This is a genomic window from Burkholderia sp. JP2-270, assembly GCF_003233675.1.
In the GTDB taxonomy this organism is placed as follows: domain Bacteria; phylum Pseudomonadota; class Gammaproteobacteria; order Burkholderiales; family Burkholderiaceae; genus Burkholderia; species Burkholderia pyrrocinia_C.
On record NZ_CP029826.1, the window covers coordinates 1,092,085 to 1,207,427 of the forward strand.

At 63.5% G+C, this 115,343-nt stretch carries 85 protein-coding genes and 10 pseudogenes (2 of these 95 only partly in view); 62 read left to right on the forward strand and 33 right to left on the reverse strand.

Features of this window, described 5'->3' with window-relative positions; translation table 11 throughout:
* Window positions 1–176: pseudogene (locus DM992_RS43195) on the forward strand (hypothetical protein) (its annotated part extends 46 nt beyond the left edge of the window); the annotation flags it as partial.
* Window positions 177–298: 122 nt separating this feature from the next.
* On the opposite strand, the pseudogene DM992_RS37765 reads toward DM992_RS43195, so the two are convergent.
* Both DM992_RS37765 and DM992_RS37770 read right to left on the reverse strand, forming a co-directional pair.
* A pseudogene (locus DM992_RS37765) lies at window positions 299–580 on the reverse strand (cation transporter); the annotation flags it as partial.
* A gap of 89 nt (window positions 581–669) precedes the next feature.
* Window positions 670–1,026: a DUF3175 domain-containing protein gene (locus DM992_RS37770; RefSeq protein WP_111021339.1), complete on the reverse strand. Its 357-nt coding sequence runs from the start codon at window positions 1,024–1,026 to the stop codon at window positions 670–672.
* Window positions 1,027–1,250: 224 nt separating this feature from the next.
* Here DM992_RS37770 and DM992_RS37775 point away from each other — a divergent pair, with 224 nt between their 5' ends.
* From DM992_RS37775 to DM992_RS37790, 4 genes are all read left to right on the forward strand, one after another.
* Complete coding sequence (locus DM992_RS37775) at window positions 1,251–1,619, forward strand: hypothetical protein (protein WP_111021647.1); 369 nt, start codon at window positions 1,251–1,253, stop codon at window positions 1,617–1,619.
* A gap of 174 nt (window positions 1,620–1,793) precedes the next feature.
* On the forward strand, window positions 1,794–2,342 hold the full coding sequence (locus DM992_RS37780; RefSeq protein ID WP_111021340.1) for a type 1 glutamine amidotransferase domain-containing protein: 549 nt from the start codon (window positions 1,794–1,796) through the stop codon (window positions 2,340–2,342).
* A 4-nt stretch (window positions 2,343–2,346) separates the two neighbouring features.
* Window positions 2,347–2,688 carry a DUF1488 domain-containing protein gene (locus tag DM992_RS37785; RefSeq protein ID WP_111021341.1) on the forward strand — a complete coding sequence of 114 codons (342 nt, stop codon included), beginning with the start codon at window positions 2,347–2,349 and terminating at the stop codon, window positions 2,686–2,688.
* A gap of 278 nt (window positions 2,689–2,966) precedes the next feature.
* Entirely contained in the window at window positions 2,967–3,194 is a 228-nt protein-coding gene (locus tag DM992_RS37790; RefSeq protein ID WP_111021342.1) for a hypothetical protein, read from the forward strand.
* 29 nt (window positions 3,195–3,223) lie between these two features.
* On the opposite strand, the gene DM992_RS37795 is transcribed toward DM992_RS37790, so the two are convergent.
* Window positions 3,224–4,474, reverse strand: coding sequence for a phosphatidylserine decarboxylase family protein (locus DM992_RS37795; RefSeq protein ID WP_111021343.1), 1,251 nt, complete (start codon window positions 4,472–4,474; stop codon window positions 3,224–3,226).
* Window positions 4,475–4,599: 125 nt separating this feature from the next.
* Between DM992_RS37795 and DM992_RS37800 the strand changes: the two genes are divergently transcribed.
* Window positions 4,600–4,842 carry a hypothetical protein gene (locus DM992_RS37800; protein ID WP_111021344.1) on the forward strand — a complete coding sequence of 81 codons (243 nt, stop codon included), beginning with the start codon at window positions 4,600–4,602 and terminating at the stop codon, window positions 4,840–4,842.
* Between the two features lie 81 nt (window positions 4,843–4,923).
* Here DM992_RS37800 and treY read toward each other — a convergent pair whose 3' ends face one another.
* From treY to DM992_RS37850, 10 genes and pseudogenes are all read right to left on the reverse strand, one after another.
* Window positions 4,924–7,698: a malto-oligosyltrehalose synthase gene (gene treY, locus DM992_RS37805; protein WP_111021345.1), complete on the reverse strand. Its 2,775-nt coding sequence runs from the start codon at window positions 7,696–7,698 to the stop codon at window positions 4,924–4,926.
* Window positions 7,695–9,881 (reverse strand): 4-alpha-glucanotransferase, encoded by a 2,187-nt coding sequence (gene malQ, locus DM992_RS37810; protein ID WP_111021346.1) that lies wholly within the window; start codon window positions 9,879–9,881, stop codon window positions 7,695–7,697. The genes treY and malQ overlap by 4 nt, the downstream gene beginning before the upstream one ends.
* A complete protein-coding gene (treZ, locus tag DM992_RS37815; RefSeq protein ID WP_111021347.1) occupies window positions 9,878–11,749 on the reverse strand; it encodes a malto-oligosyltrehalose trehalohydrolase in 1,872 nt (623 codons plus the stop codon). The genes malQ and treZ overlap by 4 nt, the downstream gene beginning before the upstream one ends.
* Before the next feature lie 8 nt (window positions 11,750–11,757).
* Complete coding sequence (gene glgX, locus DM992_RS37820) at window positions 11,758–13,872, reverse strand: glycogen debranching protein GlgX (RefSeq protein ID WP_111021348.1); 2,115 nt, start codon at window positions 13,870–13,872, stop codon at window positions 11,758–11,760.
* A 34-nt stretch (window positions 13,873–13,906) separates the two neighbouring features.
* Window positions 13,907–16,114 (reverse strand): 1,4-alpha-glucan branching protein GlgB, encoded by a 2,208-nt coding sequence (gene glgB / locus DM992_RS37825; RefSeq protein ID WP_111021349.1) that lies wholly within the window; start codon window positions 16,112–16,114, stop codon window positions 13,907–13,909.
* A complete protein-coding gene (gene treS, locus DM992_RS37830) occupies window positions 16,111–19,530 on the reverse strand; it encodes a maltose alpha-D-glucosyltransferase (RefSeq protein ID WP_111021648.1) in 3,420 nt (1,139 codons plus the stop codon). The genes glgB and treS overlap by 4 nt, the downstream gene beginning before the upstream one ends.
* On the reverse strand, window positions 19,530–22,922 hold the full coding sequence (locus DM992_RS37835) for an alpha-1,4-glucan--maltose-1-phosphate maltosyltransferase (RefSeq protein ID WP_111021350.1): 3,393 nt from the start codon (window positions 22,920–22,922) through the stop codon (window positions 19,530–19,532). The genes treS and DM992_RS37835 overlap by 1 nt, the downstream gene beginning before the upstream one ends.
* A 151-nt stretch (window positions 22,923–23,073) precedes the next feature.
* The gene (locus DM992_RS37840; RefSeq protein WP_111021351.1) at window positions 23,074–23,562 is read right to left on the reverse strand and encodes a phage protein NinX family protein; all 489 of its coding nucleotides are present in this window, start codon (window positions 23,560–23,562) and stop codon (window positions 23,074–23,076) included.
* Between the two features lie 191 nt (window positions 23,563–23,753).
* The gene (locus DM992_RS37845) at window positions 23,754–24,089 is read right to left on the reverse strand and encodes a hypothetical protein (protein WP_111021352.1); all 336 of its coding nucleotides are present in this window, start codon (window positions 24,087–24,089) and stop codon (window positions 23,754–23,756) included.
* Window positions 24,086–24,507: pseudogene (locus tag DM992_RS37850) on the reverse strand (MgtC/SapB family protein). Before DM992_RS37850 ends, DM992_RS37845 begins: the two are co-directional and overlap by 4 nt.
* A 197-nt stretch (window positions 24,508–24,704) precedes the next feature.
* On the opposite strand from DM992_RS37850, the gene DM992_RS37855 reads away from it, so the two are divergent.
* Window positions 24,705–24,947 carry a DUF6566 family protein gene (locus tag DM992_RS37855; RefSeq protein WP_111021353.1) on the forward strand — a complete coding sequence of 81 codons (243 nt, stop codon included), beginning with the start codon at window positions 24,705–24,707 and terminating at the stop codon, window positions 24,945–24,947.
* 192 nt (window positions 24,948–25,139) lie between these two features.
* On the opposite strand, the gene DM992_RS37860 is transcribed toward DM992_RS37855, so the two are convergent.
* Window positions 25,140–25,814 carry an HAD family hydrolase gene (locus DM992_RS37860; protein WP_111021354.1) on the reverse strand — a complete coding sequence of 225 codons (675 nt, stop codon included), beginning with the start codon at window positions 25,812–25,814 and terminating at the stop codon, window positions 25,140–25,142.
* Between the two features lie 223 nt (window positions 25,815–26,037).
* Between DM992_RS37860 and DM992_RS37865 the strand changes: the two genes are divergently transcribed.
* Complete coding sequence (locus tag DM992_RS37865; protein WP_111021355.1) at window positions 26,038–27,249, forward strand: sugar transporter; 1,212 nt, start codon at window positions 26,038–26,040, stop codon at window positions 27,247–27,249.
* Window positions 27,250–27,384: 135 nt separating this feature from the next.
* On the opposite strand, the gene DM992_RS37870 is transcribed toward DM992_RS37865, so the two are convergent.
* Window positions 27,385–28,161 (reverse strand): glucose 1-dehydrogenase, encoded by a 777-nt coding sequence (locus DM992_RS37870; RefSeq protein WP_111021356.1) that lies wholly within the window; start codon window positions 28,159–28,161, stop codon window positions 27,385–27,387.
* A 158-nt stretch (window positions 28,162–28,319) separates the two neighbouring features.
* Between DM992_RS37870 and DM992_RS37875 the strand changes: the two genes are divergently transcribed.
* The 9 genes from DM992_RS37875 (at window position 28,320) to DM992_RS37915 (ending at window position 36,611) form a co-directional block, all read left to right on the forward strand.
* Window positions 28,320–29,222, forward strand: coding sequence for a LysR family transcriptional regulator (locus DM992_RS37875; protein WP_111021357.1), 903 nt, complete (start codon window positions 28,320–28,322; stop codon window positions 29,220–29,222).
* Window positions 29,223–29,409: 187 nt separating this feature from the next.
* A complete protein-coding gene (locus tag DM992_RS37880; protein ID WP_162631833.1) occupies window positions 29,410–29,847 on the forward strand; it encodes a hypothetical protein in 438 nt (145 codons plus the stop codon).
* A 367-nt stretch (window positions 29,848–30,214) separates the two neighbouring features.
* Window positions 30,215–31,351 carry a muconate/chloromuconate family cycloisomerase gene (locus DM992_RS37885; RefSeq protein ID WP_111021359.1) on the forward strand — a complete coding sequence of 379 codons (1,137 nt, stop codon included), beginning with the start codon at window positions 30,215–30,217 and terminating at the stop codon, window positions 31,349–31,351.
* 51 nt (window positions 31,352–31,402) lie between these two features.
* Entirely contained in the window at window positions 31,403–32,338 is a 936-nt protein-coding gene (catA, locus tag DM992_RS37890; protein ID WP_111021360.1) for a catechol 1,2-dioxygenase, read from the forward strand.
* Between the two features lie 114 nt (window positions 32,339–32,452).
* Entirely contained in the window at window positions 32,453–33,811 is a 1,359-nt protein-coding gene (locus tag DM992_RS37895; RefSeq protein WP_111021361.1) for a Rieske 2Fe-2S domain-containing protein, read from the forward strand.
* Window positions 33,808–34,296, forward strand: a complete 489-nt coding sequence (benB, locus tag DM992_RS37900) for a benzoate 1,2-dioxygenase small subunit (protein ID WP_111021362.1) — start codon at window positions 33,808–33,810, stop codon at window positions 34,294–34,296. Before DM992_RS37895 ends, benB begins: the two co-directional genes overlap by 4 nt.
* A gap of 40 nt (window positions 34,297–34,336) precedes the next feature.
* Window positions 34,337–35,359, forward strand: a complete 1,023-nt coding sequence (gene benC, locus DM992_RS37905; protein ID WP_111021363.1) for a benzoate 1,2-dioxygenase electron transfer component BenC — start codon at window positions 34,337–34,339, stop codon at window positions 35,357–35,359.
* Window positions 35,356–36,132 carry a benzoate diol dehydrogenase BenD gene (gene benD / locus DM992_RS37910; RefSeq protein ID WP_111021364.1) on the forward strand — a complete coding sequence of 259 codons (777 nt, stop codon included), beginning with the start codon at window positions 35,356–35,358 and terminating at the stop codon, window positions 36,130–36,132. The genes benC and benD overlap by 4 nt, the downstream gene beginning before the upstream one ends.
* An 80-nt stretch (window positions 36,133–36,212) precedes the next feature.
* Window positions 36,213–36,611: a RidA family protein gene (locus DM992_RS37915; protein WP_111021649.1), complete on the forward strand. Its 399-nt coding sequence runs from the start codon at window positions 36,213–36,215 to the stop codon at window positions 36,609–36,611.
* A gap of 23 nt (window positions 36,612–36,634) precedes the next feature.
* Here DM992_RS37915 and DM992_RS37920 read toward each other — a convergent pair whose 3' ends face one another.
* A complete protein-coding gene (locus DM992_RS37920; protein ID WP_162631834.1) occupies window positions 36,635–36,892 on the reverse strand; it encodes a hypothetical protein in 258 nt (85 codons plus the stop codon).
* Here DM992_RS37920 and DM992_RS37925 point away from each other — a divergent pair.
* The 4 genes and pseudogenes from DM992_RS37925 to DM992_RS37945 all read left to right on the forward strand — a co-directional run.
* Window positions 36,892–37,550: pseudogene (locus DM992_RS37925) on the forward strand (IS3 family transposase); the annotation flags it as partial. The gene DM992_RS37920 and the pseudogene DM992_RS37925 sit on opposite strands and share 1 nt — an antisense overlap.
* A gap of 1,944 nt (window positions 37,551–39,494) precedes the next feature.
* Window positions 39,495–41,051, forward strand: a complete 1,557-nt coding sequence (locus tag DM992_RS37935) for a hypothetical protein (RefSeq protein WP_111021366.1) — start codon at window positions 39,495–39,497, stop codon at window positions 41,049–41,051.
* A gap of 518 nt (window positions 41,052–41,569) precedes the next feature.
* The gene (locus DM992_RS37940; RefSeq protein ID WP_162631835.1) at window positions 41,570–43,606 is read left to right on the forward strand and encodes a PAS domain-containing sensor histidine kinase; all 2,037 of its coding nucleotides are present in this window, start codon (window positions 41,570–41,572) and stop codon (window positions 43,604–43,606) included.
* Between the two features lie 390 nt (window positions 43,607–43,996).
* Entirely contained in the window at window positions 43,997–45,070 is a 1,074-nt protein-coding gene (locus DM992_RS37945) for a sugar-transfer associated ATP-grasp domain-containing protein (RefSeq protein ID WP_204356196.1), read from the forward strand.
* Window positions 45,071–45,555: 485 nt separating this feature from the next.
* Here DM992_RS37945 and DM992_RS37950 read toward each other — a convergent pair whose 3' ends face one another.
* The 5 genes from DM992_RS37950 to DM992_RS37970 form a co-directional block, all read right to left on the reverse strand.
* Window positions 45,556–46,797: an O-antigen ligase family protein gene (locus tag DM992_RS37950; protein WP_111021368.1), complete on the reverse strand. Its 1,242-nt coding sequence runs from the start codon at window positions 46,795–46,797 to the stop codon at window positions 45,556–45,558.
* Window positions 46,798–47,102: 305 nt separating this feature from the next.
* Complete coding sequence (locus tag DM992_RS37955; RefSeq protein ID WP_111021369.1) at window positions 47,103–48,149, reverse strand: acyltransferase; 1,047 nt, start codon at window positions 48,147–48,149, stop codon at window positions 47,103–47,105.
* Window positions 48,150–48,475: 326 nt separating this feature from the next.
* On the reverse strand, window positions 48,476–49,924 hold the full coding sequence (locus tag DM992_RS37960) for a hypothetical protein (protein WP_239511489.1): 1,449 nt from the start codon (window positions 49,922–49,924) through the stop codon (window positions 48,476–48,478).
* A gap of 406 nt (window positions 49,925–50,330) precedes the next feature.
* Complete coding sequence (locus DM992_RS37965; protein WP_111021370.1) at window positions 50,331–51,509, reverse strand: polysaccharide biosynthesis/export family protein; 1,179 nt, start codon at window positions 51,507–51,509, stop codon at window positions 50,331–50,333.
* Window positions 51,510–51,783: 274 nt separating this feature from the next.
* Window positions 51,784–52,740 (reverse strand): helix-turn-helix domain-containing protein, encoded by a 957-nt coding sequence (locus tag DM992_RS37970; protein WP_162631836.1) that lies wholly within the window; start codon window positions 52,738–52,740, stop codon window positions 51,784–51,786.
* Window positions 52,741–53,686: 946 nt separating this feature from the next.
* On the opposite strand from DM992_RS37970, the gene DM992_RS37975 reads away from it, so the two are divergent.
* From DM992_RS37975 to DM992_RS38025, 12 genes and pseudogenes are all read left to right on the forward strand, one after another.
* Window positions 53,687–55,222: a mannose-1-phosphate guanylyltransferase/mannose-6-phosphate isomerase gene (locus DM992_RS37975; RefSeq protein WP_111021372.1), complete on the forward strand. Its 1,536-nt coding sequence runs from the start codon at window positions 53,687–53,689 to the stop codon at window positions 55,220–55,222.
* On the forward strand, window positions 55,219–55,389 hold the full coding sequence (locus DM992_RS42090; protein ID WP_162631837.1) for a hypothetical protein: 171 nt from the start codon (window positions 55,219–55,221) through the stop codon (window positions 55,387–55,389). Before DM992_RS37975 ends, DM992_RS42090 begins: the two co-directional genes overlap by 4 nt.
* Window positions 55,390–55,422: 33 nt before the next feature.
* Complete coding sequence (locus DM992_RS37980) at window positions 55,423–57,756, forward strand: polysaccharide biosynthesis tyrosine autokinase (RefSeq protein WP_111021373.1); 2,334 nt, start codon at window positions 55,423–55,425, stop codon at window positions 57,754–57,756.
* A 505-nt stretch (window positions 57,757–58,261) separates the two neighbouring features.
* Complete coding sequence (locus DM992_RS37985; RefSeq protein ID WP_343212481.1) at window positions 58,262–59,380, forward strand: ATP-grasp fold amidoligase family protein; 1,119 nt, start codon at window positions 58,262–58,264, stop codon at window positions 59,378–59,380.
* A gap of 889 nt (window positions 59,381–60,269) precedes the next feature.
* Entirely contained in the window at window positions 60,270–61,214 is a 945-nt protein-coding gene (locus tag DM992_RS37990; RefSeq protein WP_239511542.1) for an ATP-grasp fold amidoligase family protein, read from the forward strand.
* Between the two features lie 9 nt (window positions 61,215–61,223).
* On the forward strand, window positions 61,224–61,979 hold the full coding sequence (locus DM992_RS37995) for a DUF6875 domain-containing protein (RefSeq protein ID WP_111021375.1): 756 nt from the start codon (window positions 61,224–61,226) through the stop codon (window positions 61,977–61,979).
* A gap of 1,553 nt (window positions 61,980–63,532) precedes the next feature.
* Window positions 63,533–64,543, forward strand: a complete 1,011-nt coding sequence (locus tag DM992_RS38000) for a glycosyltransferase family A protein (RefSeq protein ID WP_111021376.1) — start codon at window positions 63,533–63,535, stop codon at window positions 64,541–64,543.
* 105 nt (window positions 64,544–64,648) lie between these two features.
* Complete coding sequence (locus tag DM992_RS38005) at window positions 64,649–65,947, forward strand: oligosaccharide flippase family protein (protein ID WP_111021377.1); 1,299 nt, start codon at window positions 64,649–64,651, stop codon at window positions 65,945–65,947.
* A gap of 64 nt (window positions 65,948–66,011) precedes the next feature.
* Window positions 66,012–66,863, forward strand: coding sequence for a hypothetical protein (locus DM992_RS38010; RefSeq protein ID WP_162631838.1), 852 nt, complete (start codon window positions 66,012–66,014; stop codon window positions 66,861–66,863).
* A gap of 542 nt (window positions 66,864–67,405) precedes the next feature.
* Window positions 67,406–67,999 (forward strand): annotated as a pseudogene (locus tag DM992_RS38015) (sugar transferase); the annotation flags it as partial.
* A gap of 269 nt (window positions 68,000–68,268) precedes the next feature.
* Entirely contained in the window at window positions 68,269–69,378 is a 1,110-nt protein-coding gene (locus DM992_RS38020; protein WP_111021380.1) for a glycosyltransferase family 1 protein, read from the forward strand.
* The gene (locus tag DM992_RS38025) at window positions 69,360–70,625 is read left to right on the forward strand and encodes a glycosyltransferase family 4 protein (RefSeq protein ID WP_239511490.1); all 1,266 of its coding nucleotides are present in this window, start codon (window positions 69,360–69,362) and stop codon (window positions 70,623–70,625) included. Before DM992_RS38020 ends, DM992_RS38025 begins: the two co-directional genes overlap by 19 nt.
* Window positions 70,626–71,407: 782 nt before the next feature.
* Here the strand turns inward: DM992_RS38025 and DM992_RS38030 are convergent.
* Window positions 71,408–72,640 (reverse strand): acyltransferase, encoded by a 1,233-nt coding sequence (locus tag DM992_RS38030; RefSeq protein WP_111021382.1) that lies wholly within the window; start codon window positions 72,638–72,640, stop codon window positions 71,408–71,410.
* Between the two features lie 750 nt (window positions 72,641–73,390).
* On the opposite strand from DM992_RS38030, the gene DM992_RS38035 reads away from it, so the two are divergent.
* Window positions 73,391–74,899 (forward strand): tyrosinase family protein, encoded by a 1,509-nt coding sequence (locus tag DM992_RS38035; protein ID WP_111021383.1) that lies wholly within the window; start codon window positions 73,391–73,393, stop codon window positions 74,897–74,899.
* Window positions 74,900–75,280: 381 nt separating this feature from the next.
* Here the strand turns inward: DM992_RS38035 and tatA are convergent, their stop codons facing one another.
* Together tatA and DM992_RS38045 are read right to left on the reverse strand one after the other, a co-directional pair.
* Complete coding sequence (tatA, locus tag DM992_RS38040) at window positions 75,281–75,520, reverse strand: Sec-independent protein translocase subunit TatA (protein WP_111021384.1); 240 nt, start codon at window positions 75,518–75,520, stop codon at window positions 75,281–75,283.
* Between the two features lie 197 nt (window positions 75,521–75,717).
* Entirely contained in the window at window positions 75,718–78,321 is a 2,604-nt protein-coding gene (locus DM992_RS38045) for an EAL domain-containing protein (RefSeq protein ID WP_162631839.1), read from the reverse strand.
* A 630-nt stretch (window positions 78,322–78,951) separates the two neighbouring features.
* Here DM992_RS38045 and DM992_RS38050 point away from each other — a divergent pair.
* From DM992_RS38050 to DM992_RS38115, 14 genes are all read left to right on the forward strand, one after another.
* Complete coding sequence (locus DM992_RS38050) at window positions 78,952–79,323, forward strand: hypothetical protein (protein WP_111021386.1); 372 nt, start codon at window positions 78,952–78,954, stop codon at window positions 79,321–79,323.
* Between the two features lie 237 nt (window positions 79,324–79,560).
* Window positions 79,561–80,583 carry a hypothetical protein gene (locus DM992_RS38055; protein ID WP_162631840.1) on the forward strand — a complete coding sequence of 341 codons (1,023 nt, stop codon included), beginning with the start codon at window positions 79,561–79,563 and terminating at the stop codon, window positions 80,581–80,583.
* An 87-nt stretch (window positions 80,584–80,670) separates the two neighbouring features.
* Window positions 80,671–82,587 carry an ATP-binding protein gene (locus DM992_RS38060; RefSeq protein ID WP_239511491.1) on the forward strand — a complete coding sequence of 639 codons (1,917 nt, stop codon included), beginning with the start codon at window positions 80,671–80,673 and terminating at the stop codon, window positions 82,585–82,587.
* Window positions 82,588–82,597: 10 nt separating this feature from the next.
* The gene (locus tag DM992_RS38065; protein WP_111021389.1) at window positions 82,598–83,050 is read left to right on the forward strand and encodes a response regulator; all 453 of its coding nucleotides are present in this window, start codon (window positions 82,598–82,600) and stop codon (window positions 83,048–83,050) included.
* The gene (locus DM992_RS38070) at window positions 83,047–84,546 is read left to right on the forward strand and encodes a PAS domain-containing protein (RefSeq protein ID WP_111021390.1); all 1,500 of its coding nucleotides are present in this window, start codon (window positions 83,047–83,049) and stop codon (window positions 84,544–84,546) included. Before DM992_RS38065 ends, DM992_RS38070 begins: the two co-directional genes overlap by 4 nt.
* A complete protein-coding gene (locus DM992_RS38075; protein ID WP_111021391.1) occupies window positions 84,543–85,190 on the forward strand; it encodes a response regulator transcription factor in 648 nt (215 codons plus the stop codon). The genes DM992_RS38070 and DM992_RS38075 overlap by 4 nt, the downstream gene beginning before the upstream one ends.
* A 37-nt stretch (window positions 85,191–85,227) precedes the next feature.
* Window positions 85,228–85,773 carry a chemotaxis protein CheW gene (locus DM992_RS38080; protein ID WP_111021392.1) on the forward strand — a complete coding sequence of 182 codons (546 nt, stop codon included), beginning with the start codon at window positions 85,228–85,230 and terminating at the stop codon, window positions 85,771–85,773.
* Window positions 85,770–87,167 carry a CheR family methyltransferase gene (locus tag DM992_RS38085; protein ID WP_162631841.1) on the forward strand — a complete coding sequence of 466 codons (1,398 nt, stop codon included), beginning with the start codon at window positions 85,770–85,772 and terminating at the stop codon, window positions 87,165–87,167. Before DM992_RS38080 ends, DM992_RS38085 begins: the two co-directional genes overlap by 4 nt.
* Window positions 87,164–87,778, forward strand: a complete 615-nt coding sequence (locus DM992_RS38090) for a chemotaxis protein CheW (protein WP_111021394.1) — start codon at window positions 87,164–87,166, stop codon at window positions 87,776–87,778. Before DM992_RS38085 ends, DM992_RS38090 begins: the two co-directional genes overlap by 4 nt.
* A gap of 25 nt (window positions 87,779–87,803) precedes the next feature.
* Window positions 87,804–89,531, forward strand: a complete 1,728-nt coding sequence (locus DM992_RS38095) for a CHASE3 domain-containing protein (RefSeq protein WP_111021395.1) — start codon at window positions 87,804–87,806, stop codon at window positions 89,529–89,531.
* A gap of 34 nt (window positions 89,532–89,565) precedes the next feature.
* The gene (locus DM992_RS38100; protein WP_111021396.1) at window positions 89,566–91,755 is read left to right on the forward strand and encodes a response regulator; all 2,190 of its coding nucleotides are present in this window, start codon (window positions 89,566–89,568) and stop codon (window positions 91,753–91,755) included.
* Window positions 91,752–92,939, forward strand: a complete 1,188-nt coding sequence (gene cheB / locus DM992_RS38105) for a chemotaxis-specific protein-glutamate methyltransferase CheB (RefSeq protein WP_111021397.1) — start codon at window positions 91,752–91,754, stop codon at window positions 92,937–92,939. The genes DM992_RS38100 and cheB overlap by 4 nt, the downstream gene beginning before the upstream one ends.
* Before the next feature lie 27 nt (window positions 92,940–92,966).
* The gene (locus tag DM992_RS38110) at window positions 92,967–94,301 is read left to right on the forward strand and encodes a response regulator (RefSeq protein WP_111021398.1); all 1,335 of its coding nucleotides are present in this window, start codon (window positions 92,967–92,969) and stop codon (window positions 94,299–94,301) included.
* Window positions 94,298–95,797 carry a PAS domain-containing protein gene (locus DM992_RS38115; RefSeq protein ID WP_111021399.1) on the forward strand — a complete coding sequence of 500 codons (1,500 nt, stop codon included), beginning with the start codon at window positions 94,298–94,300 and terminating at the stop codon, window positions 95,795–95,797. The genes DM992_RS38110 and DM992_RS38115 overlap by 4 nt, the downstream gene beginning before the upstream one ends.
* 259 nt (window positions 95,798–96,056) lie before the next feature.
* Here DM992_RS38115 and DM992_RS38120 read toward each other — a convergent pair whose 3' ends face one another.
* Window positions 96,057–96,383: a hypothetical protein gene (locus DM992_RS38120; protein ID WP_111021400.1), complete on the reverse strand. Its 327-nt coding sequence runs from the start codon at window positions 96,381–96,383 to the stop codon at window positions 96,057–96,059.
* A gap of 65 nt (window positions 96,384–96,448) precedes the next feature.
* Between DM992_RS38120 and DM992_RS38125 the strand changes: the two genes are divergently transcribed.
* Window positions 96,449–96,949 carry an adenylate/guanylate cyclase domain-containing protein gene (locus DM992_RS38125; protein ID WP_162631842.1) on the forward strand — a complete coding sequence of 167 codons (501 nt, stop codon included), beginning with the start codon at window positions 96,449–96,451 and terminating at the stop codon, window positions 96,947–96,949.
* Window positions 96,950–97,069: 120 nt separating this feature from the next.
* Here DM992_RS38125 and DM992_RS43610 read toward each other — a convergent pair whose 3' ends face one another.
* The gene (locus DM992_RS43610) at window positions 97,070–97,858 is read right to left on the reverse strand and encodes a ShlB/FhaC/HecB family hemolysin secretion/activation protein (RefSeq protein ID WP_343212482.1); all 789 of its coding nucleotides are present in this window, start codon (window positions 97,856–97,858) and stop codon (window positions 97,070–97,072) included.
* A gap of 563 nt (window positions 97,859–98,421) precedes the next feature.
* Window positions 98,422–98,880 (reverse strand): annotated as a pseudogene (locus tag DM992_RS43615) (ShlB/FhaC/HecB family hemolysin secretion/activation protein); the annotation flags it as partial.
* A 610-nt stretch (window positions 98,881–99,490) separates the two neighbouring features.
* Here DM992_RS43615 and DM992_RS38135 point away from each other — a divergent pair.
* From DM992_RS38135 to DM992_RS38155, 5 genes and pseudogenes are all read left to right on the forward strand, one after another.
* Window positions 99,491–101,737, forward strand: coding sequence for a filamentous hemagglutinin N-terminal domain-containing protein (locus DM992_RS38135; RefSeq protein WP_111021402.1), 2,247 nt, complete (start codon window positions 99,491–99,493; stop codon window positions 101,735–101,737).
* A 349-nt stretch (window positions 101,738–102,086) separates the two neighbouring features.
* Window positions 102,087–102,404 (forward strand): annotated as a pseudogene (locus DM992_RS38140) (transposase); the annotation flags it as partial.
* Between the two features lie 648 nt (window positions 102,405–103,052).
* Window positions 103,053–103,511: a PAS domain S-box protein gene (locus DM992_RS38145; protein ID WP_162631843.1), complete on the forward strand. Its 459-nt coding sequence runs from the start codon at window positions 103,053–103,055 to the stop codon at window positions 103,509–103,511.
* A 22-nt stretch (window positions 103,512–103,533) separates the two neighbouring features.
* Entirely contained in the window at window positions 103,534–103,716 is a 183-nt protein-coding gene (locus DM992_RS38150) for a hypothetical protein (RefSeq protein ID WP_162631844.1), read from the forward strand.
* A gap of 164 nt (window positions 103,717–103,880) precedes the next feature.
* A complete protein-coding gene (locus DM992_RS38155) occupies window positions 103,881–105,152 on the forward strand; it encodes a hypothetical protein (protein ID WP_111021405.1) in 1,272 nt (423 codons plus the stop codon).
* A 138-nt stretch (window positions 105,153–105,290) separates the two neighbouring features.
* Here the strand turns inward: DM992_RS38155 and DM992_RS38160 are convergent.
* Window positions 105,291–105,653, reverse strand: a pseudogene (locus tag DM992_RS38160) (DDE-type integrase/transposase/recombinase); the annotation flags it as partial.
* Between DM992_RS38160 and DM992_RS38165 the strand changes: the two are divergent.
* Window positions 105,645–106,114 (forward strand): annotated as a pseudogene (locus tag DM992_RS38165) (substrate binding domain-containing protein); the annotation flags it as partial. The pseudogenes DM992_RS38160 and DM992_RS38165 overlap by 9 nt on opposite strands.
* 46 nt (window positions 106,115–106,160) lie before the next feature.
* Here the strand turns inward: DM992_RS38165 and DM992_RS38170 are convergent.
* From DM992_RS38170 to DM992_RS38180, 3 genes and pseudogenes are all read right to left on the reverse strand, one after another.
* Window positions 106,161–106,565, reverse strand: a pseudogene (locus tag DM992_RS38170) (SDR family oxidoreductase); the annotation flags it as partial.
* Window positions 106,566–106,594: 29 nt separating this feature from the next.
* Window positions 106,595–106,816 carry a hypothetical protein gene (locus DM992_RS38175; protein ID WP_111021406.1) on the reverse strand — a complete coding sequence of 74 codons (222 nt, stop codon included), beginning with the start codon at window positions 106,814–106,816 and terminating at the stop codon, window positions 106,595–106,597.
* 65 nt (window positions 106,817–106,881) lie between these two features.
* Window positions 106,882–107,133 carry an HPr family phosphocarrier protein gene (locus DM992_RS38180; RefSeq protein WP_111021407.1) on the reverse strand — a complete coding sequence of 84 codons (252 nt, stop codon included), beginning with the start codon at window positions 107,131–107,133 and terminating at the stop codon, window positions 106,882–106,884.
* A gap of 426 nt (window positions 107,134–107,559) precedes the next feature.
* On the opposite strand from DM992_RS38180, the gene DM992_RS38190 reads away from it, so the two are divergent.
* Window positions 107,560–107,904, forward strand: a complete 345-nt coding sequence (locus DM992_RS38190; RefSeq protein WP_034184663.1) for a zinc ribbon domain-containing protein YjdM — start codon at window positions 107,560–107,562, stop codon at window positions 107,902–107,904.
* A gap of 97 nt (window positions 107,905–108,001) precedes the next feature.
* Window positions 108,002–108,838, forward strand: a complete 837-nt coding sequence (locus tag DM992_RS38195; RefSeq protein ID WP_111021409.1) for a fused MFS/spermidine synthase — start codon at window positions 108,002–108,004, stop codon at window positions 108,836–108,838.
* A gap of 7 nt (window positions 108,839–108,845) precedes the next feature.
* On the opposite strand, the gene DM992_RS38200 is transcribed toward DM992_RS38195, so the two are convergent.
* Complete coding sequence (locus tag DM992_RS38200) at window positions 108,846–109,031, reverse strand: ribbon-helix-helix protein, CopG family (RefSeq protein ID WP_034184418.1); 186 nt, start codon at window positions 109,029–109,031, stop codon at window positions 108,846–108,848.
* Window positions 109,032–109,187: 156 nt separating this feature from the next.
* Window positions 109,188–109,955, reverse strand: a complete 768-nt coding sequence (locus DM992_RS38205) for a YoaK family protein (RefSeq protein ID WP_111021410.1) — start codon at window positions 109,953–109,955, stop codon at window positions 109,188–109,190.
* A gap of 240 nt (window positions 109,956–110,195) precedes the next feature.
* Between DM992_RS38205 and hyfB the strand changes: the two genes are divergently transcribed.
* The 5 genes in view from hyfB to DM992_RS38230 are tightly spaced (at most 5 nt apart) and all read left to right on the forward strand, a layout consistent with a single transcriptional unit that may run on beyond the window.
* Complete coding sequence (hyfB, locus tag DM992_RS38210) at window positions 110,196–112,199, forward strand: hydrogenase 4 subunit B (RefSeq protein WP_111021411.1); 2,004 nt, start codon at window positions 110,196–110,198, stop codon at window positions 112,197–112,199.
* On the forward strand, window positions 112,193–113,143 hold the full coding sequence (locus DM992_RS38215) for an NADH-quinone oxidoreductase subunit H (RefSeq protein WP_034184415.1): 951 nt from the start codon (window positions 112,193–112,195) through the stop codon (window positions 113,141–113,143). The genes hyfB and DM992_RS38215 overlap by 7 nt, the downstream gene beginning before the upstream one ends.
* Window positions 113,144–113,803: a formate hydrogenlyase gene (locus DM992_RS38220; RefSeq protein ID WP_034184414.1), complete on the forward strand. Its 660-nt coding sequence runs from the start codon at window positions 113,144–113,146 to the stop codon at window positions 113,801–113,803. It abuts the gene before it with no gap.
* The gene (locus DM992_RS38225; RefSeq protein WP_111021412.1) at window positions 113,796–115,259 is read left to right on the forward strand and encodes a hydrogenase 4 subunit F; all 1,464 of its coding nucleotides are present in this window, start codon (window positions 113,796–113,798) and stop codon (window positions 115,257–115,259) included. The genes DM992_RS38220 and DM992_RS38225 overlap by 8 nt, the downstream gene beginning before the upstream one ends.
* 5 nt (window positions 115,260–115,264) lie before the next feature.
* A protein-coding gene (locus DM992_RS38230; RefSeq protein WP_111021413.1) for an NADH-quinone oxidoreductase subunit C crosses the window boundary here: on the forward strand, window positions 115,265–115,343 show its start. The gene runs 1,484 nt beyond the window's last position; 79 of the gene's 1,563 nt are visible here — the first part of the coding sequence; the start codon lies at window positions 115,265–115,267; the stop codon falls past the right edge of the window.

Below are 115,343 nucleotides of genomic sequence, written 5' to 3' on the forward strand. Positions count from 1 at the left end.
CCGGCCAGATGGCGTTGCGTGCGATCGTCGTGTTCGCGATCGCGCTGGTGCTGATTCGCATCGCCGGGCGACGCGCGTTCGGGCAGCGTTCGCCGTTCGACTACGTGGTCGGCATTCTGCTCGGCGCGATCCTGAGCCGCGCGGTGGTCGGCGCGTCTCCGTTCGTCGCGACCGTCGCGACCGTCGCGGCGTCGCTCGCGTCTCGACGGGCTGAAGCGCGATCCGTGGGAAGGTTATGCGGATGCGCGCCAGCGGATCACCTCGAAGATGCGCGCACGGCTCGGCGCAACGTGAGCGCCGCGGGCAGCGGCACGGTGACGTTCATCGCGAGCAGGCCGACGCGGCACGGGACGCGCCACAGCCGGTCGGACAGCGGCGCGCGCAGCCGCAGCCCGATCGCGAACAGCGACACGCGCAGCGCGATCTCGACGATCGAGCGCAGCTGCGGCGCGTCGCGTTCGAGGTCGAGACGCTGCAGCCTGGCGCCGGAAGGGCCGAGCGCGATGCCGGGCACCAGACGGATCATCGCGGCGCTGCACGGCAGGTGGCGCAGCGCGGACGTCGCGACGCCCACGGCCATCGGCACCGCGGCGACGATCAGGTACCACGTCGTTTCGGGCGTGCATGCGCGCGATCGGGGCGGGTCGATGCGGCGGTGGCCGGCGGCCGTCACGGCTTGCGGCCGAAGGCCTCGCGAAGTTTTCGCTTCGCGCGTTCGAGCGTCGCGCGGCGCGTTTTCGGCAGGTTGCGGCCCGCGCGGTTCATGTAGAAGTTCAGCATCGACATCGCCGACTGGAACGGCGACGCCTTGCGGCGGCGGCTCCGTTCGGCCGAGCGCTTCAGCGACGCGGCGATCGCGCCCGGATCGTCGGACTTGAAGATGTCGGGCTCGATGTCGAGCACGTCGCTTTTTTGCGTGACTTCGGCGGACCAGCGCTTGCGGTGCTGCGGAGCGGCGCTGCGGGCCCGGCCGGGGCGGCGCGTCGCGCGCTTGCCGTGCGCGGGGGAGGCGGAAGCGGAAGGCATTTCGGGGCTCCGTATGGCGTCGCAGGGACGTACGGGCCAGGGTGCCGCAATTCGCGTGCCGCGCGGCACCGTGCCGCCGAAGGTATGGCCCTTGCTGCAAAGTCCGCTCAGGCGTGCCATTCCGCCCCTCTTAGTTCAGCACGAAAACCTCGCGATATCCGCATTCGAACCGAATGGCCGGCGCGGTTTGCAGCAAGCGCGCGGCCACCACGCAGGAGGACATCATGCAATCGAACTCCCGGATCAATCTGGAAGACGATGCGACGGACGGCGACACGGTCGACGCCGGCGATTTCGATACGACAGTCCGTCTCGACGTCGAGACCGGCACGGTCACGTTTCATGCGGCGTGGTCGATGGAGGCCGATGCGCCGCCCGATACGGGGCGGCATTCGGTCGTGCTGGTGCTCGACTGCGACACGATGGAACGCTACGCGGGCCTCGACGACGGCGCCCGGATGCGCGTGCACGCGATGCTGCACGAGGCCGTGCGGGACATGCTCGACCGGCTCCCCGACAGCGACGACGACGATCTGACGCTGACGGTCGAACTGACCGACGCGATGCTCGATGCGGCGATTCGCCTGCAGTAATCGTGCCGGGTCGGGTTACACGCCATTGAAATCTTTTCAGCCCGTGCGCGGCGACGCGGGACGGGTTGGTTCCGGCCGGTCTCTTCCGTCGCCGTCGTCCGGTCGCACGCGGCACGGCGATTGCTCCGTGACCGGGACGACATAAAGGGTGCCGCGGCATCCACGGAGGTTTCCATGAGCGGCAGACTGGACCATTGCAAGGTAGCGATCCTCGCGGTCGACGGCTTCGAGGAAGCCGAACTTGTCGAACCGCAACGCGCGCTGGCGGCCGAAGGCGCGCAGGTCGACGTGATCTCGCTGAAACGCGGCGAAATCCAGGGGTTCAGGCACGTCGACAAGGGCGCGCGCGTGAAGGTCGACCGCACGTTCGACGATGCGCGCGAGGGCGACTACGACGCGGTCGTGCTGCCCGGCGGCGTCGTCAACGGCGACGCGATCCGGATGATCCCGGCCGCGCGCGAGTTCGTGACGGCGGCCGTCGGCGCAGGCAAGCCGATCGCCGCGATCTGCCACGGCGGCTGGCTGCTCGTGTCGTCCGGGCTCGTGGAAGGGCGCACGATGACGAGCTGGCCGAGCCTGCAGGACGACATCCGCCATGCGGGTGGCAAGTGGGTCGACGAGGAAGTCGTGCGCGACGGCAACCTGATCACGAGCCGCAAGCCTGCCGACCTGCCCGCATTCAGCGGCGCGCTGGTCGAAAGCCTCGCGTCGCGGAGCGCGTGATCCGATGCCGGCCGATTCCCCCCGCCGCGTGACGCTGGCCGATGCGCCGCCCGAGTTCGACGGCACGGCGCTGCAGCTGTGCTTTACCGTCGACGTCGACGGTCAACCGGAACACTGCGCGATCACGGCCGAGGCGCTCGAGGATCATTTCGGCGCGCGCTCGGCGCTGGAAGCCGATCTGCGCGACGCGTTCGAGCGCGGCCGCGCGCGGATCGAAGCCGCGTGCGCGGAGGTGCTGGCGGACGGCAAGGGCGGCGTGGTGCTGCACAGCGGCTATTTCCGCGCGCACGGCCGCGCGGCGGCGAGCAGCGTGAAGGCCGGCCTGTCCCGTTCGCGGCGCTCCTGATCGAGGCGCCGTGTCTGCGAGTTTGATCCGCGCTCGGGTCCGGCCGCTCGCGTTCTGCCCGCTTGCGTTCTGCATTACACATCGTTGAAAACTTTGCACGGGCGGCCGGACGCCGCACGGTGCCATTTCGCGCCGCGCGCACGCGGTGCGGACGAGCGACGCTTCGCGCGGATTGGCATGGTCCGTGCACGCATCGACAGTCGCCGGCGCGCGTGTCGCGCCGCATGCCGATGCGACGCCGTTGTCACATCGCGTGAAGCCGTCAACGGGGAACGAGCATGCTGACCGCTCATGAATTTGCCGCGCTGTTCCTGGTGTATCGCGCACCGGAACAGATCCAGATCGATCGCGAGGACGTCGCCGCGCTGGTCGAACGGAACCTGATCGTGATGCAGGGCGACGACGCGTCGGGCGAGCGCCGGCCCGCGCTGACTGCCGACGGCCTGTCGGTGCTGCGGTGCGTGCAGCGGCACGACGGGTACGAGCTGGACGGCACCGATGCGTGACGTGTGACGATGACGCGCGGGCGCGCTGCTCACCGCGCGATCGCGACGGACGCGTTGACCGGCACGACGGGCGTGTGGTCGTCGAACGGCGGCGCGTACAGGAAGCGCTCGATCACGCCGGCCTCGAACAGCAGGCAGTACGTCGAGCCGCCGAACTGGAAGCGGCCGATCTCGTCGCCCTTGTCGACGCGCTGGCCCGGCACGACCTCGATCACGCACGACGACACGTCGCCCATCCCGACGAACAGGGCCGCCACGGTGCCGATGCCCGGGTCGTCGCTCTCGATCGCGACGATCGCGCGCGCGGCGACCGCCGTCATGTAGCCCTGCGAGTCGTTGAGCCCGGCCGGGTCCGGGCCCTCGGCTTCGGCGACCGAGTAGTAGGTGCCGTCGACCCGGTACGCATGCGTGACGGTGCCGCGCACCGGCGCATGCCAGCGATGGTAGTTGTACGCGCTCAGATAGGCCTGGTAGAGATCGCCGCCGACGAAGCGCTCGGCGAGCGGTCGCCCCGCGCGCGTGAAGATGTCGTGCAGCGAATACGGCTGCGCCTTGATCCAGAACGTGTCGCGCATCTTCACGTTCGTTTCGGTATGGTACGGCGCGGCCTCGCACGCGCTGACGATCACGTGCGGATCGTCCGGCGCGTCGACGGGCCGCGCGCCTTCCCGAAAGCGTCGCGTGAAGAAGTCGTTCCACGAATCGAAGCCGAGGTGCGGTTGATCGTCGCGATAGCGGAATTGCGACAGCCCGATGCGCTTGCTCGCTTCGTCGCAGAACCAGCCGTCGGGCGCCGACGTGTCGAGATGCTCGCGCGAATGCGGGCCGCCGAGGAAGTCGCACCATACGTTCAGTACCCGCTTCAGGTGTGCGTTGACGGTTGCGTCCCGAAACACCGCGTGGCCGGACGGCATGCACATCGGCCAGTCGAGGAACGCGTTCAGCGGGCACACGATCAGGCTCGATTCGCTGAACGGCGGCGTGTAGGTCATCAGGTGGTCGATCACGGTCATCAGTTCGCCGATCGACGTGTAGCCGAGCCGGCGGCCGGATTCGACCGCCTCGTCGATCGCGCGGACGAGGCCCATGCGCAGCACGGGGCAGTCGTCGAACAGCCGCGCGAGCGCCTGCACGGCAGGCGTGCGCAATCGTTCGCCGGCATGCGCGTGCGCGTCGGCCGCGATCCTTTCGCGGAACGCGGCCATGTGCGCTTCCTCGTGGGTCAGCCATTCGCCGAGCCGGCGGCGCGTGGCGGGCGGCGTGTGGGGTTCGGTCGGCATCGTCGGCTCCTGCGGCTGGATTCGGTACGAACATATAGCAAGACGCTTGCCCGGGGGCGGCATCGAAATTGCGGCGGCCTGTTCACGGGGTTTTCAGTTTTTTTCAGTGACGCAGGAGAGAAAAGATGAATGCGGGTTCGAATGTGCGGCAGACGAAAGGCACGGCATCGGCCGACGAGCGCGGGGGCAGCGGGCAGCGTACCGTGACGCCGACGCGCACGCGGGCTCGTGCGGCGAAGCACGGCGAGACGCGACGCTCGGAGGATCGCGATGCGAAAGGGAGCGTGACCGCGGGCCATGGCGACAACGCGGGCGCGCCGCAGTGGGAGGACGACGGCGGGACGCTGCCGCCGGACGAGTGGTCTTGATGTCGTCGGCCGCACCCGCTTCCGACAAGCGACCGGTTGCGGCCGGCCGATGCAGCGTGCGCGGGGCGGGGCCGAATCGGCTCAATCCGTCGCGCGCGTCGCGACGAGCACCGCAACGGGCAACGTTGCGAGGCAGCGAGCGAGCGCCAGCATGCCGTCCGCTGCATCGATGCCTTCCCGCGCGTCCCGCGCATTCAGCCAGTCCGCCCAGGGCCCATTGACGCCACGCGGCAACACGACCGCGGTATCGCCCCATAACGCGGGCTCCACGCGCGGCAACCGGGGCATGTCGCCGAGCAGCCGGCACGCAAGCCGCGTCGCAACGACCACCACGGTCGCCGCATCGCCGCACCGCGCGAACGCAACCGCGTGACGCCCGAGCGTGCCGCGCACGCGCAGCGGCACGTACGCACCGTCAGCGAACGCCGCCGGCCATCGCGCGCGCAGCGCGAGCATCCGTTCGATCAGCGCCCGTTTCACGCGCGCATCCGGCCAGGCCGGCAGGTACGACGCGACCGGCGCGTCGACGCGCTCGGCCGCCAGCACCGCGAACGGCACGTCGCGCCGGTTGTCCGGATCGACGAGCGAGTGATCCCATCGCTCGGTACCCTGATACAGATCGGGCACGCCGGGGGACGCGATCCGCAGTGCCGTCTGCGTCAGGCTGTTGACGATGCCGGCCGGCGCGATCCGCGCAACGAACGCATGCAGCCGGTGCGCGAAATCGCCGGCGCCGCGCGGCGTCAGGATCGCGCGGGCGAATGCTTCGCAAGCGCGCTCGTAGTCCGTCTCCGGCGCAAGCCAGTCCGTATGCCGCTTCGCTTCGCGCAACGCCTTTGTCTGCCAGCGCACCACGCGTTCTGCAAGTGCCGCGAGCCCCGCCGCGTCGTCGGGCGCCAGCGACGGCGGCCAGCAGCCGACGAGCGTCTGGTACAGCATCGCCTCGGCGGCCGGCCCCGGCGCCCACGCCAGGTCGCGATGCGGGCCGCCGCGCCGGGGCAGGTTGAGCGCGGACCAGTCGAGCGAGACCGCGCGCCAGGCGTCGGGCATCTCGCTGAGCACCGCGAGCCGCGCGCGCGCGTCCTCGCCGCGTTTGTGGTCGTGCGTGGCCGTCGCGACCAGCGCATGCGGCGCGATTCGGGCGCGGCGCCGGTTGCGCGCATGGAACGCGCCGCGCGACAGGCTGAAGTCGTTCGCGTCGGCGCCGACCTCGTTGCGCGACAGCAGCCGGCCGTAGCGATAGCAGGCCGTATCCTCGACACCCTTCGCGGCGAGCGGCGCGGTGAGCTGCGCGAATGCGACGCGGGCTGCATGCAGCGCGGCGGCGTCCGCGCGCGGCACGCGCACGACCGGCAACCCGAGCCACGCGGCGACCCGGTCGAGCGCGTAGCGGTCGGCCGGATCGCCGGCCGCACATGCCCCTTCGTACGCCTGCAGGAGCACCCGTCGGTCGGCGTCGGCGGGCGCGTCTTCCTGCGCCGGATACATCCGGTACACGGGCAGCCGCACCGCGAGTTCGCCCAGCACGCGCCGAATCGCGACCAGACTGACGTCGCGCGTCGCGGGCGACGCGCGCGCAACGCCGTGCAGCGCTCGCGCGACGCGCGCATGCTCGGCGGCGAGCTGGCGCATCAGCACGCGCCGCTTGCCGTCGAGCGCTTCCTGCGCGAACGTGCGCGACGAACCGGACACGGCTGCCCAGTGGGCGGCCAGCGGCGCGGCGCCGGCCGGGTCATGCAGCAGCGCGCCGACGTCGTTCATGAAGTCGTAGCCGGTCGTGCCGTCGACGGCCCAGTCGCCGCGCAGCGCTTCGCCGGGCGCCAGGATTTTTTCGACGACGACGTACGGCCGCTCGTCGCGCAGCGCCGCGAGCCGCGCATGCAGCCGCCGGCAGTACGCGCGCGGATCGGCGAGCCCGTCGACGTGATCGACGCGCACGCCGTCGATGGTCCCGGCCGCATAGAGGCGCAACGGCAGCGCATGGACGGCGTCGAATACCGCCTCGTCGTCGATGCGGATGCCCGCGAGCGTCGCGATGTCGAAAAAGCGCCGCCAGTTCAGTTCGTCCGCGGCCGTGCGCCACCACGCGAGCCGGTAGTGCTGGCGTTCGAGCAGCCGGTGCAGCCACGCGCGCGAGCGTGCGCTGCGCGGATCGGCGCCGCGCAGCACGGCGTCGAACGCATGCGGGCCGTGCGCGGCCGCGTAATCGCGCAACGCCGCGTGCGCGGCGGCCAGCCGGGCGCTGCCGTGCGCCGGCGCGGCGCCGAAGCGTTCGGCGAGCGTATTCAGGTCCGAGCGGTTCGCGATGCGCAGGATGTCCGCATAAGTGGCGGCGGCCACGGGCAGCTGCCGCCCCGGGCACGCAACGAAGAAGCGGCCGGTCGCCGGATCGGCGCCGAGCGCGATGTCGCCGGCCGCGAGCGCGTCGCCGTACGGCGTGCCGAGGCAGGGCAGCAGGACCTTGCCGTCGAGCGCCGCGTCGGGTGGATGCCAGTCGATGTCGAAGCAGTGTGCGTACGGGCTTGCCGGTCCCCATTCGAGCACGTCGTTCCACCAGCCGTTCGACGAGCCACCGACGCCCATGTGGTTCGGCACGATATCGACGATCACGCCGATGCCATGCACGCACAGCGCGCCGACGAGCCGCACCAGGCCGGCTTCGCCGCCGAGTTCGGCGTTGACCGAGCCGTAGTCGACGGTGTCGTAGCCATGCGGCGAACCGGGCTCGGCCGTCGAGACCGGCGACAGGTACAGGTGGCTCACGCCGACGCGCGCGAAGTAGTCGGCGTGCATGGCGGCATCGTCGAACGTGAAGCCCGCATGCAGCTGCAGCCGCAGCGTCGCGCGCGGCGTCATGCGTCGCGCTCCCTCGAACGGCGCGCATGCACGACGGCCGCGATGCGCTTGCGCGCCTCGGTGTCGAACAGCGTGTCGACGGTGCGCGGCAGGCGCCGCAGCCAGTTCGGATGGCCGCATGGCGGCCCCGGCAGGTTCGGCTGCGCGTCCAGCCCGAGCAGATCCTCGAGCGGCACGATCGCGAGCGGCGACGGGCTGCGCGCGACGTACGCGAGTATCGCGTCCACGGGCGGCGCGCCGGCCGGCGGAGCAGCGCTGTTGGCGGGCGCACAACCCGCGTGCTGCAGCGCGTGCCACAGCGCCGCGCGTTCGGTTGCGCGTTCCGCCCGGGCGGCGATCAGGTCGGGATCGGACGCACGCGGGGGCGAGGCGGGCGCGGCGCGGTCTGCGTCCGTGCGGGGCACGGTGTCATGCCCGACGTCGGCGCCTTGCCCGATTTCGTTCGAGTCTTGCGCACTCGCATCGCCCGGCGTGCTGTCGGCCGCCACCCGCCGCCACTCCAGATCGACCCCGCGCCACCAGCCGGCCACGGTCGGCAAGTCGTGCGTCGACGTCATCGCGATCGCATCGCGATCCCACGCGGACGGCGGCCGGAACGCGCCGTTCGCATCGCGCTCGAACCACAGCACGCGCATCCCCGCGATCCCCTGCGCGCCGAGCCGTTCGCGCAAACCGCCCGGCACCGTGCCGAGATCCTCGCCGATCGCGATCGCGCGATGGCGTGCCGCCTCGAGCGCGACGAGCCGCACGAGATCGTCGATCGGATAGCGCAGGTATGCGCCGTCGCGCGGCGTGCCGCCGTCCGGCACGATCCACATCCGCGCGAAGCCGAGCACGTGGTCGATGCGGATGCCGCCCGCATGCGCGAACGCCGCGCGCAACAACTCGATGAACGGGACGAAGCGGTCGGCGCGCAGCGCGGCGGGCGTCCACGTCGTGACGCCCCACGCCTGGCCGGCCGCATTGAACAGGTCGGGCGGCGCGCCGAGCGACACGCCGCGCAGCAGCGTCGTGCCGTGCGCCCATGCGTCGCTGCCCGCGCGGTCGGAGCCGACCGCGAGATCGGCGATCAGCCCGGTTGCCATGCCCGCGCCGCGCGCCGCATGCTGCGCGGCGCCGAGCGCGCGCGATGCGCACCATTGCAGGAACGTGTGGAATGCGATCGTGTCGGCATGTGCGTGCGCGAACGCATCGACGTCGGCCGATGACGGCATGCGCCACGGCGCCGGCCATTGCCGCCAGTCCGAACCGATCCCGTGTTCGACGCAGAACGCCTGCAGCGTATCGAAGCGCGCATGCGCGTCGAGCGCCGCGCCGCCGGCCGCGCGAAAGCGCTGGTACGCGTCGCGCGACGGCGCGCCGTTGGCACGCCATGCATCGAAGCATGCGCGCAGGCGGCGCAGCTTCGGTGGCAGCACGCGCGGCCAGTCGATCAGCGGCGCATCGACTGCATCGCCGCGCGCGTGAAGCGCAGCCTCGGCACCCGGCACCGCGTCGCAGTCGAGATACGCGACGTTGTGCCAGCGCCGCGACGACGGCGAATACGGGCTGTCGTGCGCGGGCAGCGCGGGATAACCGGCGTGCGTCGGGCTGATCGCCACCGCCTGCGCGCCGTGCCGCGCCGCGTGCGCGGCGAGCCGCGCGAGCGCGGTGTAGTCGCCCGCGCCGTCGTCGCCGGTGCGGCGCAGGCTGTAGATTTGCGCGGCGACTCCCCAGCGGCGGCCTGCGTCGGGCGCCCGCGCGAACGCGTCGAACGGCAGCGCGCGCAGCGGCGCGATCGCGAGCCCGATGCGCTGCTCGCCGATGTCGAGCGTGTGATAGCCGGGCATCGCGAGCGGCGGCAGCGTGCCGTGCTCGCCCGCACCGGCCACGCGCCCGTCGACGTAGCCGCCCGTTTCGAGCGCGATCCGAAAGTGTGCGCCCGGCAGCGCGATCGTATGCGGCAGCGTCAGCGGCAGGCCGGCATCGCCGGTGACGATGCGCGGCGGCGCCGCGTTCGCATCGGCGAGCGCCGCCGCGCTGTCGACGCGCTGGAGCGCCGTGCCGCACGGCCAGCCGAGCGCGTCGACGAGCGCGGCGAGCGCATCGTCGCCCACCCGCCGCGCGACGCCGCCCGCGTCGGTCCAGTCGGTTTCCAGTCCGGCCGAACGGGCGAGTGCCGCGATCGATACGTCGGTCGTCATGATCGGCCCCGCCCGTTCGTGCGGTGATTCAGCGCATCGTGGTTGACCGCGCCGTCGCGCCACGCGATGCACGCACGTGGCGGCAGGCGCAGGTCCCGCAGCCGGTCGCGCGCGCGTGGCGGCGTCTCGAACACGATCTTGCCGACCGGCAGCACGGGCAGCACCGCGTCGTGCGAGCCGAGATTCAGCGCGATCGTCAGCGTGCTGCCGTTGCCGAGACGCCAGCGCGCGGCGAGCGCCTGCGGTTCGCCGTCGCCCGCGAGCAGGTCGACGCCGAGCGCGCGCGCACCGGCCAAGTGCGGCGTCACGAGCGCCGCGCGCACGGCCAGCGCGCTGCGGTAGAAGTGCCGCCATGCATCGGCGTCGGGCCATGCGTCGTCGGCCGGGTGTTTCGACAACGAGCGCACGAACGTCGCGATGTCGTTCGGATCGGGAATCGCGTCGCGATGCGCGGGATCGGCGAACGCGGGGAACGCCGCGAATTCGCGGCGCCGGCCTTCGCGCACGGCGTCGGCGAGCGCGCCGCGATAGTCGGTGAAGAACTGGAACGGCTGCGTGCTGCCTTCCTCCTCGCCCATGAACAGCAGCGGAATCTGCGGCGCGAGCAGCATCAGCGCGGTGGCCGCGCGCAGCGCGTCGTCGTTGGCGAGCGTGCGCAGCCGTTCGCCGAACGCGCGGTTGCCGATCTGGTCGTGGTTCTGCAGGAACGCGACGAACGCGGTTGGCGGCAGGTGCGCGCTCGGCTCGCCGCGCGCGGCGCCGCCATGCAGCGGCGACGGCTCGCCCTGGTACGCGAAGCCTTCGCCGAGCGTGCGCGCGAAATGGCGCAGCGGCGCGTCGGCGTACGCTCGGTAATAGCCGTCGCGCTCGCCGGTCAGCAGCACATGCGCGCTGTTGTGGAAATCGTCGTTCCACTGCGCGTCGAAGCCGCCGGGCCCGAGCAAGCTCGCCGCATTGCGTTCGTTTTCGAGCACGAGATGCACCTCGCGTGCGTCGCCCGCATGCGCGCGCACGCGGCGCGCGAGCTCGCGCAGCCATGCATCGTCGTCGATCGCGTGCGCGGCGTCGATGCGCAGCCCGTCGAAACGGTATTCGTCGAGCCAATAGAGCGCGTTGTCGATGAAGAACGCGCTCGTCTGCGCACGCGCGAAGTCGATCGCGGGCCCCCACGCCGTTTGCCGGTCCGCGCGGAAGAACGCGGGCGCGTAGCGCGGCAGCAGGTTGCCGTCGGGCCCGAAGTGGTTGTAGACGACGTCGAGGAACATCTGCAGCCCGAGCCCGTGCGCGGCATCGACGAGCGCCTTCAACTCGTCGGGCCGCCCGTACGACGCATCGGGCGCGAACGGCAGCACGCCGTCGTAACCCCAGTTGCGCGTGCCCGGGAACGCATTGACCGGCATCAGCTCGATCGCCGTCACGCCGAGCGCGGCGATGGCCGGCAGGCGCCGCTCGACGCTCGCGTAGCCGCCGCATGCGCCGACGTGCAGTTCGTACAGCACCGTCTCGTGCCACGGGCGGCCGCGCCACGCGTCGTGACGCCAACGATACGCGGCCGGATCGACGACCTGGCTCGGGCCGTGCACGTCGTACGGCTGGAAGCGCGACGCGGGATCGGGCACCGTGAGCGCGCCGTCGAGCCGGTAGCGATACAGCGTGCCGGGCCCGCACGGCGCGAGCACGTCGAACCAGCCGTCGCCGGCCGGCGTCATCGCGATCGTGCGGTCGCTCGGGTCGTGCAGCTCGACGGCCGCGGTGCGGCTCGCGGGCGCCCACAGCCGGAAGCGCGTATGGCCCGCATCGATGCAGGTCGCGCCGAACGACGACGCGAACGCGTGCGTGCCGGGCGGATGAGCGGAACGTGACGTCATGGCGGTCCTCACGAAGGCGGGTCGGGCGGCACGGCCGCGACGGCGACCGCGGCCGCATGCGCGGCAACGTCGAGGCCGTCGGCCGGCCACGCGCGCGGGCCGGCGTCCGGCGTGGCCGTGTCGACCAGCACGCGGTAGTCGAGCGCGGGCGCGGGCGGCGCGAACGTGATCGTCTCGGACGACGCGTTCAGCATCACGAGCAGCGATTCGGTGCGCCCCGTGCGGCCCGCGCCGACGCGCCGCATCGTCAGCGCGCGGCGCTCGCGGTCGTGCCACGCGGGCACGGTCAGCGCGTCGCCGCGTTCGTCGAACCAGTCGATCTCGGCCATGCCCGGCGCGCCGTCGTGATCGCCCGACGGATAGCGCGGCGCCGACATCAGCGGGTACATGCGCCGCAGCGCGGCGAGCCGCGACACGAAGCGCATCAGCTTCACGGCTTCGTCGCTGCGCGCCAGGTCCCAGTCGAGCCACGACAGCTCGTTGTCCTGGCAGTACGCGTTGTTGTTGCCGTGCTGGGTGCGGCCGAACTCGTCGCCGGCGACGAGCATCGGCGTGCCGAGCGCGGTGAACAGCGTCGCGAGCATCGAGCGCGCGACGCGCGCGCGCACGTCGCGGATCGCCGCGTCGTCGCTCGGCCCTTCGACGCCCCAGTTCGCGCTGCAGTTGTCGTCACGGCCGTCGCGGTTGTCCTCGCCGTTCGCGTCGTTGTGCTTGCCCGCATACGACACGAGATCGGCGAGCGTGAAACCGTCGTGCGCGGTGATGAAATTGACCGATGCCCACGTATGGCGCCGCTGGTGGTTGAACAGGTCGGCCGATCCCGCGAGCCGCGCGGCGAGTTCCGGCCGCTGGCCCGCGTCGCCGCGCCAGAAGCGCCGCACGGTGTCGCGAAAGCGGTCGTTCCATTCGGCGAAACCCGGCGGGTGGCGGCCGAGCTGGTAGCCGCCGGGGCCGAGATCCCACGGCTCGGTGATCAGCTTGCGCTGCGCGAGCACCGGGTCCTGCCGCAGCGCGTCGAAAAATCCCGCGCCGGGATCGAAGCCGTGATCCTCGCGGCCGAGCGTCACGCCGAGATCGAAGCGGAAGCCGTCGACGTTGAACGCGGTGGCCCAGTAGCGCAGCGAATCCATCACCATCTGCACGACGCGCGGATGCGACAGGTTCAGCGTGTTGCCGCATCCCGTCTCGTCGACATGAAAGCGATGGTCGCCCGGCACGAGCCGGTAGTAGCTCGCGTTGTCGAGGCCGCGCCACGACAGCGTCGGGCCGAGCTCGTTGCCTTCGCACGTATGGTTGTAGACGACGTCGAGCACGACCTCGATGCCGGCCGCATGCAGCTGGCGGATCGCGATGCGCATCTCGTCGAGCCGCCGCGTCGCGAGATACGCGGGTTCCGGCGCGAAGAACGCGGCCGTGTCGTAGCCCCAGTAGTTGCGCAGCCCGCGTTTCACGAGTTCGCGCTGCTGCAGGAACGCGTGGACGGGCAGCAGCTCGACCGTCGTCACGCCGATCGACAGCAGGTGATCGATGAACGCCGGATGCGCCAACGCCGAGAACGTGCCGCGTTCGGGCGCGCGCAGCCCGGCGCGGCGCATCGACACGCCGCGCACGTGCGTTTCGTAGATCACCGTGTTGCGCCACGGCACGCGCGGGCGCCGGTCGGTGCTCCAGTCGAACGCCTCGTCGACCACCACGCATTTCGGCATCGCGGGCGCCGAGTCGCGCCGGTCCATCGACAGGTCCGCGCGGTTCGAATGCACGCGGTAGCCGAACAGCGCGTCCGACCAGCGGAAGTGGCCGACCAGCTTGCGCGCGTACGGGTCGAGCAGCAGCTTGGTCGGATTGAAGCGATGGCCGTGCTGCGGCTGGTACGGGCCGTCCGCGCGCAACCCGTACACGGTGCCCGGATGCGCATTGGGCAGGTAGCCGTGCCACACCTCGTCGGTGCATTCGGGCAGGTCGAGGCGCGCGAGCTCCCTGCGGCCGGTCGGATCGAACACGCACAGCTGGATGCGCTGCGCGTGTGCGGAAAACACCGCGAAGTTGGTCCCGAGGCCGTCCCAGGTCGCGCCGAGCGGATAGCGGCGGCCGGATTCGAGACGGGCGGGCAGGGCACTCGGCATGGGGCGGATCTCTCCGTGTCGAAGGCGGGGGGAATCAGGCGGGGCTCAGCCACAGCGTCGCGAGCGGCGGCAGGCGCAGCGTCGCCGACCACGCCTCGCCGTGCGCGGGCACGGCCTCGGCCCACACGGCGCCGTCGTTGCCGGCATTGGTGCCGCCGTACGACGCGGCGTCCGTGTTCATCCGTTCGCGCCATTGGCCGGGCGCCGGCAGCCCGACGCGGTAGCCGGTGCGCGGCACCGGCGTGAAGTTGCAGACCGCGACCACCAGGTGCCCCGCATCGTCGCGGCGCGCGAACGCGAACACGCTGTTGTCGCGATCGTCGCCGATCAACCAGGCGAAGCCGGCCGCGTGGCAGTCGAGCGCATGCAGCGCGGGTTCGGCCGCATACGCGCGGTTCAGGTCGCGCACGAGCCGCTGCACGCCGCGATGCGCGGGCGCGTCGAGCAGATCCCAGTGCGGCGTCGAGTCGTGCGCGAATTCGGCCCATTGCGCGAACTCGCTGCCCATGAACAGCAGCTTCTTGCCGGGGTGCGCCCACATGAAGCCGAAGTACGCGCGCAGCGTCGCGAGCCGCTGCCACGCGTCGCCGGGCATCTTGGCGACGAGCGAGCCCTTGCCGTGCACGACCTCGTCGTGCGACAGCGGCAGCACGAAGCGCTCGGAGAACGCGTAGACGAGCCCGAACGTCATCCGGTCGTGGTGATGGCGGCGGTGGATCGGGTCCTCGCGCAGATACGCGAGCGTGTCGTGCATCCACCCCATGTTCCACTTGAAGTCGAAGCCGAGCCCGCCGTCGCCGGTCGGCGCGGTGACGCCGGGCCATGCGGTCGATTCCTCCGCGACGGTGACGACGCCGGGCGGCGCGGCCGCACCGTGCAGCGTGTCGTTCAGCATGCGCAGGAATGCGACCGATTCGAGGTTCTCGCGTCCGCCGTGCACGTTCGGCACCCATTCGCCTTCCTTGCGCGAATAGTCGCGGTACAGCATCGACGCGACCGCGTCGACGCGAATGCCGTCGACGTGATAGCGGCGCGCCCACGCGAGCGCCGACGCGACGAGGAACGCGCCGACCTCGGTGCGCCCGACGTTGAACACGCACGTGTGCCAGTCGGGATGCAGCCCTTCGCGCGGGTCGGCATGCTCGTACAGCGCGGTGCCGTCGAACTGCGCGAGGCCGTGCGGATCGTCGGGGAAATGCGCGGGCACCCAGTCGACGATCACGCCGATACCGGCCGCATGCGCGCGGTCGACGAAGCGCGCGAAGCCGTCGACCGGCCCGAAGCGCGCGGACGGCGCGAACTGCGCGAGCGGCTGGTAGCCCCACGAGCCGCCGAACGGGTATTCGGCGATCGGCATGAACTCGACGTGCGTGAAGCCCATCCCCTGCACGTACGGAATCAGCCGCTCGGCCAGCTCGTCCCACGTCGCGCTGCGGTCCATCTCCTCGGGCACGCGCTGCCACGATTCCGCATGCACCTCGTAGATCGACCACGGCACGCGGTAGTGGTCGGCGCGCGGCCGCGCATGCATCCAGCCGTCGTCGTGCCACGCGAACGCGTCGAGCGCCGCGACGTCGGCGACGACGGACGCCGTGCGCGGCGGCGCTTCCGTCGCGCGCGCGCACGGATCGGCCTTGTGCGGCAGCACGCGCCCGTCGGCCGCGCGCAGCTCGTACTTGTAGCGCTCGCCAGCGCCGATGCCCGGCACGAACAGCTCCCACACGCCCGCCGGCCGCCGCAGCCGCATCGGATGGCGGCGGCCGTCCCATCCGTTGAAATCGCCGACCACCGACACGCGCTGCGCGTTCGGCGCCCATACCGCGAAGCGCACGCCGTCGGTGTCGTCGATGCGCGCGGGCGTCGCGCCCAGGCAGTCGAGCACGGCGGCCGGATCGCCGGCCGCGAAGCGCGCGAGCGCGGCATCGTCGAGCAGCGTGCCGAACGCATACGCGTCGTCGGTCACCTGCCGCGCGTCCGGCCAGTCGATCGCGAGCAGGTAATGGGGAACCCCGCCGTCGTGCGCGATCGTGCCGGCGAAGCAGCCGGCGCGGTCGACGCACGCGAGCGCGCCGAGTTCGCCGCCGTCCGGCGACAGCGCGCGCACGCGCTCGGCGCCGGGCAAGAGCGCGCGCACGACGATCCGGTCGGCCTGCCCGTGCGGGCCGAGACACGCGAACGGATCGGGATGGCGGCCGGCGAGCAGCGCATCGATGTCGGCCTGTTCGAACAGCGTGTCGGTCATCGCGTTCCTCCGGGTTCGGGCGCGCTGCCGTCGTCGAGCAGGCGCTCGACGAGCGCCGCGAGCCCGCCGACCGGCACGCTTAGCCAGTCGGGCCGGTTCGCGGCCTCGTAGCACAGCTCGTACGACGCCTTGTCGATCAGGAACAGCGCGAGCAGGCGATCGGCATAACGCGGGTCGACGAAGCGTGCGGGCGCGAGCGCGGCGGCCGCGCGATAGCATTCGACGAAACGGTCGGCGGCGGCCTGCCCGAAGCGGTCGAACAGCGCGCGCTTGCGGCCGGCCGCCTGCGGCGGCGCTTTCTCGGTCGCGAATTGCGCGGTCGCGCTCACATACGACAGCGAGCGCAGGAACCCGGCCACGTCGCGCAGCGGATGCGATTTCGCGCGGCGCCGTTCGAGCGGGCGCGCCGGTTCGCCTTCGAAGTCGATCAGCAGCGCGTCGCCCTGCACGTCGAGCACCTGGCCGAGGTGGAAATCGCCGTGAATCCGCGTGCATTGTGCGTCGAGCGTGCGCGGCACGAGTTCCCCGAGCGCACGCACGGCGGCGTCGCGCGACGCGAGCAGCGCATCGGCCGATGCGCGCATCGCGGGATCGAGCGCATCGAGCGCATCGAGCCGCGTGCGCAGCACGTCGAGCGCGCGCTCGAACGACGCGATCGCATCCGCGCACCAGCTGTCGACGTGAGCGGGTGTCGCGCGTTCCGGCGCGAACGCGGGATCGTCGGACGGCTGCGCGAGCGCGACGTGCAACTGGCCGAGCCGCGTGCCGACGATGCCCGCGAACGCCGCATAGCCGAGCAGCGCCTCGGGTTCCTCGTCCTGTTCGGCCGCTTCGTCTTCGTCGGCGGCCGGCAGCGCGAGCTCGTCGACCGCGCGCCGCAGGAAGTCGAACGAACGCGTCCATGCGTCGCCCTGGTTGTCGACATAGCGCTGCAGGATCGCGACAGTATGCGGCGTGCCGTCCGGATCGACGTGCACGACCTCGCCCGCGAGCGTCGCGGTGTTCGCATAGCCGATGCGCGTCAGGTGCCGGCTCATTTCCGCTTCCGGATGCACGCCGTGCGCGACCTTGCGCACCAGCTTCAGCACGATCGCGTCACCCATCACGAGCGAGCTGTTGCTCTGCTCGGCCGCGAGCCAGCGCACTTCGGCGTCGTCGCCGGGATCGAGCGCGGCGAGCGCGCTCTCCGGCAGGAACGCGAGCCGGCCGCCGTCGGAGGTCGGCACCGTCGCGCCGTCGCGCAGCTTGCGCAGCATTCCGCGCGCGAACGACGGCAGCGCGAACGCATCGGTCAGGTAGCCGACCGTGTGGCCGCGCCGCACGCGCGCGAGCGCGAGCTGCGCGAACAGCGGCTGGGACGTCTCGCCGCCCCAGGCCGCCGCGAGCGGCACGATATAGCGCTCGACGCCGCCGTCGCCGGCGCAGACCCACGCCTCCGCATACTGGAACGCTTCGCCCGGCACCGGCGTGACGACGTTCAGCCATGCATCGCCGATCGCGCGATCCTTCGATGCGAACCAGCGCCGCCGCGAGAGCCACGACGCGAGCGCGTCGTGCGCGAGCGCGTGCAGCTGCCCGACGTCCGGCCGCGTATCGCCGCGCCGCATCACGAGCGTCACGTATTCGGGCAGCGGCTCCGCATGCGGCTGCCGCCACGACGGCTCGCGGCCGTGCCCGGACAGCTCGAACCACAGGAACCCGTACGGCGGAAAGGTGAGGAGATACGGGAGCTGGCCGATCGGCGGAAACGGCGAATCCGACGTCATCTCGGTCGGCACGCGGCCCGCGAATTCCGACAGGTCGAGCTCGACCGCCTGCGATGCGCGCGACAGGTTCGCGACGCACAGCACCGGATCGCTGCCGTCCAGCTCGCGCAGGTATGCGAGCACCTTGCGGTTCTCCGGGCGCAGGAAGCGGATCGTGCCGCGCCCGAACGCCTGCGTCGCACGGCGCGTCGACAGGATGCGGCGCGTCCAGTTCAGCAGCGAATGCGGGTCGCGCGTCTGTGCCTCGACGTTGATCGCGTCATAGCCGTACAGCGAGCCCATTACCGGTGGCAGCACGAGCAGTTCGGGGTCGGCGCGCGAGAAGCCGCCGTTGCGATCCGACGACCACTGCATCGGCGTGCGCACGCCGTCGCGGTCGCCGAGGTGGATGTTGTCGCCCATCCCGATCTCGTCGCCGTAATAGATCACGGGCGTGCCGGGCATCGACAGCAGCAGCGAATTGATCAGCTCGATGCGGCGCCGGTCGCGCTCCATCAGCGGCGCGAGCCGGCGCCGGATACCGAGGTTCAGCCGCGCGCGCCGGTCGCTCGCATAGGTCTGCCACAGCAGGTCGCGCTCCGAATCGGTCACCATCTCCAGCGTCAGCTCGTCGTGGTTGCGCAGGAATACGGCCCACTGGTTGCTCGGCGCGAGCGCGGGCGTCTGCCGCATGATGTCGACGATCGGGAAGCGGTCCTCGCTCGCGATCGACATGTAGATGCGCGGCATCAGCGGGAAGTGGAACGCCATGTGGCATTCGTTCTCGTCGCCGAAATATTCCTGTACGTCCTCCGGCCACTGGTTCGCTTCCGCGAGCAGCATCCGGTTCGGGTACTCGGCGTCGATCGTCGCGCGGATCCGTTTCAGGATCGCGTGCGTTTCCGGCAGGTTCTCGTTGTTCGTGCCTTCGCGCTCGACGAGATAGGGCACCGCGTCGAGCCGCAGCCCGTCGATGCCGAGATCGAGCCAGAAGCGCATCACCTGGATCACCTCGCGCACGACGGCCGGGTTGTCGAAGTTCAGGTCCGGCTGGTGCGAATAGAAGCGGTGCCAGTAGTACTGGCCGGCGATCGGGTCGTGCGTCCAGTTCGATGTTTCGGTATCGAGGAAGATGATCCGCGTGCCCGCGTATTTCGTGTCGGCGTCGGACCACACGTAGTAGTCGCGATGCATCGAGCCCGGCTTCGCGCGCCGCGCGCGCTGGAACCACGGATGCTGGTCCGACGTGTGGTTGATCACCAGCTCGGTGATCACGCGGATGCCGCGCGCATGCGCTTCGCGGATGAAGCGCCGCACGTCGGCGAGCGTGCCGTAGTCGGGATGCACGTCGCGGTAGTCGGCGATGTCGTAGCCGTCGTCGCGGCGCGGCGACGGGTAGAACGGCAGCAGCCAGATCGTGTCGACGCCGAGTTCGGCGATGTAGTCGAGCTTCGCGATCAGGCCGGGGAAATCGCCGATGCCGTCGTTGTTCGAGTCGTAGAACGACTTCACGTGCACCTGGTAGATGATCGCGTCCTTGTACCACAGCGGATCGTCCGCACAGAGCGCGGGCGCGCGGCGGCGTGCGCGGCGCCGGCGCGGCGTGCCGGCCGGTGCGAGCGACGGGAACTGCGCGCGGCGTACGTCGTCGAGGGAATCTTCGCGTTTCATCATCCGTGGGCTCCCGAAGGTCGTCGGGCGTCGTCCGGTCCGGGCGCGGCCGCCCGCGCGGCGCCCGGAGACGGCGCGAGCCGCCAGATCGCATACGGCCGCACGTGCGGATCGAGCGACACGTACTGGCGATGGCCGCGCCACGTCTGCGCGTGCGCGGCATCCAGTTCGAGCGCGTCGAGCGGTTCGCCGTCGGCGAGCCCGAAGCCGCGCCACAGCGCGGCGTCGAGCGTGAAGTTCGCGGCCTGCGGATGCCACGGGTCGAGGCTGATCGCGACCACGACGACGCTGTCGAATGCCGGCGTCGCCTTGACGAACACGAGCACGGCGTCGTTGTCCGCGTCGGCGAACGTCAGGCCGAGGTGCGTCTGCAGCGCCGGGTGATCGCGCCGTGCGCGGTTCAGCCGCGCGACTTCGGCGCCGATGTGCGTGGCACGGCTCCAGTCGCGCGCGCGCAGCTCGTACTTCTCCGCGTTCGCGTATTCCTCGCTGTCCGGCAGCGGCGCCGATTCGCCGAGCTCGAAACCCGAGTACATGCCCCATGAACCGGCCAGCGTCGCCGCGAGCGCCGCGCGGATCACGAACTGCGTGCGCGGCGCGTTCTGCAGGTGGCGCGGGTTGATGTCGGGCGTGTTGACGAAGAAGTTCGGCCGGAAGAAGTCGCGCGCGGGCCCGGCCGTCAGCTCGGTCAGGTAGTCGATGAACTCGCGCTTCGTCTCGCGCCACGTGAAGTACGTGTACGACTGCGAGAAGCCGACCTTCGCGAGCCGGTACATCATCGCCGGCCGCGTGAACGCTTCGGACAGGAACACGACGTCCGGATGCCGGCCGCGCACGTCGTCGATCATCCACGCCCAGAACGGCAGCGGCTTCGTGTGCGGGTTGTCGACGCGGAAGATCCGCACGCCCGCGTCGACCCAGAACAGCACGGCGTCGCGCAGCGCGAGCCACAGGTCGGGCAGCGAGTCCGGCGCGTAGAAATCGGGATTCACGATGTCCTGGTAGCGCTTCGGCGGGTTTTCCGCGAAGCGCAGCGAGCCGTCGGGCCGCCACGCGAACCAGCCCGGATGCGCGGCGAGCCACGGGTGGTCGGGCGAGCACTGGATCGCGAAATCCAGCGCGATCTCGAGCCCGTGAACGCGCGCGGCCTCGATCAGCGCGCGGAATGATTCGAGCGTGCCGAGCTGCGGATGCACGGCCGTGTGGCCGCCGTCGGGCGAGCCGATCGCGTACGGGCTGCCGACGTCGTCGGGGCCGGCTTTCAGGCTGTTGTTGCGGCCCTTGCGCGCGGCGGTGCCGATTGGGTGGATCGGCGGGAAATACAGCACGTCGAAACCCAGGTCGCGAATGCGCGGCAATTGCGCGATCACGTCGTCGAAGGTGCCGTGCCGATGCGGATCGTCGCTCGCCGAGCGCGGGAACATCTCATACCAGCTCGAGAAGCGCGCCGCGCGGCGCTCGACGTCGACCCGATAGGTGGTTTCGTCGTGCGTGACGAACGGGCGGTAGCGCAGCGCGGCGAACGCGTCGGCCAGCGACGGCGCGCCGAGCAGCGCGAGCCGTTCGGCGGGCGGCGCGTCCCTGAACTCTGCGACGAGGCGTTCCATGTGCGGAACCGCGCGTGCATCGGCCGGATCGGCGAGCTTGAGCGCGGTCGCGAGCAGCAGCTGGGCTTCGCGCAGTTCGAGCGTCACGTCCTGGCCGGCCGCGTGTTTCTTCGCGACGTCGTCGGCAAGCGACGTCCAGTCGTCGCGCCACGCGATCACGCGAAATGCGTGGCGGCCGACCCGGTCGAGCGCGATGCGCGCGAGCCAGCGGTCGTTCGGCTCGGCTTCGAACGGCATTTCGCGCCAGTCGTCGTCGCCTTCCGCGCGCCACTGGAGCGCGGCCGCGAGATGCGCGTGCCCGTCGGAGAAGATCGATGCATGCACGACGAGCGATTCGCCGATCACGCGCTTGACCGCGAAGCGGCCGCCGTCGACCGACGGCTCGACGCGCTCGATCGCGATCCGGTCGGCCGCGAGCGCGGCCGACAGCACCGTGCGTTCGCGCGCGGCGTCGGGGCGCGTCGTGACGGGCGGTGCGCGCCGGGCATCCAGCAGTGCGTGTGCGCCGGGCCCGAGCGTGAAGGCTTCGAGCGCGGCAGGCGGGTGGGTTGGCGCGCCGTCCTGCGTGACGACGCGCGTGAAACCGCCCGGCACGCCGGGCAGGAATGCGACGGGATCGACGGTTGCCGCGGTGTCGAGATCGGGATTCAACGCGATCAGCAGTGCCGCTTCGTCGCGTTCGAGCGATGGCCCCGCGCCGCGCAGCAGCACCGTCGCGGTTGCGTCGGGCGCGCTCAACTGCGCGATCTCGCCGCGCGCGGCCGCCACGGGCGTCGCGCGACGCCACGCATTTGCCTCGGCGATCGCACCCGACAGGTCGAAGCGCGCGCGCTCGAACGTGGTGCGGTAGCGATCGGCATCCGCGTCGCGCGACATCAGCGGCAGCGCGATGCCGCGCTCGAAGCCCATCGGCGCGAGCCAGCCGGTGCCGACGGCCGCGGCCGTCCACAGTGCGCGGCGATACGCGCGTGCGACGGCGTCGTCCGGTGCATCGGGCCAGTCGTCGGCGAGGCGCGGGCCGTCGAACGCATCGGGAAAAGCGATTGGCGAGCCGATGCGCCGCAGCAGCCGGTGTTCGTCGGCGAACCACGGCGCGCGCAGGTCCCACCAGCGCACCGACGAAAACACCGCGTCGAACCCGGCCGCTTCGAGCTGCGCGAGCGCGTCGCGCGCATGGCCGGGCACGCCGGCGAGCACCGCGGCATCCGGGCGCGCGCGGCGCAGCGCCGCGCGCCAGCCGGGCCACCAGTCGGCCGGCAGATGATGCGGCGCGTCGACCAGGAAGCCGGCCGCGCCCGCGTCCGCAAAGGCGGCCAGATGCGCGCACCACCACGCCGACAGCGCGTCGCGTGCCGTGTCGTCGCCGAAGTTCGCGTGCACGACATCCAGCGCGTGCGCGGTACCGCGCGGGTCGATCAGCGCATCGTCGTGCGTATGTTCGACGTACCAGTCCGGATGCGCGGCGCGCAGCGGGTTCTCGCGCGCGATGCGGTCCGGCACGACTTCGAGCAGCATGCGCAGCCCGTGGCCGTGCGCGAGCTGCGCGAGCCGCGAGAACGTTTCGAGCGCGCTCGCGCGCGTTGCGAACGTATGGGCCGGGCGATGGAAATCGGCCACGTGGCGCGGGAAGCCGGCGACGCTCGCGGCCCAGAACGACCCGACCAGCACGTGATCGAAACCCATTCCGGCGATATGCGCGAAGGTCTGCCCCCACGCGTCGAGCGGCCCGACGAGGCGGGCGTCGCAAAAATAGATGTGCGGAGCGAAGGTCGGCGTGGAGTCCATGGCGCGGGGCGTGCGGGCGGCGGCAGTCGATAACGCCGGGCTGCCGCAACGCGTGTGCCTGCCGCGCGGAGTCCGGCGCGGCAACGGTCGGACGGGATGCCGGCGCCGGCGGGCTGTCGTTTTTACATGACCGCTGTACTGCCGCTTGCACTTACATGCGCGGTATGGAGCGGATGTCCGTGCTGTCGCCCGCGGCGCGATCGTCGTCCGTTTCGGGGAGCGGCACGCCGGGGTCGTAGCGCGCCACGACGCCATGTTCGATGCGGTGCGCGAACGGCGGCGGTGCGCCGACCTCGTCGCCGAAGCGCGCGCGTACGAATGCGCGCAGCAGCGCCACGCGTGCGTTGGGGCCACTCGCGCCGCAGGCGGACGGGCCGTCGACGAAGGTCGCGTCGCATTCGACGCTGTCGCCGTGGTGCGCGATCCGCAGGTCGTCGACGCGATCGAGCACGGCGCCCGCGTCGGCCCACGACGCCGACGGCGCGAACGGCACGTCGAGGCGCCTCAATGCATCGCAGGCGGCCGTTACGACGACCGCCGGCGCGACGGACGTGAAACGCAGCGTGTCTTCGTCGTCCGCGCACAACGCGCGCGCGCACCAGTAGTCGAGATCCTTTCCGCCGAGTGCGTCGGTTCGCATGGGCAAGCTCCGTCGGAATCGCAAAATGCCTTCAACGCGCAAGCGACGTTCCCGTCGCGGCCGTCGTGTGCATCCGCGTTCGAGCAGGCCGTGTCGCGACGCGTCGTTCGGCGGCAGCGCGGCGGCTGCTGCATCGTCCGGGCCTGCCGTTGCGATGGCGGCGAGCCGCACGCTTCTGCGGTCCGGCGCGATCATCGTGCGTCGACGTCCCGGTCGCCGTCGATGCGCTGCAGCAGCACGTCGCAGCGGGCGCGCAGCGCCTGCAGCTCCGGCGAACGGGCGTCGAGCCGTACGCGTTCGCCGTTTTCAAGGCCGTGCGCGACCGCGATCTCGTAGATCTCCTGCGCGATCGTCGCGGACGCGCTCGCGATCCTGATTCGGTCGAGCCAGCCGCATTCGGCGTGATGGCACGCGAGCCACGCGCGCAGCGCATCGACGCGCTGGCTGGTGGTGAGCCATCCGCCGAACCGGATGCGCGCGGCCAGCTCGCTCGTCACGAGATAGGAGAGCAGGTCGGTGTGGGTCACACGAAGCTCCTTGACGAAGTGTCGGGGCGGCAGGTCCGCACGCCGGCGATGTTCGGCAGCGTCTTGCCGAGCGCTGCAAATTCCGGTCCACTCGTGTGCGAGAACGGGGCCGGGATGTCGTCGGTGTCCGGATCGTCGTCCGACTGCTGGACGATGAACCGCTTCACGCGCACGCGGCCCGGGCCGGGTGTATCGTGCAGCGCGCCGAGCGCGAGGCCGCCACGCTCGACGACGAACGCAGCGTGCGCGGTTGCCGCTGCGCGATGAAAGGGTGTTCGAACCACGAGCATCACGAGTGCCGATCCCGCGCATACGAGCATGTGCATGCGCCGCCCGGCGGCCCGGTTCAGGCGCTCGCGCTCCAGGCCGCTCGCGCTGCCGGCAGCAGGTGTCCTAGGAGTTCGAGGTGCCCGATCATGACGTGCATTCCCTCCGTTTCGCCCATGCGCGTACCAGTACCGGTTCGACGCGCAATGAGGCCGTAAGGGGACGCAAGGGGGCGCAAGACGTGTGCCGGCCGGGCACGCTGCGTGCGAGCAGGGCGGCCGGCGCGCGCGGCGATCGGGCGGCGCGCATTTTTTGCATCGTTATCGCAGATAAGCACAGGAGGCCACCGTGCAACATCAACAGGATGCACAGGTTCGCGACCCGTATCGCGGCCACGAGATTCTCGTATGGGCGCGGCGCAACGACAGCGGCGCATGGCGCGACGAGGTGCAGGTGTATGTCGGCGGCGAGCGCATCGAGCTGGTCGAGCCGGCGGCCGCCGGCCCCGAATGGCCGACCGAGGACAAAGCATTGCGTGCGGGCGTCGAGCGCGGCCGCTACCTGATCGACAAGCGCGTCGACGACGATTGACCGGGATGAATCGACGCACGATCCGCGCACCCGCGCGGTCTGCCGGTACGACCCCTGCCGCGATGCGCAGCCTTGCCTGCAGCCGTTACGAAATCGACGTGAACTTGCCGGCCGCTTGCTGTTCGCCGCACCGGCCACGTGAAGCGCGCGGGGCCTCAATCCGGCGAAGGCGATCCCGGTGAGGCGGACAGCCTACGGCCGCGCGGCAATTTCATCCAGATGCCGCAGCAGATCCGCCGGATCGTCGTACACGCGCAGCGCGCCCGCGCGTTCCAGTTCGTCGCTGCCGTAGCCGCCCGACAGCAGCCCGACGCCGAGCGCGCGGCAGCGGCTGGCGGCGAGCATGTCCCAGATGCTGTCGCCGACGACCACCGTGTGTTCGATCGGCACGTTCAGCTGCGCGGCCGCGGTCAGGAACAGGTCGGGGTCCGGTTTCGCATATTTCACCTGGTCGCGCGTGACGACGACGTTCTTTGCCGGATCGACGCCGAGCGCCTCGAGATTGATGGCGGCCGTTTCCATCCGCCCGCTGGTGGCGATCGCCCAGCGGATGCCCGCGCTCGACAGCGCGGCAAGCAGCTCGCGCGCGCCCGGCAGCGGCCGAACCTGCGCGCGCAGCCGCTGGTACGCGGTTGCATGCAGCCGGGCGAGCCGTTCGACGCGCTCGGCGTCGATGTCGCCCGCCGTCTCGCGCAGCAGCTGGTTCAGGAACAGGCCACCGCTCATCCCGATCTTGCGGTGGATGCGCCACACCGACAGTTCGATGCCCTCGGCATCGAGCGCTTCCTTCCACGCGAGCACGTGCTGATAGACGCTGTCGACGAGCGTGCCGTCGAGATCGAACAGAAAAGACGTTTCAATGCGCATGTGAATCTCCTGGCTCGATAGGGTTCGAGCAAATCGTCCGTGAAAATCCTGCCGGCACATTATCGGCGCGCGGCCATGTCGTGGCGATGTCCGTGGCCCCAATGTGCCGCGCCGTGCCGCGTCGAGTCAGGCGCCGCTGGTACAATCGCGGCGATGCGCCGGGCCGGGCCCGGGCCGGACCTTTCCGCGTCGTACGCGCCCCCAACCTTCGTCGATTCCAGGTATGGCAACACCGGACGCCGTCAGTTCCAGTCAATCGTGGTGGGGCGTATTGGCCCTGGCACTCACCGCCTTCATCTTCAATACCACCGAGTTCGTCCCCGTCGCGCTGCTCAGCGCGATCGGCGACAGCCTGCACATGCAGCCGACCGACGTCGGCCTGATGCTGACGATCTATGCGTGGGCCGTCGCCGTCGTGTCGCTGCCGCTGACGCTGGTCACGCGTCATGTCGAGCGTCGCAGGCTGCTGGTCTGGGCGCTGGTGGCGTTCATCGTCAGCCACATCGTCACCGGTGTCGCGTGGAATTTCGCGGTGCTGATGGTCGGCCGGCTGGGCATCGCGTGCGCGCACGCGGTGTTCTGGTCGATTTCCGTCCCGCTGGCCGTGCGGCTCGCGCCGAGCGACCGGAAAAGCCGCGCGCTCAGCATGCTGGCGATGGGTACGTCGATCGCGATGGTCGCCGGTATTCCGCTCGGGCGCGTGATCGGCGAGGCGTTCGGCTGGCGCGTCACGTTCCTGATCATCGCGGGCGCGGCGGGCGTTGCGTTGCTGCTGCTGCGCGCGACGTTGCCGGAACTTCCGAGCCAGGGCGCCGGATCCGTCGGCAGCATCGGCGTGTTTCTGCGCAAGCCGGCGCTGGTAGCGCTGTACGCGATCACCGTGCTCGTCGTCTCCGCGCATTTCACGTCGTACACGTATATCGAGCCCTTCGTCCAGAGCGTGAACCACGCCAGCAGCAGCCGGATCACGTATGTGCTGATCCTGTTCGGCATCGCCGGCATGCCGGCCGCGATCTGCTTCAATCGCGTCTATCCGCACCGGCCGGACGATTTCCTGCTGGCGTCGATCGTTGCGTTGTCGGGATGCCTGCTGATCCTGTTCCCGTGCGCGCTGAACATCGTCACGCTGTCCGTGCATACGCTGGTCTGGGGCGGGGCGATCGTCTGTTTCGGCCTCGCGATGCAGGCATGGGTGCTGAAGCTGGCGCCGGAGGGGACCGACCTGGCCGTGTCGATCTTCTCGGGCCTGTACAACGTCGGCATCGGTGCCGGCGCGCTGCTCGGCAACCATATCGCCGGCGACTTCGGGCTGCCGTGGGTCGGCACCTTCGGCGGCGTGGTCGGCGCGTTCGCGGTCGGGATCGCGTGGTTCGCGTTGCGCCTTCACGCGAAACGGGCGGCGGCGGAGCCGACACCGGCCTCCGGCGTGCAGTGACGGCGGCTGCGGCCCGGTGCGTTCGCTTCCCGTGCGAACCGGGATGCGCGAACCGACAGTGCGCAGTCATTTCGCGCTGTCGGTCCGGTTACGCGACGGTGAGCCGCCACGGCATCTAGGTTCGCGCTTCAGGCGTCATGCAATCGAATAGCCGCCGTCGGCCACGAGCGCATGCCCCGACACATAGCTGGAATCGTCCGATGCGAGGAACGCGACGATCGTCGCCATCTCCCCGGCGGCCCCCCACCGTCCTGCCGGCGTCGCTGCGGCAAAGCCCTGCCGTGCATCGTCCGACGGCCAGATGCCGCGATGATGGAACGGCGTTTCGATCAGCCCGGGGCACAGTGCGTTGACGCGGACGCCTCGCTTGAACCACTCGATCGAAGCCGTCTTCGTCATCCCGATCACCGCGTGCTTGCTCGCGATATAGACCGACGCATTCTCGAAGCCGATGAGTCCGCCCATCGACGCGTTGTTGATGATGCTGCCCGAACCCTGGCGCAGCATGATTTCGGCCGCGTACTTCATCGAATTGAACACGCCGCGCACGTTCGGTTCGAACACCATGTCGAATCGTTCGGCATCCTGCTCGAGCAGCGGCGCGAACACGCCTTCCGTGCCGGCATTGTTGAACGCGATGTCGAGGCGTCCGTAGGTCGAAACCGTGAAGTCGAACAGCTTGCGGAGCTCGTCTTCGTTCGCGACGTCCGCGACGAAGGCCTTCGCTTCGCCGCCGGCGGCCGTGATTTCCTCGACCAGTCGATCCAGTTCGGTCTTGCGCCGTGCGGAAACGACGACCTTCGCGCCGCGACGGGCGAGTTCGATCGCGGATGCGCGGCCAATGCCGGAGCTCGCACCTGTCACCAGTGCGATGCGGCCATCGAGTTGAGCCGGATATGTGCTTGCGTTCATGATGAGATTCCCCAGAGTGGTTGACCATTCACGTCGAAACGACGTCTGATGCCCATTGTGGTCGTTCGTCGGTCGCAAAAAAATGGAACAATGGCGCATTCAGAATTCCCGTTTCGGGAATTGAAATCGCTTCTTCGCGAGCGTCAAAAGGGTTTCTCATGCTCAACCGGCTCGACATCCTGAAGATCTTTTCCGCGGCGGCCGCGGCGCCCACGTTCCGCGAGGCGGCCGCGCGGCTCGGTGTGTCGCCGCAGGTCGTCACGCGCGCGGTGCGCGAACTGGAGGAGATGCTGGGCGAAACCCTGTTCCATCGGACGACCCGCAGTATCCGGATTACCGCCTTCGGCCAGTCGTTTGCGCTTGAAGCGCAGGCGGCGCTTTCTGCCGTCGACGGGCTGTTCGGGCCCGCGAACGGCCAGGTCGACGAACCGGTCGGCGTCGTCAGGATCACGGCCCCGTCTGGCATGGGGCGTCATTACGTCCAGCCGGTCCTGACCGATCTCATGCAGCGGTATCCGGGTCTCGTGCCCGACCTGCGGCTGTCGGATGTGCCTTCGCCGGTGGTCGACGAACAGATCGACATCGGCGTGCGGGTCGGGGCGATCGGAGATAACCGCTTTATCGCGCGAATGGTCGGGCCGTTGCCGATGTGGATCGTTGGCGCACCGTCGCTGATCAAACGGCTGGGTGAGCCCAAAAACCTCAAGGCACTCGAATCGATGCCGGTGACGTGCCTGATCGACCGCGCGAGCGGTCGGGCGTGGCCGTGGATTTTTCGCGGGGAGCAGCAATTCAAGCCCGCGTCGCCGGCCTATCTGACGGACGACGCCGAGGCTGAGATCGAGGCCGTGTGCGCAGGGCTGGGATTCGGCCAGTGCTCGGAGTATCTCGTCCGGCAATACATCAAAAAGGGGCGCCTGGTGCGATTGCTGTCGAGCCTCGAACCCGAGCCGTGGAAGTTGCACGTCTATCGGCCGCGGCGTGGCCCGATGCCCCGTCGTATCCGGGTGGTGTACGACGAACTGGTGGCCAAGCTGGCGCAGGCAACGTGGCGAGGATAGTCGGCGCCGCCGGGGGGAGTCGGCACACCGACCAGCCGGTAAAGACTGTCGCGCCATGCTCCGGATGCGAACCAGACGAGGTCCGTCGCCATCCGCCGGAAGACACGTGGAAAGCCGACATATTGCGGCATCATCATGGCGGCAGACGCACCCGCGTCGGTGCCCGATGATCGACTGGAGACCCTGCATGCCGATACCCCGGATTGAAACGCGCGACGCCATGGGCGATCCCGATGTCGTTTATGTGAACCCGGATCATGTGCTGTGGATGTCGCTGCCGAGCGCCGCGCAGCGGCGGCCGGACAGCATGGCCATTCGCGTGGACGACCGCGTGAAGGGCGGCACGTTGCTGATGGCCGACGCTCCGCCGGCCCCCCAACTCTTGCATGACCTCGGCCCGTTCGTGACGGTGACACTGGCGAACCCGTCGTCCGACTATCCGAACAGTCTCGTGCATATTCGTGCCCATGCGATCGTCAAGATCGCGACGGACGAGCACGACAAGCCGCTGGCCGACCGGACGCTTGGCTGGGTCCATGTCCAGGACGGCTCGGCTTTCAAGGTCAAGGATTACACCGGCGTGGCCGCGCAATGGCAGGCGTCGGTCGCAGCGGCTGACCGCTGACCGGATAAACACGGTTGCGGGATGAAGCAGCGGCCCGTCGCGCCGCTGCCGCCCGGCCTGCTTTCCCCTCAGGAAAACCCTTGCCTTCCCGCGACGACCGTTGATTGCCGCGGTCGTTACCCGCCTGCAGGTGCCCTCGGCGCAACGCTCGACCGGCCGCTTTCCGCATCCGTCCTCATCCCGCTCCAGCAAGGCTCTGCGCACCAATAACTAACCAAAACAGGTATGGTGCGTTGCACTAAAACGCGAATATCTCCGTATTTCAATACCTTAAAGGTATAAAAATCCGTGACTAAAAGTATTGGACGGTGAATTTGCCCGGCGCGTATAAATCTGTCCCATGAACTCCCCATACGCAGCGCGCCCCATGTCCACCCCCACCATCGAACGCATCGAAACCCGTCTCGTCGACCTGCCGACGATCCGCCCGCACAAGCTGTCGGTCGCGACGATGCACGGCCAGACGCTGATGCTCGTGAAGGTGTTCTGCAGCGACGGCGTGACGGGCATCGGCGAAGGCACGACGATCGCCGGCATGGCGTATGGCCCGGAAAGCCCCGAGGCGATGAAGCTCGCGATCGACGCGTACCTCGCGCCGGCGATCGTCGGCCGGGACGCGACCCGCATCCAGACGTTGATGGCGTTCCTCGGCAAGCTCGCGAAGGTCAACCACTTCGCGAAGAGCGCGCTCGAAACCGCGCTGCTCGACGCGCACGGCAAACGGCTCGGCGTGCCGGTCGGCGAACTGCTCGGCGGCCGCCGGCGCGACCGCCTGCCGGTTGCGTGGACGCTCGCTTCGGGAGATACGGCCACCGACATCGCCGAAGCCGAACGCATGCTCGACTTGCGCCGCCACAACGTGTTCAAGCTGAAGATCGGCGCGAAGTCGCCGGACGCGGATATCCGGCACGTGGCCGAGATCAAGCGGGCTGTCGGCGATCGCGCGTCGGTGCGCGTCGACGTGAACATGGCGTGGAGCGAAACGCAGGCCGCGCGCGCGATTCCGGCGCTGGCCGACGCCGGCTGCGAACTGGTCGAGCAGCCGGTCGCGTCGGCCGCGGCGCTCGCCCGCCTGATGCGCCGCTTCCCGGTCGCGCTGATGGCCGATGAAATCCTGCAGGGCCCCGACAGCGCATTCGACATCGCGAAGCATCACGGCGCGGACGCGTTCGCGATCAAGATCGAACAGAGCGGCGGGCTGTTCGCGGCGCAACGCGTCGCCGCGATCGCGGACGCGGCCGGCATCGAGCTGTACGGCGGCACGATGCTCGAAGGCGCGTTCGGCACGGTCGCCTCGGCGCACCTGTTCGCGAGTTTCGCGAACCTGCAGTGGGGCACCGAACTGTTCGGGCCGCTGCTGATCACCGAAGAGATCCTGACGCAGCCGCTGGATTACAGCGATTTCGAACTAACCGTGCCGGACGGCCCCGGTCTCGGCATCGAACTCGACGAGGACAAGGTCAGGCGTTTCACCCGCGACGGGCTGACGAAAGTCGCGCGGTAACCCGAGTCACGCAAAGCCGTCATTCCCCCAAATACACGTGGAGACACCATCATGAGCGTCAAAGTTTTCGATACCCGGGAAGTGCAGGATCTGCTGAAGGCCGCGTCGAACGCCGGCGGGAACGGCGGCAATGCGCGCACCCGGCAGATCGTGCTGCGCCTGCTCGGCGATCTGTTCAAGGCGATCGACGATCTCGACATCACGCCCGACGAAGTGTGGGCCGGCGTCAACTACCTGAACAAGCTTGGTCAGGATGGCGAAGCAGCGCTGCTCGCGGCCGGCCTCGGCCTCGAGAAGTATCTCGACATCCGGATGGACGCCGAGGACAAGGCGGTCGGCCTCGACGGCGGCACGCCGCGCACGATCGAAGGGCCGCTGTATGTGGCGGGCGCGCCGGTGCGCGACGGCGTATCGAAGATCGACCTCGACGCGGACGACGGCGCGGGCCCGCTCGTGATCCACGGCACGGTGACCGGCCTCGACGGCAAGCCGGTCGCGGGCGCGGTGGTCGAATGCTGGCACGCGAACTCGAAGGGCTTCTACTCGCACTTCGACCCGACCGGCGCGCAGACCGAATTCAACCTGCGCGGCGCGGTGAGGACGGGCGCCGACGGCAAGTACGAATTCCGCACGCTGATGCCGGTCGGCTACGGCTGCCCGCCGCAGGGCGCAACCCAGCAGTTGCTGAACGGTCTCGGCCGCCATGGCAACCGCCCGGCGCACGTGCACTTCTTCGTCGACAGCCACGACCACCGCAAGCTGACGACGCAGTTCAACATCGCCGGCGATCCGCTGATCTGGGACGACTTCGCGTATGCGACGCGCGAGGAACTGATCCCGCCGGTGGCCGACAAGACCGGCGGCACGGCGCTCGGCATGAAGGCCGATGCGTACCAGGACATCGAGTTCAACTTCGTGCTGACGCCGCTGGTACAGGGCAAGGACAACCAGATCGTCCACCGCCTGCGCGCAGCCGCGACGGCCTGACTGCCCGACGGCGCGGCGCGCATGCGCCGCCGCCGGCCGGGTCCCCTCGAGATTCAACCGATACCGATGCGAGCGTGCATTGCAGGACGCGGCACGCGCATGGGAGGAGCCAACATGTCCGCCACCATCGACCAAGCCAACGAACTGGATCACCTGCTCGCCACCGCCGTGCAGGATGACAAGGAGGCCGGCGTATTCCGCTGCCGCCGCGACATCTTCACCAATGCCGAGCTGTACGAACTCGAGATGAAGCACATCTTCGAGAGCAACTGGGTGTATCTGGCGCACGAAAGCCAGATCCCTGACAACAATGACTACTACACGACGTGGATCGGCCGTCAGCCGGTGGTCGTCACGCGCGACAAGACCGGCGAGCTGCACGCGGTGATCAATGCGTGCGCCCACAAGGGTGCGATGCTGTGCCGCCGCAAGCACGGCAACAAGGGCAGCTTCACGTGCCCGTTCCACGGCTGGACGTTCTCGAACACCGGCAAGCTGCTGAAGGTGAAGGACGAGAAGACGACCGAGTATCCGGTGCAGTTCAACACGAACGGGTCGCACGACCTGAAGAAGGTTGCGCGCTTCGCGAACTATCGCGGCTTCCTGTTCGGCAGCCTCGGCGCCGACGTGCTGCCGCTCGAGGACTACCTCGGCGAAACGCGCGTGATCATCGACCAGATCGTCGACCAGGCGCCGAACGGGCTCGAAGTGCTGCGTGGCAACTCGTCCTACATCTACGAAGGCAACTGGAAGATGCAGATGGAGAACGGTTGCGACGGCTACCACGTCAGCACCGTGCACTGGAACTACGCGGCGACGATGGGCCGCCGCAAGGAAGACGGCACCAAGGCCGTCGACGCGAACAGCTGGAGCAAGTCGGTCGCGGGCGTGTACGGGTTCGACAACGGCCACATCCTGCTGTGGACGAAAACGATGAACCCGGAAGTGCGGCCCGTGTACCGGCACCGCGAAGAGATCAAGGCGCGCGTAGGCGACGTGCAGGCCGATTTCATCGTCAACCAGACGCGCAACCTGTGCGTGTACCCGAATGTGTTCCTGATGGACCAGTTCAGCACGCAGATTCGCGTGGTGCGGCCGCTCGGCGTCGACAAGACCGAGGTCACGATCTTCTGTTTCGCGCCGAAGGGTGAGAGCGACGCCGACCGCACGCTCCGCATTCGCCAGTACGAGGACTTCTTCAACGTGACGGGCATGGGCACCGCCGACGATCTCGAGGAGTTCCGCGCATGCCAGGCAGGCTACGCGGGCATCACGGCGATGTGGAACGACCTGTCGCGCGGCGCGCCGCTGTGGGTCGACGGTCCGGACGAGAACGCGAGGAAGATGGGGCTGAACCCGCGCATTTCGGGCGAGCGCAGCGAGGACGAAGGGCTGTTCGTGTGCCAGCACGAACACTGGGTGCAGGTGATGCGCGATGCGCTGAAGAAGGAACGCGGGGAGGTGGCGGCATGAACTTCGATTACCGGACCATCTGCGCCGCGTTGTATCGCGAAGCGCGCCTGCTCGACGATCGCCAGTGGGACGAGTGGCTGACCTGCTACGCGGAAGACGTCACGTACTGGATGCCCGCGTGGGACGACGACGATCGGCCGACCGACGACCACCAGAGCCAGATCTCGCTGATGTACTACCCGGATCGCGGCGGCCTCGAGGATCGCGTGTTCCGGATCAAGACCGAGCGCAGCGGCGCGTCGACACCCGAGCCGCGTACCAGCCACAACGTGACGAACGTCGAGGTGCTGGCCGAACGCGGCGACGAGGTGGACGTGCGCTACAACTTTCACACGCTGAACCATCGTTACCGCGTGACCGATCACTTCTTCGGCACGATGTTCGTCACGTTGCGCAAGGCGGGCGACGAACTGTTGATCTCGTACAAGAAGATCGTGCTGAAGAACGACTATATCCGGCAGGTGCTCGACGTCTATCACGTCTGACGCCGTTGTTTTGTCATTGAAGGGAAGTGGAGGTGATTCCATGTCCAGCTACAAGATTGCACTGAATTTCGAGGACGGGGTGACCCGCTTCATCGACTGCAAGGCCGGCGAGAAAGTCCTCGACGCGGCCTTCCGCGCGAAGATCAACCTGCCGATGGACTGCTCCGACGGCGTGTGCGGCACCTGCAAGTGCCGCGCCGAAAGCGGCAGCTACGACCTCGGCGACGACTATATCGACGACGCACTCACCGAAGACGAAAAGGACGGCGGCCTCGTGCTGACGTGCCAGATGGTGCCGCAAAGCGATTGCGTGATCGCGGTGCCGACGTCGTCGGGCGCGTGCAAGACCGGCCACAGCGGGTTCGCCGCGACGGTGACGAAGGTCGAGCAGCACAACGATGCGGCCGTCGTGCTCGAACTCGACGTCGGCGCGGCCGCGCCCGTGTTCCTGCCGGGCCAGTACGTGAACATCGACGTGCCAGCGAGCGGTCAGCACCGTTCCTATTCGTTCTCGTCGGCGCCGGCCGAGGCGAAGGTCAGCTTCCTGATCAAGAGGATTCCCGGCGGCGTGATGAGCACGTGGCTCGAATCGGCGCAGCCGGGCGACAAGCTGGGACTGCACGGGCCGCTCGGCAGCTTCTACCTGCGCGACGTGCAGCGGCCGCTGCTGTTCCTCGCGGGCGGCACGGGCCTCGCGCCGTTCCTGTCGATGCTCGAGGTGCTGGCGCGTACCGGTTCGCAGCAGAAGGTACACCTGATCTACGGCGTGACGCGCGATCTCGATCTCGTGCTGGTCGACGCGATCGAAGCATATGCGGCGAAACTGCCGAACTTCAGCTTCGCGACCGTCGTCGCGGACGCCGGGTCGAGCCATCCGCGCAAGGGCTGGGTCACGCAGCACATTCCGGCCGATGCGCTGAACGACGGCGACGTCGACGTGTATCTGTGCGGGCCGCCGCCGATGGTCGACGCGGTGCGCAAGTACTTCGACGACGAAGGCGTGAAGCCGAACAGCTTCCACTACGAGAAGTTCACCCCTAACGTCGTGGCAAAGGCGGCATGATCATGCAACGATTCTCGGGCAAGGTCGTCGTCGTTACCGGCGCGGCACAGGGCATCGGCCGCGGCGTCGCGCTGCGCGCGGCGGCCGAAGGCGGCAAGGTGCTGTTCGTCGATCGCGCGGATTTCGTCGCCGAGGTCGCGGCCGAAGCGACGGGTGGCGGGACGGCCGGATTCGTCGCGGATCTCGAAACCTACGAAGGCGCGCACGCGGCGATCGCGTGTGCGGTGCAGACGTTCGGCGGCATCGACATCCTGATCAACGGCGTCGGCGGCGCGATACGCATGCGCCCGTTCGCCGAATTCGAGCCGGCGCAGATCGACGCGGAAATCCGCCGCTCGTTGATGCCGACGCTCTATACGTGCCACGCGGCGCTGCCGCACCTGCTCGCGCGCGGCGGCGGCACGATCGTCAACATCTCGTCGAACGCGACGCGCGGCATTCGCCGCGTGCCGTATTCGGCGGCGAAAGGCGGTGTCAATGCGCTGACGCAGGCGCTCGCGATGGAATACGCGGAGCACAACATCCGCGTCGTCGCGACCGCGCCGGGCGGCACCAGTGCGCCGCCGCGCCGCGTGCCGCGCAATGCGGCCGGCGACAGCGAGCAGGAACAGGCGTGGATGAGCGAAGCCGTGCGGCAGGTGACCGATTCGACGTTCTTCAAGCGTTACGGCAGCCTCGACGAGCAGATCGCACCGATCCTGTTCCTGGCATCCGACGAGGCGAGCTACATCACCGGCACGGTGCTGCCGGTCGCGGGCGGCGATACGGGTTGAGCGGCGCGCGGTGAAGGTGCTTGCACGTGTTCATCGACAACCAACCGGCCGGCGCCGAGACGCCGGCCACGGAGACATCCATGCGTGATCGCAAAGCCATCGTTCCGGCCGGAATGGAAGCGGTGTACGAAAAAATCGGCTACGCGCCGGGCCTGAAGGTTGGCGATACGCTTTACGTGTCCGGCCAGATCGGCCGCGACGCGGCGCTGCAACTGGTTGAAGGCCGCGAGGCTCAGATCGTGCAGGCGTTCGAGAACCTGAAGTGCGTGCTGGAGGCGGCCGGCGCATCGTTCAACGACGTGGTCGACCTGACGACCTTCCATACCGACATGCGCGACCTGCCGCTGTTCATGCAGGTTCGCGACCGTTACGTCGATGCGCATCCGAAGCCGGCGTGGACGGCGGTCGGTGCGCATATGCTGGGCGGGTCGCCCGGTTATATCGTCGAGATCAAGGCGGTGGCGGTGCTGCGGGGATGACGCGTTGTCGGCGCGACTGAAATCTATTTCGCGTCCTGCGCAATCGGCGGTGCGGTGAGGTCGACATAGGACCCGGCGGGCCACTGCTTCCCGTGCCACGTGAGCGGCACGGCCAGAAAACACGACTTCAATACGGGGCCTGCCGGCATGAGGTCGAACACCGCATCGCCGCAAGGCCAGCCGTCGACGATCGTACCGACGCTCACCCCGGCCCGGGCCCGATCGCAACAGTTCTCGGGGATGAAAATCAGGCTGGCGATAGGAACCTTGCCGAGCAGCACGGCGTGAGGGCTGGCAGTTGGGCAAGAACCAGGCGTACCGGCTGTATTGCGAAGAGCAATTGCAGTTACGTTCGAAGTTGCCGAAGCGACGAAAGATGGTTGTGACGCGAGTGGCGAAGATCGTGCCGGCCAAACCGAACGACGCGTGGAGTATGGATTTTTCTATGGTCCACCCGCTTGCCGATGGTTCGAAGTTCCGCACCTTGACGATCGTGGACGTCTTCACGAAAGAAGCATTGGCCATCGAAGTCGGACAGCGTTTGAGAGGCGAACACGTGGTGTCAGCACTGAATCGTATCGCCGTCAGACGCGGAGCTCCGCGACACCTGTTCGTGGACTATGGCAGCGAATTTTCCGGGCGCCTGCTCGACATGTGGGCGTACCACTACCGAGAAAAATCGACTTCAGCAGGCCCGGTAAGCCGACGGACAATTGCCACATTGAGACGTTTAACGGATCATTTCGCGATGAGTGCTTGAACCTACATTGGTTCGAAACGCTGGGCGAAGCCAAGGCGATTGTCGAGGCGTGGCGCCGGGATTACAACGAGAGCCGTCCTCACTCTGCTCTCAAAGAGTTGGCACCAGCCGAATTCGCTCGTCAGCTGGTGCTTTCATCGGGTTCAACCGAACCCGAAATTCCGGAAAACTCGCTCTAGATCTGGTCCGGAAATTCCAAGCGGATCAATGAGGGCCGTTCCCCAAGCTTGAAATGGCCCAAAAGAAATCAGGCAGGTCAAGATGCCCAAGGTTAACAGCTTGCCGATAACGGTGACAGCTCCATCGGAGGTCTTTTTGAACTAGCCTCTAAAGATATCGAATTCTCAGCCGATAAGGTGGAATATCCTGCGTGCGCGTTCACCGTGCTGTATTCACAACCCACTCGCTTGGCGAGCTTTTGTGGAGACAAATGATGTTCATTTGTATCCTGTACGTCCTCTCGCTCCTACTGTCACTTTGCATAAATTCGTGGTGGCCAATCGGCTGCTTTCTCGGAGGCATGGCTCTTATCATGGCGTGGCACGTCGCGCAGAATCGCGTCAAAAGGGATCGAACCCCCTGAAACCTGTGCATGGTTCATGAAATTCACTCAGAAGACCCGAGGCATGTCGGGAACGGGAATCCATGACAAATGCGAACGCCGGATCGCATCGATGCGATGCGGATTTCGGCATGCTACAGCCGGACGTGTGCCGAATACTTGACGGCGCATCATAGTCTCAGTGCCGCGAGTTGGGCATCGATTCCATTATTGGTTTTGCCGTCCGCGGTGACAAGATGCTGCTTGAAGGGACGTCCATATTCGTGTAAACCCTCGTCAGCGAGGACCGCGGATTTCGCCTTATTGATGGCGCGCCATTGAGACCTCGCTTATAGGGCGGGTTGAGCGCATCACAATCGAAACTCTTCCCCGGGTGTATCGTCACGCAGAGTCGAATAGGGGAGTGCGAGGACGGCAACATCGTTATTGATGACATTCATCAATGTGCCCCTTCAGTACTACAGGTGGCAAGTTGTTCAGTGAATTTCTGACTTACGGCGCTGGGTACCGACCACCCCGAAGATCTGGCCGAGTGGCGCTTTCGAGCCGCGAGGGCATCGCTGCTTTCAACGGTTGCCCAATCATGCAGCGCACGCTGACGAACCTGTCGATATCGAAGCCCAGGCCCGAACCGAAGCTCGCTTGTGCTGCGTTGCCGCCTCAACCTGATGATCGATGCGATTCCACACACGCCCGCGTTAAATAAGATGAATGGTCGCAGCGCCGCACTGCTGCCGTTGATTGCGAATTTCGGCACCCGCAGTTCTGTCTGTATGTTTCAGCACCGGTACACCCTCGACGACGTAGTCTCGTAGCTGCGCGTGCCGCTGCCGCGTCCGAGGGCGATCTCCGCGGTTAACAGCGGGGTGATCGACGCTCACCGCAACAGCGTGCGCCGAGGCGGCGAAGCACGTACCCATCTTGCTGCCCACCAAATTCAATGCGCGACCGAAGGCTTCATAGTTCAGTGACTTGCGTGTGCGTCACGTGGGAATGACTGTGTCGGAAGCCTGCAAGACGTCCTCATGATTCAGTGACATGTCTTGCGTCGGTCGCTGCCGACTCGGCGTACCTTGCCATGTCTCGTACTGCCGGTGCGAATGGCGTACATCAGAAGAAGAGAATGCAATGGTGCATTCCGCCTATCCGTTGGAGAAAACCGCGATTCAGATATTCGATATGGACTGCTTAAGTATAGATCGTGAGCGAGTCATGCCTTCATGGCCATGATGATTTTTCCTATCGCCGGAGGTGGAAACTTTCCGTTCCGTCTGTCAGGAACGTCCTACATCTTGCTGATTGCGGGACTACGGAAATCTCGTCGCACGCCTATTTCGCTCTGCTGCGGCAGAGATGATACTGGCTTCAACGGTAGGCGAGATTCACTTCGAAATGCCACGAGGCGCTGATTGATCCGGATACCGTAGGGGCGTAGTTCTGAATCTGAGGCAAACGATTGCTTCGGAGAACTATGAAATAGATCGTTGATTCCGTTGTCGGAGCGGGCTCCGAGGATAGACGATTCTTTTTGTCGAGTTCGTCTCGGCGATGGAGACCACCAATGAAGCGTCGTCAATTTCTCAGTTACGTCACGGCAGCGGCCAGCAGCTATGTGTTGGTTGGCTGCGGCGGCGGTGACTCCGATGGCAGCGTCGCTGCCGTGAACGCGCGGGCGGCCAAGGCGATCGCGGCAACGTCCTCCGTGTCTGCGAACGGTACGACCGTTCCGCCTGCCGCATCCATTACCGACAACTCGGGCAACGTATGGACGATTTCGCAGGGGGTCATCTGTCAGAACGGCGTCAAGGACACGAGAACCTACAACGTGACGATGCTGCTGTGGTACGGGAACGGGCTGTACGCGAAAAACACGAGCCTTCAATACTTTCAGCTGATCAGCGGGAACTGGGTGCAATGTCTTGATCCGCGACTGGGCGGTACGTCCGTCGACGGCACAACGATTCCACCTGCCCCGTATATCATCGACAAATCAAATATCCAGTGGACCCTGTCGAACGGTTTCATCTACAAGAACGGCGTGAAGGACTCCAGCTCGTACAATGTGAGCACGCTGTTGTGGTATGGTGGTCTCGTCTACCAGTGCGGAACGGGCGGTCAGTTTTACGTATGGAGTCCGTCTGGAAACTGGATAAAGTGTGCCGATCCGCGCCTGACCGTCGCCATTACGGCAGGCATGTTCTACGGCATGAACGGGCACTTCGACTATCCGTTCACGCCGGCCCAGGTCATCAGTACGTTGCAGGGCCTCGGCTGCACGACCTATCGTATCGACTGCAGAAACACGTCAAATTACCTGGGGCCGGTCGTCGCGCTTGCACGGGCATTCCAACCCGTTGGGATGACGCTGTTCCCGTGCATTCTCTGCGGCCTGTACGACGCGAACGGCGTGTTGTATGCGAGTGAGCAGGCGGCCTACAATGCCGCGCACGCGAATGCCGCAGCGATTGCGACAGCGCTCAGCCCGTATGGCATTACGATGTACGAATGCGGCAATGAGCTCACGCGCGATCCGGCCATCATCTCGAATTTCACATACTCGGGTAACAAGGCGACGGACTTCAACAATACCAACTGGGCGATCATGCGCGGAGCGATGCGAGGCATGATCGACGGCGTGAAGTCCGTGCAGCCGACAGCGAAGTGCGGGATCAACTTCTGCGCAGCGGACATTGCGGCGTCCGACATGCTGTGGGATGGCTATCAGCCTGACGGTTCGGGTAGCCACCCGACCGTGCGCTGGGATATCACCACATGGCATAACTACCAGTCGTACGGGGATATTTTCAACGTCGGAACGGACGGCCAGGCTGCGGGTTTCAACTTGCCGATCTACTGCAAGGCGCGCTACGGTGTGCCGTTCATGATCACCGAGTGGAATGCCGGCCCCGAACAGACGCAAACGTTCCGCGCAAGCTATGTCACGCAGCAGATGGGTGAGTTCTATGCATCGCGCAAGAGCGCGGCAATTCAGTCCGTGATCTATTACGAACTCGACAGCGGTGATACCTCGTACGGGATCGTGACGAACTCGCTGCAGCCGATCCAGCCAACCTACAATGCGTTCCAGAGTTTTGTTGCGGGGCATCTGGACAACTGACATCGGCGAGGTCCCGCTTGTCGCCCGTTCCGTTGTCATCCGATCCACGCAATTTTGGTGTGTTGACGTCAACGGAACGGGAGGCGTCAACATGCCACTGACTCCCGTTGTCCGGCGCCGCCGATGTCACGCCCAGCCTGCTGGGCGCTTCGTGCGGCCCGAGGGCCTCGGAAAGCTTGACCGTCTCGGTCGTGAATTCCTCCGTGTACTGCCGCTTCGGTACCGCATTCTCTGCCTGCCCCCTCCGCACTAGAAGAAATCCGATAGAACTTTGCGGTAAGTGAAAATCGGACGGGCCAAGTGCGTTTTGTCCGGTTTCTGACGTGAATCCTCCCGCTACCCCGCCAGCGGTCATGTCGCGCGTGTACCGAATATTCAGAAGAATATGTATTATCGTCAGTACTCGGGCGCGGCAGTCATCGGAGCGGGCACAAGTGGCGCGCCCGGTCGGCCCCCTGCATTGCGCGAAAGCGTCCAGGCTGGCGCGGGGCGGGGCACGCCGCAAGAGGGAGGGGCCAATGAATGCGATCAACGAGTTTTTCGTCTCCGCAGGGTTCATGCCGAGCGGCTACTGCTTTTATTGGTCGCCCATCCTGTTGTGGGCGTACGTGATATCGGACATGGTGATTGCGCTGGCATGCTACGCAATTGCAGTCGTGCTGTGGATCTTCATGCGGCGGCGTACTGCATTGTCGTTCAGCTGGCCGATCCTGACGTTCGCGTTTTTCGTTTTTGCCTGCGGCACCACGCACCTCACTTCGGTCCTGAACATCTGGCAGCCAGACTACTGGCTCGATGCCTGCCTCAAGGCGGTCACCGCGATGACATCGCTTGCCACGGTCGCGCTGGTCTGGCCCATGACGCCCAAGGCATTCGCGCCGTCTGGTCCGAATCAACCGGAGCGGGCGAACAACGACATGTTGCGCGAAGTCGCCGCACTCCGGAATGCAGAAGAACAACTGCAAGCGCTCAACCGTGAACTGGAGGACCGGGTCGCCCAGCATACCGCCGCGCTGGAGGGCGTTGCCGACGCATTACGTCGCAAGAGTGCGGAGCTCGAGCACGTGCTGCAGTCGCTGCGCGACGACGAGGCGCGGACGCGATTGGTCGTTGACACCGCGTTGGACGCTGTCATTACTATGAACGCCGACGGCGTCGTGGTTGGGTGGAATCTGCAGGCCGCGGCGATCTTCGGTTGGCAGACCGACGACGCGGTCGGCCGTGTCATAAGCGAACTGATCATTCTTCCTTGCTTGTGGGAACCGCATGCCGTGGGCTTGCGGCGCTATTTGCAAACCGGCGAAGAGACGATTCTGCACCGGCGGCTGGAGTTGACTGCGTTGCACCGGGACGGACATGAAATCCCGGTCGAACTCACCATCACCCCGATTCACATCGGAGAGCGTCAGTACTTCAGTGGTTTCTTGCGCGATATTACGGCGCGCAAGGAAACTGAACGCGCGTTGCACGACAGCGAAAAGCGCTTTCGCGCCACTTTCCAGCAGGCGGCCGTCGGCATCGCGCATGTCGGACCGGATGGCCGCTGGCTGCGTGTTAACGAGAAGCTGTGCGATATCGTTGGGTACACGCGCGAAGAGTTGCTGTCGCTCACTTTTCAGGACATCACGCACCCCGACGACTTGGGGGCGGATCTCGCGCAAGTGCATCAGGTACTCGATGGGCAGGTCGATACGTACACAATGGAAAAGCGCTACCTGAGGAGAAACGGAAGCGAGGTGTGGATCGCGCTGACTGTTTCGCTGGTGCGCGACGACGCCGGTACTCCGGACTATTTCATTTCGGTAGTCGAGGATATCCAGCGTCGCAAGGTGGCCGAGGAGGAACTGCGCCAACGAACAGAGGAACTGGCGCGCTCCAATCAGGATCTCGAATATTTCGCCTATGTTGCATCGCATGACTTGCAGGAACCGCTGCGCGCGGTGTCGGGGTCGCTGCAATTGCTGAAGCGGCGATACGAGGGAAAATTGGACGCGCGGGCCGACGAGTTCATTGGGCATGCGGTGGACGGCGCCGTCAGAATGGCGGCGCTGATTGGAGACCTGCTCGCATACTCGCGGGTAGGGAGGCGAGAGGATCCGCGCCGGTTGACCGAATGTGACGAGGCCCTGGACTCGGCGCTCAAGAATTTGAGTGTGGCGATTCGCGAAACGGGAGCTCAGGTGACCCGCGGTTCGCTACCCGCTGTCCTTGCGATTTCCGCGCAGCTTCCGCTGTTGTTCCAGAACCTGGTGGGAAACGCAATCAAGTTCCGTCGCAAGGATGTGCCCGTGCAAATCTACGTGGGCGCCGAGGCGCGCGATGATGTGTGGGTCTTCCGGGTGGCGGACAATGGAATCGGGATCGAATCGCAATACTTCGAACGCATCTTTCTTGTTTTCCAGCGTCTGCAAACTCGCCGTGACTACCCCGGAACGGGGATCGGACTCGCTTTGTGCAAGCGTATCGTCGAGCGCCATGGCGGCCATATCTGGGTCGAGTCCGAACCCGGAAAGGGCTCCACTTTCCTTTTCACGTTGCCGCGAGGTCCGGAATGAGTGTTCGCAACGGATATGTCGACAGACATCAGGTTTTCGAGCGACGTGAAATCGCGTGACCGGCACCGCCCCGTCGAGAAACCGATGCTCAAGCGCATTGCATTGAGCAGCACCGGCCGCCTTGGGCGACCGGGCGTCGTGACGTGCCGAACTGCGCTTCCCAATGAGCAGTTGCATTCGATTGCTACTGACCGAAAATGCCGGCAATTTGGCTCATTACCAAGTCATTGAGGGCCGGGAACTGGATTATGATTTGCGTGCCGCACCGGGGTGCGGCAGGTTTGTGAATGGCCAAACGATGGATGCCGCGGCGACGTACGAGCTATTCTCTGGAATTTCAATTCCGTTGGCCATCGTTGTCGTAGGTACACGAGGTCGGGGAGGAGACTAATGGAAATCGATGCAGAGCGCGTGGTCAGATCCGCCTTGAAGCATTTGGGTTCCTATCGATATCATCGACATCACGCGCTGCAAGCCCGGTCTGTGCTCAAGGCGATCGAGGAAAGGCACGGGAAGACGAACCCGGCGCATATCAAGCTTGCAGATGCCTATGCGCGCGATGTGCTGGGGCACGCGCGCTATGCGCCATGGCTTTACGTCTACTCGGCAGTTTCCGGTGGGTTCAAGGAAGGCTGGATTCCGGACAATTACTACGGAAGCGTCGTGGTTCCTGCAATCAAGGGTGGATATGGCAAGATATCCGATCTGAGATCCTTGCAGAGCACGCTATTTCACAGCGCTGCTTTTCCGGATCTGGCGTATTTCGTAAATGGCCTGTTTCTCACCCCAGACAATGCCACGATTGCACCGACCAGCGTCAAGCGTCTGCTTTTTGCCGAGCGCGACGAAATCGTCTTCAAGGTCGACAATTCGCTCCAGGGCAGAGGTTGCTTCTTCTTTCGTCGCGACAGCTTCGATTTGGACAAGATCGAAGCGCTTGGAAACGGTGTGTTTCAGGAGCGCATTGTCCAGCATGAGGCGCTGAGCCGTTTCGTGCCCGGCTCCGTGGCGACGCTGCGCATGACGACAGCCATAGATGACAAAGGGCACATCGCACTTCGCGCTTGTTATCTGCGTCTGGGGCGGGCGGCCGACACTCACGTGCAGTCGAACAGTCACGTTCGCGTGGCGGTGGATCTGTCGACCGGCGAACTCGCACGCGAGGGCTATATGACGAACTGGCTGACGGTTCCGACACACCCCGACACACGCGTCGCGTTTTCAGGGAATCAGATCCCGGCTTTTGTCAAATGTGTCGCGACCGTGCTCGGGCATCACCGCAAGATGCCGCTTCCACGCAGCGTCGGCTGGGACGTCGCGATTGGGCGTGACGAAACCGTCAAGCTGATGGAATGGAACGCGATGCACAACGACATCAAGTTCAGCGAGGCCACGCAAGGGCCGTGTTTCAACGATTTGGGATGGGACAGGATTGCGCATCGCAACGACGCTCGAACGCGGTGACGGATTGTGGCGATGTTGAGGCATCGGTCACCCGGAAGTGTGTCTCGGGGTTGAAACGCTCCAGAGTGAATCGCCTCGTCAACCTGGTCCGCGATCGCGTTTGCGACCTGCCGCCGGATATGCGCGACGTTCAAACGCCGGCTATTCGGATTCGCGATATTCGAACGTGAATGCGCGCGGACGGGCTGTGTGTCGAATGTGACAGCGTGCACGGATACTCCAGTGCTGCGCAGTGCTGCATCCGCGCGGAGCATCGGCCGCGATTGGGGGCGATAAGATGGCGCAGCGCATTTGCGCGACACCCGGCAAGCCCGAGTGCTTGCCGGGTATCCCGTAGCGATGGAAAGAAGCTTGCAGTTGTACGTGAAATTTCGCAGCGCCACGGTCGGCCTGACAGCTTCGAAACGATTGCGCGTCATCGCGGCGTTCTCTGCCGCACGCCATCGGTGGCAGCGCCTCGGAACGTGCGAGACCGGGCGCGGAAATCATGTCGGCTCCCCGGCTACCGCGGAGCGATGACGGGCAGGACGCCCGCCGACACCGGCGCGCGATGCAACCAGGAGCGATAGGACGAGCGATAATATGAGCACGTTCGACGGCGTTGTCAGGCGGTGTTCGCTAGTGGCCATCGCCAGCACACAGACGGCCGACAGTTCCACAAACCGGAACGGGACAAAGTTGAATCGCCCGTTTTCGAGCGCAAAGGCCGCGCCCCGTTGGCACCATGAAATCAACACCCAATAGAAACGAATAACGAGGAACAAACCGACTATTCCAAGTTCCGCAAGAAAACTCATGTAGGAGTTATGGGCATGAGAGTCCGAGTGTACGGTCACCGACCCGACCGGTTGTCCGAAAAGACCGAAGTAATTAATGACCTGAGGGATCTGGTCGTCGAATGAGCCGAATCCCAGGCCGAAAATCGGACTTTTCAGGAAGTAGGCCAGCGCGCGCGGCCAGAGCCATTCATATCTCACCTGCAGGTTGCCTGCCTTGGGATTGGGGTCATTGATGGTGAAGGCATACCCCATATAATCTACATTCGGATTGGTATAGTGAATAGCAATTGCGATTGATGCCGCAATAAAGATCGCAATCATCAAAGCAAGGATCCAGCGCCTTCTGCCGAGGCTCAGGTACAAGAGCATCACGCCGACGCCAACCATCGATCCCCGGCTGTAAGTCGAAACAAGCATCAGAAAATTCAAGCCCAGCAGTGCAAGCAGAACACGGCTACGGTCGTTCATGTAACAGGCAACACCGAGGCAAAACAGCATCGCAAGAAAGCCGCCCGCTGCGTTGCGCGCTATGAAATAGCTGCCAAAGGTGTCTGCGGGGTGGATGAATATCGACAGCAGGCTGTTTTGCATGAGGTACCAAGCATAATATGGCAAGTTCACAAAAACAGCCGAAATAAAGAACCACTTGAGAGTCTTGTTCAGGTCCCAACGATGGGTGTACACGCAGCCGGCAAAAATAGGTGCGTACGATACGAAGAAGTTGCCGTCATACCGGTAAAAGTCATATTCAAGGAGTGAGGCCGGGTCGTAGATCAAAGTCGACGCCAGCGCATACGCGCTGAATGCAAGAAGAGGCCCTATGAAATCCGGATATGTTCTGCCAAAAAATCGCCACCAGAAAAACACGATCGGTGCGAACCCAATCGCGCTGACCGGGACCAGGTTAGTTACCGAAAAATACAGGGCAATCAGGGATATGTAGGGCACGGCGTTAGCTTAACAGTCGTTCAAATGTCTGGTGTCGAGATGGTGTTCGGGCCTCGTGGAACACCCATGTCTCTTGCGCATGACGGATCGCTCCATGTTTGCCCGCACCGCACGGGTATTTCAGTCGCCATCGCGCCCTTGAAAAGGACGTACTTCGTCATTGCCCGCTTTTGGCGGGCGAACCCGATGGGCTCCCGGATCCAATGCGCATCTGAAAACGGACTGCCGCGCTCCAACGTTGCCGCGACACATGGCAGTTGCACCAGGGTTGGGGGGAGTGATTGACGATCAACCAGAGAGCCGTGTCAGTCGACAACTCCCACCGGCGTCGCAGGCCCGGCAGGCCTTCGGTCGGGGAACCACTTGCGAACGGAGCGTTTTGCCGCAGCGTGCATCGGCTTGTCAACGAATGCATACAGTGCCGCACCGGCGCCCAGAGCAAAGACAAACGTGAAGGTTGCGCCTGTTGCGGAGGTGATGGTCATTCCGTGAAATACAACCGGAAACACTTTTCGAAATCCCTCCACCACATAGGGGTGGCTAAGATACGTTGCATAGCTCGCATCGCCCAGGAAAATAATCAACCTGGAAAGCCGGCCATTTGAAAACCACGATTCCAGGCTGGTGGCCAAAACAACAATTGTAAACGACGGGATTCCATTTCTGACAATCGGGCTGAATGGGGCATGAATCCACTCGAAGTACGCCATCAGAGAATATGAAGCAATTATTGCCGCGGCAGCTATGACCGGATTGACCTTGCAGCCTCTCCGGAAAAATTCCCACGCGAACATGCCTATCACGAACTCCAGCATGCGCTCCGACGAATAGAACGTCGCTGCGGTGGACAAATTTGCTGAAGTGCGGCACAGTTCGTAAATTAAAAATACAAGGCCGGCAACAATAAATGTCCTGCTTTTCTTTGCAAGCAGGGCCACTGACGCAATGACATAAAAAACTATTTCGTAGTTCAAGGTCCAGCCGACGAATAGTAGCGGATGGACGAGGCCACTCGGTTTCTTGTATGGGACAAAGAATAACGACATTAGAAGGTCAGGTAGCCCGCCGCTTGCCGAATTCAATAGACTCGGCCGGACGATGGCGATGGCAAATACCAGCAGCGTGAGAAGCCAGTATAGCGGGGCGATCCGGGCGATTCGCGAGGCCAGAAAGAATGACGGCGATTGCGTCCCGGTGTTGACGACCAATGCGATAACGAATCCGCTTATCACAAAAAAAATGTCAACGGCAAACTCTCCAAATGCATTTCCCGTTGGGGACATGATATGGAAGTAAACAACAGTGGATGCTGCGACGGCGCGAAGGGCAGTGAGTGATCTAATGTTGTCCATGTCGTTACCGACAACGAATGAATTCGTTACCCGCCAGACCGGAATGCCGGTCTGGGCCGTCGAGACTTGAATATTTCACCGTTGGCCTCAGCAGTGTGATGGCGCCAACATAACGCCGACAATCTGGATCGATTGAAGGTGGTCGTGAAATTCCGAGATTTTGACGCATTTTTACGATCAGCTCCATGGGCCGAATATCATTTGACTGATACAGCGGGAAATGTCGGCGGACCGATTTCGCCCCAGGCAAGCACGATCGAAAGACGACAGCCCCCGGTAAGCCAGCGAATCGTTACGCATACGCGACCAACGAATATTCTGGCAACTTAAGCCGTAATGGGCCCGACGACCAGATAGGCAAGATGTAGTTGCGGCATGCCTCCCTGTGAGGTTCCGTTGGGCAGGTCCGGAACCCTGAAGGATATCGACAGACGGTCGGCGCTCAACTTCGTCCTGACCGCATCGGGCGGCTCGGGGCGGCCAGTGAGTGCATCAACGAACGACACCTCGAACCGATCCTTCGGCAGTTGGCGGACTCCGCGCAGGTCGATTGATCGCCAGCCCGGCTCGGACTTGATCTGTAGCACGACGTTGTCACCCGCACAAAGAGCGAGCCCGGTCACTTTGGGTCCGAATTCGGTGCCGCCTCCGAATGACCGAAGCGCCCCGGAAACGGTCCGATGAAGCACGACCAGTGACAATCCTGAGACGTTGTAGCCACGAGGGTTGCCGCGATGGGTCAGATGGAACGACTCGTTGCCCTCCCAGTGGTAGACCATCGAAACATACTTGTCAGGCTGGCTCCAATTGTGCTCGAGTGCCCAGACAGCAAAGTGGAAGTAGTAGGTTGGCAGATAATGCGGGTCGATCATGTACCGATCGCCGATCTCCGTTTGCCAGATCCCCATTACTTTCCCATCCTCGACATATCGGTCATAGAGGATGGTGAGCGCATCGATTCCCAGGTAGTGAGTATCGAGGTAGTCCACCCAATCGATCATGCGTGCGTTGAACAACGGACTCCTGTACTCGAGCCATTCCACAAAGTTTTCGATTCCGCCTTGGTCTGGCCACCCGCCATAGACCACAAACGCACCATGCTTCTTGATGATGCGCGCCGCAGGAATGTGGATGCGCTCTACGTAGTCCCGCATGGCAAAGTCATACGGCTTCGCGAGCCGAGGATCGGCGTTGAAGCCCGGACCATGCCAGAAGCTCGATTGAGGCTGTCCGCCGGACATCTTCCCTCCGGCTTCGTTCCAGATCTGGAAATGTGTGATGTTGTATGGCGGTGCGGCATATAGTTTGACGGCCGCCTCAACGTAGCGCTCCCAGGCTGTGACGTCCTTGGGCGCCGATTTGCTGTCGCCGGGCAGACTCGCGTTCCAGAGTGGCGTGTAGCCCAGCATCAAGAGCGTCTTGATGCCGCCGCGCTTTTCGCGGAGCAGACCGACCGACAGATCGGCGTCGTAGGCTGGGCCAGTTTTGTCGATGTTCATCAAGGAATCGGCTGAATAACGCTGACCGGGACGGACGGAACTGCGTGCCCAGCTAAGCCCCATGTTTTGCCACATCATGACGTCGTATTGCGTTCCCGGGCCGCCGTTGGCTCCGATCAGTTGTGTGATACTGCGCTGGCTGGGGGGGCGGCGCACCGTCCGTGCCGGTGCGGGTTTGGTCGCGGCGGACGCGCCATTGAGCAGGGATTCGGTGAACGCCGCAAGCGCGAAGAGTGCGCTGCGGCGACCGCGCGAAGGACCATGTTGCTTTGTCATTGAGCTTCCTTGTGACCGGTATCGGTCGATCCGGGCAACGTCCGCGTTCGACTTCATGCACCGACGAAAACCGCGGTTCGTATCAGGCGTCGTCGCAATCTTGCCGGCAGCGACGGGTACAGCTGCGGTCGGGGCTGGCGCTCAGTTAACGGTCGGCGGATTTGCGTCACGTCAGCGAATTCGTGCCGCGGGACGAATATCGCGGCGGAGTATCTGCGACAGCGCGAAGCTCGCAGCAGACGCCGATTCGACGCGTAATGTCGCCGGGCCGACCGGAAGCTCGAAAGGCATGCCGGCGCACGTTTGAAATCCGCACGTGACGCCGCCGCGTTTGCGCTACCCGCATTCCGCGCTTCCGGACAGCCATGGGCGTTGAGTTCGTCCCAGGACGCCCAGGTATGGCGAATCACTTCGCAACGATCCCGCCCGTGAGACCGGCGTTGATCGCCGGAAGCAACAGGCTTAGCACTCTGTTAAAGCGCACAAGGCCATTGTTGTCGACATAGACGACATCCTTCGACTGGAGATCGAACTGGTTCGCGAGCAGCATAGACACAGGCGAGCTTGCGTCGAGGTGGTAGATCTCCGGCGTGACGCTGGTCTGACGGATCACGTAAAGTTGCTTCGCAGCCGAGGTCGTCGCACTGATGAAGCCTGCCTGATTGAGCGCCTCGCCGAGCGTGAGGCGGCCGTCCTGATCGGGGAGAACGGCCGTCGGCTTGTTGACCTCGCCCATCACGAATGCGGGGTTCTCTCCACGCGTGCTCACACGCAGCACGTCTCCCGGCTTGAGCATGATGTCCGCGGGGTTGTTGCCACGGGCGATCATTTGCGTGATGTTGAGCTCGTACGATTTTCCGTTGCGCGTGATGATCACGTGGCTACGATCGGCGTCGGGACCAAAGCCACCTGCGCGATTGATAGCCTCAGTCAGCGTCATCGGGATGTCGTTAATGGCCTGGGCGCCGGTCGAGCGGACCGCACCGTCCACGTAGATCTGCGAGGCGCGGTAAGAGGCCACGCGAACGGTGACCTCCGGGGCCTGGAACGTGCCGCTGAGCTTCGCGCGGAGCTCGCTCTGAACCTGGTCTGCAGTCTTGCCCGCCGCATGAATCTGCGTTGCGTACGGGAACGTAACGTTTCCTTCGCTGTTGACCACGAATCCGGAGGTCGGGTCTGATGTCTTGGTCGTCTGGGCTTGCTGACCGAGCGCGGCCGCGAGTTCCGGGTGATCCCAGATGACGATCTGGAGGATATCGCCCGGCCCGATTTTGTAGGGGCCTGGTTTTCCGGAGAGTTCGCGATCGCCGGCCGCATCGATGGCGTTCACCTGCGGGGCGCGCATTCGCTGAATCAGCGTCAGATCGATCGGGATGATCGGGATCTGCTGGGTGCTCGTGACGCTTCCATTTTCGGCCGTTGTGACAGGCAGCGTGGGAGGCGTCGCCATGTGCTGGCCGGGGACGATCGAGCACGCGCTGAGCGCCGCGGACACCGTCAGGGCAAGCGCCACTCGCACGTGGGCGTCCCCGCGAATCCGCCTTGTTGAAAGCTTTGTAATCTGAACGTATCTTGTTTCGTTCATGTTTGTATCTCCGGAGCACGGGTCAGCGTGGGGTTCGCATTGGATTTCTCGGCTCGTTGCCGCGGGCGCGTATTGCCGCCGGCCAATGAGTATCGAGACGTTCGCAGGTGTGTGTAAGGAATCCTGGCCCACCAGATGCAATGAGGGTGGGCTTCTATCGAATCGTGGTCCATGGGCCAGGCAGAAGGTCCAGACCTCGCCGGTTCGGCGCAAGCACTGCCGTATGCGGCGCGGGCGTCAGAAGGTCTCGACGTACGTTGGCTGCTTCACGCGACTACTGGTCACGGGAAAGCTTCCGGTAGGTGGTAGGCGACACGCCGTAGCGTTTGCGAAAGAGCCGTCCCAGCCTGTCGCCGTTACCCATGCCGCAGTGACGCGCAATCTTGTCGACGGGAAGCGTCGTATTGACCAGCATCGCGCAAATGGCCTCGAAGCGAAGCTGCATCAGATATTCGAGCGGCGTGACGCCGAACTCGGTCTTGAAGCGGCGCAAATAGTTTCGCACGCTCATTGCGGCCACCACGGCGGCGTCGGACACCGAAATGTCGCGGTCGAAATTCTCGCGTATCCAACGTGCCGACTCGTGAAGTTTGTCGGTTGCGGTGTTCATGCCGTGCGAGTTGCTCCTCGAATTGCCGGTCCAGACGATAGGCGGCTGCAGGCTGCCCGCGATCCGCGTGGACATTTCCTCGCCATGATCCTCGGCGATCTGCGAGAGCGCCATTTGTGCAGCCTTTTGATCGAGTGTCCAGGAGGTGCCGTTCCCGGATCCGACCCAGTAAACCGGCACTGTACGTGGCCGCGAATGGGGCAACAGAACGTCGAAACGCGGCGCGAGCCCGTGTCGACGTTGCGGTGCGTTGTCTGCGCCGGCGAGCCAAGCGGTAAGTTGTGCGTCGAAACCCGATTTGACCCGGACATCGTTGCTCGCGACGAACAGCGCATGAAAGTCGCCAACCTGATACGCAGCCAGGGGTTTTGTCATCACGCCGATCGACGAGGAACTGGATACCGGGCCACCGAGCTTCGACAGTATCGTAATTCTATAAAGGGGTTCGTTGGCGGCAAATCGCAACGTCGCATTGGCCAGGTGGAAGATTTCGTTGATGACGCTCGCCGTCACCAAATAGTGGCCATCGAAAATGAGTATTCCAATATTGCGGACCTCGGTTGTCTCGTTCACTTGCCGCTGCATCATGACTTTACTTGTAAATGCTGTTGCGCGTTCCACGAAAGATCTCCCAGGCTGGCCATAGTTTATATTGCGCTGCGTCATCAGAAATTGTCGACTTGGTTGTCCTTTACATCAGGAAACCTGTCCGAAAATTACGTGGAGTTGGCGTGATCGGTTGAGTAAAACATTCGGTATCAGGCGTCTACGATTACCCACGCAATACGCAATCATCAGACGAATTGATCGATAAATGAATGGACTTGGGGCGGTATTGCATGGGCGGGATTACATTTTGAAACAAATGCTTATCGCCACGCGTAGGTTATGCCGTTCGGACTGGATAAATCGTGCCTGAAGATTTGTAGACTCGCAATCTTCACATTGTGCGATGTTACGTTTGAGCGGAAATGCCTGGGCGCTTTGGAGGAATCGCGCGGACTGCCGATTCCTAGAAGTATCAACGTAACCGCCAATAGATGCTTGTGGCCGTTCCCTCATGCCCGCTGCATAAAAGATGTAGGTGCAAGGGCTTTGATAAATTGATGGAGATAAAATAGTTGCATTGTCGTTTTTGATCGTATAGAGGTGCGGCATGTGGCAACCCATTTGCCCGGGCGACTTTGCTGCGGCAATGGCATTTTTGACTCATTGATTTGGCCAGATTCTACTTCGTCAATCGTTTGCGTTTGCGCAGGCGGAGAATATGTTTTGAAAAATTTTGACTTGGCGGATCCGGACAGGATTTCGATTGATCCTCTTTAATCGAATCCTGCTGAAAGCGACAATAGTTCGGGATTTTAGGACCCACCTGCGTGATTCGTCTCGCGGACTCACTACGCTTCACCGCAGCATGAAACTAATGCCTCCGCCGTTCGCGGCGAAAGTGACGGGTGTGTGACCGGCAGGAAAGCCATGATCGGCCTGAGGCTGCGGTTGCCACGCTCGAGCCGCACGCCGCGCATGCCGGTTAGCGGTGTTCATCCATTACACGGGGAACAGCCGGATGAAATTACCTGCCGAAGTCAATGATCTGTCACTGCCAATCGAACCGGCAGCGGATGCCCGCGTTTCCAGCCAGGTGGAGGCGCAGCCCGCATTGCGCGCACGCGCCGTGGTGCTGGCGGGCGGGTCGGGTACACGGCTATGGCCTGTATCGCGCAGGCATTTCCCGAAACAGCTTGTCGACGTACTTGGCACCGGGTCGCTGCTGCAGATGACAGCCGGGCGCCTCGCACCGCTGGCTGGTGAAAGGGGCTTGCTCGATGAGGCGCCGATCGTCGTGTGCGGCGCCGCGCACAGCGTGATGAGCGCGAAACAGCTGGAAGAGCTTGGCGTCAAGGCGCGCTTCATTGTCGAGCCGAGCGGGCGCAATACGGCTCCGGCGCTGTCGCTCGCCGCGATGCACGCGCTTGCCGAAGGCGGCGATGGTGTGCTCGTTGCAGTGCCGGCCGACCATATGATTGGTGACACGTCAGAGTTCGAGCGTGCCGTCACGGCCGCAGTGCGGTTCGCTGAGTGTGGCGCAATTGTCACACTGGGTGTTCTTCCCACGCGCGCCGAAACAGGATTCGGCTACATCGAAGCCGGTGCGCTGATCGATGGCACGGCAAGCGAAATCGGGCGCTTTGTCGAAAAGCCTGACGTCGAAACCGCCCGGGCGTATGTCGCGTCCGGCCGTTATTACTGGAACAGCGGGGTTTTCGTCGTACGCGCCAGCGTCTGGCTTTCGCTGCTGCGGCAGATGCAGCCGGCGATTCACGCGGCTTGCGCGCAAGCCTACGAGCTCGGTGAGAATGCCGGCGCGTTTTTCAGGCCGCATGAACCGTCGTTCAACCGCATGCCGGCCGATTCGATCGACTATGCGGTCATGGAAAACCTCGCGCGTGACAGCAACGTGCCGGGCGTGGTTGTCCCGCTGGAGTCTTCGTGGTCCGATCTCGGCTCGTGGGAGGCGGTCTGGGACGCGCTCGACAAGGATTCGCACGGCAATGCATCTTCCGGCCGGGTGCTCATGGAGGATGCGCAATCGTGCTACGTGCGCTCCGAGAATCGGCTTGTTACGTGCATCGGCGTTTCGAACCTCGTGGTGATTGAGACGGCCGATGCCGTCCTGGTGGCCGAGCGATCGCGAACCCAGGATGTCAAACGCGTCGTCGATCACATTACCCGGCGGAACGATCCCGAAGCGCATTCGCACCGGCAGGTGCACCGCCCATGGGGCCACTACGATTCGATCGACAACGGCGAGCGTTTTCAGGTGAAGCGCATCGTCGTGCAGCCGGGGGCGCAGCTGTCGCTTCAGCTTCATCATCATCGGGCGGAGCACTGGATCGTCGTATGTGGCACCGCGCGTGTCACGCGTGGCGACGAGGTTTTCCTGCTCGGAGAAAACCAGTCGACCTATATTCCGCTGGGCGTGCGACACCGGCTCGAAAATCCGGGCAAGTTGCCGCTCGAGCTCATTGAAGTGCAGTCCGGCTCGTATCTCGGCGAGGACGATATTGTCCGCTTTGAGGACGTTTATGGGCGGGTTGGGTGAGCCGCTGCCAACCCTGTGTGACGCGTTTGCGGAATGCGGCTGTCGTCGCCGAGGCGGTGCGGTGGAAGTCCGTTGCGGCACAGGCATTCGATTTCAAGCAATGGCTCGACATGGCCGAAGTCGCCATGCAGGCACAAGAAGCGAAATCTGGCGTGACGGTGCGCTAGGCGCATACAAGACCACTTTATGATAATTCGAGGATGACCCCGGTGAACCACTTGACCTTCAACTCGATCCCGGCGCAGCGGGGTGGCGAGCGCGGCCAGCTTTCGGGGCGGGAACTGCTCAGACTGATGCGCACCCACTGGGTGGAGATCGTTGGCATTGCCGCATTCATAGCGGTGCTGTCGGTCACCTATGTATTGCTCGCGACGCCCATTTATTCGGCGGATGTGCTTGTGCGAGTGGACCCGCCGGACCCGAACGAGTTTGGCCTTTCTTCGCAGACCCGCGAGACGCCGCCGCCGATGCCTTCACCCGATGCCGAAATGGCAGTGATGACGAGCCGCTCGGTGCTCGGGCCGGTGATCAAGCGCTACCGGTTCGACATCTCGGTGACGCCGCAGTCGGTGCCCGTCCTCGGTGCGATTGCGCAGAAGCTGGCGAGCCCGGGGCAGCCCGCGGCGCCCTGGCTCGGCCTTCGCTCGTTTGCGTGGGGAGGCGAGCAGGTGCACGTGACATCGCTCGAGGTGCCCCGCGCGCTCGAAGAGGAGAAGCTGACGCTGGTTGCGCGCGACAATGGCCGATACGAGCTGTTCGGACCGTCCGGCGAGCCGCTGCTCTCCGGAAAGGTGGGCGAAACCGCCAGTTCGCGCGGTGTCTCGATGCAAATCGGCGAGCTCGTCGCGCGGCCAGGCACGAAGTTCGAAGTGATTCGCTGGAACGGGCTCGACGCTGTGACGCGTTTCACGAAATCCGTGAAGATTACCGACCGCGCGAAGGGCACCGGGCTCGTCGAGATCACTTATCTGGACGAGCATCCGACGCGGGCCGTCGATGTTGCCAACGCGATTTCTGAGCAGTACATCGCATACGCAGTGGCGACCCGTCAGCGCACGGACAGTGCGACGCTCGAATTCATCACGAAAGAGCTGCCGAGGCTGCGAGCCGAGCTGCTGCGCAGCGAGCGGGCACTCGCCGACTATCAGGCATCGGCGCAGTCGATGCAGCCGACAACGGAATCGCAGGCGTATTTGCAGGGCGGCATCGAGTTCGACAGGCAGATTGCGTCGCTTCAGATCCAGCGCACCCAGTTGCTGGAGCGCTATACGCCGGGCAGCCGATGGGTGACCAGCGTGGATACGCAGCTCAAGCAGCTCAATGCGGCAAAGAGCGCGTTCGACGCGCGCTTCGCGAGCATGCCCGTATCCGAGCGGCGCAATGCCGACCTGGCGCGCGACGCGAAGGTGGCCGAAGCGGTGTATCTCGGCATGGTGCAGAAAGCCGAGGAGCTGTCCGTGCGGCGCGCGAGTACGACCGGCGGCGCACACATCGTCGACGAGGCAACCGTGCCGCTTCGCCCCGTCAAGCCGGAAAAGCTGTTGATCATCCCTGGCGGCGTCGTCCTCGGGCTCTTCTGCGGCGTGCTGTCGGTATTTCTCCGCCGTCACGTGATGACGGGCGTAACGGACCCGCTTTATGTCGAGCAGCGGTTGAATATCCCGGTAGTGGGCGAGGTGCTGTTCAGCCGGCAGCAAGCCAGACTCGATCAGGAGATGGAGCCGCCGTTGCATCGCAAGCCGGTTTCCGACGGCGCCGTGGGCATGCTGCAGCGGCCGTCGGCAGCGCAGCATCGCAGCGGATCGGGGCGGCAGAATGCCGTCCAGGCGCACGGCCTCACAAAGGTGCTAGCGGATCGTTTCCCGACCGATCTCGCTGTCGAAGGGTTGCGAGGCGTGCGCACCGCGCTCTCGCGTGACGGCGCACAAGCACCGAACAACGTCGTGATGTTTACCGGTCCGACGCCGGCGGCTGGAAAGAGCTTCGTGGCGGCAAACCTGGCGGTGCTGCATGCGGAGATCGGCGCACGCGTGCTGCTGATCGATGCGGATATGCGTGGCGGGCATCTCGCGCTCAATTTCGGTCAGTCCAACCGGGACGGTCTGAGCGAAGTGCTCAGGGGCCAGAAAGAGCCGCGGGAAGTCATGCGCGAGGTCGGGGTGCAAGGGCTGTGGTTCATCTCGTGCGGCAGTCTGGCGCACGATTCCGCCGCATTGCTGATGAGCCGCCGTTTCAAGGACTTGCTCGATCGCTTCAGCGCGGAATTCGACCTCGTCGTGATCGATACGCCGCCGCATCTGATGGTGACCGATGCCGACATCATAGCGAGCACAGCTGGCGCCACGGTGCTCGTGCTGCGTTCGGGGACGCAGAGCGAGGAGGAGATCGCCGATACGGTCAGAAAGCTGGACCGTGCGGGTGCGCGCATCGTTGGGGCGGTCTTCAACGCGATGCCGGCGAGCCGCGGCAACCGTTACTACGGCTACGCTTCGCGCATCGGGTCGGCAGAATCGCTCCGCACGGCGGCATCCTGAGCCGCGACGGGGCAATCACGAGCCGGCGTGCCGGAACCGCAAGAGGCGTGAAGGAGCACCTGCCTTGCGTCGCCCGGTAGCCGGCGACAATGGGGATAGCTTGTATGTCAAAGCAAGGCGATGTCCCGTCCGGTCACCGCCGGACAACGATCGCGCATGACAAGTTGACAGATGCAAACGGGGCCGACAAAGGTGCGAGACGTATCGATGCGGCTCCGGCGGCGCGGATCGTCAAGAGCTACGGTGCACGTTCGGTCTACGGAGGCTGGTCCGACACGGGCAGACCGGATGCTTTCGTTCAGCGGCTCGAATACCGGAGTCGGAAGTTCAAGGCCTGGGTGCCCGCCCGCGGCAGCGATGCGGACACGCGTGATCGGGGTATCAATGTGTGGACGCCATGCCACGCACACCATGTACAGAAAAATATTGCAAGGGGGCTCCGGAAACGGAGATCGGCGGTCGCTTCAAGTCGGGAACCGGCGTCCGCACACTTGACGGAGAGACCGTGAGTAATATCGATAACGAGCAAAATTCGCACCAAAATGAAAATCGGTATACCGGTGCACAGGCGGGGTCGGGGGGGCAGCAAACGCAGGGCCTACATGCGCCGGAAGGCGCAGTGGCGCCGGGCGCGACCGTCCCGGTGCGACCCGAGGCCGACGGGCAGCGTGGTGCCGGGAAGATCCGCGCGTCGATGCGGGCTTACAGGAAATTTCTTCACGGCGTGAAGCATTGCCTCCCTGACTGGGCGTTCCTGATGCTTTCCCATCGCAGGAAGATCGGGCGTTTCCCGAATCTCACGCGCCCGAAGGCATTCAACGAAATGATTCTGATGCGCAGTCTGAACCCGGCGATATGTTGGAGCGAGTTGACGGACAAACTCAGCGTTCGAGAATACGTCAGACGCAAGATTGGCGAGCAGTACCTGATTCCACTTATCGCCGTTCCTGAAGCGTTTACGCGCGAGGTCTTCGACATGCTGCCATCCTCGTTCGTGATGAAGGCGAATCATGGATGCGGGTTCGTCAAGGTAGTGCGGGACAAGAGGAAGACATCGTTCACGGAGCTGAGTGCGCTTGCAGCCCGGTGGATGGCGTCGAATTTTTACCACATCAACCGGGAACGGCACTACCGTGACATCAAACCGCGCATCTACTTCGAAAAGCTGCTGGTCGACTCGAACGACAGGATTCCCGCCGATCTCAAGCTGCACGTGTTCGGGCGCAGGCCAGGCGGACCCGTCATCTACACGATCGTGATTTCGGACCGCTTCGGTGATATCCGCGGCGATGTCTATGATGCTCAATGGAACCGGCTCGATCTGTCGGTAGGCGAATATACGCGTAGCAACGCTCCTGCCCGGCCGCCGGCCAACTGGGACGATGTCGTGAGAGTCGCGACGTTGCTCGCCGAGGATTTCGGGTACCTGCGCGTGGATCTTTATTCGACCGGAAATGAAGTCTATTTCGGCGAACTGACGTTCACGCCCGGTGCAGGTCTGTTCCGCTTCAATCCGGATCGATTTGATTACGATTGGGGCCATCTGTTGCGGGAAACGATGGATGGAATTGAAATAAAAAATTATCAAATCGGTAAATCGCGAACGCGGGGCATGATCGGATAATAAATTGTCTATTTATTTCATGGGAATTGATGTGTTTTCATCGTCGGAAATGGTGTTGAATTCCACGCAGTCTGGCTATCGAAGGTAAATGTGTCGGGTCGCTCGGGGCGGTTGAAAAAGAACGGGCGACTCGAACCTTGACGAGAGGGAACCGTCGCCCCCAAAGGGCATTACTCGATCAGGCGGAGCGCGCAGTTCCGCGGAAAGAGGTCGTCTGGCTCGTTGTGCGCCTCGGGAGCCCGAATGCGTCTGGTTACGCGATATTTGCCGTCGGAGTGGCGTCGAGCATCAATTTTCTGCGACAGTGATTCGTTGCGCGCAATATTGCGATGTCCGCGGTACTTCCCAAAAACGGAAATTCCAGCGATACGCACGATTTTAACGCATCTCGTCCATTTGTAAAAAAATATCATCGGTGGCCGGTAGGCAATTTTGTATATTTTCCTTACCTGTATCGCATGAAAAAGTCAAAATAATATTGAAATTATAAAAATATATAACGCTATGTAATGGCGTAGAAATTTGCCATTATTTCGTGATTTTCGGCTCGCTTCCCGCATTCGACGTCGCGGCGATGGTTACATTCGGAATCAGGCAGATGTCCGAGAGCGGACAGGAATTCCTCATGCGCTCACGGGGCGCATCGTGCTACCCGCCGAACTGACAATTCGGCGACCCGCGGACTCAGGCAGCTGTTTTCCGTCCAGGTTTCCGGGCACACATGGAACATGAGGGAGAAGGTCCGATGACCAGCGTAACAGAAGACGACGCGCAGCCGGTTACCAGCGACATGGTTGACGACAGGGTGACAGCGCGTCCGCGGTTATCCGCTCAAACGTCGGGTGGCTCGGAGAAGTCCGTGATGGCGGCGCGTGGCCGGCCGGGAGGCATGACGCCGAAAACCGTCCGCACGTGGGCGTATGAGAAGGCTGACGGCCTGCTTCGGCGCGCAAAGCCGCTCATGCCAGATTCGCTCTACCTGTGGCTCTCGCACCGAAAAAGAGTCGGACGATTTCCGAACCTCGTCCGGCCCGCGACGTTGAATGAACACCTTCTTCACCGCTGTCTGCATCCGGAACCTCGATGGAGCGAGCTGGCCGACAAGCTCGCCGTGCGCGAATTCGTCAAGGACCGGATCGGCGAGCAGTACCTGATACCGCTGATCGCAGCACCGGAAGAATTCACGAAGAAGGTATTCGATTCGCTGCCGCATGCATTCGTCATGAAAGCAAATCACGGATGCGCATTTGTCGAAATTGTCAGGGACAAATCGAAAACGTCGTTTGAGAACCTGCGGCAGCTCGCGCAAACGTGGCTGGCGACGAATTTTTACCTCGCGTCGCGCGAGAGACACTATCGGTCGATCAAGCCGCGGATTTACTTCGAAGCGCTGCTGCTCGATCGGGCCGGCGATATCCCGGCCGATCTGAAGATGAACATGTTCGGCAGTGGCGTGGATGGTCCGATCATCTACACGGGCGTCATCTCGGACCGCTTCGGGCATCCGCATGGCGATTTCTTCGATGCCCAATGGCGCCGACTGGATCTGGCTCTCGGTGACTACCCACGGAGCGAGACCCCTCCGCCACCACCGGCCAATTGGGAAGAAATTGTCCGTATCGCGAGGTGTCTTGCCGAGGGCCTCGGCTACGTACGTGTCGACCTCTATGCGCCTGACGGTCACGTGTACTTCGGCGAGTTGACCTTTACACCGGGCGCTGGCGTCTTCCCGTTCTATCCGGACCGCTACGATTACGAGTGGGGGCGGCTCTTCGGGAACATGAACGCGGCTGTGCCAGAGGGTAGGCACGGCGCCATGCCGCATCCTGAATGACGGTGAAGAATGAAAGGCGAGACCAAGATCACGTCTGACCACGAACGGGTGAAGCGTGCGATGTCCGAGATCGAGCAATCGATGTGTCTGTCGACGTGCATCGACGCCGTGGCGGCCCCGGACTTGCGGGCGACGTTCATCGCAGGCCTGGAGTGGATACAGCAGTTCGTCATGCGTCCGCATGCCGACCTGGGACGCAAGGGCGTCGTTTGTCCGTTTGCCAGGCCGGCGCATGAGGGGCGCGCGTTGTACCTCTGCGCGTTCGATTGCGCAGCGCTCCCGTTCGACGTGTATCTCGACATCATGATGGGCATGCCGGCCATCTACAGGCGCCTCGCGGCGAGCCGGCCGTTGCCGTCGGATCTGTTCTCGCTCTGCGTGTTTCCGATGAACCTGCATGCGGACGTATGGTACAAGTTCATCGATAGTGCGCACGCACTGCTGAAGCCGGTCTATATGCATGCCGGATTGATGCTCGGTGAATTCCATCCGGCTAGCGCGGTAAGAGGTGTGCGTTCCGCTGCATTCCGGCCCATGCGTGCCGCAGTTCCGCTATTCGTAATCCGCGAGATGTCATTGCACGATGTCCTGTTCATCGACCGCGAGTCGACGCCCCTCGGCATCCGTATTCATGAACTGGAATGCTATCTTCATTGGGTCGGGGATCGCCTGCCGGAAAGTGAAATCGCCTTCCTGATGGAACGTATCGAGCAACGCAAGGCGGAGTTGGTTGACCATCAGAACATGGTGTCGGGAACGATGTAACCGGAGAGAATTCCACATAGGGATTCCATCCGCATATCAAGATAATGAAGTTGCATCCGCAACCGATGCCAGTGCGTCCGCGCTTGGAAACGGCATGCGGACGGCGTGGGGGCAGATATCTGTCAAATCCGCCAACAGTTCGCTGTTTCGTGACTCGGCATGTTGCGAGCGGAATTGGCAGGGTACGCTTTAACCCGCAACAAAGACACGGCGAAGTGCATAGACCAGCACGATCCGTTGACGCAAGCTGTTCCGGGAAAAGAAGAATCGCGCGACTGACGATGGGTCGTTGGCCGCGTAGCGTTCGAATCAATAATCAACAATGGGGTACTTATGCCGCTCATCTTCGTATATATCATTGGGGCGTTGCTTGGTGTCGGTGTGCTCGCCACAACTGTATCGGGCGGCTCGGTCAATTCCGGAAGCTTTGTCTGTCATGTGGCGCATTTCAACAAGTAATACCGCTTCGCGGCTGGCCGTTTTGTCGGGCTAACCATCAGGTATCGATACGTCGAAAAGGCAGGGATGAGGGGTAAGGATCCGGAGCTGATCGCCGCGGTGAGGCGGGCCAATGCGGACGCGTAGCCTGTCTTGGCGCGTGTGATGGCCTGACGCGTTCGGAGTGTGGCGGCGATGAATCTCCAGGTGCTCATATCGACCGTGTCGTCGCTGCCATCCGAATTTTCGGTGCGGATCGCGCCGTCATCGTCACGTTTTCCTGATCGGCGATGAGCCACACGTGGCCGTCGCGTTTGGTGGCGCCGGTGGTGCAGCGGCCGTCGCGATTGCCGGCGAGCGCGTCGACGTTTCCGCCCGCGGCCTGCGGCGATACGGCCGTTCGCGGTCAGCGGGCCCGTTGCATGCGCACTCGGCGCATGGCCACACCTGCGCCGAGTGCCGGCAATGTGAGCGCGGTAAGTGTTGAACGCCTTGTTGCAGGTGAATCGGACCGACAGGTCGGTGTGTGCCCAATGCGCTTCGCGATGCTGAAACAATGCGCTTGCCGCGTACCGGCACAAACCGAAGGCGTTGTTGCTGTCAGCGCAGCGACAACGGCATGTGCGCCGCCTCGTTCATGCCCCGCTCCATGGCGTGCCGTGCGGATACATAGCGGCATGGCTAGCGGCCCGTTCGGTGCGTAGAGGCGGAGCAGCTATTCTGGTGCTCGGTGGCGATTCGCGGAGCAATCTCGGTGTGGGCGGCGAATATGCGTATCGCGCAGACGGTATCGCGGGTGAGGTGCAGAATTGCAAGCGCGATCGCATGCGTGAGTGTCAGCTTATTCGGTCAATGTTTCGGATCTTTTAGCCCTGTCGATTTTGGCGAGTATGTACGTCCGTTATGCTGCACCACAGCAACTGATGTCTGAGGCCGCTGCGCTCGGCTGCGTGCTTTTCCGTCGACTGGTGCGCGACGGAAGGTCGTGCATCAACGCGATGTTTCGATTCCGGGGGCAGCGGTGGGTTCTCTAGAGCGGTTATGAACTTCGTGCCACGCAGGCAACGATCGACGGAGCAAATTTTCGCCACGGTACCGCGAGGAGCAACAATTTTATGAAAGCCGTCACGATCGCTATTTGCAATTATAACTATGAGCGCTATCTGTCCGAAGCCATCGATTCTGCATTGGCGCAGGATTATCCGGCGACAAAAGTGCTCGTGATCGACGACGGTTCGGTTGACGGGTCGCGCGAAGTGATCGACGGTTACGGTTCGCGGATTCGGTGCATCCTGAAAAAGAATGGTGGGCAGGTTTCTGCATATAACCGTGCGATCGACGAAATCGATACCGAATATGCGATCTTGCTCGACGCGGACGACATCCTTTATCCGCATGCCGTAACCGAAGTGATGCAGCAACTCGAATCGAGCGCGTGTGTGAAGGTACAGTTCCGGCTCGATGTGATCGACAGTGACGGCCAACCGTCCGGTGTATCAGTCCCCCATTCGGATCCTCCGGCCGATTGCGGACGATTGCTGGAGCGAGGCTGGCTCTATCCGTCTCCTCCGGCATCGGGCAATGCCTATCGCGTGAGTGCCCTGCGCAAGATATTCCCGTTGCCGGAGACGCCTGACGGGCGGTATGGTGCGGACTTCTACGCGATATACGGCGTAGCGTTGGTCGGCCAGGTCGCCAGTATTCCCCGCTCGCTAGGTGCGTACCGCGTGCACAATTCGGCGGAGTGCGACGTCTCGTTTGCGAATTCGGAGAAAAACAACAAGGCGCCGAAGGCGTATGCGATCCGCTGGCGCACGTTGAGGCGCGTCGCACAGGCGCGCCTCGGAATGGAGCTTCCGGTTGCCTTCCGCGACTTTTCGCACGAGAAGGCAGTCTTCTCCGAAAGAGTGTACGGCGCACCGTTCCTCAGCCGCTGGCGCTGGTTCGCGCTTGAGTCGCGCAGCTATTTTCATTCGATAGTCGCCAATCCGTTCTGGAGCGCGCAGAAGAAAGTCGGCACGATCGGCTTGTCCTGCCTGTGTCTGCTTCCCTTCGCACCGCTTTCGGATTTTGTGGTTCGCTACATCTCGAACCCGCTCGCGCGCGGCAGCAGCAAAGCGTATTGAAGCGTATGTCGTGCGGCGTCGGTTGGGAGCGCAGTGTGTTCGCCGCAGCGACTGACCTGGCACAACTTGCGAGCGACGACCGGGATAAGATTGAGAGAAGAGATTATGGGCCGTAAGGAAAACGTCCGATCGATCGCATTCATCTACGGCGGTTATGCGATGAGGTATCTTTACCTCATCGTCGTGATCCCGTTCTATGGGCGTGTACTCGGAGTCGCGGAATACGGTCGCGTGCTCGCAGCGATGTCATTGATGAACGTGACGTGGATGATCGTCGGATACGGCTTCACGCTCGTGGGCATTCGTGACATCTCCGGCACCCAGGACCGGAAAGAGCAGAACGCGATCTTTTCGTTGCATGTGAGTGCGCGTTTCCCGACCATGCTCGTCGGGGCCATCGTGGGCATCTGCGCCACGTTTTATTCACCGCTACTGTCGGCGCGTCCGTCGATTGGAATTCTCGCGACCGCTCTCGGCATTGTGTCGGGCTCGAACCTCGGCTGGCTGTTTCAGGGGCGCCATCTTTTTCGAGTACCCGTCATGCTCGAGGTCGCCGGATTCGCATTGAGCCTCATGCTGGTGCTCACGCTTGTGCGCGGCCCGGGTGATTCGTCGTGGGTATTGGGTAGCCTGCTGCTTTCCGGCATCGCATCAACAGCAGTTGCATATGGCATGACGGTGGCCAATTTGGGCCTGCCCCGTATCGCGTGGCGGGGCGTCGTGGGGTTGTTGCGCAGCTCGACGATGCTCTTTTGCTATTCGACCGGATCCGTGGTGTTGACGGCATCGTCAACCTATATGCTCACGCTGCTCTCGACGCCTTCGCAGGTCGGATACTTCGGGGCAGCGGAGCGTTTTGCGACGATCGGGCTTGGCCTGATGGCGCCGGCAGCACAGGTTTTCATTCCGACCATCTCGCGGCAATTGGCTCAAGGAGATCATGACGGTGCCCGCGCGACGAGCCTTCGCGGCGCGGCCCTACTGATCGGTTACGGGATGCTCGCGTTTTGCAGCGCGCTCGTGCTTTCCCCGGTTCTGCTGCCATTGATTCTCGGCTCGGCGTTCACTCCGAGTGCGCACGTGCTGCAGCAGCTTGCATGGATGTTTCCCTTTGCTGCCTTCAATCAGTTCATTGGCTTTTACGTTTTCGTCCCGCGCCAGAAAGATCATTTGCTTGCCGTCGCCGGCCTGATTTCCGGTCTGCTCAATGTGACGACGGCCCTTTTCCTCGGACCGCGGTATGGTGCGACAGGAATGGCGATGGCGCGGGTGATCGGCGAGGCAACGCTTTCGTTGATTCTGTTGTGTCTGGCTATTCGCTCGGGCTTGCTGAAGTCGCTGCTGTGGCCGCCGGTGCGGCTTCCAAACGCTGCACCATCACCCACGCCAGCAATCAACGAGTGAATGGCGGTGCGGGAAACCCGGTATCAGGTAAAGCTTCCCGCAGTCAACTGCCTCGCAAAAAACAGTGAACGTTCGCTGGCCGCTTGTCGTCGACACACGCGTTCCGAAGGATATCCATCATCTTCGTGTGAAGAAGATCTGGCGTATCGGCCAGAAGCGACGGCTTGCGCATGCGGGATTTCCGACTGCGGCGATGAAGCAACGAATCAGCCATTTTATGAAATTGCCGGTGTTCCTGTTCGCGGGCTTTTGCCTGTGCTTTGCGCGGATCGATATTGCCACTGCGGCTTCGGATGCGATGGCAGCCAGCAAGGAGCGCTCATCGACTGTTGTAGCGGTGGTCAATCACGTTGCCATTACCGAAGCGGATGTCGACAGGACCGTGGCGCACGCCGGTGCGCCTGACAGCGTCGCGCTGCGCCAGATGCTCAAATACCAGCTCATCTCACTGGAATTGCTGCGTCAGGCCGCAGACCGGCTGCATTATGCCGATCAACTCGAGGCCGGGGGGCAAAAGGCGACTGAATGCCGCACGATCGGTGCGATTCGGCTGTACCTGCGCGATATGGTGCGTCCGGCGCCAGTGTCGGACGAGGAGGTGGAGGTGCGCTATCGAACACTTGTCAGCAATACCCATGCACTCAATTGGGCAAACGTGAATCTTGACGCTCGCGCATGCGCGACGTTGGCGGGCGCGCGGGATCCGGTGGCCACCATCTCTCCCGGGATGCCGATCTCGCATTTCGCGAGCGATGTCGGCGCGTGCAGCAGCGGAATATCCGTGCTTGTCCGGGGTGCGGGCGTCGTCGCTTTGCGCAAGTGCATCCGTCAACAGCTGGAAGCCGAACGGCTCGACGAAGCGGTGCGGACGCTCGTTGATAAGCTGATGTCTGGTGCCGAAATTGAGTTGCGGTAGATCATTCGTTCTGGACTTTTGAAGATCCATTTGAATTTGTTTGGAGAGTCTGACTTCGAGAGTCGCGGTCAATTCAGGATGAACACATTACAAATAGCCAAGTTCTCGTAACTTTCAGCCACTATGGAAGTTGCCGGTTTTTAAAAGTCTATGCTTGGTCTGCGTGTTGGATTAGGCGAAATCATTACGGGGTGTGCTGCTGATAGAGAGGCAATATTCTTTTGGCTGGATCTCTATGAGAAACCCGCGAAACTGAGAATATTGTCAGTGTAATCGGCAAACCTGTTCGCATAATCAAAGGGCTATTGGTAAGTTGTGGAATAACTTTCGTTCCGCCATCGCACTCGAACCGTATTAAGGAGAACGATATGTCATCGATCGGGCCAACGTCACCGGGCGCGAGCCGCGCCATTACGGCCGATTCGGCGAGGGTAGAGTGTGCCGCCCCGATAATCGATGCCGCGGACCACGGATTGTTGCGGCAGCATGACGCACACGGGCTTGAGGATTGGGCCACATTGCCAGGGGCTGGCGATTGGGCGAAGCGTGTGTTCGACGTCGTCTGTGCGCTCAGCATGATCGTCGTTCTGGCACCGCTGTTGCTCCTTATTGCAGTCATGGTGATGCTGGATGGTGGCCCGTGCGTTTTTGGACACACACGCATTGGCATGAACGGCGTCAAGTTTCGGTGTCTGAAATTTCGTTCGATGGTCACAAATGCGGACGAGGTTCTCAGGGAACTGCTGGAGCGTGATCCGGTCGCTCGGGCCGAGTGGGAGCGAGACTTCAAGCTGAAGGACGACGTGCGTATCACAAGGCTTGGGCGCTTTATCCGAAGCACGAGCCTCGACGAACTGCCGCAGCTATGGAATGTCGTGCGGGGCGAGATGAGCCTCGTCGGACCGCGCCCTATCGTTGAAGCGGAACTGGAGCGGTACGGTGCGTACACGAGCTATTACCTGATGACGAAACCAGGCATTACGGGCATGTGGCAGGTAAGCGGGCGCAGTGACCTGGACTATGCTTCACGCGTGTCGCTCGACGTGCAGTATGCAAAGACGCGATCTTTCGGCGGCGATGCGTTGATCATGTTCAAGACGATCGGCGTTGCGCTCAAGCGGCGCGGCGCGTATTGAAGTGTACGCGGCGCAACGACGCAAGTACGGAGTGACGGGGCGGGCACGCCGTCACGGATTGACCTCGAGACGCGCGAGTCTAGATGGAGAACAACAAGGACAATCGATGAGAAACGGTTACGGCAGTAATACCATCGCCGCTGCGCGGCGCCGCACACAGAGCTCCAACACAACAGCGGACTGCGCCGCGACACTGTCAGCATGCGCTCGCGTGCCGCAGCGCTCGCGTGCCCCGCGCCGTGTTTGCATCGGGTAGGGCGCGAGCGATCATGGCGACCGTCTCCTCTGCCGCACGCCTTTCAATCAACGGCCGCTTTCTCGGGCGCCAGCCGACCGGCGTTGACCGCTTTGCCTTTGAGGTCGTGCGTGGCATCGACCAGCTGGTTGTGGCCAACGACCCCATGGCTGCGGCGCTCGCGATCGACGTCCTCGTGCCGGAAGGTGTGACGCTTGCGCCGGGCACCTTTGCGCGGCTCAACCTGCGTACGGTCCCCGGCAGCGGCCAGCGCTGGGAACAGTTCAGCTTGCCATTGGCTGCGCGTGGGACATTGCTCCTCAACTTGTGCAACTCTGGCCCGCTGTTCTTTCGTAATCAGGTGACCGTGCTGCACGACGCTGCCCCGGTGCGCGTGCCCGATGCGTATACGCGTGCGTTCCGTACCTGGTACCGTGTGATGGCGCCGTGCATCGGCCGCGTTGCGCGCCGGATTCTGACGGTCTCGGAGTTCTCTCGGCGCGAGATCGGCCGTGCATATCAGATTCCGCCTCAGAAGATCGGCGTCGTACCGGAAAGTGGTGAGCACATCCTGCGTGCGACGGACGCGGTCGATGTCATTCAAAAGCATGGGCTCGGCAGGCGGCCCTATGTATTGGCGGTCAGCAGCGCAAGCCGCCACAAGAATTTCAGGCTCGTGATCGAAGCGATAGAAAAACTCGATGCCGACCGTTTTGATTTTGTGATTGCGGGCGCAAATTTGCCGATCTTCAATAGGCAGAAGCAGACGCTCCCGCCGTTCGTCAAACATGTGGGATACGTGTCCGACGCAGAACTCAAGGGCCTGTTTCGCCATGCGGCCTGTTTTGTGTTTCCGTCGCTGTACGAAGGCTACGGTTTGCCGCCGGTCGAGGCGATGACGCTCGGCTGCCCTGTCATAGCGTCTGATCTGCCGTCGATCCGCGAGGCCTGCGGTGACGCGGCCGTCTACATTTCGCCCCACAGCGCCGATGAACTCGCTAATGCGATGGACCGGGTGATGAGCAATTCGCAACTGCGCGCCATGATGCGCCAATCCGGTCACGCGCAGGCCGCCCGACTTTCGTGGCGCGCCAGTGCGCTCACCGTACTCGAGGAGATCTCGCCATGGCTCGACCGACAATGAACAATCGGTCCACGCCCATTGCGCTTGCGGGCGAAAGGCAGTTCGGCCGCGTCGCGATCGTCCATGACTGGTTGACGACCTACGCCGGATCGGAGCGCGTGCTGGCGGAGATCATCCGCATTTGGCCGCATGCCGATCTTTATAGTGTCGTCGATTTCCTGCCGGACCAACACCGCAGCGCGCTGCTTGGCAAGCACGCGAATACGTCATTCATTCAGCGTTTACCGCGCGCACGACGATCGTATCGGACGTATCTGCCTCTGATGCCGCTTGCGGTGGAGCAATTCGACCTGTCGGGGTACGATCTCGTGATCTCGTCGAGTCATGCAGTGGCAAAGGGGGTCATCACCGGCCCGAACCAGCTCCATGTGAGCTACGTGCATTCGCCGATCCGCTATGCGTGGGATCTGCAACACCAGTACCTTGAGGAAGGCGGCCTGCAATCCGGCCTCAAGAGCGTGCTTGCCCGCGCGCTGCTGCATTACATTCGAATTTGGGACCAGCGTACTGCGCATGGCGTGGATCATTTCATCGCAAACTCCGAATATGTCGCGCGGCGCATCCGGAAGGTGTACGGGCGCCCCGCGACGGTGATCTATCCACCCGTCGACGTCGAGCGATTCACACCGGGAACGGCGCGCGAAGATTTCTATCTGACGGCGTCACGCTTTGTGCCGTACAAGAAGATCTCGCTCGTCGTCGAGGCGTTTGCGCTGATGCCGGAGCGCCGGCTTGTCGTGATAGGCGACGGGCCGGACTTTGCGAAGGTGAAGTCTGCGGCGCCACCAAACGTGACGTTGCTTGGCTACCAGTCGAACGAAGTGTTGGTCGACTTTATGCGGCGAGCGCGCGCATTTGTGTTCGCTGCGGAAGAAGACTTCGGCATCGTGCCGGTCGAAGCGCAGGCATGTGGCACGCCCGTTATCGCATATGGCCGTGGGGGCGCGCTCGAAACCGTCATTGCTTCGGCCGACCGGTCGAGGAGAACAGGCCTGTTCTTTGCGCAGCAGAGCGTGGCGAGTGTCGTCGATGTGATCGAGCGCTTCGAGGCGGCGGGACCGTTCGATGACGCTGTGTGTCGACGCAACGCGTTGCGGTTTTCGCCGGAGCGATTCAGGCTGGAGATGTTCAACGCAGTGCGCGCCTTGTACGAACCTGGAACGGCGGAACACGCGTCGGGCGATTCTCGGCCGGCCGGGATGCCCGCGTACGAACCGGCCGAGAAGGTTTTCCGAGGGGTGTCGTGAACAAGAGGTTCGCGTGCGTTGAACTTTGATGTTTCCTGCTCTGCGCAGGTCGCGTCGTCCTGATAACCCGGAGAACGAGTTATTTTATCGAGCATGTGTTATCGGGGAACTGCGGCCCGGTAATTGACGATGGCGGTTTGGCTTGTATGAGATGTCAGATAAAATGGAATACGATTTTAAAATACTGTTGTTTTTTATTTAAACTACTTATGGGTTCGGTATATTAAATTTGCACCCAAAATCCTCGTGCCAAATGGGTGCATTCCTTGCCCGACCATGTTTATGTGTGGTCGGGTTTTTTTTGCCAGTGCCAGAAAGAATGCCGCGGGAGATTTTGAAAGCAGATTCTCGCGAGATATCAAATGCTGCGGAAACGGTCCAGACCTGGTTGGTAACGTCTGCATGTCTGCCGAGTCGACAGGTGCAGGACATAAACGCAACGGGCGGCCATGTTGCGAGGCGCGCATGCCGCTTCGCAGGTAATGGAGGAAGACGCGTACAAGCCGTCTCGGATGGCGATAGCGATTCTCGGTTGCGCGAACTCGGGCTGGGCGAGGGGCGTCGCTGCGGCCGCGGTCGCGAACGGTCGATGGCAACTCGCTGACGTTCCGTAGGTCGATAGACGGTGTGAGAGACCGCAGGATGTAGCGCCCTGACGATTTCCTGTTTGCATCGAAATTGGCGGAGCAATCAGTCTGCTGTCGTTTGCATCATGCCGCTCGACGCGCGGCGGTACACGTCATACTCGTAACGTGTTTCTGGCGACCGAATGGCAGCCGGCACTAATCCCTTGCACCGACGATGCTAGCGGATCTCTCGATGGCGTCCGCCGGCAGCCGGATCGCCGGCTGGACAGGTCTTTCGCTTCCCGAGATGAACTTCCTCGTCAAAAGACGCCTGACCGGCTCTTCGACGAATTTGGTTGCGAGCGCCGCCGCAAGTATCGTGGCGACTGTAGCGATGCCTGTTGCCAAATACGGATGATGTTCGCTGTCCGGTAGAAGGAAGAAAACGAGTCGACCGATTGGAAAGTGAAGGCAGTAGATAGGGTATGACAGCCAGCCAAGCAGTTTCGCCAGCTTGAGTGATGCGGGGTTTGTCGCTTGCAGCTCGGCGCCGCGGCAAACCAGCAGTGGGGCAACAATGAATGTGGCGAGCATCGGGATTGAGCCCTTTGCGGTAATCGGGATCGCGATGAGCAGCAGCATCACTCCGTAGAGCATGAAATCATTCTTGATCAGCTTGCCAATCTGGATCTTGTACTTCCATGTCTCGTTGTTCTTGTGCAATTGATAGATGGCGACTCCGGTGGAGAATCCAAAGAGAACACGGATGAACCCACCGATAAAGTTCTGCGTTCCCCATCCCTGCGGGGCGAATAACACGAGGTGCCCCTGATCGAGGCCCGACAATTCGCTGACGAGAATCAAGAATGCCGCTGACAATAGAACGGTATGTTTCAGAGCCCGCCGGGCCAGGGTGAATAGGAGCAGCAGGGACACGCTCGCGACCATCTCGAAGAACAGCGACCACGCCGGAGCATTCGTCGGAAAGATTGCCTCTACCGTGTTCTCGTGGGGCAGCGACGACGTTGCGCTTGCCATGTCGGCAATGTGCGGATGGCCCAGATACGGCACAAGCAATAGATTCCCTATCGACGCAGACAGGAAGTTGTTCCAGGAATAGCCCGACAACCCCATTGCCGTCAGTGCTCCGAACGTCGGTATGCCGATAGCCATCGAGATCAAGAACATCGGATACAGGCGAATGACCCGTCGTGCGATGTACCCGGTCGTGGTCAGTCCGTGGGCCAGTTTGTCCTTGTAGGAATGGCAGAGGACGAATGCACTGAGCATGAAGAACAGATCGACACAAAACGGGGCATTTGCCAATACATGGTAGCTATACGTGTCCTGCGCGAAGTGGTAGAGCATGACACTGATTGCGGCTACGCCCCGCAGGCCATCGAGGATTTCGTAGCGGTTGTCCGCAGCATGCCCAACTGCTCGATTCATGTCGGTTCCCTTGCGCGTCGGTTCGACGAAAGCGCCACTCGGATTTCGGAATTTGGTTGCTGCAATCTATTGATGGGCCCGGCGCGTAGATCGTCCGAGTAGAAGACCATGCGCGTCAGCATTTGGCCTGGAATTTCGATGCCGAATTCGTCTCACCCGTGATTCGCGATCGCGTGGCGAAAAATATTCGGAGTCCAGCGGCGTCGAGATTGTCGGTGTCATGGAGATCGTTATTGATAACGTCAAGAAAAACGCACTCGGGCTGCATCCGACGCAGGTAATTTTCACATTGGAAAATTCTGGTGTTGCGCTGGATGCATCCGGTAGTCGATGTGCATGAAGCATTGATGGAGCACGAATCGGAAAACCGCTTCCATCGCGTTGACGATGACATGTCGGACGCCAGGGCGAGCGTTCAGGTCCTAAATGTCCGAACTGTTGGCTGAAATTGTTGGGGGTGGTTGAGTGGATGATCAGAAATACAGCGTGTTTTTGATATATCACATATCTCCGCCAATAGTTCTCGATTTTCGGATTCCCCGCTGATTATAAATTTCAGATGGTGTATATGTTTATCGCGGGAAGGTGTGCTCGGATTGAAATAACGCACCGGAGTCGGAAAGTCAGCCATGTTTTTTCTGCCTGGCTGGCCTCGCGGGAAGGAGCAGGAGCTGAATACGGGACCGTTCGATTAACGCACGCAGCGTTGTCGAGTCCTGCTTGGGACGATAACACTTACGGGGTAGGATCATGACCGGCTTTAATCACAGCCGCCGAGGGTTCCTTGGCGCAACGGCGTCGGCCATTTCGCTGGCTGCCTTTCCGAAACTCGGATTCGCAACGACCGCGATGTACACTCGAATCGAGTGGCAGCAGTTCAAAATGACGTCGCAGTACACATCGTTTCTGAACGCGATTGGTACGATGCGAGCGAACACCGATGCGACGAGCCCAAATTCGTTGCAATACTGGGCAAACGTTCACTACTACAACTGTCCGCATCGGATGCCCTATTTTCTTGCGTGGCATCGGGGCTATCTGTTTCATTTCGAGCACCAATTGAGATTGGTGTCGGGCGACAGCACGCTTAGTTTGCCATATTGGGATTACTACTCCTATTGCGTCATGCCCGACGAGTTTACCGATAGCGCCAATGGCAATCCACTGTTCGTGTCACGTATGAACACGAATGTTTATAACGCGCTGGACTTGTCGCCGTTCGCTCCGACCGTGGTCAACTTTCAGCGGGGAACGACGAACTCGTTCGAAGCCGCGTTTGAAAGCGCGCCGCACAATCCGGTGCATAACATCATCGGCAACGTGATGGCAACGATGGTCTCGCCGCTAGACCCGATCTTCTATCTGCACCACGCCAACGTCGACCGGCTTTGGTACGCGTGGGCGCTTCCGGACGGAGGATCCATGCCCGCGCCGACCGATCCCTATTGGGCGGGATCGTTCAACTATGCAACGAATCTGACGATGTCGAAGGTGATGACGTATTCGCCCGGCAGCATGCTGGGTTACGACTACGCAAACGATTCGCGGCCGACCGCGCTGCCGGCGCAAATTCGCGCCGTGCGGGGCATTCGCGTGCAGGCTCAGGTCGAACAGGTGCGTCGGCGCCCACCGATCTTGGCCCTTGCGCCTGCGACGGCGCGTACGATAACCGCTGAACGGCGGTCGATCGGCGGCGTGACTGGCCTGCGGTTGACGGAAGAATCGGTCAGTGCGCGGATCGTGACGGATGCGAGTTCCACGAAGGCGGTACAGGATATGCTCTTGCAGACGCGATCGGCCTATGAAGCAGCGGCAATCGGTCCGCAAGCCCAGGACAAAACGCGCGCACGGACTCAGCCAGGCACGTACAGGTCGATACAGATCGTATTCGACGACATCACGGTGACGACTGCCGGCCGGAACGGAGGCTACTTCTATAACGTCTACCTGAACCTGCCCGATGGCGCGGACGTTGACGCGGATCGTTCGCAGCACTTCCTCGGCACATTCGGGCCATTCGAGGTGGCGGGAGCCGCACATCACGGATTGGTCATGCTGGATTTTCCGGCGACCGTGGCGTTGCTCAAAATGGGCGCGACTCAAACCCGGGAATATGTCGTGTCGCTGGTGCGTGTGAACGGGCCGACTGCGCCAAAGGGGCAGGTCATGCGTATCGGCGAGTTGCGTGTCGAGCTGTCAGCAGCGGCGCCGTTCATTTCGACACCGGCCGCACCGCTTACGCCGGGCTATGCATATTGAGGCGGGATCAGTTACACGCCGGCATTGGGCTTGATGCGAAAATATGCCCTGCTGGAAGATCGAGTGTGTCGTTGCACATCGGTTTTCCGGTAACGCCATCGCAGAGTCAGCGTGAAGCCTCAAACATCGCGTAGGGAGTAGGAGAGCAGCCTCGCGGCTGCTCCTTGCTCAAGGAACGGCACACGGCGACTTGCGCTGTGTGCGGCTCGGGCGGGGAAAGGCGTCACCACGCAACAGAAGCTTTCCTTGCGCGGCGGTTGCTATTCACGTGATGTTCGGATTCGCTCGCGGGAAATCGGGCGCGACGAATGGACCGGCGCCGATCTGCGTCATCTTCGACAGTCCGACGGCGAGTGTCGGAGGCGTCCGTCGGCCCGGACGTCACGCCTTTTTCGAATCGGTATGCGTCGTTTCCTTTGCGTCGACGTCCAAGGCGTCCGGATGTTCGAGCTGGTGCTGCGCGTCGGACGGCGATGGCGTGTCACCGTCGCGCATGCCTTCCTTGAAGCCCTTCACCGCGCCGCCGAGATCGTTGCCGATATTGCGCAGCTTCTTCGTGCCGAACACCAGTGCGACGATCAGCAGCACGATCATCCAGTGCCAAATACTCAACCCGCCCATGATCTCCTCCTCCTAGATGTGGCCGCTCGCGGCGCGAATGCTGGTTTGCGGGCGCTCGTCGAAACCAAACGGGCACCCGTCTCGCGGCGCCCCTGCTGGACGATGACTTTGGCGCCGACGCCGAGGCGCTTCAGTCTCGACAAACACCTGGAAGCGCGCTGCTCCCCAAATGCGGCACGCCCGAACGAATCGTCGGGCTATCGCGTTCGGCTCGTGTCGATGAGCGGCTCGATCAGGGTTGATTTTTCTCGTACAAACAGGCGGTCGGGGTTTCGTTCGGGACAGTCGATTACCGACGATGAGCGACACGCCAAAACGACGGAGATGGGCTGCGGTCGATGCAGGAAAAAGCCTTGTGCGCTGCCGACTCCCATCTTCGTCAACATGGCGGATATCTCCGCGGTCTCGACAAACTCGGCGATGGTTTCCTTGCCGAGGACATTTGCGACTTCCTGGATGCACCTGACTACCGTCCTGTCGAGCGCGTCCTGATGAAGGTTCCTGACGAATTGCCCGTCTATCTTCAGATAGTTGACCGGCAGCGCCTTGAGATACCCAAAGGACGACGCACCGCTTCCAAAATCATCGAGCGCGAATCGCACACCGTATTCTTTCAGCGCATGGATGAATGTGGCGGCATCATCGAGGTTCGTCACGGCCGCTGTTTCGGTGATCTCGAAGCAAAGTTTGCTTCCGTTGAACGAGTAGCGGGTCAACAGATCCCTGATGTACTCGAAGAAGTCCGAATCGCCGATTGACTGGCCGGAAAGATTCACCGACACATACTCGATGTGATCGAGTCTGTCCGAGTAACTGGCCATCCATCTGAATACCTGATTGACGACCCATCGATCGATACGACTGGCGATACCGAAGCGCTCCGCAGCCGGCAGGAATGCGCCGGGGGGGATGAGATTTCCGTCTTCTTCGGGAAGCCTCAGCAGCACCTCGAATCGCTTCGCGGCAGCGGGCACTTGCAATGAGAATATCTGCTGTGCATACAGGACGAAGCGATTCTCGTCGATGGCCTGCCGCAGCCGACGGATCCAGTCCATCTCGTTCTTTCTCGCGAGCATCGCTTGATCCGTGACTGACCATACATGAACGCGATTCCGGCCGGCATCCTTGGCCGCGTAGCACGACCTGTCAACATACTGCATGATCTCGTCCACGGACTCCAGTTGACTGTCGAGCGGCACGACGCCGATGCTTGCGCCGACGCAAATGTGGCATCCCTTGTATTCGAAGCGCATCTCGTCGACGCTCTTGCAGAGGCGAGAGGCGATTTCCTCGGCCTCGTCGATCGAGCAATCCGGCAGAATGATGCCGAACTCGTCGCCGCCGAGCCGAGCCAGCGTATGTGGCATGCGAAGGCTGTCGTCGAGATGTGACGCCACCCGCTTGAGCAAGGCATCGCCGGCGACATGGCCGCATGTATCGTTGACGAGCTTGAACTGGTCGAGGTCGACGTAGAAGACTGCACCGGGCTTCGTGCCGCCGCCAATGTCAGCCACGGCTTGCATCAGGCGGGATTCGAATTCGGTCCGGTTGATCAAGCCGGTCAGTGTATCGTGCGTCGCACGGTACGCCATTTCCCTGGAAAATCGACGCGCTTCGGTCACGTCGCGAAAGACCAGCACGACGCCTGAAGTCACGCCATTCGAGTCCCTGATCGGAGCGGCCGAATCTTCGATCGAGAAACGCTCCCCGTTCCGGGACACGAGAACCATGCCACTATGCTGCTGAAGGGCCCGATCGTCGTAGAGGCATCGCTTGATTGGATTCGTTGCTAGAACGCCCGTGCGTTCGTCGAAGGCGTGAAATACCTGCTCGATGTTCCGGCCGGTGGCCTGTTCTGACAGCCAGCCAGTCAGCCGCTCCGCCATCGGATTGAGGTACTGGACGTGGCCTGTCGTATCTGTCGCAATGACGGCATCGCCGATCGAGTGCAATGTCACCTGGATTTGCTCATGCTGTCGCTTCAACGTTTCCTGCATCTGCCTTCGCTGCGTCGTCTCGTGTACGAGTATCGCGCACTGGCCCGTTCCGGGCTGGTAACAGACCATGTCGAACCAGCGCTCATGCGGGCCGCTCAAATTCGTGAGCTCCTTTCGCGTTCCGGTCTGTGCGACTTCGCGCAGGATCGACTCGCAAATCTCAGGATCGTGAATCAGGCTGGAAAGAATGGTCCCCGCATGCTCGTTGATGATTCCGGATTGGGGCAGCCCGCACAAGATCGAAAATTCCGGGTTGGCTGCCACAAAAATCAATGCGGGCGTTTGGTTTCCCGTCACGTCGAACTCGAGCAATGCAATGCCGGCCTGGACGTGCTGGAAGAGTGCTCTGTAACGGTGCTCGCTTTCCGTCAACGCGCGATCGAGTTTCTTCTTGTCGGTGATATCCCGGATGACCGCGATGGATCGAAACGGATTGCCTGATGTATCCCGCAACAGCTTTCCAGAAAGGAGTACGTCGATGATCGCTCCGTCATTGCAGATCATCTGGTATTCGACGTCATCGCATCGCCCTGTCCGGAAAAACTCAGGCAGAACGATTTCTTGCGCATGCTTTCTGGACGATTCCGTCAGGAAGTCCGACGAGAGCCGGCCGATGACCTCGCTCCTTTTGAAACCAAGCGTGGCGAGCCACATGTCGCTGACCTGGATCAGGCGGCCGTTCGAATCGATCGAATGCATCATCGCCGGTACGCTTGCGTAAAGGTCGTCCAGCGTCGCGGATTCGACATGAGCCGCAGGCGCCGCGTTTCCCGATGAAGCATTGTCAGGCTTCTGTATTGTCATTTGCGCATCTCGTCCGCAAATCCGTTCTGCGAAAACCGACCCCGCGCCCCGCAAGCTGAAAACGGAGCAGCGCATGCGATGTGGCCCCGGCACGCATACTCGGTGCGCCCTGCCACGATCGTCCCCACGTCAGACCCCTTTTGAAAATTCGTCTGGTTGAATGAGAAACACGTCAATTTATGCGCGGTGCCGTGGAGCGATCTTCTCCAATATAAGAGCATCTATACCATTGCGCCAAGCGCTGGAGAGCATGGCGTAAATGGCATGGGCTTTGGCGTAAACAGCATGCCGGAAATCGATCAAACGGGATATTTGTGCCACATGGCGCGGTATGCGCGAGACGCGATCCGATCGCGATCGTCCGATTGTGCAGGGATGCGACGCTTGTCAGACGGATCCGAAATCCTATACTTCGCATGATTACGCGAGATCCGGCTTGTCACGGGAAGTCGCAAGGTCATCGCTGCCGCAGTGTGGGCGCAGTTGCTGGACGGGCAGTGCAGTGAATTCGGCGATGAGGATGGCAGTTGCGGGAGTTCAAAGAGTTCAGCAGTGCATGATGGGAAGATGCTGTCCAGCCATTCGACTGGCGGAAAAATCTCGCGCGGCCACGATTCGGGGTGAATCGCAATGAAGGTCAAGCCCGTTTACACGACCAGAAAAAGATCGGTGATTGGCTTCATTGCCGGTCTTGTGGCGCTGTTGGCAGGCGCGGCCCTTGCCTGGAGCGGCCACGGGTCGACGCTGCCCGTTGTCCGTGTCGAGCGGGTGGTCGTCGCGCGCGCTTCGCATGCCGATTGGCGCCCTTTGGTGGCTGCCAAGGCGAACGGGTATTTCACGAGCGACGGCATACAGGCCCGCCTCCCATTTTCACTCGTGAGAAGGGTGTCTTGGGTCGAAACCCCGAGGCACTTAGTCCTCGACGTTTCTCTTACCCGACATCGGGCGTCCGACCGTGACGTGATCGTGCACGATCCCTCGCACGAAGCAATAGACGGATAGGCCATGAAAATGGCCTTGAAGCGTACAACCGAAAGATGCAGAGATCCATATTGGTTAGGATTGCAGCGTGAGTGGCATGCGTCTTGAAATCCGACTGAGGAGCCTGAGCGCATAGGTCCAGTCCATGAATAGGAGGGGCCGTTGATCTCGGTGTGCCGTTCGGACCATGGCGCTGGGAATCATCTCCTTCGGTCAAGTTGCGACGCCTGTCTTTGCCCTCAAGTCATGAGTGAACCGATGCGTTGGAATCAGGCCGGTTTGATGGACGAGCGGGAGGCCGACAGCACCAGGCCCGATTTCCGCACCCACTTCGAGTCAGCTCCGGGACTCTATCCGGCTCTGGATCCCGAACTTCGCGTTGTCGCCATGAGCGGCGCGCATACGCGTGCGACCAGAATGCAACGCGACGCGATCCTTGGTCACGGCATTTTAGAGATTTTCCCGGACAACCCGGATGATCCGGACGCTGCCGGTGAGCGGAACCTCTGGATATCCGTGAAAAGGGTATTGCAAACATGCACGGCCGACGCGATGGCCATGCAGAAGAACGACATCGGGAAGCCGGAGGAAGAGAGGGGCGGCTTCGAGGTGCGCTACTGGAGTCCGCTGAACGCTCCGGTGCTAGATGCCGATGGACACCTTGCTTGCATCATTCACCGCGTCGAGGACGTGACCGGGTTCATGCGTATCAAGGAGGCGTGCGTCGAGCTGGCGCAACTCGCCGCGTCCTTGCGTGAGCATGCGACGAGAATGGAGGCAGAGGTCTTCACGCACTCGCAACACGTTGAACGGACCCGTGCCGGGCTGAAGCGAGCCAACGAGGAAGTCGCCCGGCTCGATGAGAAGACGAAGGAGCAGGACGAGTTGAATAACCGCTTCTTTGCGAATATCAGTCAAGAACTACGCGCGCCGTTCACGCTGATTCGCGGTCCCGTGGCGCGGCTGCTGCACGTCAACGATCTGCTCGACATCGCCAGGCTGGACGTCGGTCGCATGCTTGTCCAGTACACGCAGAGAGATCTGCCCAGGTTGCCGAGAGTGACCGCCTCCCATGTCGAAACCGTCGCTGCGGATCTGGGCATCGGCCTTCCGGTGACGGCGCCACCTGAGCTGCCGGCTCAGGTCGACACTGAGAAGGTCGAGCGGATCCTGCTCAAGCGCCTGTCGAACGCCTTCAAATTTTCGCCGAGCGGCGGCGAAGTCGGTGTTCGCCTGGATTTTTTCACTCTCGATGCGCCAGGCGTAAATGAAATGCAATGACGACATGACCCTGCATTCTCGCAGGCGCGATGGGGTGCCTGCGATAACGTCGAAATGCGTTGTGTCAGATCGGCCAAAGGCGGGCGAATGAAGATCTCAACCCGACTCGCGCTGGCGGGATCACTGGCGACAGGCGCAGTGGCGATCCTCTTCACCGTGCTGTTCGTGACAAGCCAGCAAGTGAAAAAGAATATTGAGAACAATGAGGTGGCGGGCAATATCCTCAACGCGGCAATGGCGCTCCGGTATCTCACGCTCGAGTATGCACAAGGCCATGAGATGCGCACGCTGGTCCAATGGCAGTCACGCAATGCATCGCTGTCGAGATTGCTGTCAGGTGCCACCGGATTCGGCGGCAAGGAAGAACTGGCCACGCTGGATAACATTCGCCTCGCGCGTCGGAACGAGGAATCGTTGTTTGCAGAACTCGTCAACGATCGTCGGAAGGCGGGCTCGGAAGACAGCCGTGACGCAGCGACGCAGGAACTGGATGCACGATTGACCGGACAGATCATGAACCGGATGCAAGACATGATTTCTCATGCCCTCATGCTGTTCGATAGCAGCCGGCGTGGTGTGCTCGATGCGCAGCAGCGCGTGAACATCGCGGTCACGCTGTTCGGCGCCGTCGTGTTGCTGACGCTCCTGGCGACGTCGATCCTAATGCTGCGCAGTGTGATCCGGCCGTTGGCCAGGCTGCGCGCGGGCGCAATGGTCGTCGGAGCGGGCAACCTCGACCACCGGCTTGTCATCGTCTCTCGCGACGAAATCGGGGACCTCTGCCGGGCGTTCAACGAGATGGCGGAGGCGCTCAGCGCAAGCATGGTTTCGCGAGACGAACTTGAGCTCGCAAAGGAAGGGCTGCAGCGGGAGGTCAGCGAGCGCAAGCGGGCCGAGGAGCGCTTCCGTCTGGTCGTTGAAGCCGCGCCTAACGCGATGATCATGGTGGACCGCGACGGCCGGATCGTACTCGTGAATTCCCAAACGGAGAAGGTATTCGGTTACGCCCGCGAGGAGCTGGTCGGGCAAGGCATCGACGTGCTCGTGCCGGAGCGTTTCCGGCCGGACCATCCGGGCTATCGAAGCACATTTTTCGATGACCCACGAAGCCGTCCGATGGGCGCGGGCCGCCATCTCTTCGGCATGCGCAGGGATGGAACTGAAGTGGCGGTGGAAATCGGGCTGAACCCCGTCGAGACCTCCGATGGCGTATTTGTGCTTGCCGCCATCGTGGACATCACCAGGCGCAAGCAGGCCGAGGACGAGTTGCGCGAGCGGACCGAGGAACTGGCCAGCTCGAACCGGGACCTGGAACAGTTTGCGTATGTCGCTTCGCATGATCTGCAGGAGCCGCTGCGGGCGATTGCCGGGCCGTTGCAGCTACTGCAATGGCGATACCGCGGGCAACTCGACGCGCGGGCCGACGAATTCATCGGGCATGCGGTCGATGGCGCCAGCAGGATGCAGGCGCTGATTGTCGATCTGCTTGCGTTTTCCCGTGTTGGGAGACCCAGCGAGCCCTGGCGGCTGACCGAGTGCATGGAGGCGCTGGACAACGCGCTCAAGAACCTGGCTGTCGCGATCCAGGAAAGCGGCGCGCAGATCACCCACGACGGGCTGCCCACGGTGCGCGCGATATCCGGCCAGATCTCGGTGCTGTTCCAGAACCTCGTCGGAAACGCGATCAAGTTTCGCAGCAGGGAGCGCACGATGCAGATCCACGTGGGGGCGAAGGCCCAGGACGATGCGTGGGTGTTCCATGTGACGGACAACGGGATCGGGATCGAGTCACGTTATTTCGACCATATCTTCCTGATTTTTCAGCGCTTGCATACGCGTCGCGACTATCCCGGTACCGGCATCGGGCTCGCGCTGTGCAAGCGCATCGTCGAACATCATGGTGGCCGCATCTGGGTCGAGTCTGAGCCGGGCGTCGGCACCACGTTTTTCTTCACGCTGCCTCGACGGGGCAGCCCTGAAGCGAAATGTCCATGCAACCGGTAGGAGGTCAATCATGCTTGTCGATTCAAGTAGCGATCTGGTCGAAATTCTGCTGGTCGAGGACAGTCCGACCGATGTCATGATGACTCAGGAGGCGCTCGAGTACTACAAGGTTCTCAATCCGCTTCACGTGGTGGAGGATGGCGTCGAGGCCATGGCGTATCTGAGGCGCGACGGGCACTACGTATCGGCGCGCCGGCCGGGTCTGATCCTTCTCGATCTCAACTTGCCGAGAAAGAGCGGCCGGGAGGTGCTCCAGGAGCTCAAGGGCGACCCTGCGCTGATGACCATCCCGGTCGTTATCCTGACGACGTCGAAGTCGGAAGAGGACGTGGTGCGATCCTACGGTCTTCACGCAAACTGCTACATCACGAAGCCGGTGGACTTCGCGAAGTTCACGGATGTCGTGCGCACCATCAACGACTACTGGCTTGGCGTGGTCACGTTGCCGCCGTCCGAAAGATGAACGCCTTGCGCCCGCCATTGCAGGTCCTTCTGGTCGAGGACAGCGCGAGCGACGCCTTGTTCATCGAGGAGGCGCTCGCGGATGTACAGGACTTCGAAGCCCGGCTGACCCGAGCTGAGCGGTTGTCCGATGCCATCGAGCATGCGCGAACGGCGCCCTGCGAGGTCGTGCTGCTCGATCTCGGCCTGCCGGACACGCAAGGGCTTGACACGTTTCGCCGCTTTCATCGGGAGGTGCCGGGCGTCCCCGTGCTCGTGCTGACCGGTCTCGACGACGTCTCGATAGGGCTGCAGGCCATCCAGGAGGGGGCGCAGGACTATCTGCTCAAGCGTGATATCGAGGTGTCGCTGCTCAGCCACGCGATCCGCTATGCGATTGAACGGCACCGCGTGGCCGCCGCACTCGCGGCCAGCGAGGAGCGGTTCCAACTGGCCGTGACCGGTGCGTCGGCAGGGCTGTGGGACTGGGATCCGGGAACCGATTCGGTCTATTTCTCCCCGCATTTCAAGGAGATCATGGGCTACCGCGACAACGAACCGGCCGACGAGGCAAACGCGCTCCTCGATGCCATTCACCCCGATGACATCGAGCGGGTCAAGGCGGCGCTGGCGGCGCACCTCGAGCAACAGTCTCCTTACGACGTCGAGTACCGGGTGCGTTTTCGGTCGGGGGCATCTGGCTGGATCGAATCCCGTGGACAGGCGTTGTGGAACGGCGAGGGCGAACCGTACCGGATGGTGGGCTGGATCATGGACATCACGGACCGCAAACGCGATGAGGAGGCTCTGCGGATTTCGCGCGAGGAGCTGCGCCGTCTGTCGGCACACATTCAGCACGTGCGCGAGGAAGAAAAATCGCGCATCGCGCGTGAGCTGCATGACGACCTTGGCCAGCAGTTGACGGCGCTGAAGATGGGCCTGGCCGAGATCGAGATGACGCTGAACGGACAGGCCGGGGCAACCCCGACGGTGCTTGACCGCTTGACCGGCATGCGCGGGCTGATCGATATGACGGTGGCATCGGTGCGTCGGATCGCGGCGGATCTGCGGCCGGTGATGCTGGACGACCTCGGGCTAATGCCTTCAATCGACTGGCTGGTCAACGATTTTACGCAGCGCTACGGGATCGACGTCGAGCGCCACATCGATCCGGGTGACACGAGCTTCACGCGAATCGGCGCGACGGCGCTGTACCGCATCGTCCAGGAAGCGCTCACCAATGTTGCGAGACACGCGGATGCCACGGCCGTGGTCTTGACGCTCTGCATCGAAGGTCGCTGTTTCGTGCTGCGCGTGGCCGACAACGGGCGTGGCGGCAGCATCACGGACGACGGCGGCAGCGGTCGGCAGGGTCAGTCGTTTGGCCTGGTCGGTATTCGCGAGCGCGCGCACATGTTCGGTGGTTCGGTGACGATCGACACGGCCGATGGCAAAGGCTTTTCGATCACGATTACGTTTCCGCTGCATGCGATACAACAGGAAGAGGTACTGCCATGATCAACGTACTGATCGCGGACGACCATACACTGGTTCGCGAAGGCTTGCGTCACATTCTGCAGAACGCGAGCGATTTCGAGGTCGCTGGAGAAGCCTCGGACGGGATGACGGCAATCGCGTTGATCCGCTCGACAGACGCGCAGGTGCTGGTGCTCGACTTGTCGATGCCGGGACGCAACGGCGTCGAGCTGATCCGGCAGATCAAGGACGAAAAGCCGAATCTGCGGATTCTCGTGCTGACGATGCATGCGGAGCAGCAGTATGCGGTACGCGCATTCAAGGCCGGCGCATCGGGCTACCTCACCAAGGAAAGCGCCAGCACCGAGCTCGTGTCCGCGGTGACGAAGGTCGCAAGGGGCGGAGTCTACGTGAGCGTCGGGATGGCCGAACGCCTTGCGCAGAATCTGAACGAGCCGGCCAACATCCCGCCACACCAGAGGTTGTCCGACCGCGAATTCGACGTTTTCCGCCGTCTCGCGGCGGGCCAGAGCATCTCCGAGGTGGCGCGCGAGCTGTGCGTCAGTGCAAAAACGGTCAGCACGTACAAGACGCGGATCCTCGAGAAAATGCAGATGCCGCACGAAGCCGCACTGGTGCGTTACGCGACGCGCCACAAGCTGTTCGACGACAACGACACCGTCTAGACAACACGATCCGGCGTGCATTGGAACGACGCGAGGCATGGTGGCCACACAACCCGTCAACCACGATGAAAATGCAGCACCGACGCTCGCCACCCGGTATGTCGTGGTGGCGCTCGCCGGGCGTCGTCTTGCATTGCCGTTGATCGACGTGGAACGGGGAGTCCGGATGGTCGACATTACCTGCCTGGCCAACGCTCCGCCCACGGTGCGCGGCATCATCAACGTTGCCGGCCGCATCGTGCCGGTCATCGACATTCGCAGGCACTTCGGGCTGGCTGACCGGGAAGTCTCGGCGAGCGACCATTTGCTCATCACGCGCGCGTCGACGCAAGGAACAACGCAAGGACCGGCGCGCACACTGGCGCTGTGGGTCGACGCGATCGAAGGCGTGATGGAGGCCACGCCACAGCGCATGCCTGCCATGCTACCCGGAGATGAGATGCACTATGCGGCGGGGGCTATCAAGCTCGCGGACGGACTGGTGCTCGTCCACGATCTCGACGCATTGCTGTCGTTCGATGATGCGTGTGCGCTCGAGCTTCTTCTGGCCGAAACGACCGGGAAACAAGGAGACTCGCAGTGACGACTGAATCGATTTCGGAATCACTGTTGAACGATTTCAGCGCGATGTTGGTGCTGAGAATCGGCCTGCATTTTCCCAGCGCCCGCTCGAACGAAATGTTGCGTGGCGTAACGCGGGCCGCGAAGGAGTTCGGCTTTGTCGGTGCAGATGCATGCGCGGCCTGCATGCGTTGGCTCCTCGTCGGGCCGCGGACGCGGCGGCAGGATGAGATCCTGGCCAGCCATCTCACAGTCAGTGAAACATTTCTCTTTCGCGAGCCTGCTGTTTTCCGTGCGCTCGAGCGCGCGATTCTCCCGCCGCTTGTCGCCGCGCGGCGTGCGGCCGGCAAATACCTGCGCATATGGAGCGCCGGATGCAGCAGCGGGGAGGAGGTCCATTCGCTGGCGATACTGCTTACGCAGTTGATCCCGGATATCGACGACTGGTCGATCCATCTGCTCGGCACCGACATAAACCCGCACCGCCTCGAGGTGGCGTCACTTGGCGTCTATCGTGACTGGTCGTTCCGCGGCGTGCCGCGGTGGGTCAAGGAACAGTGCTTCCACGCCGACGATGTCGGTCACTACACGCTGGCCGGGCGCTTCAGGCATCTCGCGCGCTTCGCCTACCTGAATCTGGCGACCGACACGTATCCGTCATCTGAAAGCGCGACGCAGAGCATGGATCTGGTGATGTGCCGAAACGTGCTGATGTATTTCAACGACGCAACTGCCCGAACCGTGGTGCAAAAACTGCGTCGCGCAACGGCAGACGGTGGCTGGCTGATCGTCGGCCAGGCCGAAGGTCCAACGGCACCATTTCCCGGGTTCGTGCCCGTGACGTTTGAAGACTGCGTCGTCTACAGCAAGGATCGATCCTGTGACGACGTGTCCGAGCCGCTGCCGGTCCCGGACGAATCGCCGCCGCCGCCGGTCGATACCCTCGTTGCTGCGCCATGGGTGCCGGATGAGCTTGGTATGGTCGACGCAACGGGGGGCGACGAAGCCCCGCACTCGCGTGACGCGCCGAGCCTCGCATCGCGCGCCCGGACCTGTGCGGATCTGCACCGGCTCGAAGATGCCCGTCGATGGTGTGAGGCGGCGATCGCGGCAGACAAGTGCAATACCCACCTGCGCTATCTGCTTGCGATGATCCTGACCGAACAGGGCGACGTCGCTCAAGCGGCGATTGCCTTAAGGCAAGTGTTGTATCTGGACCCGCATTTCATCGTCGCGCATATCGCGCTTGGCCATCTGTATCGGTTCGATGGGCATCCGCGAGGGGCTGCGAGGCATTTTGCGACAGCGGCCCGGCTGCTGCGCAACTGCTCGCCGCAGAGCGTCGTGCCGGACGCGGACGGCCTCACCGCCGGGCGGCTGTTGTGCATCATCGATGCGATGGAGCATATGGCATGAACCGCCCGCAACCGCACAGCCCCATCGATTGGACCGACGTCGGCCAGCGCCTCCACGCTGCCGAGCAGGCGCTGGCCGACAATGTCGCACTGCCGCCGGAGCAATTGAAGGCCCTGCTCGAAGCGCGCGCATGCGTGCTGGCCGCCGAGCCCCCGCCATCGCCGCAAGGCTCGCCCATCGAAGTCCTGACTTTCGAGCTCGCCGGGGAACGATATGGGATCGAGACGATGTGGGTGCGCGCAGTGTTTCCGCTCCGTGAGTTGACACCGGTGCCCGGCACGCCCAGGTTCGTGCTGGGTGTCGTATACGTCCGCGGGCGCATCGTCTCGCTGCTAGATCTGCGGCATGTCTTCGACCTCCCCGCAACAGAACGGCTCGATCTCGGCAAAGTCATTCTGCTCGGCGACGGCTCGATGGAGTTCGGCATGTTGGCCGAAGCGATCGGCGGGATTCAAGTCATTGCCGACGTTGACTGGCAGGCACCGTTGCCCACGTTGACAGGCATCCGGAGCGCCTATCTGAAAGGCATCACGCGTGACCGGGAGGTCGTGCTGGACGCGCAGAAACTGTTGGCCGATCGCGCGATGGTTTGCGTGGCAGCCGAAGAGTGAAGCGCATGAGTGGAGAGCGTTCGCAATGAAAATCTCGATCGGTCTCAAGCTATGGTTGAGCTTCATCACGATCCTCGTGGTCGTGGTGGTAGTCGGGGCGACGGCGTATCGAAGCACGGTGAAGTTCGCCGAAGCGGCGCAATGGGTGATTCACACGCAGAAAGTGCTGACCCGAATCTCCGATCTGCTGGTCACGCTGGTTGATGCGGAAACCGGGCAGCGCGGCTACCTGATCACCGGCGAGATCCGCTATCTGGAGCCCTACCAGGCGGCACTGCGCGGGATCGACGCCAATATCCGAGATCTGAAGGAATCGACGGTGGACAACCCCGTGCAACAGGAGCGGCTCCGAAAAATCGAGCCGCTCGTCGCCGAAAAGATGGGCGAACTCAAGGCGACGATCGACTTGCGAAGCAGCAAGGGATTCGGTATAGCCCGCCAAGTCGTGGCGACCAACCGCGGCAAGCAGGCAATGGACGATATCCGCTTGCTGCTGTCCGAGATGGCGGAGGACGAGCGCGCGCACTTGAAGAGCCGGACTGACGAAGCATCGGCGAGCGCGCAGAGCACCATCGCGACAATTGTAGGCGGAGTCTCGGTCGCTGCCTTGATGGTGCTCTGCGCCGGTTTTTTCCTGAGCCGCCATATCGGCCGGCCGCTGGATGAAATTGCAGAGCGAGCGAAGCGGATCGTCGCCGGGGAGATCGTTGCGCCAGTGGTGAACCGGCCGCGCTCGGATGAGGTCGGGCTGCTGCAACAGTGGTTCAACCGGATGGCTGAATCGCTGCAGGAAAAGGTGGCGGCGGCGCAACGCATTGCCGAGGGCGACCTGACAGTCAAGGTCACGCCGAACTCCGAGCAGGACGCGCTCGGTATCGCATTCGCAATGATGATCGAAAACATGAGGGAGCTTCATCGCCAGATCGGGGAAGGCGTAGACACGCTCGCAGGCGCGGCGAGTGAAATTCTCTCCGGCACGACGCAGATGGCGGCCGGTGCAGCCGAAACGGCAACGGCGATGGCGGAGACGGCGACGACGGTCGAAGAGGTGAAGCAGACCGCGACGCTCGCGGCGCAGCAGGCCAAGCGAGTCGCCGAGTCGGCACAGCAGGCGGCGCAGGTGTCGCAAAGCGGGCGGCGCGCTGTGGAGGAATCGATCGAAGGGATGCAAGAGATTCGCGAGCACATCGAGAAGATTGCGGAGCGGATCGTGCAACTCACCGAGCAGAGTCAGGCGGTGGCCGAGATAATCGCAACGGTGAACGACTTGTCCGAGCAGTCGAATCTGCTGGCGGTGAACGCATCGATCGAGGCGGCCAAGGTGGGCGAGCAAGGCAAAGGCTTTGGCGTGGTCGCGCTGGAAATGAAGAGTCTTGCTGACCAGTCGAGACGGGCGACCGCCCAGGTGCGTGGCATTCTTGGCGATATCCAGAAAGCGATGAGCGCCGCAGTGCTCGCGGCAGAGCAGGGCAGCACGGTGGTCGAAGCCGGCGTCAAGCAGTCGCAGAACGCCGGTGAAGCGATCCGGAAGCTCGCCGAGACGATCACGCAAAGTGCACAGGCGGCGAGTCAGATCGCTGTGTCGGCGCAGCAGCAGATGGCAGGAATGAATCAGCTCGCGATTGCTGCTGAAAACGTCAAGCTTGCCTCCAGCCAAAATCTGGAAAGTACCCGGCAGAATGAGGGAGCGGCGCACAACCTGCATGGACTGGGGCAGCAACTGAAGGAGATGGTGGCCCGCTATCGGGTGTGACCGGAGCGGGGCGAGGAAGGGTGTCGATCAGGCGATGACTTCAAGCGGCAATCAAGCCCTGTTGCAGCGTTTGCTGGCCACGTTTGCGGTGGAGGCCGACGAGCGGCTGAACGCCATGTCGGCGATCCTGCTCGAACTCGCGCGGCGCGGTGCGGCCGAGCATTGCGCACAATTGATCGAAACGTTGTTTCGCGAAGTGCATAGCCTCAAAGGCGCCGCGCGCGCGGTGAATCGTGACGACATCGAGGCGATCTGCCAGACGCTGGAAAGCGCATTGGCCTCCGCGAAATGCTCCGCTTCGGCGCTGTCGCCGGCGCTGCTCGACATGTTCGACGAGCGGCTCGACGAGCTGACGGCTTTGCTCGCGGGCAACGACGCGAGCGGTGCGCATACCGACCGTTCAGGCGAAACGGCTGTCGAAACGCTCAGGAATCGTGCGTCATCCCCGTCACTGCCCTTGCCGGGAGGCACTCCGCGCTTCGAATCCGTGCGCATTTCCACCGCCAGGCTCGAGGGATTACATGCGCAGGCCGAAGCACTCACCGCATACCAATACAGTCTTCACGATCTCGTGCAGATACTGCATGTGCTTGCCGCGATGGTCGCCCAGTTCAGAAAGAGCTGGAGCAAGCCTGCGGGTGAAGCGAGACGCAGGCAACGCGCGCGCGAGCAAACGACACACGAGCGCGACGGCCTCACCGACGAGATTTTGCGTGCCGAGGATTTCGTCAGGATCGTCGCGGACCAGCTATCGCGCCTGCAAGCCAAGTCGCAGCGGATACAGCATGCGATGAGCAGTGCGACTGCGCAGTTGCAGGACGACATCCGACAGGCGCTGATGCTGCCGTTTGCTTTCCTGCTCGACATGTTGCCGAAGCTCGTTCACGATCTTGCACGCGACAGCGGAAAGCTGGCGGAGCTGCGCGTGGAAGGCGGGACGACCGGCGTCGATCGCCGCATTCTCGAGCAGCTGAAGGACCCGCTGATTCACCTGATCCGCAATGCCATCGACCACGGCATCGAGCATCCGGACGAGCGTCAACGCCGCGGCAAGCCGCGAGCGGGGCTGGTGCGTCTCGCCGTCATGCCGCGCGACGGCAACAAGGTCGAGATGGTGCTTGCCGACGACGGTGTCGGCATCGACCTGGCCACCGTGACCGCCGCGGCGATCCGCACGGGCCTCGTCGCGCCGGACAATACGCTCGACATGCGGACCGCGTTGGACCTGCTGTTCGAATCGGGGCTGTCCACGATCCCTACACCGACGGCCTTGTCCGGGCGGGGCCTGGGGCTCGCGATCGTGCGTGAACAGGTCACGCGCCTCGGCGGCAGGATCGAGATCACGCAACCGAGCCGCGGCGGCTGCGAGTTTCACATCGTCGTGCCCAGCACGCTGGCAGCGTTTCGCGGTGTCATCGTGAGCACGGTCGGCCGCCATTTCGTCGTGCCCCTGAGGAATCTGGTACGCGTCACGCGCGTTGACCCAGGCAATGTGAAGACCGTCGAAAACTGCGCGAGCGTCGAAGTCGACGGTGAAGTGCTGGCGCTCGTATACCTCGCCGACGTGCTGGGCCTGGTGGCGGCGGACGCATTACGGCCGGGGCGGTATCTCTATCTGGCGCTGCTGGAGAACGGCGCGCAGCGCATCGCGCTCGGCGTCGACGAAGTTGTCGGCGACCAGGAGGTTCAGGTCCGTGGGCTCGGCCCGCAGCTAGAGCGCGTGCGCAACATCGCCGGCGCGACCGTGCTCGGCGACGGTCGCGTCGCGCTGGTCCTCAGCGTGCCCGACCTGTTCGAATCGGCATCGCGCGCGTCGACATGCATGCCAGCGCAATCCGAGACGAGCGGGGCGCGGCAAGCACGACGCTCGCTGTTGGTGGTCGAGGATTCGATCACCTCGCGTTCAATGCTGAAAAGCATCCTCGAATCGGCGGGCTTTGACGTCACCACGGCGGTCGACGGTCTGGAAGGCCTCGCGGCAGCGCGCAGCGGCACATTCGATCTGGTCCTTTCCGACGTGGACATGCCGCGCATGAACGGTTTCGAGATGACGACGGAGTTGCGCCGGGACAAGCGCCTGTCGGACCTGCCGGTCGTCCTCGTGAGCACAATGGACTCGCGGGAGGACAAGGCGCGCGGATTAGAGGTCGGTGCCAACGCGTACATCGTCAAGGGTAGCTTCGAGCAAAGCGATTTGCTCGAAACCATACGAGGCTTGCTATGACACCGAACCTGGCAGACGGCGATGACGTCGGCTCGTTTGCGCCCGGGTGCCAGATCAGGGTGCTCATCGCGGACGACTCGGCGGTGGCGCGCGAGCAGATGGCCTACCTGCTCAACGGCGATCCGCAACTCGTCGTGGTCGGTGTGGTGAACGACGGCGTCGAGGCAGTGAAGGCCGCGTGCGCGCTGCGTCCTGATGTCATTGCGATGGACATCCATATGCCCGGACTCGACGGGTTTGCCGCCAGCCGCAAGATTATGGAGACGTGTCCAACGCGCATTGTCATGATCACGGCCTCCAGCGATCCTTTGGCGGTGGCGGCCACATTCCGGACGCTGGAAGCTGGCGTGCTTGCGGTCGTCGCAAAGCCGGGGCCGGTCGGGCACCCTGACTTCCCGGCCATGACTGCAGAGTTGCTGCGCACCGTCAAGGCGATGTCGGCGGTGCATGTGATCAAACGCTGGCCGAGCGCACGCAAGGTGGACGTGGGCGTGCCGACGATCGATGGTGCGGCGGGTCGCGCGGACGTCTCGAGACGTCCGCGCCCCGCCATCGACCGGTCCGGTCCCACGGGCACGTTGGCCCTGATCCGCAAGGATATTCGCGTGGTGGCGGTCGGTGCATCGACCGGCGGCCCGATGGCCCTGAGGGCGCTGCTCGCTCGCATGCCGACCGATTTTCCAGTGCCGATCCTGGTCGTCCAGCACATCCCCGACGGCTTCGCGCAAGGTTTCGTCGAGTGGCTCGGCAGCGCATCGAACTACCCCGTGCGGCTTGCCGCTCACGGCATCGCGGCACAGCCGGGCATCGCTCACGTGGCGCCGGCCGGCTCCCATATGGTGGTGGGCCCTGCCGGCATGGTCGAGCTCGTTGCCGGGGCGCCCGAACACGGGCTGCGCCCATCGGTCGCGCGGCTCTTTCGGTCGGTCGATGCCGCGTTCGGCGCTGCCGCTGTTGGCGTACTGCTGACCGGCATGGGCCGCGACGGCGCGCGCGAGCTGCAGCAAATGCGGCGCTCGGGGGCGTTGACCATTGCACAGGATCGGGAATCGTCGGTCGTCTTCGGCATGCCGGCCGCCGCCATCGATCTTGATGCCGCGACCTTCGTGCTTCCACCCGACGGGATCGCCGAGTTGCTGTGCAGCCTATTCGGCTTGACAGCAACGTTGCGGCTGTCGACTTGAATCCTCTCTTCGGATGCGAGGGTAGCCATGACACGCACGAGACAGAGTGTCGATGTCCTGATCGCCGAGGACAGCGCGACGCAAGCCGAGCAGCTACGCCTGTTGCTTGAAGAGGCGGGCCATCGGGTGCGCGTGGCGGTACACGGCCGCATGGCACTCGAGGCGGCGCGCGCGCACAAGCCTGACGTGCTGATCACCGATATCGTCATGCCGGACATGGACGGCTATGAGCTGTGCAAGACGGTCAAGGCCGACGACACGCTCGCCGACGTGCCGGTGATACTCATCACGGCGCTCAACAGCATCGTCGATATCGCACATGGGCTCGCTTGCGGCGCCGACAATTTCATCCGCAAACCCTATGACCCCAACGCGCTGATCGAACGCATCGATTACCTGCTGAGCAATCGCGAGCTGCGCAAGGAAAGCAAGACCCAGTCGGGTCTGGAGATCTACCTCGCGGGGGAGCGGCATTTCATTACGTCGGGCAGAGAGCAGATGCTCGATCTGCTGGTCTCGACTTACGACGAGGCGATCAAGACCAATGAGGCGCTCAAGCAGCGCGAGCAGGAGGTGTGGCACCTCAACAAGGACCTGGAGCAGCGCGCTGCAGCCCTCGAGGCTGCAAACCGGGAACTCGAGAGCTTCAGTTATTCGGTGTCGCACGACTTGCGTACACCGCTGCGGGTGATCGACGGCTACTCGTCGATCCTGCAGGAAGAGTACGCGAACCGACTGGGCGACGACGGACAGCGGCTGCTCGGCACCGTGCGCGAGAGCGCGCAGCGAATGAGCCAGTTGATCGAACATCTGCTCGAATTCTCGCGTTGCACACGGCAATCGATAAGTCGCACGCGATGCGACATGACGGCGATGGCCCGGCACGTATTCGACGAACTGTGGCGGGATCCGGGGAGCGCCCCTGGCGGGAGGGGGAGCACGATGCCGCCGGAGTTCCTGCTCGATGCGCTGCCGGACGCGTTCGCCGACCCGGCGCTGATCCGCCAGGTCTGGGTGAACCTGATCTCGAATGCGATCAAGTACAGCTGCCGGCGCGAGCATCCGGTGATCCGGATCAGCGGGAGCATGAGCGGCGGCGAGTGCGTGTACAGCATAGAGGACAACGGCGCCGGCTTCGAAATGCGCCTGGCCGACAAGCTTTTCACGGTATTTCAGCGGTTGCATCGCGTCGACGAGTTCCCCGGCACCGGCGTCGGGCTCGCCATCTCCCAGCGTATCGTCAAGCGCCATGGCGGCCGCATCTGGGCGCGCGCCGAGGTGGACAAGGGAGCCACATTCGAATTCGCGTTGCCGGCATCCGACGCAAAGCATGAGCACACTTTCGCTGGACCACAAAGATGACCCAAGACACGACGACCGTCCCGAACCCGGAGCTGCGAATCCTGCTCCTCGAGGACACCCCCGAAGAGGCCGAATTGATCCGGCGTGCGCTGACACGGGCGAGCATTGCTTTTGTTGCGACCCGCGCCGGGAACCGAAGCGAATTCATCAGCAGCTTGCAGGCGTTTCGTCCCGACATCGTGCTCTCCGACTACAACCTGCCCGATCTCAACGGGCGGGAGGCGCTCGCTATCGTTCAGCAATACGACCGCACGGTGCCGGTGGTGATCGTGACCGGCGCGTTGGTCGACGACGAGGCGGTGGCACTGATCAAGGCGGGCGCGAACGACTACGTGCTGAAGGATCGGCTGGCTCGCCTCGGCCCGGCGGTCCGGCGAGCGCTCGCCGAGGGAGAGCAACTGCGTCATCGCGAGGCTGCCGAGCGGGCGCTGGCGGCCAGCGAGGAGCGGTTTCAGCTTGCCGTGAGTGGCGCGACCGCGGGGTTGTGGGACTGGAATCCACGAACGGATGCAGTTTATTTTTCGCCTCACTTCAAGGAGATCATGGGCTACGCAGACCATGATCTCCCGAACGAGAGGCGCGCGCTTTTCGATGCCATTCACACCGACGACATCGGCCTCGTGACGGGCGCGCTGAAGGCGCATCTGGAGCACAGGGGTGCTTACGATGTCGAATACCGGGTGAGTACGAAGTCGGGTGACGTCCGCTGGATCCAGTCTCGCGGACACGCATTGTGGAATGAGAGTGGGGAGCCGTATCGAATGGTGGGTTGGATCATGGACGTCACGGAGCGAAAACGGAGCGAGGAGGCACTGCGGCTTTCGAGTGAAGAGCTGCGGCGCCTGTCCGCGCATATCCAGCACATCCGGGAGGAGGAAAAGGCGCGCATTGCGCGTGAGTTGCACGACGATCTGGGCCAACATTTGACCGCGCTGAAAATGGCCGTGGCGTCGGTGGACGACAACTTGAAGGGAATCGCGCCGCGATTGCCGGATGGAGACCTGCACGGCGTGCGTGCATTGATAGATCAACTGATCGACTCGGTTCGGCGGATAGCGTCGGACCTGCGTCCCGTGATGCTCGATGACCTCGGCCTGATTCCGGCGATCGAGTGGTTGACCACCGAGTTCTCGGCTCGTTATCACGTACCGGTGATTCGCCATATCGATGGGGGAGAGATCGCCTTCAATCGGGAAAGCGGGATCGAAGTCTTTCGCATGGTCCAGGAGGCGTTGACGAACGTCGCCCGTCATTCTGGCGCGACCCAGGTGGTGCTCGACATCGTTCGCGACGATCCACATTGCATCGTACGGATCGCCGACAACGGGCGCGGTGTGACTCGCGAGACAAGCCCGAGCCGGCGTTCGTTCGGTCTGATCGGGATGCGCGAACGTGCCGCGTTGCTGGGCGGCGAAATCCGGATCCGCACGGAACCGGGTTCGGGTTTTGAGTTGACCGCGATATTGCCGCTCGCGGCGCTTGAGGCGGGGGAGTGAGATCGCTGTTTGCGCAGGCGTCGGCGTAGGGTAGCGTGGCTATCGTTATGGGCGTGCATGTTCCATGCGGCCTCTTTGGTCCGGGCGCGTCGCCGTCGGTCGGTCGAAATGGTGATTGCCTTGAGAAGTGAGTGTGCAAAAATGGCAAGTGCAAAGCGAAGTCCCGTCGATGTTCTGGATGCAGAGCGTAGATCGACCCAAGCCGAACAGCTACGCTTGCTGCTGGAAGCGGAGGGGCATTGCGTGCAGGTTCTGAAATTTAGTTCGGAAACTGTATTACAAAGATGTGCTGATCGACCGTATCGATTACTTGTTGTGAAATCGCGATTTGCGCCGGCAAACCAAAATTCAAGGTGAACTCGAAATCGATTTGGGCGGCTAGTGGCATCTTATCTCTTCCGGGAAAGAGAAGATCCTCGACCTGTTGGTGTCGACCTTCGAGGAAGCGATTCAGGAGAAAGAGGAGGTTCGGCGCCAGCGGGATGAACTGCAAACCTTGTAGGCGACGGTCGTGTCCGAGCAGAAAATCTCCGTGCAGCACGTGCTCAACCTGCCCCCCTTGGCGATTGCCGAGGCCTGAAGGCACGTGTCGATCTGGTCACGGACAACCTCCGGGAAATCATCGTCCACAGTTTCTCGCAGGCCACTGTGGTGTTTGCCGACATCGTACAGTTCACCCGTTTTTCGGCGGGAATGCCCCTGGAAAGGCTGGTTGCCGTTCTGAATCAAATCTTGACCGATTTCAACAGCATCACCGACGAGCGCGGCCTCGAGAAAATCGAGACCATCGGCGACGCCAACATGTCCGACGCCGGACTGCCGACGCTGAGTGCCGATCATGCGACGCGGGCCGTGCAAACGGCACTGGACATGATTGATGCGGTGGCCCGCTTCAACGCAAGTTCCGGCTACACATCGGAATTGCGCATCTGCGTGAACAACGGCGCGGTCGTGGCGGGGGGCATCGAAAAGCGCAAGTTCATCTACGACTTGCGGGGAGATGCGGTCAATATAGCCAGCCGGATGAAGTCGCAGGGTGTGGCCGGACGCGTGCAGGTGACGGAGGCCACCCAGCGGCTCCTGGGCGATACGTTCGAGTTCGAAGAGCGCGGAACCATTCCGACTAAGGGCACCGGCCAGGTCCATATCTGATTCCTGCTCGGCAGGGCTGGCGATTTGCCTGAACCAGGCGCGGCGCGCGGACCCGCGGTGGCTCGCAGCGGCGACGGCGGACGAACTGCAGGTCGCGCGGTCGGCCAGCCCCCGCAACGGCTAGCTGCCGAACACCACGAAGATCTGGCCGAGGGGCGCTTTCGAGCCGCCCGGTGTGGCGGGCCTCAGCGGTTGCCCATAGGTGCAGCGCACGCTGACGAACCTGCCGATTTCGAAGCGTAGGCCCGCACCGACGCTCACCAGTGCCGCGTTGCCTGCCTCCGTCGGTTGATCGATGCGATTCCACACATGCCCGGCGTCAAAGAAGATGAATGGCTGCAGAACGACGTCGCCGCTACTGAATGCGAGGCTCGGCGCCCGCAGTTCCGTCTGGATGTTCCATCCGCGATCGCCCTGCGCGACGTAGGGTGCGTAGCCGCGTACGCTGTCGTCGCCACCGAGGCCGATCTCCTCGGCCGGCAGCAGGGTATTCGGCGTCCACTGCAGCAGTGCGAGCGCGGACGCGCTGAATCCCGCGCCGACCATCACGTCGCGTTGCGCGGAAAGTCTCGTGTAGACATAGTGCGGCGTCGCGCCCAATCTCGCGGTGTTGTACGCGGCCTGTTCGTTGTCGGCGTCGAGATGGCCGGGGCTCACGACTATTGCGACATTTGCGTGTGATTGTCCGAGCGTGTCCATGCGTACTGCGTCGTACGCCACGGATAACTGATGAGTATGCGCGTTCGAGTGGAAGACTTGCATGCCGCCGAACTCGAGGTTGTTGTTCGAGCGCTTGAAGTCGTAGCCGATTTGCACCTGCTGCTGCCACCCTGCGACTGCGGGCAGCAGCCAGTCGTAGCGAAAGCTGAGCTGGGATGAGATGCCGGTCTGGCCGTAGCTGTCCGGCAACCGCGGCGTAGAGCGTGCGAACAGACCGAACAGCTCGACGCGGTCGAACCACGGCAGCGGCGCAACGTATCGGAACGAATGTGCGATGAAGCGCGGGCGGTTCGGCCGCCCTTCGATGGGGGATTGCCGCTGAAGAAATCATTGCTCACCGTGGTTTGCCAAGCGATCTGCTGATCAAGGCCAAACAGGTTCCCATAGTCTATGCCGGCAAAGAGGCGGTCTCTGCCGAGTTGTGGTATCCCCGCGTCGTTATAGCCGGCAGTGACGCGCAGCGGCAGCCGGTCATCGGTTTGCAGCACGACGTCGGTCGCGTTGCGTTCGGCGCCGGGCACGTAGAGCACGTCCACGTGGCGATAGGGATTGGCATTCAGCAATGCGAGGCCTTTGGCGATGTCCGTGTCGAGGATCGGCGCACCACGCGTGATCGGCATTTCGCGCACGAGCAGTGCGTCTGAGAAGTGGCGGTTGCCGCATACGATCACGTGACCGGCATGAAACGTCGCCACAGCAATCCGCACGACGCCATTTGTCACGTCCTGCTCCGGCACATAGGCGTCCACCAGCGGTTCGCCGGCTTCGCGATATCGCCGGACCACCGCCGCGCGAGTTTCCGCCAACCGCCCGAACGTGAGCGGCTTGCCGATGTCGGCTTCGAAGCTGCGCAGAAAATCTTCGTCAATGAGTTGCAACCCGGTCGCAACGATGGGGCCGTGCCGGATGGTCGCAGTTGCGCGCCGACTCGTCGTCTCGCCGTCCGCGAAGAACACCAGACCCTGAAGCGCAGCCACCGCGATCTGCGTCGCATCGCCGGTCGACGGCGCCGGTATCGGCTCGGCTGCAGGCCGATGCCTAGAAGGCTGCGGCGCGGGTGCAACGTCTTTGTATGGCTGCGCGGCGGCTATCGAAGACAGGATGGTCAGCATGGCACATGCGCATGCACGTCGTTTCGCGGTCTTCAGGATCATGCGTGCGGAGTCTGGGGGCGGTCGATCATGGGGCGAGCGGGCCGAGCCACACCGCATGGACGGCGGTCGGCATACCGAACGCAAGAACTGACTGACGTCATGAATGACGAACGAATGCGATGCGGTAGCCAATATGCGGCGAGCATTTCTGTCGCCAATCGATGGAACTGCGCAGCTTCCCGTATCGACAATAAGGCCGCCGCATCATCCTCACGCTACGTGGCGCGTAGAGTTGGGATGTTGGCGCAAAATCCCGTTTGCCGCTCACCCGGTTCAAGGCGCGTTCAGTGATCGGCAGGCGATAGCTTTCAAACGTCTCCGGGCGGCGGACGAATTCCTCGTGTCATGCAGGTGCTGGCGCGCTCCCTCAAACATTGTGCGACGGCGTTCCGTGCATCATCGCGGGGCGCAGTTCCACATCCTGTATGGCGCACCGTGCGCAACTTGTGAGTGCCGCGTCAAGCCCAATCCTGCGACCGGCTGCTCGCCCCCACTCCACGCGAAGACCGATAAGACCGATGTCTCGACCGATTCAGGCGTGGTTTTCCGCTGTACCTATTCGTCTCATTAATGGAATATCAGACCACCGTGCCCGTCGAGCGCACCGTGGGGGGCTTGTGCCTGCTCGCACGGCCCGCACGTCCGGCGAAAACAGGAGGTAAACGCGATGCAACGCGTGTCATGGAAGAGGCAATCACGCCGCTCGCGGCCCCCGAAGTTGCCGGCACTCGCACCGATTTTCGTCGCCCTGTCGTTCGGCTTGCCGGCAGCCGCTCACGCAGCCGGGCCATTGCCGGGCGGCGGCCAGTTCGTCGCCGGTGCAGGTTCGATCGCCGGCCATGGGACATCGCTGACGATCAACCAGACGTCGAACCGCGGCGTGATCGACTGGACGAGCTTCTCGATCGGCAACGGAAACCGTGTCACCTTCAATAATGGCGCCGGCGCCACGCTGAACCGCGTCACGGGCGGCGAACCCTCCGCGATTCTCGGCACGCTCACCGCCACCGGGAGCGTCTACCTGATCAATCCGCAAGGGATCGTCGTCGGCCCGAGCGGCGTCATCACGACCGGCGGTCGCTTCGTCGCGGCCGCGCTCGATACCGATAACACCGCGTTCATGACCGGCAGTCCGCTCACGCTCTCGGGCAACTCGAGCGCGAGCGTCGTCAATCTCGGCAAGATCAGGTCGAGTGGCGGCGACGTGTTCCTCATTGCCCGCAACTCGGTCGACAACCGCGGCAGCATCAGCGCACCGAACGGCACTGCCGAACTCGCAGCCGGGCAAACCGTGCTGTTGCAGGATGCGTCGGGCAGCCGACAGGTCTTCGTGCAGACGGGAAGCGGCGGGACAGTTGTCAATCGGGGGGCAATCGAAGCCGCGCAGATCAGCCTGCAGGCCGCAGACGGCAATGTCTTTGCGCTGGCGGGCAAGCATGAAGTGCTGCGCGCGACAGGCACCGCCACGCGTGACGGTCACATCTGGCTGGTCGCCGACAGCGGTACGGTGAAGCTCGCCGACCCGATCCGTGCAACCAATGCCGACGGCAGCGGCGGCACCGTCGACACCGTCGCCGGCACGCTCGAATTCTCCCGCTGCACGCCGGTCGTGCTGGCTGGCGTCTGGAACATCACGACGCCGGGATTCACAATCGACACGCCCGCTGCGACCGCCTTCGCGCGCAGCCTGAACGCGGGCACCTCGGTCAACCTGCGGACGACGGGCGCCAACGGCCAGAGCGGCGACATCATCGTCGCGTCGAACCTCCGCTGGAAACGGGGCGCATCGCTGACGCTCGGCGCGTATCGCACGCTCACGCTCGACAAGGGCGTGACCATCGGCAATCAGGGCAGCGGCAACCTGACGCTGCGAGCCGACGTGGCCGGCATCGACAACGGCGGCAGCGTCATCAACAACGGCACCATCGACTGGTCGAAGAGCACCGGCATCGTGAGCGCGCTCTACGACATGAATGGCAGCTACACCGCGGGCACGCTGATCGGCAACGCGGCCTGGAGCGCGCCACTCTATAGCGGGCTCGTGACGCAGATCACTGGCTACCAGCTCGTCAATTCAGTCGCAGACCTTCAGGACATCGACAACAACCTCGCCGGTAACTATGCACTCGGCAAGGACATCGACGCGAGCAATTTCGCCTTCGCAACGCTCGGTTACGCTACCGGCTCGCAATTCACAGGCCAGTTCGACGGCATGTGGCATACGATCCGTAACATCTCGCCGAGCTCCGTCGGGGTTTTCGGTAATATTGGGGCAACGGGTGTCGTGCGGGATGTGAACGTGAATGCAAGCACCGGCCAGCCCGCCGTCTGGAATGGGGCGGGCATATTGGCGATCAACAATTACGGAACGATTGCCAATGTCTTTACGTCTGGGTCGATTGTCGACCCGTTCAGTGATGACGGTGCCTCGCTCGCCGGGCTTGTCGCTGTCAACCACGGGCTGATCGCACGCTCGGGCAGCAGTGCGTCCGTCATGGCTGACGGTGGTGCCGCCGGATTGGTGCTCCATAACCAAGGTACGATCGCCGAATCATACGCAACCGGTTCGGTCACGGATATCTCCTCGCACGGCGCGGCCGGAGGACTTGTGCTGTCCAACGAGGGAGTCATCACACAGTCCTTTGCGTCGGGGCCGGTCTGGGGCGTAGCATGGTGGGCGCTCGGCGGCATCTGCGCCGGCTGCGGCGGTGTTGGGAACAATGTCTACTGGAACGTCCAGACAACCGGACAATCCTCGAGCGGTGCCAATCTGCCAGCGTCGAACGGGCTCACGACTGCTCAGATGAGCAACTCGGCGAGCTTTGCTGGATGGGACTTCAGCCCGAGTGGCGTTTGGGCGATGCCACCTGGAGCGACGCGACCTGTTCTCGCGTGGCAAGTCAGCGGGCATTGAGCCCGACGCTCCGCGAGCGCCCGACGCAGATCGCGCAGATGAACGCCCCTGCAGTCAGGCAGACGCGGCGATAGGCGGCTGACCATCGCGCCGAAAAAGCGCTTCGAGGCAGGGCCGCTCATCGGGACCGTATTGCGGTCCGGCGTCAGCCGGACAGCCAATGAGCTCGCACAATGTGGTCGGGATTGTGGGCGAGATTGGTCTTGCCGTAGTCGGGGTAATCGACTGAAAGGGACTTCCCCTCCTATTAGCGTTGATGAGGGATCGACACTCCATCATGGCACTTTGATGCCGACATTCTCGGCTTCCGCCGCAGCGTCGGGACGGGGAAGTCCTTTTCATTCGATTACCCCTGTTATGCGTCTACGTATTGCGTGACGAACTCGAGTGGCTCGGGTTCTACCGAAAGCCAGCGTGGGCGGAAAAGGCCTGGGGACAATGGTTCGAACAGGCTCAGCAAAGCGGGATCGCTGCCCTGCAAAAGTTCGCCCAGCGCTTGCAGGGGTACTGGCACGGAATCGTGACTCGCTGCCGCCGTCCGCTCAATACCAGCGTCGTCGATGGCATCAACAACGCCATCAAGGTCATCAAGCGCAGGGCTTATGGGTACCGCGACGAGGAATACTTCTTCCTCAAGATCCGCGTCGCCTTCCCCGGTAATCTGTGATGAACCAAAAATTTCCCACGCTGTTCCACGGCACACGACGACCAGCGCTGGGATTCTCGGTGTTCATCCATAACAATTTCCCTTAAAACGCCGGGAGATCCAGTGTGCGCTCCTTTGGGCGGTCGCTCCCCAACTCATCTCCGCCGTCGCGTCCGTGACACCTTGATTAATCTGCGACACTACTGCCGGAACTGATCTCACGCCCAAGCTTTGAGCAGCATCATCGGCTCGATTGCGCCCCGGGCGTGCTCGCCATCCCGCTTCTCTCATCGTCGCATACCGAGACATCTCGTCGCATCTTCAGTATTCCTTGGCCGACATGGCTGTGCGCCTCGGGTTTGTTCGGCCGCCCTTTGCAATATCAGCGACGGAACTCTCGCAACCAGTTAATTACGTGGTTTTTTGCCAGAAAGTTAAATTTCGTAACAAAGGTCGCGTCACCAAGGGACGATTAGGTAATTTTTGTCAGATGAGTTATCTCAACGACAACGCACTCGCGACGATGAGAGCCCAATTCGGTACATCCAGCCCCGTTGGAAACATGCCGAGGACAGCAACGCGCTGGAATTGAGCCCGCTAACCGACCAAGGGACGCAGACGATTGCGCTGCGGTCCGAGCATGCCAAGTGCATCTGCACGATCGGTGGCGTGACTGACAGCTTAACAATTGATGCGCGTCTGTTCGGACACGATCTCCGACTTCAACTCGTCGAGCACAAGATCGGCCGCGAAATGTGGGTGGGTACCTGCTCGCCGAGCTTATGCTTGGATAACGACGTCATCGATCGCGCACGCGGGCGCTCTTTCGCTGAGACTATTCTCTATGAAGGAAACTTACTGGTCGTTGTGCTTACAGGAGATTGCCGTATTCAGCGGTTCAGCCGTTTCACCGAAGAGCTTGCGGGACTCAAGGAAGAGCATGTCATCGGAAGGAGTGCTAGGGATATCTTCATGAGCGACGAAGATACAAATTCCTCCCGCAAGAACATCGAATCGTTTTCGAAAGCGACGACACGTATCAGGTCGAACGTGTCGTCAATACCGCGAAGGGGCTGCGGCTTCTTCCGTTCCGTAACACGTTTGCACGAACTGGTACCGGCGCGATGAGATATTCCTCGTGTGCTTCAGCGTGGACATCGCTGATGAGCGACAGGCGCAAGAACGGCGCGCAAGACCGGCCAACATCGACGAGCTAGCCGGGCTGGGTAACCGAAACTATCTGCTCGAAAAGCTGCAGCTTCCGCTCGGCGACGAAAGTGGCGTCGATTCATTGGTAATACTCTACGTTGATATCGTCAGCTTCATAGGTTAAATAAGTTTCAAAATCCTTCTATCGATAAAGAGGTGAAACACAATTTCGACGTAAGTGTTGATTAGCAATTAACTGTCAATTATGCGGCGCTGCCTAATCGGAGCCGCGAGCATTTGCATGTTTTAAATTCATTCGATAATTTTATCGATAGGGGAGAATTTTACATGACTAAACGACGTCAATTTATTGGCTGCCTGGCGGCTCTCGGTGGCGGTTATATCCTGACCGCACGTGGCGCGGGCTCCAGCCAGGGTAGTGCGCCATCAGCGAACGGTACCACCATCCCATCGGCCGCGACAATCACTGACAAATTCGGCGCATTGTGGACCGTTGTCAATGGTGTGATTTATCGCAATGGCAATACCGTTGGCAATACGTATAACGTATCGCTGCTGCTCTGGTACGGCGGAAAGATCTGGCACAAGGGAACGGGCGGCCAGTTCTACGTGTGCACCGACCTTGGCGGATGGTTGCCATGTAATGACCCACGTATCGCCGTCGAAGCCACTCCGGGAACGTTCTATGGCGTGAACGGGCATTTTGACTATACCTACACACCGGTACATCTCGTATCGATCCTCAAGGGCATGGGGTGCACGAATTATCGTGTGGAATGTACTGAAAATCCTGCTCAGGTGAATGCGGTCATTAAGTTGGCGAAAGCGTTCCAGTCGAATGGAATTTCACTGCTGGTGCTGATCAACCAGGGTGTCTACGATTCAAATGGTAATCTGTTCCGGAGCGAGTCTGCTGCATACAACCGCGGATTGCAGGTTGCCATGACCGTCGCCAATGCGCTCAAGCCATACGGCGTCACAATCTACGAGTGCGGGAACGAATTGACGCGACAGAATGCGACGATCCTTGACTTCACCAACGCAGGCACCAAAGCGGTCGACTTCAACAACCAGAACTGGCCCATCATGCGCGGTGTGATGCGCGGGATGATCGACGGCGTGAAGGCCGTTCAGTCGTCCGCAAAATGTGGCATTAACTTCAGTGCCGCGGACATTGGTGCAGCTGACGCGTTATGGGACGGTAAGCAACCGGACGGCACAGGCGGCTATCCGAAAGTGCGGTGGGACATTACGACCTGGCACAACTACGAGGTGTATGGCGACATCTTCAACATTGGAATCGACGGCGCCGGCCCGGGTTTCGACCTGCCTATGTATTGCAACGCTCGATATGGTGTGCCGTTCATCATCACCGAATGGAACACCGGGCCGGAAAGAACACAGGAATATCGAGCTAGTTACATTACGAAGACTCTGGCCAAGTTCTATCAGGCGCGGAAAACGCACAACATTCAGTCGGTGATGTATTTCGTGCTCGATAGCGGAGACAATACCTACGGAATTATGAGAAATGGCGTTGCACTCAATCCGCCGCACAGCGCATTCTCCAGTTTCGTGTCGGGCAACGGAGATAACTGACTGTACGTGTTTTGTCGCAATAAGGTGATCTCAACGCGCTGCGGGTTTCGATCGTGATCGATGGCGTCAAGGTTGGGATGGCAGGTTGTATCGCGATCAGGAATAGAGGTGCGCAAGAGCCACGTTGAACAGGAATGCTTACATCACCAGCGAATAGAACTGGGTGGCAACCGTTCGGTCGACGCCGTTGCCATTGATCTGCCCCTCGCAAATCATGTGCATGAGTTCGATGCCGGTGAGGATGATGCGCGCACACCGGAAATTCTTGAAGCCCATCGTCGGTTTGATGATGTGTTGGATGGCGCGGTGATCCTGCTAAATGAGGTTGTTCAGGTACTTGTTCTGGCGAACCTTGACCGGTGTCGTACACCCGGCGTTGAGCGCGTCAAGCGCGGCCAGATTGGCGCCGCTCTTGTCCACTGTGATCGTTTCGAGCTCGCCGTTCTGCTCAATCGCCTTCTGGAAGTAACGGCGCGCAGCGGTCTGGCCACGATCGGCGCGCTGATCGACTCGTCGATGATCGAGCGCCGCATTGCACGCAGCCCGCGGCTCGTCGTCGGCACGCCGGCGTATTTCGAGCGGGCCGGCATCCCGAAATCGCCGGCCGATCTCGCCCGTCACCAGGCGATCGTGTATGCGCGGCGGGGCGGCGGCGAAGCCTGGTTGTTCAGCAGGAGCGGCTCCGAAGTCGCGGTGGCGATTTCCGGGCGCCTGCGCGTGAGCGCGGCCGAAGGGATGCGGACCGCCGTAAGCGGCGGCATGGGGTTGGCGGTCGCGTCGCGCTGGATGTTTTCGCCCGAGCTCGCGTCCGGCACGGCGCAGGCGGTGCTGACCGACTGGGAACTGCCGCCGATCGACCTGTGGGCCGTGTTTCCGGCCGGCTCGCGACGGCGCGCGGCCGCGTGTTCGTCGAAGTCGTCGAACAGGCGCTGGCGGAGGGCGAACCCGCAGCGACGCAATGACGGCGGCCGGGCAGGGGCGCCGGTTTTGACGAACCGCGGCCGCCGCTCAGAACGGCGCCTTGCCGATCGCCGCGCCGCCGTCGACGTACAGCGTCTGCCTCGTCATGAAGCCCGCGTCGTCCGACAGCAGGAACGCGATCGTCGCGGCGAATTCGTCGGGCTTGCCGAAGTGCCCTATCGGGACTGCGGCAAGATGGCGCCGCTCGCCTTCGCTGCCCGGCGCATTGTTCGGTCGGCCCGGGCGCCACCGCGTTGACCGGGATGCCCGTGCTTGCGAGTTCCAGCGCCCACGATCGCGAAAAGCTCAAGAGCGCGGCTTTCGCCGCCGCATACGCGGTGCGCTGCACGATGCCGAGCACGGTCCGACTGGAAATGTTCACGACGCCCCCCAGCCGCGTTCGCGCATGCAGGGTAGCAGCGCCTGGACGGTCTGGACGGCCGGATGCAGGTTCAGCGCGAGCCCGGCGGCTCGCCGGCGCTCTACTTCCGGCTTTTCAGGAAAGTCCGCCCTTCGGCCGTGATCGACGCGCCGGAGCGGCCGTGCACGGGATGGTTGACGAAACCTGCGCTGACGAGCTCCCGCGCGATCGACCAGCCGAGCGCCGGCGCATCGCGTCCGTAGCGAACGTCGGCGAGGCGTTCGAGCGCCCAGATTGCGGAGGCTGACAGGTTGGGGGTGTTGGACGTGTCGTTGTCGCTCATCGCTTCCTCGGGGATTGGAGATTCGGGGTGGGCGGCGCAATGCCGCGAGATTGGCGGTGCAAGCGTCAGCGTGCCTGCAGCAATGGAATCAGCGCGTGCAGCGCCGCTTCCTCGTCGGGGCCGGTAGCCAGCACCTGGGCCGCCGTGCCGCCGTGTACCTGCAGGGACGCGATGGCGGCGCCGTCCTTCGCGTTCTCGCCCTGACCGTTCGCGATCAGCAGGATGTCGCTTTCGAAGCGGCGAGCCGCGTCGACGGCCGCGTCTCGTGCGGCACAGCCGCGGTTGCGGTTCCACGCGGGGCCGATTTGAACGTACACAACGGTTGCCACGATGCTGGAAAGCCTCCGGACGGGTGGTCGGGGCGGTACGCGGCGCCGGGCCGGTAACACAGCGGGGGCGCGCGAAACGCGGTTTCACGACACGTGTCGCGTACATCGGGTGGCCGGCCTTTCACGGTTTCCCGCGGGGGCGCGGGGCGTCGATCGGGTGGTCGAGGTGCATCATTCGGTGCGAACATGCCGGCATCCTCGCTGAAGCCGCCTTCAAGTTCGCCGAATGTCGCGAGATTGGGATTATAATACATGGGTCAGGTTATGTGTATTGCATTATAATGCTGTGTGCGCCGATGACGGCTCGCCACTCCGTTGGCGGGCGTGTCCCGGGCACCCTTGCCCGGGCGCGCAGCCTGCTCGCAGGGTATTTCTTTATCGACCGACCCGAACTCATCCCGAATGGAAGCTGCAATGAACGCCGCCCCTGCCTGCCCGCAATGCGCGATGGAAAACACCTACCCGGACGGCACGCTCTACGTGTGCCCGGACTGCGGTCACGAATGGTCGGCGACGGCCGGTGCCGAAGCCGGCGATGAAGCGGCCGGCGACGTCGTCAGGGACGCGAACGGCAACGTGCTGTCGGACGGCGATTCGGTCGTGCTGATCAAGGACCTGCGCGTGAAGGGCTCGTCGATCACGCTGAAGATGGGCACCAAGGTCAAGAGCATCCGGATCGTCGGCGGCGATCACGAAGTCGACTGCAAGACGGACGCCGGCGGCTTCATGCTGAAGGCCTGTTTCCTGAAGAAGGTGTGATTGCGCGCGTGCGCCGCGACGGCGGCGCTTCGTTCGCGCGGCCGGCCGCACGCGCATCGAGCGGCTTCGACTGTTTGACTACCCGGGCATAGCGAGTATGGCAGAGGATCGAACCTCCTACGATGCGTTCGTCAGATTCCTGTCGACGCCGTTGCACGATGGCCGGCCGTTCGTGCTCGAGACGCGCCATGCGGTGTCGCTGCACTTCGATCATCTCGCCACGCAGAGCTTCATGTCGCTGAAGGATCCGGCCGGGCTCGCGCTCGGCTACACGCGCGTGATGATGGGCTTCCTGCTGCTGCAGCCCGCGCCCGCGCGCATCTGCATGCTCGGGCTCGGCGGCGGCTCGCTGGCGAAATACTGCCACCGGCATCTGCCCGACACGGCGATCGATGCGGTCGAGATCAATCCCGAGGTGATCGCGCTGCGCGACGTGTTCAGGATTCCTGCAGACGACGCGCGCTTCAGGGTGGTGTGTGCCGACGGCGCGGACTACATGACGGAGGCGGACGTGCGCGCGGACGTGATCCTGCACGACGCGTTCGTCGCCGAAGGCATGCCGGGCCGGTGCGCGAGCGCCGCGTTCTTCGCGGCGTGCCGCGAGCGGCTGAACGACGCGGGCGTGCTCGCGATCAACTTCACCGACGACGATCCGGCGCTGCCGCTGTACCTCGAGCGGCTGCGCGCCGTGTTCGGTGCGTCGTATGCGCTGGTCCCGTGCGGTGACGACAACAATTTCATCGCGTTCGCATGGAAGGGCGGCGATCGCTTGCCGTCGTTGCGCATCCTGCTCGAGCGCGCGCTCCAGTTCGCCTTTGCCGGCGAACTGAAGCTGGCCTCCACGGCCCGGCGGGTGAAGGGCGGGGCGGGCATCGATCCGGCGCGGCTGGTCTGGCGCGACCAGGCACCCGGGCGCTGGGAAATCGGGGCTTGACCCGCGGTTACTTCATGCGCTTGCCGAGTGGGCTCTTGGTCTTGTAGGTCACGCCGTGATGCTCGAGATACTCGCGGATCAACTGACGTACGACTTGCGACGGCGTGAGATCCTGCGCCGCGCAGAGCATCTCGAATGCTTCCTTCTTGGCGGGATCGATCAGGACGGTCAGGCGGGCGGTCTTCGTTTCCATTGCGCGGACGGGTCGGCGGATATGTTAATCAAATTATAATACATCTGCGTTTGGCGCCACGGCAGAAACGGTTGTCCGGCCGGTTGCCGTGCGGTCCGGCCGTCCAGCCGGACGTTCCGCCCGGATGCGTGCGCACGGGGCGGGTTTTGCGCCGGCTCAGGGCCGGCGATCGAGCCGGCAGAGCCAGGTCAGCACGTCGTCGGCCACGGGCACGATCGCGAGCGTGACCAGCATGCCGGCGAGCGGTACCGTCGACACGTAGCCGACGTACTTGAAGCCGATCGCGCCGGCCAGGCCGCCGACGAAGAACGACGCCAGCATCGTGGCGTGAATCCTCAGCTTCGCGCGGTTGGCGACGACCGCATGCATGTCCACGTCGACGGCCGAGCGGTTCCAGTAAAACAGCTTGCCCAGCTCGATGCCGAGGTCGGTCACGATACCGGTCATGTGCGTCGTGCGGATCTCCGCGCCCGACAGCTTCGTGATCATCGCGTTTTGCAGCCCCATGATGAAGCACAGCAGGATCACGGTCACGGGCACGAAGAACGCCTCCCACAGCGCGAGGTGGCTGCCGAGCAGCCCGAACAGCAGGAGCAGCACGGCCTCGACCAGCAGCGGCAGCACGTACTGGCTGTGCAGGCCGCGGCGGCGCCCCCAGTTGACGAGCACCGCCGAGCAGCCGGCGCCGACGAGAAACGACGCCAGCGAACTGATGCCGGCCAGCGCGAGCGGAATGTCGCCGAGCGCCGCCTGGTCGGCGATCGCCGACACGATGCCGCTCATGTGCGACGTGTATTGCCTGACCGCAAGGAAGCCGCCCGCGTTGGTCGCGCCGGCGACGAACGCGAGCGAAAAACCGAGCTGGCGGTTCGCGGTCGCGCTGCGGTGTTTTCCCGTCAGGCTTCGAAAGTACTGCGCTGGCATAAGGGTTTCGCTCAATCGCCGGGATCGAGGGCGCGGACGCGCCGCACGGCGCCCTTCGGGCCGAACGGGCGGCCCGCGAGGGCGCCGGCTTTCTCGAATCATGTGGCTTGTATGATAATGCAATTATCATGTTCTGTTAGCCAGATTGCGCTTTCGATGCAATAATGCGCATGGAGCCGGCGCGCCTGCCGTCGCCGTTCCATGCCCCCGTTCAACCCGAGCGTACTGGAGACAATCCGGATGGCACCCGTGCCGGTCGTCCATTTCGTGCTGCTGGTCGTGGCCGCCTGGCTCGCGATCGGCGCGCTGGGGCTCGGGGCGCTGCATCGCACGCGAGTCGTCGCACACGGGCTGTTTCCGCTCGGTGCGCTCGGCGGTCTGCTGCTGGCGGCCGCGGGGCTCGCGGGCGTGTTTGCCGAGCCGTCCGTCGCGGTGCTGCCGATCGGGCTGCCCGGCCTGCCGTTCCATCTGCGGCTCGACCGCCTGTCCGGCTATTTCCTGTTCGTGCTCGGCCTCGTCAGCGCCGGGATCGGCGCGTTTTCCGCCGGCTACTTCCGCAAGGGCGAGGGCGCCGCGCCCGGGCTCATCTGCTGCGAATATCACGTGTGCGTCGCGAGCATCGCGCTCGTGCTCGTCGCGGACGACGCCTACGCGTTCATGGTCGCGTGGGAAACGCTGACGCTGTCCGCGACCTTCCTCGTGATGACCAACCACCGGATCGGCGAAATCCGCCGTGCGGGTTACCTGTATTTCCTGATTTCGCATGTCGGCGCGCTCGCGCTGCTGCTGTGCTTCGGCATCCTGCAGGCGCGCACCGGCGATTACACGTTCGCGAACATGCGCACCCAGTCGCTCGATGCAACGTGGGCGTCGCTCGCGTTCCTGCTCGCGCTCGTCGGCTTCGGCGCGAAGGCGGGCGTGTTTCCGCTGCATGTGTGGTTGCCCGATGCGCATCCGGCCGCACCGTCCCCGGTCTCGGCGCTCCTGAGCGGGTTCGTGCTGAAGGTGGGGCTGTACGGGCTGCTGCGCACCGTGTTCGACCTGCTGCACGTGCAGATCGCGTGGTGGGGCGTGCTGCTGCTCGTGCTCGGCGGCGGCACCGCGCTGCTCGGCGTGGTCTTCAGCACGATCCAGGTCGACATGAAGCGCCTGCTCGCCTATTCGTCGATCGACAACATCGGCCTGATGTTCGTGTCGCTCGGGCTCGCGGTGCTGTTTCGTGCGTTCGGCATGACGACCCTGGCGGCACTCGCGCTGACCGCGATGCTCTATCAGGTCGTCGCGCATGCGGCATACAAGAGCCTGCTGTTCCTGGGGACGGGCGCCGTGCTGCACGCCACCGGCGAGCGCAATCTCGGCAAGCTCGGCGGGTTGATCCGTTTCATGCCGTGGACGGCCTGGGCCGTGCTCGTGGGCGTCGCGGCGAGCGCGGGCCTGCCGCCGCTGAGCGGTTTCGTCGCGGAGTGGCTGTTGCTGCAGGCGTTCCTGTTCACGCCGGGCCTGCCGGATTCGGTGCTGGCGATGACGGTGCCGATCGCGGCCGCGCTGGTCGCGATGTCGGCCGCGCTCGCCGGCTACACGATGGTCAAGTTCTTCGGCATCGTGTTTCTCGGGCAGCCGCGGGAAGCCAAGCTGAGCCGCGCCCGCGACGCGAATGCGTGGGAGCGGCTCGCGTTCTGCTGGTTCGCGGCGGTCAGCGTGCTGCTCGGGCTGATGCCCGCGCAGTTCGTCAAGCTGCTGGATCCGGTCACGCGCGGGCTCGTCGGCGCCGGCGTCGGCGCGGACAATCACGGCTGGCTGCTGTTCGTGCCGGTGTCGACCGCGCGCGCGAGCTACATGCCGGCCGTGTTCATGCTGTTTTTCGTCGCGTGCTGCGGGCTCGCGTGGCTGCTGGTGCGGCGCTTCTACCACGGCCGGCTGCGCCGCGCCGCGCCATGGGGTTGCGGCTTCCCGTTTCCGACCACGCGGATGCAGGACACGGCCGAGGGGTTCGGGCAGCCGATCCGCGAGATTTTCGCGCCGCTGCTGCGCATCGAGCGGCAGGTGCCGTCGCCGTTCGACGCGCAGCCCGCGTACCGGGTGTCGGTCGCCGATCGCACCTGGCTGCTCTACGAGCGCATCGCGGCGATCACGCTGCGCGCGGCCGAATGGGCGGGCCGGCTGCAGACGGGCCGGATCGCCGTCTACCTGACCTACAGCTTCGCGGTGCTGATCCTGCTCCTGATGCTGGTGAGAAGATGGTGACCGTCTCCGGCGTGGTATCGCAGATCCTCGAGATCGTGGTGGCGCTCGCCGCCGCGCCGCTGCTGTCCGGCTGGATCAACCAGTGCCGCGCGTGGCTGCAGAACCGGCGCGCGCCGTCGGTCTGGCAGCCGTACCGGATGCTCCACAAGCTGTTCAACAAGGAATCGGTCGTCGCGCACGGCGCGAGCGCGGTGTTCCGCGGCGCGCCCTACGTCGTATGGGCCGCGATGACGCTCGCGTGCGCGATCGTGCCGACGCTGTCGACGGAACTGCCGCTGTCGCCCGCCGCGGACGCGATCGCGCTCGTCGGCCTGTTCGCGCTCGCTCGCGTCGCGCTGTCGCTCGCCGCGATGGACATCGGCACGGCATTCGGCACGCTCGGCGCCCGGCGCGAGATGCTGATCGGCTTCCTCGCGGAGCCGGCGCTGCTGATGGTCCTGCTGTCCGCGTCGCTGATCACGCAGTCAACGCTGCTGACGAGCATCGTCGGCACGCTCGGGCGCGGCGAGCTCACGCTCTATCCGAGCCTGGCGTTTGCCGGCATCGCGTTCACGCTGGTGTCGCTTGCCGAAAACGCACGGCTGCCCGTCGACAATCCGGCCACCCACCTCGAACTGACGATGATCCACGAGGCGCTGATGCTCGAATACTCGGGGCGGCATCTCGCGCTGATGGAATGGGCGGCGAGCCTCAAGCTGTTCGCCTATTCGTGCATCGGCCTCGCGCTGTTCGTCCCGTGGGGCATCGCCGAGGCCGGTAACCCGCTCGCGCTGCTGCTGGCGGTGCCGGTGCTGTTCGTCAAGCTGATGGCGGGCGGCGCGGCGCTCGCCGCGGTCGAGACCGTCAATGCGAAGATGCGGCTGTTCAGGGTGCCCGAGTTTCTCGCTACCGCGTTCCTGCTCGCGGTGATCGGCATGCTCGTGCACATCCTGCTGGGGGCGTGAATGCACGGCTACGCGACGCAACTGATCAACTTCCTGGCGGCGCTGCTGCTGATCCTGTCGTTCGCGATGCTGAGCCAGCGACGCACGCTGTCGCTGATCCATCTCTATACGCTGCAGGGCGTCGCGCTCGTGTCGGCCAACCTGATCCTCGGCGTGCTGACGGGCGACGCGAACCTGTTTGTCTCCGCCGGGCTGACGCTCGTGCTGAAGGTCGGCGTGATCCCGTGGCTCCTGTATCGGCTGGTGCGCCGGCTCGACGTGCGCGCCGACGTCGAGCCGCTCATCAACATCCCGACCACGCAACTGATCGGCATCGTGCTCGTGATCGTCGCGTTCAACGTCGCATCGCCGATCAGCCAGCTCGCGACCTCGGTCGCGCGCGGCGCGCTCGGCATCGCGCTCGCCTGCGTGCTGCTGTCGTTCATGGCGATGATCACGCGCGCCAAGGCGATTCCGCAGGTGATCGGCTTCCTGTCGATGGAGAACGGGCTGTTTTTCGCGGCGACGGCCGCGACCAACGGGATGCCGATGATCGTCGAGCTCGGCATCGGGCTCGACGTGCTGGTCGGCATCCTGATCCTCGGCGTGTTCATGTTCCAGATCCGCGAGCAGTTCGACAGCCTGGACATCCATCACCTCGAGACGCTCAAAGATGAATGAGGCCCAGGTCATGCTCGCCGTGCTCGGCCTGCCGCTCGCGGCCGCCGCGACGCTCGCGTGCGTGCGGTCCAGCCGCGTCGCGCGCAACCTGAACGCCAGTTTCAGTTTCGCGACGTTCGCGGCGACGCTCGCGCTCGCCGCGCACACCGTCGAAAACGGCCCGTCGAGCGTGTTCGACGGCGCGTTCTTCGTCGATCCGCTCAACGTCTACCTGGTCGCGCTGACCGCGTTCGTCGGCTGGACGACGTCGTTGTTCTCGCGTCCGTACATGCAGGTCGAGGAGGATCGCGGCAGGATGACGGCCGCGCGGATGCGGCTCTATCACGCGATGTATCAGCTCTTCATGTTCGCGATGCTGCTCGCGCTGCTGACCAACAACCTCGGCGTGCTGTGGGTCGCGATGGAGGCGGCGACGCTGGCGACCGTGCTGCTCGTCAGCGTCTACCGGACGGCCGCGAGCCTCGAGGCCGCGTGGAAGTATTTCATCCTGTGCGGCGTCGGCATCGCGCAGGCGCTGTTCGGCACGATCCTGCTGTACCTCGCCGCAAGCCGGCAGCTGGCCGGCGGGGAGGCGCTGCTGTGGACGAGCCTCGTCGCGGTCAAGGCGCACCTCGACCCGACCATCGTGTCGATCGCCTTCGTGTTCCTGCTCGTCGGCTACGGCACGAAGGTCGGCCTCGTGCCGATGCACAGCTGGCTGCCGGACGCGCATGCCGAAGGCCCGACGCCGATCTCGGCGGTGCTGTCCGGCTTGCTGCTGAACGTCGCGCTCTATGCGGTACTGCGCTGCAAGGTGCTGGCCGACGGCGCGCTCGGCAACGGGCTGCCGGGGCGGCTGCTGGTCGGGTTCGGGCTCGTGTCGGTGCTGGTCGCGTCGTTCTCGCTGTTCCGGCAGAAGGACGTGAAGCGGCTGTTCTCGTATTCGTCGATCGAGCACATGGGGCTGGTGACGTTCGCCTTCGGCCTCGGCGGGCCGGTCGCGATCTTCGCCGGATTGCTGCACATGACGGTGCACTCGCTCGTCAAGTCGGCGATCTTCTTCGCGGTCGGCCATGCGGCGCAGAAGGCCGGCACGCAGGCGATCGACGGCATTCGCGGCCTGCTGCAGGTCAGCCCGACCGTCGGCTGGGGGATGATGCTCGGCACGCTCGCGATTCTCGGCCTGCCGCCGTTCGGCGTGTTCGCGAGCGAATTCCTGATCCTGACGACCGCGATGAACACGCTGCCGTGGACGGCGCCGTTGCTGCTGCTCGGGCTCGCCGTCGCCTTCGCGGCGATCTTCGCGCGCGTGCAGCGGATGGTGTTCGGCGGCACGACGACGGCGAAACCGCTCGGACACCGGCCGGCGCTGTTGCCGGTGTTCGTCCACCTGGCGCTCGGCCTGATGCTCGGCCTGTACGTGCCGCCTTATCTGGCGACCTGGTATCGCCAGGCCGCGACGATGCTGGCGGGGTGACGCATATGCGACTCGAATCGATACCCAGGGAGGCCGCGGTCCTGCTCGAATGCCGGGCGGGCCAGGTTCGCGCGGCGCTGATGG

What these genes read in the sequence shown, in the direction of transcription:
- DM992_RS38005 (WP_111021377.1), top strand. Translation starts at nt 64,649, where the DNA reads ATGGGCCGTAAGGAAAACGTCCGATCGATCGCATTCATCTACGGCGGT.
- DM992_RS37995 (WP_111021375.1), top strand. Translation starts at nt 61,224, where the DNA reads ATGAAAGGCGAGACCAAGATCACGTCTGACCACGAACGGGTGAAGCGT.
- DM992_RS38155 (WP_111021405.1), top strand. Translation starts at nt 103,881, where the DNA reads ATGACTAAACGACGTCAATTTATTGGCTGCCTGGCGGCTCTCGGTGGC.
- DM992_RS37975 (WP_111021372.1), top strand. Translation starts at nt 53,687, where the DNA reads ATGAAATTACCTGCCGAAGTCAATGATCTGTCACTGCCAATCGAACCG.
- DM992_RS38060 (WP_239511491.1), top strand. Translation starts at nt 80,671, where the DNA reads ATGAAGATCTCAACCCGACTCGCGCTGGCGGGATCACTGGCGACAGGC.
- DM992_RS38055 (WP_162631840.1), top strand. Translation starts at nt 79,561, where the DNA reads ATGCGTTGGAATCAGGCCGGTTTGATGGACGAGCGGGAGGCCGACAGC.
- DM992_RS37940 (WP_162631835.1), top strand. Translation starts at nt 41,570, where the DNA reads ATGAATGCGATCAACGAGTTTTTCGTCTCCGCAGGGTTCATGCCGAGC.
- DM992_RS37870 (WP_111021356.1), bottom strand. Translation starts at nt 28,161, where the DNA reads ATGAACGCAAGCACATATCCGGCTCAACTCGATGGCCGCATCGCACTG.
- DM992_RS38065 (WP_111021389.1), top strand. Translation starts at nt 82,598, where the DNA reads ATGCTTGTCGATTCAAGTAGCGATCTGGTCGAAATTCTGCTGGTCGAG.
- treY (WP_111021345.1), bottom strand. Translation starts at nt 7,698, where the DNA reads ATGACGCCGCGCGCGACGCTGCGGCTGCAGCTGCATGCGGGCTTCACG.
- DM992_RS38205 (WP_111021410.1), bottom strand. Translation starts at nt 109,955, where the DNA reads ATGCCAGCGCAGTACTTTCGAAGCCTGACGGGAAAACACCGCAGCGCG.
- DM992_RS37800 (WP_111021344.1), top strand. Translation starts at nt 4,600, where the DNA reads ATGAATGCGGGTTCGAATGTGCGGCAGACGAAAGGCACGGCATCGGCC.
- DM992_RS38070 (WP_111021390.1), top strand. Translation starts at nt 83,047, where the DNA reads ATGAACGCCTTGCGCCCGCCATTGCAGGTCCTTCTGGTCGAGGACAGC.
- DM992_RS38080 (WP_111021392.1), top strand. Translation starts at nt 85,228, where the DNA reads ATGGTGGCCACACAACCCGTCAACCACGATGAAAATGCAGCACCGACG.
- benC (WP_111021363.1), top strand. Translation starts at nt 34,337, where the DNA reads ATGTCCAGCTACAAGATTGCACTGAATTTCGAGGACGGGGTGACCCGC.
- DM992_RS38195 (WP_111021409.1), top strand. Translation starts at nt 108,002, where the DNA reads ATGGCAGAGGATCGAACCTCCTACGATGCGTTCGTCAGATTCCTGTCG.
- glgX (WP_111021348.1), bottom strand. Translation starts at nt 13,872, where the DNA reads ATGCCGAGTGCCCTGCCCGCCCGTCTCGAATCCGGCCGCCGCTATCCG.
- DM992_RS37770 (WP_111021339.1), bottom strand. Translation starts at nt 1,026, where the DNA reads ATGCCTTCCGCTTCCGCCTCCCCCGCGCACGGCAAGCGCGCGACGCGC.
- DM992_RS37955 (WP_111021369.1), bottom strand. Translation starts at nt 48,149, where the DNA reads ATGGACAACATTAGATCACTCACTGCCCTTCGCGCCGTCGCAGCATCC.
- DM992_RS37780 (WP_111021340.1), top strand. Translation starts at nt 1,794, where the DNA reads ATGAGCGGCAGACTGGACCATTGCAAGGTAGCGATCCTCGCGGTCGAC.
- DM992_RS38075 (WP_111021391.1), top strand. Translation starts at nt 84,543, where the DNA reads ATGATCAACGTACTGATCGCGGACGACCATACACTGGTTCGCGAAGGC.
- tatA (WP_111021384.1), bottom strand. Translation starts at nt 75,520, where the DNA reads ATGGGCGGGTTGAGTATTTGGCACTGGATGATCGTGCTGCTGATCGTC.
- DM992_RS38215 (WP_034184415.1), top strand. Translation starts at nt 112,193, where the DNA reads ATGGTGACCGTCTCCGGCGTGGTATCGCAGATCCTCGAGATCGTGGTG.
- benD (WP_111021364.1), top strand. Translation starts at nt 35,356, where the DNA reads ATGATCATGCAACGATTCTCGGGCAAGGTCGTCGTCGTTACCGGCGCG.
- cheB (WP_111021397.1), top strand. Translation starts at nt 91,752, where the DNA reads ATGACACCGAACCTGGCAGACGGCGATGACGTCGGCTCGTTTGCGCCC.
- DM992_RS38100 (WP_111021396.1), top strand. Translation starts at nt 89,566, where the DNA reads ATGACTTCAAGCGGCAATCAAGCCCTGTTGCAGCGTTTGCTGGCCACG.
- benB (WP_111021362.1), top strand. Translation starts at nt 33,808, where the DNA reads ATGAACTTCGATTACCGGACCATCTGCGCCGCGTTGTATCGCGAAGCG.
- DM992_RS38050 (WP_111021386.1), top strand. Translation starts at nt 78,952, where the DNA reads ATGAAGGTCAAGCCCGTTTACACGACCAGAAAAAGATCGGTGATTGGC.
- DM992_RS38190 (WP_034184663.1), top strand. Translation starts at nt 107,560, where the DNA reads ATGAACGCCGCCCCTGCCTGCCCGCAATGCGCGATGGAAAACACCTAC.
- DM992_RS38200 (WP_034184418.1), bottom strand. Translation starts at nt 109,031, where the DNA reads ATGGAAACGAAGACCGCCCGCCTGACCGTCCTGATCGATCCCGCCAAG.
- DM992_RS38090 (WP_111021394.1), top strand. Translation starts at nt 87,164, where the DNA reads ATGAACCGCCCGCAACCGCACAGCCCCATCGATTGGACCGACGTCGGC.
- hyfB (WP_111021411.1), top strand. Translation starts at nt 110,196, where the DNA reads ATGGCACCCGTGCCGGTCGTCCATTTCGTGCTGCTGGTCGTGGCCGCC.
- DM992_RS38110 (WP_111021398.1), top strand. Translation starts at nt 92,967, where the DNA reads ATGACACGCACGAGACAGAGTGTCGATGTCCTGATCGCCGAGGACAGC.
- DM992_RS37895 (WP_111021361.1), top strand. Translation starts at nt 32,453, where the DNA reads ATGTCCGCCACCATCGACCAAGCCAACGAACTGGATCACCTGCTCGCC.
- treZ (WP_111021347.1), bottom strand. Translation starts at nt 11,749, where the DNA reads ATGACGTCACGTTCCGCTCATCCGCCCGGCACGCACGCGTTCGCGTCG.
- DM992_RS37865 (WP_111021355.1), top strand. Translation starts at nt 26,038, where the DNA reads ATGGCAACACCGGACGCCGTCAGTTCCAGTCAATCGTGGTGGGGCGTA.
- DM992_RS37915 (WP_111021649.1), top strand. Translation starts at nt 36,213, where the DNA reads ATGCGTGATCGCAAAGCCATCGTTCCGGCCGGAATGGAAGCGGTGTAC.
- DM992_RS37960 (WP_239511489.1), bottom strand. Translation starts at nt 49,924, where the DNA reads ATGACAAAGCAACATGGTCCTTCGCGCGGTCGCCGCAGCGCACTCTTC.
- DM992_RS38115 (WP_111021399.1), top strand. Translation starts at nt 94,298, where the DNA reads ATGACCCAAGACACGACGACCGTCCCGAACCCGGAGCTGCGAATCCTG.
- DM992_RS38020 (WP_111021380.1), top strand. Translation starts at nt 68,269, where the DNA reads ATGGCGACCGTCTCCTCTGCCGCACGCCTTTCAATCAACGGCCGCTTT.
- DM992_RS38025 (WP_239511490.1), top strand. Translation starts at nt 69,360, where the DNA reads ATGGCTCGACCGACAATGAACAATCGGTCCACGCCCATTGCGCTTGCG.
- DM992_RS38225 (WP_111021412.1), top strand. Translation starts at nt 113,796, where the DNA reads ATGAATGAGGCCCAGGTCATGCTCGCCGTGCTCGGCCTGCCGCTCGCG.
- DM992_RS37980 (WP_111021373.1), top strand. Translation starts at nt 55,423, where the DNA reads ATGACCCCGGTGAACCACTTGACCTTCAACTCGATCCCGGCGCAGCGG.
- glgB (WP_111021349.1), bottom strand. Translation starts at nt 16,114, where the DNA reads ATGACCGACACGCTGTTCGAACAGGCCGACATCGATGCGCTGCTCGCC.
- DM992_RS37835 (WP_111021350.1), bottom strand. Translation starts at nt 22,922, where the DNA reads ATGGACTCCACGCCGACCTTCGCTCCGCACATCTATTTTTGCGACGCC.
- DM992_RS37795 (WP_111021343.1), bottom strand. Translation starts at nt 4,474, where the DNA reads ATGCCGACCGAACCCCACACGCCGCCCGCCACGCGCCGCCGGCTCGGC.
- DM992_RS38095 (WP_111021395.1), top strand. Translation starts at nt 87,804, where the DNA reads ATGAAAATCTCGATCGGTCTCAAGCTATGGTTGAGCTTCATCACGATC.
- DM992_RS37885 (WP_111021359.1), top strand. Translation starts at nt 30,215, where the DNA reads ATGTCCACCCCCACCATCGAACGCATCGAAACCCGTCTCGTCGACCTG.
- DM992_RS38045 (WP_162631839.1), bottom strand. Translation starts at nt 78,321, where the DNA reads ATGACAATACAGAAGCCTGACAATGCTTCATCGGGAAACGCGGCGCCT.
- DM992_RS37875 (WP_111021357.1), top strand. Translation starts at nt 28,320, where the DNA reads ATGCTCAACCGGCTCGACATCCTGAAGATCTTTTCCGCGGCGGCCGCG.
- malQ (WP_111021346.1), bottom strand. Translation starts at nt 9,881, where the DNA reads ATGACGACCGACGTATCGATCGCGGCACTCGCCCGTTCGGCCGGACTG.
- DM992_RS38135 (WP_111021402.1), top strand. Translation starts at nt 99,491, where the DNA reads ATGCAACGCGTGTCATGGAAGAGGCAATCACGCCGCTCGCGGCCCCCG.
- DM992_RS38035 (WP_111021383.1), top strand. Translation starts at nt 73,391, where the DNA reads ATGACCGGCTTTAATCACAGCCGCCGAGGGTTCCTTGGCGCAACGGCG.
- DM992_RS37935 (WP_111021366.1), top strand. Translation starts at nt 39,495, where the DNA reads ATGAAGCGTCGTCAATTTCTCAGTTACGTCACGGCAGCGGCCAGCAGC.
- catA (WP_111021360.1), top strand. Translation starts at nt 31,403, where the DNA reads ATGAGCGTCAAAGTTTTCGATACCCGGGAAGTGCAGGATCTGCTGAAG.
- DM992_RS37860 (WP_111021354.1), bottom strand. Translation starts at nt 25,814, where the DNA reads ATGCGCATTGAAACGTCTTTTCTGTTCGATCTCGACGGCACGCTCGTC.
- DM992_RS37775 (WP_111021647.1), top strand. Translation starts at nt 1,251, where the DNA reads ATGCAATCGAACTCCCGGATCAATCTGGAAGACGATGCGACGGACGGC.
- DM992_RS38175 (WP_111021406.1), bottom strand. Translation starts at nt 106,816, where the DNA reads ATGAGCGACAACGACACGTCCAACACCCCCAACCTGTCAGCCTCCGCA.
- DM992_RS38030 (WP_111021382.1), bottom strand. Translation starts at nt 72,640, where the DNA reads ATGAATCGAGCAGTTGGGCATGCTGCGGACAACCGCTACGAAATCCTC.
- DM992_RS37945 (WP_204356196.1), top strand. Translation starts at nt 43,997, where the DNA reads ATGGAAATCGATGCAGAGCGCGTGGTCAGATCCGCCTTGAAGCATTTG.
- DM992_RS37790 (WP_111021342.1), top strand. Translation starts at nt 2,967, where the DNA reads ATGCTGACCGCTCATGAATTTGCCGCGCTGTTCCTGGTGTATCGCGCA.
- DM992_RS38220 (WP_034184414.1), top strand. Translation starts at nt 113,144, where the DNA reads ATGCACGGCTACGCGACGCAACTGATCAACTTCCTGGCGGCGCTGCTG.
- DM992_RS38000 (WP_111021376.1), top strand. Translation starts at nt 63,533, where the DNA reads ATGAAAGCCGTCACGATCGCTATTTGCAATTATAACTATGAGCGCTAT.
- DM992_RS37840 (WP_111021351.1), bottom strand. Translation starts at nt 23,562, where the DNA reads ATGCGAACCGACGCACTCGGCGGAAAGGATCTCGACTACTGGTGCGCG.
- treS (WP_111021648.1), bottom strand. Translation starts at nt 19,530, where the DNA reads ATGAAACGCGAAGATTCCCTCGACGACGTACGCCGCGCGCAGTTCCCG.
- DM992_RS37785 (WP_111021341.1), top strand. Translation starts at nt 2,347, where the DNA reads ATGCCGGCCGATTCCCCCCGCCGCGTGACGCTGGCCGATGCGCCGCCC.
- DM992_RS37880 (WP_162631833.1), top strand. Translation starts at nt 29,410, where the DNA reads ATGCCGATACCCCGGATTGAAACGCGCGACGCCATGGGCGATCCCGAT.
- DM992_RS37965 (WP_111021370.1), bottom strand. Translation starts at nt 51,509, where the DNA reads ATGAACGAAACAAGATACGTTCAGATTACAAAGCTTTCAACAAGGCGG.
- DM992_RS37990 (WP_239511542.1), top strand. Translation starts at nt 60,270, where the DNA reads ATGACGCCGAAAACCGTCCGCACGTGGGCGTATGAGAAGGCTGACGGC.